This is a genomic window from Pseudomonas sp. AG1028 (assembly GCF_007993955.1).
In the GTDB taxonomy this organism is placed as follows: Bacteria; Pseudomonadota; Gammaproteobacteria; order Pseudomonadales; family Pseudomonadaceae; genus Aquipseudomonas; species Aquipseudomonas straminea.
Window position 1 is genome coordinate 113,148 of the sequence record NZ_VIVP01000002.1, and the last position, 112,626, is coordinate 225,773.

At 63.0% G+C, this 112,626-nt stretch carries 102 protein-coding genes, 7 tRNA genes and 3 pseudogenes (2 of these 112 running past the window's edge); 73 read left to right on the forward strand and 39 right to left on the reverse strand.

Annotated features, from left to right (window positions below):
• On the reverse strand, positions 1-35 hold the 5' end (the start) of the coding sequence (locus FB481_RS03505; RefSeq protein WP_147175092.1) for a hypothetical protein. Its footprint begins 529 nt before the window's first position; the window shows 35 of its 564 coding nt (coding positions 1-35); its start codon is at positions 33-35; the stop codon falls past the left edge of the window.
• Positions 36-259: 224 nt separating this feature from the next.
• A complete protein-coding gene (gene yghU / locus FB481_RS03510; protein WP_147175093.1) occupies positions 260-1,099 on the reverse strand; it encodes a glutathione-dependent disulfide-bond oxidoreductase in 840 nt (279 codons plus the stop codon).
• Positions 1,100-2,624: 1,525 nt separating this feature from the next.
• On the opposite strand from yghU, the pseudogene FB481_RS23470 reads away from it, so the two are divergent.
• The 3 genes and pseudogenes from FB481_RS23470 to FB481_RS03520 form a co-directional block, all read left to right on the forward strand.
• Positions 2,625-2,753, forward strand: a pseudogene (locus FB481_RS23470) (HAMP domain-containing protein); the annotation flags it as partial.
• A 153-nt stretch (positions 2,754-2,906) separates the two neighbouring features.
• Positions 2,907-3,611 carry a methyl-accepting chemotaxis protein gene (locus FB481_RS23475; RefSeq protein WP_372239537.1) on the forward strand — a complete coding sequence of 235 codons (705 nt, stop codon included), beginning with the start codon at positions 2,907-2,909 and terminating at the stop codon, positions 3,609-3,611.
• Positions 3,612-3,766: 155 nt separating this feature from the next.
• Positions 3,767-4,174 (forward strand): DNA methylase, encoded by a 408-nt coding sequence (locus tag FB481_RS03520; protein ID WP_167363118.1) that lies wholly within the window; start codon positions 3,767-3,769, stop codon positions 4,172-4,174.
• A 9-nt stretch (positions 4,175-4,183) separates the two neighbouring features.
• Here the strand turns inward: FB481_RS03520 and FB481_RS03525 are convergent, their stop codons facing one another.
• Positions 4,184-4,672 carry a hypothetical protein gene (locus FB481_RS03525; protein WP_147175094.1) on the reverse strand — a complete coding sequence of 163 codons (489 nt, stop codon included), beginning with the start codon at positions 4,670-4,672 and terminating at the stop codon, positions 4,184-4,186.
• A 203-nt stretch (positions 4,673-4,875) separates the two neighbouring features.
• On the opposite strand from FB481_RS03525, the gene FB481_RS03530 reads away from it, so the two are divergent.
• Positions 4,876-5,421: a DUF4124 domain-containing protein gene (locus FB481_RS03530; protein ID WP_256662701.1), complete on the forward strand. Its 546-nt coding sequence runs from the start codon at positions 4,876-4,878 to the stop codon at positions 5,419-5,421.
• 81 nt (positions 5,422-5,502) lie between these two features.
• Here the strand turns inward: FB481_RS03530 and FB481_RS23480 are convergent, their stop codons facing one another.
• From FB481_RS23480 to FB481_RS03540, 3 genes and pseudogenes are all read right to left on the reverse strand, one after another.
• Positions 5,503-6,258: a methyl-accepting chemotaxis protein gene (locus FB481_RS23480; RefSeq protein WP_372239539.1), complete on the reverse strand. Its 756-nt coding sequence runs from the start codon at positions 6,256-6,258 to the stop codon at positions 5,503-5,505.
• A gap of 102 nt (positions 6,259-6,360) precedes the next feature.
• Positions 6,361-7,641, reverse strand: a pseudogene (locus FB481_RS23485) (HAMP domain-containing protein); the annotation flags it as partial.
• A gap of 179 nt (positions 7,642-7,820) precedes the next feature.
• Positions 7,821-8,879, reverse strand: a complete 1,059-nt coding sequence (locus FB481_RS03540; RefSeq protein WP_147175096.1) for an extracellular solute-binding protein — start codon at positions 8,877-8,879, stop codon at positions 7,821-7,823.
• A 534-nt stretch (positions 8,880-9,413) separates the two neighbouring features.
• Here FB481_RS03540 and FB481_RS03545 point away from each other — a divergent pair.
• Together FB481_RS03545 and FB481_RS03550 are read left to right on the forward strand one after the other, a co-directional pair.
• A complete protein-coding gene (locus tag FB481_RS03545) occupies positions 9,414-10,865 on the forward strand; it encodes an APC family permease (protein WP_147175097.1) in 1,452 nt (483 codons plus the stop codon).
• Positions 10,866-11,041: 176 nt separating this feature from the next.
• On the forward strand, positions 11,042-12,385 hold the full coding sequence (locus FB481_RS03550; RefSeq protein WP_147175098.1) for an alginate export family protein: 1,344 nt from the start codon (positions 11,042-11,044) through the stop codon (positions 12,383-12,385).
• A gap of 297 nt (positions 12,386-12,682) precedes the next feature.
• Here the strand turns inward: FB481_RS03550 and FB481_RS03555 are convergent, their stop codons facing one another.
• Complete coding sequence (locus FB481_RS03555; RefSeq protein WP_147175099.1) at positions 12,683-13,447, reverse strand: IclR family transcriptional regulator; 765 nt, start codon at positions 13,445-13,447, stop codon at positions 12,683-12,685.
• Positions 13,448-13,698: 251 nt separating this feature from the next.
• Here FB481_RS03555 and FB481_RS03560 point away from each other — a divergent pair, with 251 nt between their 5' ends.
• The 13 genes and pseudogenes from FB481_RS03560 (at position 13,699) to FB481_RS23495 (ending at position 27,683) form a co-directional block, all read left to right on the forward strand.
• Complete coding sequence (locus tag FB481_RS03560; protein WP_147175100.1) at positions 13,699-15,249, forward strand: acetolactate synthase large subunit; 1,551 nt, start codon at positions 13,699-13,701, stop codon at positions 15,247-15,249.
• Between the two features lie 3 nt (positions 15,250-15,252).
• Positions 15,253-16,743: an aldehyde dehydrogenase family protein gene (locus FB481_RS03565; protein ID WP_147175101.1), complete on the forward strand. Its 1,491-nt coding sequence runs from the start codon at positions 15,253-15,255 to the stop codon at positions 16,741-16,743.
• Between the two features lie 25 nt (positions 16,744-16,768).
• Complete coding sequence (locus tag FB481_RS03570) at positions 16,769-17,563, forward strand: SDR family NAD(P)-dependent oxidoreductase (RefSeq protein WP_027910200.1); 795 nt, start codon at positions 16,769-16,771, stop codon at positions 17,561-17,563.
• Positions 17,564-17,573: 10 nt separating this feature from the next.
• Positions 17,574-18,611: a glycosyl hydrolase gene (locus tag FB481_RS03575; protein ID WP_147175102.1), complete on the forward strand. Its 1,038-nt coding sequence runs from the start codon at positions 17,574-17,576 to the stop codon at positions 18,609-18,611.
• A gap of 10 nt (positions 18,612-18,621) precedes the next feature.
• Positions 18,622-19,071, forward strand: a complete 450-nt coding sequence (locus FB481_RS03580) for a VOC family protein (RefSeq protein ID WP_027906094.1) — start codon at positions 18,622-18,624, stop codon at positions 19,069-19,071.
• Between the two features lie 15 nt (positions 19,072-19,086).
• Positions 19,087-19,689: an amino acid synthesis family protein gene (locus FB481_RS03585; protein WP_075931145.1), complete on the forward strand. Its 603-nt coding sequence runs from the start codon at positions 19,087-19,089 to the stop codon at positions 19,687-19,689.
• Between the two features lie 27 nt (positions 19,690-19,716).
• Positions 19,717-20,553, forward strand: a complete 837-nt coding sequence (locus tag FB481_RS03590; protein WP_147175103.1) for an alpha/beta fold hydrolase — start codon at positions 19,717-19,719, stop codon at positions 20,551-20,553.
• Positions 20,554-20,592: 39 nt separating this feature from the next.
• Positions 20,593-22,197, forward strand: coding sequence for a bifunctional 3-(3-hydroxy-phenyl)propionate/3-hydroxycinnamic acid hydroxylase (locus tag FB481_RS03595; protein WP_147175104.1), 1,605 nt, complete (start codon positions 20,593-20,595; stop codon positions 22,195-22,197).
• Positions 22,194-22,976 (forward strand): 2-keto-4-pentenoate hydratase, encoded by a 783-nt coding sequence (locus FB481_RS03600; protein ID WP_147175105.1) that lies wholly within the window; start codon positions 22,194-22,196, stop codon positions 22,974-22,976. The genes FB481_RS03595 and FB481_RS03600 overlap by 4 nt, the downstream gene beginning before the upstream one ends.
• Positions 22,977-23,119: 143 nt before the next feature.
• On the forward strand, positions 23,120-24,067 hold the full coding sequence (locus FB481_RS03605) for a helix-turn-helix domain-containing protein (RefSeq protein ID WP_093502245.1): 948 nt from the start codon (positions 23,120-23,122) through the stop codon (positions 24,065-24,067).
• Between the two features lie 31 nt (positions 24,068-24,098).
• The gene (locus FB481_RS03610) at positions 24,099-25,331 is read left to right on the forward strand and encodes a multidrug effflux MFS transporter (RefSeq protein ID WP_147175106.1); all 1,233 of its coding nucleotides are present in this window, start codon (positions 24,099-24,101) and stop codon (positions 25,329-25,331) included.
• A gap of 501 nt (positions 25,332-25,832) precedes the next feature.
• Positions 25,833-26,828, forward strand: a pseudogene (locus FB481_RS23490) (methyl-accepting chemotaxis protein); the annotation flags it as partial.
• Positions 26,820-27,683 carry a methyl-accepting chemotaxis protein gene (locus FB481_RS23495; RefSeq protein ID WP_372239540.1) on the forward strand — a complete coding sequence of 288 codons (864 nt, stop codon included), beginning with the start codon at positions 26,820-26,822 and terminating at the stop codon, positions 27,681-27,683. The pseudogene FB481_RS23490 and the gene FB481_RS23495, both read left to right, overlap by 9 nt.
• A gap of 42 nt (positions 27,684-27,725) precedes the next feature.
• Here the strand turns inward: FB481_RS23495 and FB481_RS03620 are convergent, their stop codons facing one another.
• The 6 genes from FB481_RS03620 to FB481_RS03640 all read right to left on the reverse strand — a co-directional run bounded on the left by FB481_RS03620 (position 27,726) and on the right by FB481_RS03640 (position 34,039).
• Positions 27,726-28,349: a LysE family translocator gene (locus FB481_RS03620; RefSeq protein ID WP_147175108.1), complete on the reverse strand. Its 624-nt coding sequence runs from the start codon at positions 28,347-28,349 to the stop codon at positions 27,726-27,728.
• Positions 28,350-28,453: 104 nt separating this feature from the next.
• Positions 28,454-29,620 carry an MFS transporter gene (locus tag FB481_RS03625; RefSeq protein WP_147175109.1) on the reverse strand — a complete coding sequence of 389 codons (1,167 nt, stop codon included), beginning with the start codon at positions 29,618-29,620 and terminating at the stop codon, positions 28,454-28,456.
• 97 nt (positions 29,621-29,717) lie between these two features.
• Positions 29,718-29,858: a hypothetical protein gene (locus FB481_RS23155; RefSeq protein WP_167363096.1), complete on the reverse strand. Its 141-nt coding sequence runs from the start codon at positions 29,856-29,858 to the stop codon at positions 29,718-29,720.
• A 122-nt stretch (positions 29,859-29,980) separates the two neighbouring features.
• The gene (locus tag FB481_RS03630) at positions 29,981-32,437 is read right to left on the reverse strand and encodes a TonB-dependent siderophore receptor (RefSeq protein ID WP_372239530.1); all 2,457 of its coding nucleotides are present in this window, start codon (positions 32,435-32,437) and stop codon (positions 29,981-29,983) included.
• Between the two features lie 91 nt (positions 32,438-32,528).
• The gene (locus FB481_RS03635; RefSeq protein WP_147175110.1) at positions 32,529-33,518 is read right to left on the reverse strand and encodes a FecR domain-containing protein; all 990 of its coding nucleotides are present in this window, start codon (positions 33,516-33,518) and stop codon (positions 32,529-32,531) included.
• Positions 33,515-34,039 (reverse strand): sigma-70 family RNA polymerase sigma factor, encoded by a 525-nt coding sequence (locus FB481_RS03640; RefSeq protein ID WP_147175111.1) that lies wholly within the window; start codon positions 34,037-34,039, stop codon positions 33,515-33,517. Before FB481_RS03640 ends, FB481_RS03635 begins: the two co-directional genes overlap by 4 nt.
• 251 nt (positions 34,040-34,290) lie before the next feature.
• Between FB481_RS03640 and FB481_RS03645 the strand changes: the two genes are divergently transcribed.
• Positions 34,291-35,793: a PLP-dependent aminotransferase family protein gene (locus FB481_RS03645; protein ID WP_147175112.1), complete on the forward strand. Its 1,503-nt coding sequence runs from the start codon at positions 34,291-34,293 to the stop codon at positions 35,791-35,793.
• A 7-nt stretch (positions 35,794-35,800) separates the two neighbouring features.
• Here FB481_RS03645 and FB481_RS03650 read toward each other — a convergent pair whose 3' ends face one another.
• From FB481_RS03650 to FB481_RS03665, 4 genes are all read right to left on the reverse strand, one after another.
• Entirely contained in the window at positions 35,801-36,034 is a 234-nt protein-coding gene (locus FB481_RS03650) for a zinc-ribbon domain-containing protein (protein ID WP_093502225.1), read from the reverse strand.
• Positions 36,035-36,185: 151 nt separating this feature from the next.
• On the reverse strand, positions 36,186-36,530 hold the full coding sequence (locus FB481_RS03655; protein ID WP_147175113.1) for a YdbL family protein: 345 nt from the start codon (positions 36,528-36,530) through the stop codon (positions 36,186-36,188).
• A 10-nt stretch (positions 36,531-36,540) separates the two neighbouring features.
• Positions 36,541-36,732, reverse strand: a complete 192-nt coding sequence (locus FB481_RS03660) for a YnbE family lipoprotein (protein ID WP_013792254.1) — start codon at positions 36,730-36,732, stop codon at positions 36,541-36,543.
• Positions 36,733-36,746: 14 nt separating this feature from the next.
• Entirely contained in the window at positions 36,747-39,347 is a 2,601-nt protein-coding gene (locus FB481_RS03665) for a YdbH domain-containing protein (protein WP_147175114.1), read from the reverse strand.
• A gap of 525 nt (positions 39,348-39,872) precedes the next feature.
• On the opposite strand from FB481_RS03665, the gene FB481_RS03670 reads away from it, so the two are divergent.
• Positions 39,873-40,280 (forward strand): tetratricopeptide repeat protein, encoded by a 408-nt coding sequence (locus FB481_RS03670; RefSeq protein WP_147175115.1) that lies wholly within the window; start codon positions 39,873-39,875, stop codon positions 40,278-40,280.
• Positions 40,281-40,337: 57 nt separating this feature from the next.
• Positions 40,338-41,825: a DNA recombination protein RmuC gene (gene rmuC / locus FB481_RS03675; RefSeq protein ID WP_147175116.1), complete on the forward strand. Its 1,488-nt coding sequence runs from the start codon at positions 40,338-40,340 to the stop codon at positions 41,823-41,825.
• Between the two features lie 21 nt (positions 41,826-41,846).
• Here the strand turns inward: rmuC and FB481_RS03680 are convergent, their stop codons facing one another.
• Both FB481_RS03680 and FB481_RS03685 read right to left on the reverse strand, forming a co-directional pair.
• Positions 41,847-42,185, reverse strand: coding sequence for an FKBP-type peptidyl-prolyl cis-trans isomerase (locus FB481_RS03680; RefSeq protein WP_093502215.1), 339 nt, complete (start codon positions 42,183-42,185; stop codon positions 41,847-41,849).
• Between the two features lie 133 nt (positions 42,186-42,318).
• Entirely contained in the window at positions 42,319-45,795 is a 3,477-nt protein-coding gene (locus FB481_RS03685) for a hybrid sensor histidine kinase/response regulator (RefSeq protein ID WP_147175117.1), read from the reverse strand.
• A 215-nt stretch (positions 45,796-46,010) separates the two neighbouring features.
• Between FB481_RS03685 and FB481_RS03690 the strand changes: the two genes are divergently transcribed.
• The 8 genes from FB481_RS03690 to FB481_RS03725 all read left to right on the forward strand — a co-directional run bounded on the left by FB481_RS03690 (position 46,011) and on the right by FB481_RS03725 (position 54,757).
• Positions 46,011-46,580, forward strand: coding sequence for a GNAT family N-acetyltransferase (locus tag FB481_RS03690; RefSeq protein WP_147175118.1), 570 nt, complete (start codon positions 46,011-46,013; stop codon positions 46,578-46,580).
• 3 nt (positions 46,581-46,583) lie between these two features.
• Positions 46,584-47,414: an AraC family transcriptional regulator gene (locus tag FB481_RS03695; RefSeq protein ID WP_147175119.1), complete on the forward strand. Its 831-nt coding sequence runs from the start codon at positions 46,584-46,586 to the stop codon at positions 47,412-47,414.
• 316 nt (positions 47,415-47,730) lie between these two features.
• On the forward strand, positions 47,731-48,441 hold the full coding sequence (locus FB481_RS03700; RefSeq protein WP_147175120.1) for an AzlC family ABC transporter permease: 711 nt from the start codon (positions 47,731-47,733) through the stop codon (positions 48,439-48,441).
• A complete protein-coding gene (locus tag FB481_RS03705) occupies positions 48,441-48,770 on the forward strand; it encodes an AzlD domain-containing protein (protein ID WP_147175121.1) in 330 nt (109 codons plus the stop codon). Before FB481_RS03700 ends, FB481_RS03705 begins: the two co-directional genes overlap by 1 nt.
• A gap of 134 nt (positions 48,771-48,904) precedes the next feature.
• Positions 48,905-49,522 carry a glutathione S-transferase family protein gene (locus FB481_RS03710; protein ID WP_013792243.1) on the forward strand — a complete coding sequence of 206 codons (618 nt, stop codon included), beginning with the start codon at positions 48,905-48,907 and terminating at the stop codon, positions 49,520-49,522.
• 32 nt (positions 49,523-49,554) lie between these two features.
• Positions 49,555-51,621, forward strand: a complete 2,067-nt coding sequence (locus FB481_RS03715; protein ID WP_147175122.1) for a pyridoxamine 5'-phosphate oxidase family protein — start codon at positions 49,555-49,557, stop codon at positions 51,619-51,621.
• A gap of 274 nt (positions 51,622-51,895) precedes the next feature.
• Complete coding sequence (locus FB481_RS03720; RefSeq protein WP_093502201.1) at positions 51,896-52,786, forward strand: LysR family transcriptional regulator; 891 nt, start codon at positions 51,896-51,898, stop codon at positions 52,784-52,786.
• A gap of 96 nt (positions 52,787-52,882) precedes the next feature.
• Positions 52,883-54,757 (forward strand): MFS transporter, encoded by a 1,875-nt coding sequence (locus FB481_RS03725; RefSeq protein ID WP_147175123.1) that lies wholly within the window; start codon positions 52,883-52,885, stop codon positions 54,755-54,757.
• Between the two features lie 140 nt (positions 54,758-54,897).
• Here FB481_RS03725 and sugE read toward each other — a convergent pair whose 3' ends face one another.
• From sugE to rdgC, 3 genes are all read right to left on the reverse strand, one after another.
• On the reverse strand, positions 54,898-55,215 hold the full coding sequence (gene sugE, locus FB481_RS03730; protein ID WP_027906113.1) for a quaternary ammonium compound efflux SMR transporter SugE: 318 nt from the start codon (positions 55,213-55,215) through the stop codon (positions 54,898-54,900).
• A 250-nt stretch (positions 55,216-55,465) separates the two neighbouring features.
• Positions 55,466-56,404 carry a bile acid:sodium symporter family protein gene (locus FB481_RS03735; RefSeq protein ID WP_147175124.1) on the reverse strand — a complete coding sequence of 313 codons (939 nt, stop codon included), beginning with the start codon at positions 56,402-56,404 and terminating at the stop codon, positions 55,466-55,468.
• A 334-nt stretch (positions 56,405-56,738) separates the two neighbouring features.
• A complete protein-coding gene (gene rdgC, locus FB481_RS03740; protein WP_013792237.1) occupies positions 56,739-57,659 on the reverse strand; it encodes a recombination-associated protein RdgC in 921 nt (306 codons plus the stop codon).
• Between the two features lie 321 nt (positions 57,660-57,980).
• Here rdgC and FB481_RS03745 point away from each other — a divergent pair.
• Together FB481_RS03745 and FB481_RS03750 are read left to right on the forward strand one after the other, a co-directional pair.
• A tRNA-Val gene (locus FB481_RS03745) sits at positions 57,981-58,056 on the forward strand.
• 12 nt (positions 58,057-58,068) lie between these two features.
• Positions 58,069-58,145, forward strand: a tRNA-Asp gene (locus tag FB481_RS03750).
• A gap of 96 nt (positions 58,146-58,241) precedes the next feature.
• On the opposite strand, the gene FB481_RS03755 is transcribed toward FB481_RS03750, so the two are convergent.
• The 5 genes from FB481_RS03755 to FB481_RS23320 are packed head-to-tail and all read right to left on the reverse strand — an operon-like array spanning position 58,242 to position 60,346.
• Positions 58,242-58,910, reverse strand: coding sequence for a DUF3618 domain-containing protein (locus FB481_RS03755; RefSeq protein WP_147175125.1), 669 nt, complete (start codon positions 58,908-58,910; stop codon positions 58,242-58,244).
• Entirely contained in the window at positions 58,907-59,311 is a 405-nt protein-coding gene (locus FB481_RS03760; RefSeq protein ID WP_027906116.1) for a phage holin family protein, read from the reverse strand. The genes FB481_RS03755 and FB481_RS03760 overlap by 4 nt, the downstream gene beginning before the upstream one ends.
• Positions 59,308-59,721, reverse strand: a complete 414-nt coding sequence (locus tag FB481_RS03765) for a hypothetical protein (RefSeq protein ID WP_147175126.1) — start codon at positions 59,719-59,721, stop codon at positions 59,308-59,310. The genes FB481_RS03760 and FB481_RS03765 overlap by 4 nt, the downstream gene beginning before the upstream one ends.
• 46 nt (positions 59,722-59,767) lie before the next feature.
• A complete protein-coding gene (locus FB481_RS03770; RefSeq protein WP_147175127.1) occupies positions 59,768-60,175 on the reverse strand; it encodes a YgaP-like transmembrane domain in 408 nt (135 codons plus the stop codon).
• 45 nt (positions 60,176-60,220) lie between these two features.
• Positions 60,221-60,346, reverse strand: coding sequence for a hypothetical protein (locus tag FB481_RS23320; RefSeq protein WP_256662702.1), 126 nt, complete (start codon positions 60,344-60,346; stop codon positions 60,221-60,223).
• Between the two features lie 256 nt (positions 60,347-60,602).
• Between FB481_RS23320 and FB481_RS03775 the strand changes: the two genes are divergently transcribed.
• A complete protein-coding gene (locus tag FB481_RS03775; RefSeq protein ID WP_147175128.1) occupies positions 60,603-62,396 on the forward strand; it encodes a thiamine pyrophosphate-requiring protein in 1,794 nt (597 codons plus the stop codon).
• On the opposite strand, the gene FB481_RS03780 is transcribed toward FB481_RS03775, so the two are convergent.
• Positions 62,393-62,890: a CinA family protein gene (locus tag FB481_RS03780; RefSeq protein WP_147175129.1), complete on the reverse strand. Its 498-nt coding sequence runs from the start codon at positions 62,888-62,890 to the stop codon at positions 62,393-62,395. The genes FB481_RS03775 and FB481_RS03780 overlap by 4 nt on opposite strands.
• Positions 62,891-63,038: 148 nt before the next feature.
• On the opposite strand from FB481_RS03780, the gene FB481_RS03785 reads away from it, so the two are divergent.
• A complete protein-coding gene (locus tag FB481_RS03785) occupies positions 63,039-63,839 on the forward strand; it encodes a glucose 1-dehydrogenase (RefSeq protein ID WP_147175130.1) in 801 nt (266 codons plus the stop codon).
• Positions 63,832-65,643, forward strand: a complete 1,812-nt coding sequence (locus FB481_RS03790) for a glycoside hydrolase family 15 protein (protein WP_093502179.1) — start codon at positions 63,832-63,834, stop codon at positions 65,641-65,643. Before FB481_RS03785 ends, FB481_RS03790 begins: the two co-directional genes overlap by 8 nt.
• A 10-nt stretch (positions 65,644-65,653) precedes the next feature.
• On the opposite strand, the gene FB481_RS03795 is transcribed toward FB481_RS03790, so the two are convergent.
• Positions 65,654-66,508, reverse strand: coding sequence for a DMT family transporter (locus FB481_RS03795; protein ID WP_147175131.1), 855 nt, complete (start codon positions 66,506-66,508; stop codon positions 65,654-65,656).
• A gap of 148 nt (positions 66,509-66,656) precedes the next feature.
• Here FB481_RS03795 and FB481_RS03800 point away from each other — a divergent pair, with 148 nt between their 5' ends.
• On the forward strand, positions 66,657-67,709 hold the full coding sequence (locus FB481_RS03800) for a nitronate monooxygenase family protein (RefSeq protein ID WP_147175132.1): 1,053 nt from the start codon (positions 66,657-66,659) through the stop codon (positions 67,707-67,709).
• Between the two features lie 61 nt (positions 67,710-67,770).
• On the opposite strand, the gene FB481_RS03805 is transcribed toward FB481_RS03800, so the two are convergent.
• A complete protein-coding gene (locus tag FB481_RS03805) occupies positions 67,771-68,040 on the reverse strand; it encodes a hypothetical protein (RefSeq protein WP_013792225.1) in 270 nt (89 codons plus the stop codon).
• 464 nt (positions 68,041-68,504) lie between these two features.
• On the opposite strand from FB481_RS03805, the gene FB481_RS03810 reads away from it, so the two are divergent.
• The 15 genes from FB481_RS03810 (at position 68,505) to FB481_RS03880 (ending at position 82,358) form a co-directional block, all read left to right on the forward strand.
• Positions 68,505-69,725 (forward strand): aspartate aminotransferase family protein, encoded by a 1,221-nt coding sequence (locus FB481_RS03810; protein WP_147175133.1) that lies wholly within the window; start codon positions 68,505-68,507, stop codon positions 69,723-69,725.
• Positions 69,726-69,848: 123 nt separating this feature from the next.
• Positions 69,849-70,865, forward strand: a complete 1,017-nt coding sequence (gene aruF / locus FB481_RS03815) for an arginine/ornithine succinyltransferase subunit alpha (RefSeq protein ID WP_147175134.1) — start codon at positions 69,849-69,851, stop codon at positions 70,863-70,865.
• 52 nt (positions 70,866-70,917) lie between these two features.
• Positions 70,918-71,934 carry an arginine N-succinyltransferase gene (gene astA, locus FB481_RS03820; protein WP_147175135.1) on the forward strand — a complete coding sequence of 339 codons (1,017 nt, stop codon included), beginning with the start codon at positions 70,918-70,920 and terminating at the stop codon, positions 71,932-71,934.
• Between the two features lie 134 nt (positions 71,935-72,068).
• A complete protein-coding gene (gene astD, locus FB481_RS03825) occupies positions 72,069-73,523 on the forward strand; it encodes a succinylglutamate-semialdehyde dehydrogenase (protein WP_147175136.1) in 1,455 nt (484 codons plus the stop codon).
• Entirely contained in the window at positions 73,520-74,875 is a 1,356-nt protein-coding gene (astB, locus tag FB481_RS03830) for an N-succinylarginine dihydrolase (RefSeq protein WP_147175137.1), read from the forward strand. Before astD ends, astB begins: the two co-directional genes overlap by 4 nt.
• A gap of 39 nt (positions 74,876-74,914) precedes the next feature.
• Positions 74,915-75,199 (forward strand): hypothetical protein, encoded by a 285-nt coding sequence (locus tag FB481_RS03835; protein ID WP_013792219.1) that lies wholly within the window; start codon positions 74,915-74,917, stop codon positions 75,197-75,199.
• A gap of 9 nt (positions 75,200-75,208) precedes the next feature.
• Positions 75,209-76,219, forward strand: coding sequence for a succinylglutamate desuccinylase (astE, locus tag FB481_RS03840; RefSeq protein ID WP_147175138.1), 1,011 nt, complete (start codon positions 75,209-75,211; stop codon positions 76,217-76,219).
• A gap of 27 nt (positions 76,220-76,246) precedes the next feature.
• Entirely contained in the window at positions 76,247-77,248 is a 1,002-nt protein-coding gene (gene ltaE / locus FB481_RS03845; RefSeq protein WP_147175139.1) for a low-specificity L-threonine aldolase, read from the forward strand.
• Between the two features lie 173 nt (positions 77,249-77,421).
• Positions 77,422-80,046 carry an alanine--tRNA ligase gene (alaS, locus tag FB481_RS03850; protein ID WP_147175140.1) on the forward strand — a complete coding sequence of 875 codons (2,625 nt, stop codon included), beginning with the start codon at positions 77,422-77,424 and terminating at the stop codon, positions 80,044-80,046.
• Between the two features lie 114 nt (positions 80,047-80,160).
• Entirely contained in the window at positions 80,161-81,399 is a 1,239-nt protein-coding gene (locus FB481_RS03855) for an aspartate kinase (protein WP_013792215.1), read from the forward strand.
• Between the two features lie 179 nt (positions 81,400-81,578).
• Entirely contained in the window at positions 81,579-81,764 is a 186-nt protein-coding gene (gene csrA / locus FB481_RS03860) for a carbon storage regulator CsrA (protein WP_013792214.1), read from the forward strand.
• 61 nt (positions 81,765-81,825) lie between these two features.
• Positions 81,826-81,916: transfer RNA gene (locus FB481_RS03865), tRNA-Ser, on the forward strand.
• A 68-nt stretch (positions 81,917-81,984) separates the two neighbouring features.
• Positions 81,985-82,061, forward strand: a tRNA-Arg gene (locus FB481_RS03870).
• Between the two features lie 72 nt (positions 82,062-82,133).
• A tRNA-Arg gene (locus FB481_RS03875) sits at positions 82,134-82,210 on the forward strand.
• A 71-nt stretch (positions 82,211-82,281) separates the two neighbouring features.
• A tRNA-Arg gene (locus tag FB481_RS03880) sits at positions 82,282-82,358 on the forward strand.
• Positions 82,359-82,413: 55 nt separating this feature from the next.
• Here the strand turns inward: FB481_RS03880 and bamE are convergent.
• A complete protein-coding gene (bamE, locus tag FB481_RS03885; RefSeq protein WP_147175141.1) occupies positions 82,414-82,911 on the reverse strand; it encodes an outer membrane protein assembly factor BamE in 498 nt (165 codons plus the stop codon).
• A 321-nt stretch (positions 82,912-83,232) separates the two neighbouring features.
• On the opposite strand from bamE, the gene mgtE reads away from it, so the two are divergent.
• Entirely contained in the window at positions 83,233-84,675 is a 1,443-nt protein-coding gene (mgtE, locus tag FB481_RS03890; protein ID WP_147175142.1) for a magnesium transporter, read from the forward strand.
• A gap of 120 nt (positions 84,676-84,795) precedes the next feature.
• Here mgtE and FB481_RS03895 read toward each other — a convergent pair whose 3' ends face one another.
• Positions 84,796-85,125 carry an Arc family DNA-binding protein gene (locus FB481_RS03895; protein WP_093502155.1) on the reverse strand — a complete coding sequence of 110 codons (330 nt, stop codon included), beginning with the start codon at positions 85,123-85,125 and terminating at the stop codon, positions 84,796-84,798.
• Positions 85,126-85,536: 411 nt separating this feature from the next.
• On the opposite strand from FB481_RS03895, the gene phnN reads away from it, so the two are divergent.
• Entirely contained in the window at positions 85,537-86,097 is a 561-nt protein-coding gene (phnN, locus tag FB481_RS03900; RefSeq protein ID WP_147175143.1) for a phosphonate metabolism protein/1,5-bisphosphokinase (PRPP-forming) PhnN, read from the forward strand.
• A gap of 31 nt (positions 86,098-86,128) precedes the next feature.
• Here phnN and FB481_RS03905 read toward each other — a convergent pair whose 3' ends face one another.
• The 3 genes from FB481_RS03905 to FB481_RS03915 form a co-directional block, all read right to left on the reverse strand.
• Positions 86,129-86,311: a PA3371 family protein gene (locus tag FB481_RS03905; RefSeq protein WP_147175144.1), complete on the reverse strand. Its 183-nt coding sequence runs from the start codon at positions 86,309-86,311 to the stop codon at positions 86,129-86,131.
• 185 nt (positions 86,312-86,496) lie between these two features.
• Positions 86,497-86,733 (reverse strand): hypothetical protein, encoded by a 237-nt coding sequence (locus FB481_RS03910; RefSeq protein ID WP_093502149.1) that lies wholly within the window; start codon positions 86,731-86,733, stop codon positions 86,497-86,499.
• A 179-nt stretch (positions 86,734-86,912) separates the two neighbouring features.
• Complete coding sequence (locus FB481_RS03915; RefSeq protein WP_147175145.1) at positions 86,913-87,380, reverse strand: Lrp/AsnC family transcriptional regulator; 468 nt, start codon at positions 87,378-87,380, stop codon at positions 86,913-86,915.
• 198 nt (positions 87,381-87,578) lie between these two features.
• Here FB481_RS03915 and FB481_RS03920 point away from each other — a divergent pair, with 198 nt between their 5' ends.
• The 4 genes from FB481_RS03920 (at position 87,579) to FB481_RS03935 (ending at position 93,789) form a co-directional block, all read left to right on the forward strand.
• Positions 87,579-91,046: an indolepyruvate ferredoxin oxidoreductase family protein gene (locus tag FB481_RS03920; protein ID WP_147175146.1), complete on the forward strand. Its 3,468-nt coding sequence runs from the start codon at positions 87,579-87,581 to the stop codon at positions 91,044-91,046.
• Between the two features lie 79 nt (positions 91,047-91,125).
• Positions 91,126-91,200, forward strand: a tRNA-Arg gene (locus tag FB481_RS03925).
• 436 nt (positions 91,201-91,636) lie between these two features.
• Entirely contained in the window at positions 91,637-92,284 is a 648-nt protein-coding gene (locus tag FB481_RS03930) for a YceH family protein (protein ID WP_147175147.1), read from the forward strand.
• A 170-nt stretch (positions 92,285-92,454) separates the two neighbouring features.
• On the forward strand, positions 92,455-93,789 hold the full coding sequence (locus FB481_RS03935; RefSeq protein WP_147175148.1) for an MFS transporter: 1,335 nt from the start codon (positions 92,455-92,457) through the stop codon (positions 93,787-93,789).
• A 12-nt stretch (positions 93,790-93,801) separates the two neighbouring features.
• Here FB481_RS03935 and FB481_RS03940 read toward each other — a convergent pair whose 3' ends face one another.
• The 4 genes from FB481_RS03940 to flgA form a co-directional block, all read right to left on the reverse strand.
• Positions 93,802-94,551: a flagellar brake protein gene (locus tag FB481_RS03940; protein WP_147175149.1), complete on the reverse strand. Its 750-nt coding sequence runs from the start codon at positions 94,549-94,551 to the stop codon at positions 93,802-93,804.
• A 77-nt stretch (positions 94,552-94,628) separates the two neighbouring features.
• On the reverse strand, positions 94,629-95,096 hold the full coding sequence (locus tag FB481_RS03945) for a flagella synthesis protein FlgN (protein WP_093502137.1): 468 nt from the start codon (positions 95,094-95,096) through the stop codon (positions 94,629-94,631).
• A gap of 104 nt (positions 95,097-95,200) precedes the next feature.
• A complete protein-coding gene (gene flgM, locus FB481_RS03950; protein WP_093502135.1) occupies positions 95,201-95,536 on the reverse strand; it encodes a flagellar biosynthesis anti-sigma factor FlgM in 336 nt (111 codons plus the stop codon).
• Between the two features lie 144 nt (positions 95,537-95,680).
• Positions 95,681-96,439 carry a flagellar basal body P-ring formation chaperone FlgA gene (gene flgA / locus FB481_RS03955; RefSeq protein WP_147175150.1) on the reverse strand — a complete coding sequence of 253 codons (759 nt, stop codon included), beginning with the start codon at positions 96,437-96,439 and terminating at the stop codon, positions 95,681-95,683.
• 79 nt (positions 96,440-96,518) lie between these two features.
• Between flgA and FB481_RS03960 the strand changes: the two genes are divergently transcribed.
• From FB481_RS03960 to FB481_RS04035, 16 genes are all read left to right on the forward strand, one after another.
• On the forward strand, positions 96,519-97,442 hold the full coding sequence (locus FB481_RS03960; protein WP_027910245.1) for a chemotaxis protein CheV: 924 nt from the start codon (positions 96,519-96,521) through the stop codon (positions 97,440-97,442).
• A gap of 104 nt (positions 97,443-97,546) precedes the next feature.
• Positions 97,547-98,374, forward strand: coding sequence for a protein-glutamate O-methyltransferase CheR (cheR, locus tag FB481_RS03965; RefSeq protein ID WP_013792198.1), 828 nt, complete (start codon positions 97,547-97,549; stop codon positions 98,372-98,374).
• Positions 98,375-98,650: 276 nt separating this feature from the next.
• The gene (gene flgB, locus FB481_RS03970; RefSeq protein WP_093502131.1) at positions 98,651-99,061 is read left to right on the forward strand and encodes a flagellar basal body rod protein FlgB; all 411 of its coding nucleotides are present in this window, start codon (positions 98,651-98,653) and stop codon (positions 99,059-99,061) included.
• A gap of 11 nt (positions 99,062-99,072) precedes the next feature.
• Positions 99,073-99,516, forward strand: a complete 444-nt coding sequence (flgC, locus tag FB481_RS03975; RefSeq protein ID WP_093502129.1) for a flagellar basal body rod protein FlgC — start codon at positions 99,073-99,075, stop codon at positions 99,514-99,516.
• A 14-nt stretch (positions 99,517-99,530) separates the two neighbouring features.
• Positions 99,531-100,202 (forward strand): flagellar hook assembly protein FlgD, encoded by a 672-nt coding sequence (flgD, locus tag FB481_RS03980; RefSeq protein ID WP_093502127.1) that lies wholly within the window; start codon positions 99,531-99,533, stop codon positions 100,200-100,202.
• A 42-nt stretch (positions 100,203-100,244) separates the two neighbouring features.
• Positions 100,245-101,726, forward strand: coding sequence for a flagellar hook protein FlgE (locus tag FB481_RS03985; RefSeq protein ID WP_093502125.1), 1,482 nt, complete (start codon positions 100,245-100,247; stop codon positions 101,724-101,726).
• 190 nt (positions 101,727-101,916) lie between these two features.
• The gene (gene flgF / locus FB481_RS03990; protein ID WP_093502123.1) at positions 101,917-102,657 is read left to right on the forward strand and encodes a flagellar basal-body rod protein FlgF; all 741 of its coding nucleotides are present in this window, start codon (positions 101,917-101,919) and stop codon (positions 102,655-102,657) included.
• A gap of 45 nt (positions 102,658-102,702) precedes the next feature.
• Complete coding sequence (flgG, locus tag FB481_RS03995) at positions 102,703-103,488, forward strand: flagellar basal-body rod protein FlgG (protein ID WP_027910249.1); 786 nt, start codon at positions 102,703-102,705, stop codon at positions 103,486-103,488.
• A 61-nt stretch (positions 103,489-103,549) separates the two neighbouring features.
• The gene (gene flgH, locus FB481_RS04000; protein WP_093502121.1) at positions 103,550-104,263 is read left to right on the forward strand and encodes a flagellar basal body L-ring protein FlgH; all 714 of its coding nucleotides are present in this window, start codon (positions 103,550-103,552) and stop codon (positions 104,261-104,263) included.
• Positions 104,264-104,274: 11 nt separating this feature from the next.
• A complete protein-coding gene (locus FB481_RS04005) occupies positions 104,275-105,372 on the forward strand; it encodes a flagellar basal body P-ring protein FlgI (RefSeq protein WP_093502530.1) in 1,098 nt (365 codons plus the stop codon).
• A gap of 12 nt (positions 105,373-105,384) precedes the next feature.
• Positions 105,385-106,617 carry a flagellar assembly peptidoglycan hydrolase FlgJ gene (gene flgJ / locus FB481_RS04010; RefSeq protein WP_093502119.1) on the forward strand — a complete coding sequence of 411 codons (1,233 nt, stop codon included), beginning with the start codon at positions 105,385-105,387 and terminating at the stop codon, positions 106,615-106,617.
• 6 nt (positions 106,618-106,623) lie between these two features.
• The gene (gene flgK / locus FB481_RS04015; RefSeq protein ID WP_147175151.1) at positions 106,624-108,663 is read left to right on the forward strand and encodes a flagellar hook-associated protein FlgK; all 2,040 of its coding nucleotides are present in this window, start codon (positions 106,624-106,626) and stop codon (positions 108,661-108,663) included.
• 151 nt (positions 108,664-108,814) lie between these two features.
• Positions 108,815-110,059 carry a flagellar hook-associated protein FlgL gene (gene flgL, locus FB481_RS04020; protein ID WP_147175152.1) on the forward strand — a complete coding sequence of 415 codons (1,245 nt, stop codon included), beginning with the start codon at positions 108,815-108,817 and terminating at the stop codon, positions 110,057-110,059.
• Positions 110,060-110,649: 590 nt separating this feature from the next.
• Positions 110,650-111,420, forward strand: coding sequence for a glucose-1-phosphate cytidylyltransferase (gene rfbF, locus FB481_RS04025; protein WP_147175153.1), 771 nt, complete (start codon positions 110,650-110,652; stop codon positions 111,418-111,420).
• Positions 111,402-112,484 carry a CDP-glucose 4,6-dehydratase gene (rfbG, locus tag FB481_RS04030; protein WP_178109830.1) on the forward strand — a complete coding sequence of 361 codons (1,083 nt, stop codon included), beginning with the start codon at positions 111,402-111,404 and terminating at the stop codon, positions 112,482-112,484. Before rfbF ends, rfbG begins: the two co-directional genes overlap by 19 nt.
• A protein-coding gene (locus FB481_RS04035; protein ID WP_147175154.1) for a dTDP-4-dehydrorhamnose 3,5-epimerase family protein crosses the window boundary here: on the forward strand, positions 112,481-112,626 show its 5' end (the start). Its footprint extends 415 nt past the window's final position; the window shows 146 of its 561 coding nt (coding positions 1-146); its start codon is at positions 112,481-112,483; the stop codon falls past the right edge of the window. Before rfbG ends, FB481_RS04035 begins: the two co-directional genes overlap by 4 nt.

Genomic DNA, 112,626 nt, shown 5'->3' on the forward strand with positions numbered 1-112,626 from the left:
GCAAATTTCTGATGGCGGCTGACGGGTTTTGTCATCGGGGCGAGGAGCCTGCGCAGTACGAAGCGCGCGGTAATTGGGGCACGTATTATTCCATGGCAGATTGCCTAGTGGGACAGCCGCAGCCCTCGATAAGCGGCAGCGCCATCATGCGCCGCACGATCATCCTGGTGCCAGATAAAGCCAAGCCCCGATGCTGAGAGGCATCAGGGCTTGATGGTGTAGTCACCGGAGCGGTTGGCGTTAGCCGGTTTTCAGCGCCTCACACCAGATCAGCAGCCTCATGCCGCTCGGGCACCTGCTCGGCTTCAGCGCCCCAGGTGCGATTGACCCGGCGGCCGCGTTTGACCGCTTCGCGCTCGGCGATCTCGTTAGCCCAGCGTAGAACGTGGGTGTACTCGTGGGCCGAAAGGAATTCGGCTGCGCCGTAGACGTTGTTGCGCACCACTTCGCCATACCAGGGCCACACGGCGATATCGGCGATGGTGTAGGTGTCGCCGGCCAGGTAGCGATTGTCGGCGAGGCGCTGGTTGAGCACGTCCAGCTGGCGCTTGGCTTCCATGGTGAAGCGGTTGATGGCGTATTCGAACTTCTCCGGCGCGTACACGTAGAAGTGCCCGAAGCCGCCACCCAGATAGGGCGCCGAGCCCATCTGCCAGAACAGCCAGTTGAGGGTTTCGGTGCGGCCAGCCGGGTCCTTGGGCAGGAACTCGCCGAACTTTTCCGCCAGGTACAGGAGGATCGAGCCGGACTCGAACACGCGGATCGGCGTATCGCCGCTGCGGTCGAGCAGGGCTGGAATCTTCGAGTTCGGGTTGACGCCCACGAAGCCGCTGGAGAACTGGTCGCCTTCGCCAATGCGGATCAGCCAGGCGTCGTACTCGGCGCCGCTGTGCCCCAGGGCCAGCAGCTCTTCGAGCAGGATGGTCACCTTCACACCGTTGGGCGTTGCCAGGGAGTAGAGCTGCAGGGGGTGCTTGCCGACCGGCAGTTCCTTGGCGTGGGTCGCGCCGGCAGTGGGGCGATTGGTCTTGGAGAACTGGCCGCCGGAAGCTTCCAGGTGCTGCCATACCTTTGGCGGGACATAGTTTGATTGGGTCATCGAATCCTCGCTAGCGCGTGATGGGGCAATGCATATGAACGCGAGGCTAGCCCGATTACGCCCCTTATTCGAGTACCCGCGGCGCATGATGGGTATCGACCAGGTTGATACGTGAATGTCCAGCGCGGGGTTCTTTCGTTTCGCTCGTTAGATGAGTGACATTCAAGGAATTGGACGAGAAGTTGTACAGGAATCGTCAGGTTATACCTAAAGCCGCCGACAGTCGTGGGAGTGCAGCGTTTTCTGGCTAGTGCCTCGGCTGTCCAGACGCTTTCCTGTCGCTACGGCTAGCGAAATATTTTGTTGCAACGATATCCAGAGGCAATAGTCACAGCAATACACGAATAGTGGCGTATTGCCATTTATGGTGTGGCGACCTTTCTGCGAAGGCGCATCGAGACAGTACGAGCACAAGGCTGGTTGAAACACGAGCCGCTGTGAGCGCCATAAAACACCAAGCCGATCCTATGAGATCAGTGAGAAAACCATGATGATCCTTGCCCCTGCCATGCACCTGACCAGTCGGCTGCGCTTTCCCGTCAAGTTCGCGATTCTCGCCATAATCGTGCTAATTCCGCTTGCCCTGCTTGGGCTGCGCGTTGTCAATCAGATCAACGCCAGCATCGACAATATCCGCCATGAGCAGGTCGGCCAGCGCTACCTGCTGGATGTCACGCCCATATTGCGCCTTTCGATGCTGCAGCGCGCGCTGACCAATCGTCTGCTTAGTGGCGATGCCACCGCCCAAGGCGATTTCGCCACAAACCAGTCGAAATTGCAGGAGGCGTTTACCAAGCTGGAGGCTACTGATCGTGAGTTGGGAACGGCCCTGGAAACTGGCGACCGCGTTGCTCGTTTGCGCGCAGACAGCCAGCAGCTGATTGACCAGGCCAAGGGGACTGCTGAGCAGACGGCCATGTTCGACGCATGGAATGAGCAGCTCGGCAAGGTGTTGAATTTCGTTTATCTGATCAGTGCCACCTCCGGCATGGTGCTGGACGAGGACTACGACTCGCTGTTCATGATCGACCAAAGCACCCTGCGCCTGCCGCGGCAGATCAACGTCGTCGGCCAGTTGCGCGGCCTGGCCAGCGGGCTGCGTGAAGGCCAGCCTCTGAGCGTCGGCACGCGCTCGTCCATGCGAGTCTTGCTCAAGCAGGAGTTGCAGATTCGCCAGGAGCTGCTGCAGAGCCTGACGCTGTTGCGCCGCAACGCGCCTGCGCTGACCGACCGCCTGCAAGCGCCGATCAACAGCGCATTGCACTCACTGGACAGCTTCCGTGCGGATCTCGACCGGGTACTGACTGAGACCGACAGCACAATCAGCGGTGTGCAGAGCCTGGCGGCCAAGGGTAATGCCGTGGTTGCCGATCTGTACAAGGCCCAGGACGTGCTGCAGCAAGAGTTGGCCGACGTCCTGGCTAATCGCACCGATGAACGGGTATCCGATCGGACGCTGATCCTGGTGATGTTCGTGTGCATGGGCTTGCTGTTGGCCTATGTGTTCGCCGGTATCTATGGCTCGATGCGCAACGCTATCGACCAGGTGCTAGCTGCCACCCGGCTAATCGCCCAGGGCGACCTCACTGCTCAGGTGCAGGTGCGCGGCAAGGATGAAATGGCCGACGTGGGTAATGGCTTCAACCACATGGTGCAAGCCTTCCGCACCTCGCTGACCCAGGTTGAGCACAGCTCCCACGCGGTGTCCGAGGCGTCGGTGCGCCTGGGGGCGTCCATCGAGCGGGCCAAACAGTCGATGAATGGCCAGCAGGGCGAGACCGAGCAGGTGGCCACTGCCATCAACGAGATGACTGCCAGCGTCGCCGATGTGGCGCAGAACACCGAAGGCGCTGCACGGGCGGCCGGGCAGGCCAGTCAGGCCTCAGCCAATGGTCTGGCGGTGATGCAGAACACGCGCATGACCATCGAAGCGCTGGCTGGCGAGGTGGAACTAAGCGCGCAGAATGTATCGGCCCTGGCAGTGCACAGCCAGGAGATCGGCGGGGTCATCGAGGTGATCCGCAATATTGCCGACCAGACCAACCTGCTGGCGCTCAACGCCGCTATCGAAGCGGCGCGCGCTGGTGAGCAGGGCCGCGGCTTCGCCGTGGTGGCCGATGAGGTGCGCACCCTGGCATCACGCACCCAGGGCTCGACCGAGGAAATCCGCCGCATCATCCAGGAACTGCAGAGCGCCATGTCGGCTGCCGTGGAGCAGATGAAGACCGGCCAGGACAAGGCTCAGGCCTGCGTGCAGTCGGCGGATCAGGCGGCCAAGAGCTTGGGGGTGATCAACGACGAGGTCGAGCAGATCGTCGGCATGAATACCCAGATCGCCAGCGCGGCGGTGCAGCAGCATGCCGTCTCCGAAGACATCAACCGCAACGTCATCGAGATTCGTAACGGCAGTGTGGTGCTGATCGACGGCATCGAGGAGAACGCCCAGACCGCCGACGAACTGTCGCGTCTGGCCGGTGAGCTGCGCACGGTGGTGTCGCGCTTCAAGATCTGACCGGCTTCGGCCATCGCGGCGCGCTCGGCAGATCAGGTGAGCGCTGCCCGCTGCCCGTGGTCTGCTCTGCACAAGGCGTAGCGAGCGCGCGCCGTTGAGGGAGAGCAGCGACGGTGACTGAAAGACGCATCAGCGCACAGCAATTGGGGTTGGCGATGGGCCTTGCTGTGGCCGACGAGAAAGCACTGTTCAAATGGCTGCTGGCGAGTTTTCTGTTCGGCAAACCTATCCAGCAATCGGTGGCCGAACGGGCCTATCGGGTTCTCGTGGAGCAGCACGGCCTGGATTCGCCTGCCAGGCTCGCCCGCTGCAGCCAGCAGGAGCTGGTGCTGCTGCTCGGTCAGGCGCATTACGTGCGCTACGACATCTCCACTGCCGACCGCTTGCTAAAGCTCAGCCGTAAGCTACTGGCCGAGTATGACGGCAGCGTTATCGCCATCTGCCGGCAAAGTTCTGATCAGCATGATTTCGCAATGCGCCTGCTGGCCTTCGAAGGCATAGGCCCAAAGACGGTGGAGATCTTTATGCGTGAGGCCGAAGTCGGGCTTTACGGACAGAGCTGATCAAGACAGTCAGGCGCGGGTGCTGTGCACATTCTTTTTCTGCAGTATTTCCGAGGCCTCGTTGTAGGCTGCCTGGAAGGTCTCGCTGCCGATCCATTGGACCGCCGCGTCTTCGCTCTCGTTGTGGAACAGGCCGCGATACACGATCAAAAGGCCCATCATGAAGTCGGTCGCCGCTTCCGGATCTTCCTCGGCGACCACCAGCTCCAGCACCGGGTATTGCAAAAATACCAGGCACAGGGCGAGCAGGCTGATGGCCTCGGCTTTGTGCATGGCCTGGAACAGGTCGTCGAAGTGCGCCGGGTCGAAGCCGTTTTCCTCGATGTCCTTGAAGTCGAAGGTGCTGAGGTCGATCTCCACGTCATCGAAGGGCTCGTCGATCAGCGGGTTGGCCAGCACCGGATGGATGACCGGCGCCTTGGGCTTGCCTATACGGTTCTGCTTGGCCTTGGTCTTGGCCCGCTGGGCGCGTTTCTTCTGCTTGTCGGGGGAGGCCATGGTGGCGCAGTCCTTTTGTGGAGCTGAAAGCGGATGCGCATTGTATGCAGTCTTGCCTGTTCCGTTGCGCAACTTTTATAGAGGCCAATATGGCGCGGTTCGCAGATAGGCGAAAGGCATTGCGGGTGACTCTTGGCAAAGCCATCGCCCGACTCTAGATTGCCGGCAGCGCAACCCGCGCTTGGTAAAGGGATTTATTCGCCATGCTCACTCGCCAGATACTTGCGATGCTCCTGCTGTGCAGCCTGTCTGCCCAGGCCTTGAGCCAGGTGTACACCTGGGTGGACGAGAACGGCCAGAAGCATTTCGGCAGCCAGCCACCGGCTGCCCAGCAGGCCGAGGCGGTGACGATCAAGCCGGCATACGCCGGTGAAACGCGAGCTGCCAGCCCTGCCGCCCCCGCTCAGGCAGCATCAACTGAGGCTGTCCCTGCCAAAACGTCGAAGCGCGAAATGTGCCAGAGCGCGATGCGCTGGACTGCCGTCGACCTCAAGAACCTGCACGAGATCGCCGAGGAGCGCAAAAGCGGCGGGCGTATCACCGCAGCCGAATACGCCCAGGCGCAAGACAACTTGGCCGGCGTGGAGCAGAGGATCAGCCTGCAGGACTGCGTCACCAGTTCCAGCGAGGATCAGCAGCGCTACGAGTGCCTGTCAAAAGGTGCTGGCGTACTGGTGTGTTCCGGGTTGATGGCGGCAGCCATGGAGGAAGCCGAGCAAGAGGCCGCGAAGCGAACGCGCAAGCCGTAAGTAACGGTTTAGCGATTGTCGAAAAAGGCCCTGGCGATGAACCCGCCAGGGCCTTTTTCTCCGTATTTGAAACCTGCTGCCCTACACCTTGAACTGATCCATCAGTTTCATCTGCTGGTTGGCCAGGCTGTTGAGCTGATTGCTGACCTTGGCCGATTCGGTGGCTTGTTCGGTCAGGGTTTCGGTCACGGTGCGGATGGCGGCCACGTTGCGGTTGACCTCTTCGGCCACGGCGCTCTGTTCTTCCGCTGCGCTGGCGATCTGCAGGTTCATGTCGCTGATCACCGACACCGCGTCGCTGATCCGGCCCAGGGTCTGGGCAGCGTGCTGGATCTGTTCGACGTTGGCTTGCGCGTGCTGATGGCTGGTGTGCATGGTGGTGACCACGCCGCGGGTGGCGCCCTGAATGCGCTCGATGACCTGGCGGATTTCCTCGACCGAGTCCTGGGTACGACGGGCCAGGTTGCGTACTTCGTCGGCGACTACCGCGAAGCCGCGACCGCTGTCGCCGGCACGGGCTGCTTCGATGGCGGCGTTGAGGGCCAGTAGGTTGGTCTGCTCGGCAATGCTGCGGATCACTTCAAGCACCGAACCGATCTGTTCGCTGTTGACCGCCAGGGCTTCGACTTCAGTCACGGCCTTGCTGATTTCATCGGCCAGGGTACGAATGTCCTTGCTGCTGCGCTCGATGATGGTGCGGCTTTGCTGAGCGGATTCGTCGGCGCCGCGGGCGGCTTCGGCGGCATTGGAGGCGCTGCTGGCAACCTCCTGAGCGGTGGCGCTCATTTCATTGGAGGCGGTGGCGACCTGATCGACTTCGCGGAACTGGATCTGCATGCCGTCGCTGGTCTGGCTGGCGATATGCGAGGACTGGTCGGCGGTGGCGCGAGCTTCGGTGATGCTCTGCTTGATTTGCGCGATAGTCGGCTGCAGCTTGTCGAGAAAGCGGTTGAACCAGCTCGCCAACTCGCCCAACTCGTCGCGCTTGTTGTAGCGCAAACGCTGGGTCAGGTCGCCTTCACCGCTGGCGATGTCTTCGAGCATATGGGCCACTTCGTTGATCGGCCGGGTCACGCCTGAGGCGGTCAGCCAGATCAGGATCAGCCCCACCAGGCCGGCAATCAGCGCCACGCTCAGTGCCTTGATGGTGCCGCTGGTCTGGGCTTGGTCGAGCAGGCCCTGCAGTTTCACCGCGTCGGCCAGCAACACCTTTTCGGGCAGACCGATGGAAACGCCCCAGGGTTTGGCATTGGCGATGGGGCTGACCGGGTAGACAGCGTATATGAAGTCGCCTTGCTCGAGGGTGCTCGGCGCGCTGTTGCCCACCGCCGCGAGAATCTTCTTGCCTTCGTCGCCCTGGGCTTCTTCGATGCTCTTGCCGATCTGGCTATCGTCGGTGCTGTAGGCGGCCAGGGTGCCGCTGGGGGAGACGATCAGCACCCGGCCGGCGTCGTCGAACAGCCCGTGCTGGGCTTCCCTGGCCGCCGCCTGCAGCGAGGCCAGCTCCAGATCGACGCCTAGCGTGGCAACGACCTTGTCACCCTCCATCACCGGGATGGTCAGCGACGTCATCAGCAGGCGCTTGCCTTCAAGGGTGTCGGCGTAGGGTTCCAGCAGGCAGGCGGTCCTGCGCTCGCGGGGGCAGGTGTACCAGGCGTTGTAGGGTGTGCCGCTGATGCTCAGCTCGGTTTTGTTGATGTCGGCTTCGGTGATCATGATGTTCATCGGCTGCGGCGTACTGCGCGTCCAGGCACTGGAGAAACGGCCGGTTTCATTGGAGCCGCGAGCGCTGTCGTTGACGAACTCACCGTCGCGACCATCCAGGGCATTGGGCTCGAATACCAGCCAGACGCCCAATACCTTGGTATTGCGCTCGAAAGTGGTCTTGATGCTCTGGTTGATCGCTTCGCGCAGGTCGCTGGTCGGCATGCCAACCTTGGTGGCCAGGGTGCGCAGGTCATGTACTTCATCGGCCAGACTGGTGGCCACCACCAGGGTTTCGCTGAAGGTGCGCTGCAGCCTGACCGATTGTTCGGCGGCCCGGGCTTCGAGCAGATTTTCGACGCTGTCAGTCAACATCTGGCGGCTGGAGGTGCTGGTCAGTTGGTTGTTCTGGCTGCTTTGATAAAGGTTCATCCCCACGATCAGGGCGATCACACCAAGCAGGCAAAGCCCGGAGAGCAAAACGATTTTCAGCCGAATCGACATCGAGTTGAACATGGCGCTATCTCTGAAGTACGCGGTTGCTCAGCGCTGCTGAGCAGGCACGAGTGGGGTCTTTAGGGGTATCGGCGCGGCGGTTCTTTTCATGAGCGGGTACCCTTGAAAATGCTGCACCGTTGAGCGCTTCGCTAGCTGTCATATAGACACTAGTCGACTCGGCGGTGACCGCCATGCTTCTAAGGGCTGCTTGCCCGAAGTTTCTGCCAGGTGCTGTCCAGTGCTGATTTCTGGGCGGCGCTCAAGGATTCCAGCAGGTAGCTGGCGCGCCGTTGCTTAGCGTTCATCACCTGCAGTGGATAATCGGCTGCGAACTGCAGCATGGCGGGTGAGTCACTTGGCAGCGGCGGGTAGAAATGCGTGGCCTGGGCATTGCGAATGGCGTTTTGCGGGGTGATCAGAAAGTCGATGAAGCGGTAGGCCAGCTCCGGGTTGGGCGCATTGGCAGGGATGGCCAGGGTATCGATGTACATCGCGGCGCCCTCATCGGGAATCACATAGCTCAGCGCCGAATTTCTTTCGATCGCCCGCAGGGCATGGCCGCTCCAGCTCATGGCCAGGCACAGCTTGCCTTGCGCCAAGGCATCGATGTACGCCCAGTTGTTCAGTTCGGCGAACTTGGGCATCAGGGGTTCCAGGGGTTGCAGTGCCTTGGCGATTTGGCGCGGGCTGCTGACCGTCGGATTACGACCCTTGTAGTTGAGCATCAGCGAGGCCACTTCCTGAGGGGCATCGATCAAGCCAACGCCACAGCTGAACAGGCGCGACACCTGTGGGGGTTCGAACAGCAGGCTCCAGCTCGTCGGCAATGGCGTCCCGTAGGCGGCCTGGGCCAGAGTGGCGTTCACCACCATGCCAACCGAACCCCACAGGTAAGGCACCGCATGTTCCTTGGCCGCTGGCTGGCCGGCCAGCATCGACAGCAGCCAGGGATCGAGCTGTTTGTAGTGGACCAGGCGGCTGGTATCCAGCGGCGCCAGCTTGCCGCCAGCGACCAGCTCCTTGAGCATGAAATGCGACGGCACGATGACGTCATAGGTCGTGCCTGACTGCATCGCCTGTATCAGCTCCTCGCTGGTGGTGAACCCCTGATACTCCACGCGTACGCCGGTGCTGCGTTGAAAGCCCTCGATCACTGCAGGGTCGAAGTAGTCCTGCCAGCTCAGGAAACGCAGTACTTGTTGGGCGTGCACGCTGTTGCAGGCGAGTAGGGTTATCAGGCAGACCAGGGCTTTCATGGCGTCGCTCCTTGGCTCAAGGGCACTCGGATGAGGCGGGGTGTTTGGGGCAGGGAGCCGCAAAGGCTGACGAGGGCATTGGGCATGCCGGAACGAGACATACCGCAATCGTTGCCGGGGTCGAGAACGAGGTTATCGGTGCGGGGCTCGATCCGGTGCAGATCGCGTTCATTGGCATCGAAGGTGCTGATCTGCTGCCTCGGATCATGGTGAAGCCCTTAGCTGCATTCTTATTGTTCTTGTCGTGACGGGCAGGGCGAGATGAGGCTGCTGCCGATCCGGTCTTGTCGCGATGATAGGGGCGGCCAGCGGCCGACGTTATCCCGAATTGGCAAGGGGGACAGATACCCGCGCACAGGTGTGAACCATCTTGGAAACAGGGTTTTTTTGGCTGCCAATATGGGATAACGCCACTTGGGGGAAGGGCCTAGGATCATTTTCGACAGCCAATAACAATTGCGTTCCGGTCGGCCAGGAGGGCGCGTCGCCTTCTTCCGACCCTTGCAAACTGCCTCATAAAATAAGGTCAAGAGAATGAGCGTATCCACGAGTGTGCCTGCAGGCTCGAACGAGCTGCGGCGCGGTGCCCTGAGCGTTGGTTTCATCATCTTTTTCGTGGTGTCGGCGGCCAGCCCCCTGAGCGTACTGGCCGGCGGCTTCCCGATCGGCATCATGCTGGGTAGCGGTGCCGGTACGCCGGCGCTGCTGGTGATCGCCCTGCTGGTGCTGCTCGCGTTCGCGGTGGGTTACACCACCATGGCGCGGCACGTCACCAATGCCGGCGGCTTCTATGCCTTCTCCTCGCGCGGCTTGGGTGGGCTGGCGGGCGGGGCGGCGGGGATGCTGGCAATGTTCGCCTACAACATCCTGCAGGTTGGTCTTTATGGCATGTTCGGCGGTGTGATGGCTGGCACCATGTCCAGCGTGTTCGCCATTGACCTGCCCTGGTGGTCGTACTCGCTGATGGCCATGGTCAGCGTGGCCATTCTCGGCTACCGCAATATCGATCTGTCCGCGCGGGTGTTGTCGCTGATCGTGGTTGCCGAGTATCTGGCCATCTTGGTGCTGGACATCGCCATCCTGCGCAGCGGTGGCGACAGCGGGGTGAATTTCGACTCCTTCAAGGCCGAACATGTGTTCAGCGGCAATCCGTCGATCGGTCTGCTGTTCTGCTTCGCAGCGTTCATCGGCTTTGAGGCAACCACCATTTATGGTGAGGAGGCGAAGAACCCGCAACGCGCCATCCCCATCGCCACCTATGTGTCGGTGCTGCTGATTGGTTGCTTCTACGCCATCTCGATCTGGTCCATGGTCATTGGCGTGGGCACTGACAAGATCGTGCCGACCCTGCAGGCGCTGACCGACCCGACCACCTTCATCTATGGACTGTCCGATCATTACGTCGGTGCCCATCTGACCCAGGTGATCCGCGTGCTGTTCGTGGTGAGCATCTATGCCGGCCTGCTGGCGTTTCACAATTCGGCGGCGCGCTACTTCTACGCCATCGGCCGTGACGGCCTGCTGCCCAAGTCGCTGGGCCTGACGCACCGCATTCACCAGAGCCCGCACATGGGGTCGGCCCTGCAGAGCCTGATCGCTGCCGTGGTGGTGCTGATCTTCGCGGTGATGGAAGCCGATCCGATCCTGCAGCTGTTCGCCTGGTTCTCCAGCCTGGCCACGCTGTGCCTGCTGCTGCTCATGGCGCTGACCTCGGCCGCGGTGCTGATGTACTTCAAGCGCAACCCGCAACTGAAGCTGGGTCTGCTGCGCCGTCTGATCCTGCCAGCGTTCTCCTGTGCGGCCTTGGGCATTGTTCTGGTCATCGCAGTCATCCATTTCGACGTGCTGACCGGCTCCAGCAAGGCGATCTCCTATGCGCTTTGCGCGGTCATCCCCGCGGCCCTGATCGGTGGTGTGCTGTTGGCCATGCGCCTGCGTCGCAAGTCGCCGGAATGCTTCGCCAAGCTGGGTAGCCACAAGCTGTAAGCTATTTTCCTTCTCTCTGCGCCAACCCCGCCTTACAGCAGTGCTGCCGACGGGGTCATGAGCGAGCAACCCAATCTATCCGCAACAGTCTCCGGCGGGCGAAGGTGGCCCAATCGCTGTATTGCGATTCGCCGGTGGCGGCAACAACGATAAATGGACGTGAAAGGAGCATCACCATGGAATATCGCAAAGCGGCAACACGCCTTTCCAGTGGCGGCCTGGCCCTGAGCCTGGCCATCGGGATGGCTACACCAGCGGGCGCTTATGAGTTGTACAGCGACGAAGACACCCATCTCAACGCGGACTTGCTGGCGGTGTTCGGCATGATGAACAGCCGCAAGAACTACGACGGCACCACCGGTGGTTCGACCTGGAGAGAGGGCTTCATCAAGTACGGTTTGAGTGGCGATCAGGAGCTCGGCGGCGCGGGCACCGCCTACGGCGCGTTCAGCTTGGTCAGCTCGGCGACCTGGGGCGATGGAGACGCCGGCGGCAATTCAGACGGTTCCGAGCGCACCACCAAGATCGAGGATGCCTACCTGGGTTGGCGTTCCGGTGACCTGTTCCCTGCACTCGGCAAGGATGGCTTGGACTTCTCCGCGGGCCGCCAGGTGGTCAAGTTGGGGCGTGGCTTCCTGATCAACGACGACGGCACCAACCTGGGGAACGGCCCGCAAGGGCCGAACGGCGGAAGCCTCAACCGTGGTGGCGCCTATTACGCCGCCGCGCGGCATGCCTTCGACCGCACGGCGGTTTTGCGCCTGGGTGGCGAGCAGGGCGTGCATGGCTCGGTACTGTGGCTCAAATCCGATAATCGCGTGCAAGCGCAAACCGAGCTGGCCGCCAGTACGCTGGACTACACCACCGATGCTGGCACCCTCGGCTTGACCTGGATACACGGCCTGGACGTCAACAAGCGCTGGGCCAATCCTATCCAGGCGCAGCGCGACAATATGGATGTGTACAGCGTTCGTGGTGAAGGAAGTGCCGGCATCGAGAATGCCAACTTCGCTTTCGAATATGCCTGGCAGGATGTCGATACCGGCGTGGAAAAGGCCTGGTATGCCGAGGCCGGTTATACCTTCGCCGATGCGCCGTGGTCGCCAAGCCTAACCTACCGTTACACACGCTACTCGGGTGGCTGGGATTCGCTGTTCACTGGCCTCAGTACCGGTTACGGCACCTGGTTCCAGGGCGAGGTGGCGGCCAACTATGCGGGGCCGTTCAACACCAATACCGGTATCCACCACGTAGGCCTCAAGGCCACACCGATGGAGGGGCTGACCCTGGGGGCGCTGTACTTCGACTTCAGCACACTGCACGACCGTGACACCATCAACCGCGATGCGCGTGAATTGGACCTGTACGCCGAATGGGCGGTCAGTGAGCACCTGATCATCACGCCGCTGGTGGGCCTGTATCAGCCGAAGGAGAGCTCGGACAACGGTGGTATCGGCAGCCAGGTTGGCGGTAATGGCACCAATGTCTACAGCCAACTGATGGTGGTGGTGCCGTTCTAAGTGCCTATTGGTGATCTCTTTAGACAGGATTTGGGGCCGTTATAACGATGAAGCAGTGGCCGCTGATCCAGTGTGGGAGCGGGAGCCCGTGATTCTTCGCGGGAATGGCCCGCTCCCACTGGATAGAGGCCCGGCCGGTATCGCTGCGTTGCAGCCAAGATAAGCCCAGCATGAAGATCGTAAATTACGCGCCACCCCAGCGGCCGTTCACCTAACCCTCTTGGCGACCTGCTCCACGCGCTTGGTCGCACGACTGCCCGCTTGCGGGCAGTCGGTTTTCCTTTTCCCTTATCCCTCTCAGGCAGTCGGTATCGAGCGCTGCGCGTGGATGTTCTGAGCGATGTGCCTGGTGGTGTCGATCAGCATGTCGAGCACCGTCTCCTGACGCAGCAGCCGGAAATTGGCCGTGGTGCCCACCGCGGAAATACTGCCCATCACTTCCTTCTCATCGACGCTGACGATGGGGGCGGCGATACCGGTGTGTCCGGTGTTCAGTTCGTCGTGGGTGATGCTGTAGCCATCCTTGCGAATCTTCTTGGCCATGCGCGCGAACTCCGACCAGCTGCAGGTGCTGTAGGGGTTGCTGGGGTCGCGGGCGATTTCTTCGTGCAGTTTTTGCAGGCGTTTGCCCTTTTGCGAGGCCACCAGCACCTTGGACTGCGCACCGCGAAACAGCGGCAGCGGGTGGCCACGGCCGAAGGCGAAGTGCGAGGCATCGTGGGATTCGGTGATGTAGGTGTTGATGATGTGGCCGTCGTAGAAAACGCTGGCGAACACCGCAAGGCCGGTCTTGTCGGCCAGCTCGTGCATCAGTTCGCGCCCGGCGCTGAGGATCGGATCGTACTGGCGCATCATCCAGTCCAGCTCGATGATCCGTGGCCCCAGGCCATAGCTGCCGGCGCCCACGCGGGTCAGCAGGCCCGCCTCGCAGAGGTCCTTCACGTAGCGGTACACCGTGGCCCGGGAAAGCCCCATGCGCGCGGCGATGGTTTCCGGGTCCACCTGCAGTTGCTCGGGGCCAAACAGGTCCAGCACGCCCAGGGTCTTGCTCAAGCTGCTCATCTCACTCCTTGTGCGGCCGCTACCTGCCGCTTTGCGTTTGCACCCACTACTGGCCCTGACGAGCGCTGCCCGCATGCACAGATGATGCAGGCGAGGGCAGAGAATCTCGCAGTCTGAGAAACGCTTGTCAAATTACCCTTAAAAATCTCATTTGTCTCGTATTTTGAGTAAATCATTAAAAATAACTTGGCGGTTTTTTTGAATGATGGAATAAATCTCAAAAAACAACGCAAGCCTGCGAGGGCAGACGAATGAATGGTGCCGAATTACTGATCGAAGCTGCTGCCGCCAGCGGCGTCGAATACTGTTTCGCCAACCCGGGAACCACCGAGATTCCCCTGGTGGCCGCGATCGCGAAACATCCTGCGCTGACGCTCAAGCCTGTGCTGTCGCTGTTCGAGGGTGTGTGCACCGGCGCCGCTGACGGTTACGGACGCATTGCCGGCAAGCCAGCCATGACCCTGACCCACCTCGGCCCGGGCTTCGCCAACGGCATCGCCAACCTGCACAACGCCCGCCGCGCCAACACGCCGATCGTCAACGTGATTGGTGATCACGCCTCCTGGCACGTCAACTACGACCCGCCCCTGGCCAGCGACATCGAAGCCCTGGCCGGCGCGGTATCCGGCTGGGTGCGCACCTCGCGCAGCGCCGAGCGGGTCGGCGAAGATTTCCAGAGCGCCGTGCAGGCCGCCTGGCAGCCACGCGGGCAGATCGCCAGCCTGATTCTGCCGATGGACCTGCAGGCCAACGAGGTGTCGGCTGGCGCCGCGCACTTCGCGCCGCTGCTGGCGCCGGTTCGTCGTCTGGCCGGCGACAAGGTCGAGCAGGTGGTAGCGGCCCTCAAGGGCGGCAAGCGCCTGGTGTTTATCGTCGGCGACAGCGGCCTCACGGCTGAAGGGCTGGAGGCCGCTGGCCGCCTGGCTCACCTGCCGGGTGTGCGGCTGTTCGCCGAGACCTTCCCGCGCGTCAGCCACCGTGGTGGTGGCCTGCCGGATCTCGACCGCCTGCCGTACTTCCCGGAAGTGGCCATCGAGATTCTCGACCAGTACGACCTGGTGGTATGCGCCGGTGTGCCGGAACCGATCAGCTACTTCGGCTACGAAGGCATCGCCTCGCGGCTGGCCGAGCGTGATCGCCTGCTGTCCCTGGCCGAGGTCGGCGACGACGTGGTCGGCGCGATCACCGCGGTGGCCGACGCCCTGCAGGCACCGGCCCATGTGCCTGTGCCTCAAGGCATCGAGATGCCGCCGGCCGAAGACGCACTGTCGCCGCAGTCGATCGGCAAGGTGCTGTCCGCTGCCCTGACTCACGACTGCATCGTATCCATCGAGGGCGGCACCTGCGGTTACCCGTTTTTCACCGCCTCGGCCGGCGCGGCCCGCCACCGCGTGCTGACCAACACCGGCGGCGCCATCGGCCAGGGCATCCCGGCCGGTTTCGGTGCGGCCCTAGCCGAGCGTGGCAATACCGTGTTCTGCCTGCAGTCGGACGGCAGCGCCCAGTACACCATCCAGACCCTGTGGAGCATCGCCCGTGAGCAGCTGCCGGTGATCATTCTGATCGCCGCCAACCACCGCTACGCGATCCTGCAGAACGAGCTGCGCCGTTACGGCGTGACCGACTTCGGCCCGCAAGCATTGGCCCTGACCGAACTGGACCGCCCGCGGGTGGACTGGAAGGCCCTGGCCAAGGGCTACGGCGTACCGGCCAGCACCGTGCGCACCAACCTTGAATTGCGTCAGGCCCTGGCGAATGCCATCGCCAGCGCGGCGCCCTGCCTGATCGAAATGGAGCTGTGAGCCATGAGCGAGATTCAACTGCTACCTGCTGTCCGTGAATTCCTTGCCACACCCAAGCGCCTGCTGATCGGTGGTCAGTGGGTGGAGGCAGCCAGTGGCAAGCGTTTCGCCGTCGAGAACCCAGCCACTGCCACTCATCTATGTGAAGTCGCCGAGGGCGAGGAGGCCGATGTCGACGCCGCCGTCGCCGCTGCCCGTGCCGCCTTCGAAGGCCCGTGGCGCTGGGAAACCCCGGCGCGCCGCGGCTACCTGCTATTTCGCCTGGCCGAGTTGATCGACGCGCACCGCGAAGAGCTGGCGCAACTGATCACCCTGGAGAACGGCAAGACCATTGCCGCCGCCCGCGGTGAGGCCACCAGCGCCGCCAACATCGTCCGCTACTTCGCCGGCTGGCCGACCAAGATCGAAGGCAGCACGCTGCCGGTATCGCCGGCCAGCGGCGCGCCGATGCTCAACTACACCCTGCGCGAGCCGGTGGGCGTGTGTGCACTGATCGTGCCGTGGAACTTCCCGCTGAACATGTGCGTGTGGAAGCTCGGCCCGGCCCTGGCCACCGGCTGCACCGCGGTACTCAAGCCCGCCGAGCAAACCCCGCTGATCGCCGTGCGCCTGGTGCAACTGATCGAGGAGGCGGGTTTCCCTGGCGGCGTGGTCAACCTGCTCACCGGCTTCGGCGCCCGAACCGGCGCGCCGCTGTCCCAGCACGCCGATGTCGACAAGATCGCCTTCACCGGCTCGACCCACGTTGGCCGCCTGATCGCTCAGGCTGCTACCAGCAACATGAAGAAGGTATCCCTGGAGCTGGGCGGCAAGTCGCCGAACATCATCCTGCCGGACGCCGACATCGTGCGCGCCGCCAAGGGCGCCGCCGACGGCATTTTCTACAACCAGGGCCAGGTGTGCACCGCCGCCTCGCGCCTGTACGTGCATGAATCGGTGCTCGACCAGGTGCTCGAGGAGCTGAAAAAACACGCCGCCGCCCACGTCATCGGCTCCGGCCTGGACAGTCGCAGCACCCTCGGACCGCTGGTTTCCGAGCGTCAGTTGAACACCGTGAGCGGTTACCTGCAGCGCGGCGTGCAGGACGGTGCCGAGCTGATCTGCGGCGGCAAGCGCCCGGCGCACCTGGAACAGGGCCACTTCATCGAGCCGACGGTGTTCTTCGACCGCGCCGAGCAGGCCTGCGTGGCCCGCGAGGAGATCTTCGGCCCGGTGCTCACGGTGATGAGCTGGTCGGACGTCGACGAACTGGCCCAGCGTGCCAACGACTCGCCCTACGGCCTGGCCGCTGGCCTGTGGACCCGCGATCTGCGCTCGGCACATCGCCTGGCCGCGCAGCTCAAGGCCGGTTCGGTATGGATCAACTGTTGGAACGTGGTCGATCCGGCCTCGCCCTTCGGTGGCTACAAGCAATCCGGCTGGGGCCGGGAAATGAGCAAGAACGTGATCGACGCCTACACCGAGACCAAAAGCGTCTACGTCGATCTCGCCTGACCGCACGACAACAAGAGGAATCATCATGGATCTGCAACTCAAAGACCGCGTCGCCATCGTCACCGGCGGCGGCATGGGCATCGGCAAAGAAGTCGCGCGCTTTCTCTCCGAGGAAGGCTGCAAGGTAGTGATCTGCGCACGCCGCATGGAATACCTGCGCGCCGCGGCCGAGGAAATCACCGCGCAAACCGGCAACGAAGTGCTGCCGCTGTTCTGCGACACCAACGACATGCAGGCCGTGTCGACCATGGTGCAACAGGCCAAGGATCACTTCGGCCGCATCGACATCCTGGTCAATGGCGCCGCTGCGCCGTCAGGCGTGGTGCGCAACGACATCGAGCACGCCGGCGACGACGAGCTGCTGTCGGACCTCAACACCAAGGTGATCGGCTACTTCCGCTGTGCCAAGGCGGTGACTCCGCACATGAAGGCCGCTGGTTTCGGCCGCATCATCAATATTGGTGGCCTCACCGGTCGTGGCAGCAAGGTGCTGTCGGGCATGCGCAACCTGGCCATCACCCACATGACCAAGACCCTGTCCGACCAGCTCGGCCCGTCGGGCATCACCGTCAACCTGATCCACCCCGGCGTGGTCGACACCCCGCACATCCACGAGCTGTACGAGCGTGAAGGCGTCAAGCAGGGCAAGACCCCGGAGCAGGTCGAGCAGGCCTACATCGACGCCACGCCGATCCGCCGCACCCTGCAGCCGATCGAAATGGGCTGGCTGATCGGCTTCCTGGCATCCCCCAAAGCGGCCGCCGTTACCGGCGAATCCATCGGTATCGATGGTGGCCTGACCCGCGGCATCTTCATCTGAGGAGGCAATCATGAGCAACGGAACCCTGTTGGTGGCCACCGTCGGCCAGGCCGTTATCCGCAGCGCCGACGACGGCAAGACCTGGCATCGTCTGGGCCTCGGCCAGGACATCGAGTTCGATGCCATCACCCGCTCGCTGAGCGTCAGCCCGCAAGCGCCGGAAGTGATCTACGCCGGCACCGACGTTGGCCTGTGCGTGAGCCATGACACCGGCGGCAAGTGGACCCGCGTCGACTCGCCGTTCAATGGCGAAACCGTGTGGAAAGTGGCGGTCGATCCGAAAGACGCCAAACGCATCTTCGTCGGCACCGGCGCGCCGTCGCGCGCCGTGCTGTGGCGCACCCTGGACGCCGGCGCCAGCTGGTACCGCGTGCCGGTAGAGATTCCCGAGTTCTGCGAGGGCGTCAGCAAGCCACGCCTGCTGGCCTTCGCCTACGACCCGACCGACCGCAACCAGGTGTGGTTCGGCCTGGAAGAGGGCGGCCTGTTCCACAGTCGCGATGGCGGCGACACCTTCACCCGCGTCGATGACCGTCTGCTGTGGGACTACAACTCCGATGTGCACAACATCGTGGTGCTGCCCAACCATGGCAAGAAGGTGATCGTGGTGGTGTGCGTCAACGCCGTGTACCGCAGCTTCGACGAAGGCGCGACCTGGACCGGGATCATCGGCGCCGAAGCCTTCGGCCTGTATTACGTGCGCGTGCTCAATGCGCCGGTGGGCAGCGAAGACACCTTGTACCTGAGCATCTCCGACGGCACCCCGGGCACCACCAGCAAGGTGCTGGTATCGCGCGACGCCGCGGCGACCTGGGAAGTGCTGCCGCTGTCGCAGCAACCCAACTCCTGCGTCTGGGCCATCGCTTTCAACCCGGCCAACCCGCAGCAGATCGTCGCCGGTACCAAGTACGGCCACCTGTTCACCTCGGCGAACGGCGGTAACGGCTGGCAGAAGCAGTGGCGCGAATTCAGCGAAATCGCCGACGTGCTGTGGACGCCTGCGGTCGCGCAGATCAAGGCCGGGCATACGTCCGTCATCAAGAAGTGAGGGCTTAGCGATGAAGATCGACATCCTGCGCACCCATATCTCGCTGTTCGTCACCGACCCGGACGCCTCGGCGCTGTGGTACGCCGATGTGCTGGGCATGCACGAAAGTGCCCGGGGCGAAGCCTGGGTGATGATGGCCTTCGGCAGCAAGCACCACGACATCGCGCTGATCAAGGCCGAGCCCGGCGCCCACCAGGGCGGGCTGGGCCTGCAGCACTACGGCCTGGAAGTGGCCGGCGACATGACCACGCTGCGCGAGCTGTACGGCATGTTGCTGAGCAAGGGTGTGGAGATCGTCAAGATCACCGATCACGAGATCGGCAACGGCCTGTACTTCCATGATCCGGACGGCAACCGCCTGGAATTCTTCTTCGAAACCGAACACGACGACGCGCTGGCCAAGGCGCGTTTCAAGGCGGCCGGCGCGCCGAGCCGCAACTTCACCGTCGACCCCCTCTGAGCAAGGAACACCTTCATGAAAGCCAAGAACTTCGCCAGCTACCACATCCGCAAGTGGTACAGCTTCACCGAAGAAACCCATGCCAATGAAACCGGCCAGCTGGCCGACGGCGAGCCGGTATTCAAGTACGTGATCGCTGCCGCCATCCACAATCCCTATGCCGGGCGCTTCAGCGAGAACCTCGATGAGCTGATCAACGATTCGCCGCTGCTCGGCAAGGAGTTCGGCCGTCGTATCAACGAGCTGGCCGCCGGTCGCAGCGTGATCAGCTACGGCAAGGCCTGCCTGGTCGGCAGTGCCAGCGAGTACGAGCACGGCAACGCCTTTTTGACCAACCCGGCCGCCGATCCGATTCGCGTTGCTCTGGGTGGCGGCAAATCCTGGGTGCCTTCTACCGGCAAGCGCGGCGCGCCGGGCGTGACCATCGATATTCCGCTGGCTCACAAGGACGCCCTCTACGTGCGTTCGCACTACGACACCGTGTCGGCCTCCTTCGGTGACGGCCCGGCGCCGGACGAAGTGATCATCATCTGGGCCTTCGCCACCCGCGGCCGCCTGCATGCACGCCTGGGCGGCCTGACCGCCGACGCCATCAAAGGCGACAACGGACTGACCTGATCGCACCACGCCGGCCGGAGAACCGCCATGTCCAACAGTCACTTCTTCCACAACCGCTCCAAGTTGCCGCTGCACTTTCTGCAGTGGGGCAATCTGGACGCCACGCCGGTGATCCTGCTCCACGGCCTGCGCGCCTATGCGCAGACCTGGCAGTCGCTGGCCGAGTCCCTGGGCGACGCGTTCTGCTGCTATGCGCTCGACCAACGCGGGCGTGGGCTGAGTGACTGGGCCGACAGCCACACCTATTGCACCGAGCACTACGTGCGCGACCTCGAAGACCTGGTCGAGTACCTGCACTTGGATCGCTTCATGCTGGTCGGCCATTCCCTGGGCGGCGCCAATGCCCTGGAATACGCCCGCCAGCATCCGGGCCGCCTGTCGGCCCTGGTGATCGAAGACATCGGCCCGGGTTCGTCGAGCGTGGGCGACGGCGCCGAGCGGATCCGCCGCGAGATGCGCGAAACCCCGTTGTATTTCACCGACTGGGAGCAGGCGCGAGCCTTCTGGCAGCGCTCGCGTCCCGGTCTGTCCAGTGAAGGTCTGGCCTCGCGGCTGGCCCATTCGATGAAGGAAACCGAGCAGGGCGTCACCTGGCGCCATGATCAGCAGGGCATCGCCGAGGCGCGCCTGAGCATCACTCCGACCGACCTGTGGCCGGCTGTGCATGCGCTGGACTGCCCGACGCTGTTCATCCGTGGCGGGCGCTCTGACTTCCTGCCACTGCAAACCCTGAGCGCGCTGGAAAGCGCCAATCGCAACATCCAGACAACCGTGATCGCCGACGCCAGCCACTACGTGCACGACGACCAGAGTGCCGTGTTCAACGAGGTCGTCGGCGACTTCCTGCGGGCACAGCGAAGCTAGCCCCAACTACACCAAAACCTACAAGAAGCAGGTGAAAGCATGAAACGCGAGACGACTCAGGTAGTCATCGTCGGCGGAGGCCCGAATGGCATCGCCATGGCCCACTACATGGGCCTGCACGGCATCGAATGCGTGGTGCTGGAGCTGTCCGAGGGCATCCTGCCGTACCCGCGTGCGGTAGGCATGGACGATGAGGCGTTGCGCGTACTGCAGGGCATCGGTATCGCCGACACCGCCATCCGCGACATGATCTGCGACGTGCCGCTGCGCTACTACAACGCCCGCGGCGTGTGCTTCGCCGAGGTCAAACCGACGGTCGCCGAATATGGCTGGCCGATGCGCAACATCTTCATGCAGCAGCTGCTCGAAGGCACCCTGCGTGACGCGCTGCCACGCCGCGAGAGCGTCGAGCTGCGTCAGGGCCACGAAATGCTCGACCTCAGCCAGAACGAGGAGGGCGTGACCCTGCAGGTCAAGGGCGCCGACGGCGAATCCTATGAGCTGCATGCGCAATACGTGGTTGGCGCCGACGGTGGCCGCTCCTGCGTACGTAAGAAGCTCGGCATCGAATTGCTGGGCATGACCCATCCGCGCAAGTGGGTGGTGGTCGACGTCACCAACGATTCGCTGGATGCGCCGTACACCGCACTGCATGCCGACCCCGAGCGGCCGTTCGTGTGTATCTACCTGCCGTACCGCCAGCGCCGTTGGGAGTTCATGCTCAAGGAGGGTGAGGACGAGGCGAAGATGTGCGAGGAATCCACCATTCGCCAGCTCATTCGCGGCCATATCGGCGATGCGGTGGATGAACTGGAAATCGTGCGTATCCGCGCCTACACCCACAATTCACGGGTCGCCGCGCGCTTCGTCGAAGGCCGCGTGGCCCTGGTCGGCGACGCCGCACACATCTCGCCGCCGTGGGCCGGTCAGGGCCTGAACTCCGGCCTGCGTGACGTCGCCAACCTGGCCTGGAAGCTGGTTGCCGTGCTCAAGAGCCGCGCCTCGCCGAAGATCATCGCCAGTTACGACGTCGAGCGCCGTGGTCATGCCACCGACCTGATCAGCCTGGCCGACAACATGGGCGCCGTGCTGGGCCTGACCAATCCGCTGATGGCTGGCGTGCGTGACTGGCTGTTCCAGGCGGTGAACACCGTCGACAACCTGCGCTCGCACCTGCTGGAGTTCAAGTTCAAGCCCAAGGCCACCATCATCAAGGGCCTGGTGCATCACGAGCGTGAAGAGCTGCGCGAAGGCGATCTGGTCGGCCAGCTGTTCGTGCAGCCCTACATCGAAGACGGTGAGCGCAATCGCCGCCGCCTCGACGAGGTGCTCGGCGACTCCTATGCGGTGCTCGGTTATCGGGTCAACCCGACCGCCGAACTCAGCGACGCGACCAAGGCTTACTGGGCGCGCTGGAATACCCAGTTCATCCAGGTCAATCGCTCGCGCAGCGGCAGCCGCAACCAGCCGCTGAGCGCCGACGGGGTGATCAGCGTGGAAGACGTCGACAACAAGCTGGGCAACTGGTTTGCCAAGGTGCGCGACTGCGTGGTGGTGGTGCGTCCGGATCGCTTCGTCGCTGCCATCACTACGCCGGAGCGGCTGGAAAGCGTGCTGGCCAAGCTGCAGGGGCAACTGTCATGAGTCAGGCCAATCTGGCCCAGCGCCTGCTGCAGGCAGCGCGCGAGCGGGTGGCACTGCCTCGTGAGCAGGGCGACGGCCTGGACTTGGCCGCCGGTTACGAACTGCAGCGCCTGGGCGTGCTGGTGCGTGAAGCGCGGCATGAACGCCTGAGCGGCTGGAAAGTGGCCTTCGCAGGCGCCGCAGCGCAGCGCCGCTTCGGCCTGAGCGAGCCGGTGTACGGTGCGCTTACCGATGCCATGGCGGTGACCGAAGGTCAGGCGGTGGATCTCACCCAGTTGATCCAGCCCAAGCTGGAAATCGAGCTGGCCCTGGTGCTGGGCCAGGATCTGAACCCCGGTTTCTACAGTGATGAGGAGCTTTTCGCGGCCATCGGCGAGGTGGCCGCCGCCTTCGAAATCGCCGATTGCCGATGGCAGAGCTGGGGTTTCGAGGCCGGCGCCTTCGTGGCCGACAACTCGGCGGCGTCCGGCTACTGCCTCTCCGCCCGGCAGCCTTTCGATGCACGTCGTCATGCTCAGGTGGAGTATCGCCTGGTGCATGAAGGTCACGCGCTGGGCGGCGGGGTCAGCAGTCAGGGCGACGAATCACCGCTGAGCAACACCTGTTGGCTGATCCGCCGCTTGCTGGCCGATGGGCATCGGCTGGCTGCCGGCCAGATCATCCTGTCCGGTGCGCTGCTACCGCCTGTCGGAATCGAGCCCGGCGTCTATCGGCTGAGCATGCTTGGCATGGAGTTGGCTTTGCAGTTTCAAGCGGGACAAGGGCCGGAGAGCCTGTAGTGGCATATCGCCTGGTTGGGCGGTGTAGCAGAAAACAATAAATGCGGCCGGGAAGGGCAAATGGTGCGATTCGATACAGCGCCGTTTACCGCCAGAGCCGCGTGTAGCTAAGCGTTACACACAAGCCGTGGAGTGCAGTGATCATGTTCGCAGAAGTCCGTTCCTTCAATGACCCACAACAACACGCCGGCTCGATTCTCGGCTGGCGCCAGGTGTATGACCAACTCGGCCGTGGCAGCCTGAGCACGCAGTTGCAGCAGGTGTCTTCCGAGCGCTTCCAGATCTTTCAGGAAGTGCTCGACAAACGTGTGGTGCAGCATGGCCACGCGCCAAAAGGGCGCCTGTGTCTGGCCCTGGTGCTCAACTCGGCCTGCGCACCGGTGGTGCAGAAGCACGAAGTGGGCGCCCATAGTGTGGTGCTACTACGTGACGGTGAGGAGTTCCTGCTGCACGCCCCGGAAGGCACGCATTTGCTCGCGGTGACAGTGGACACCGTGCGTTTCGCCAAGCTGGCGGCGCTGGAGTTGCCGCAGCAGCAACTCGATTTGCTCAAGAGCGCTTCGCAGATCGCCGTACCGGATGCGGCGCTCAAGCGCTTTCAGCAGCATGTCTATCCGGTGTTCCAGCATCTGCTGCACAAGGCGGACGAGGTCAGTGAGGCGGCCGAGCGGCTGCTCGAGGACGGCCTGATCGATGCCCTGCTGGACCTGTTCGGCAGTGCCCAGAGCGAAAGCCGCGGCCGTCACGGTAACCTGGCGGTCAGCTCGTACCTGGTGAAGAAAAGCCAGGAGCTGGCCCGCGATTGTGCCGACGAGCCGCTGAGCGTGCTGGATCTGTGCGAGCGCCTGCGCGTCAGCCGCCGCACCTTGCAGAACAGCTTCCATGTGGTGGCTGGCATTCCGCCGGTGGAGTACCTGCGTAACCTGCGCCTCAACGCGGTACGCCGGCGCCTGGCCAGCACCTCGACCGAGGCCTGCGGTGTGGGCGAAGCGGCGGCGCAGATGGGCTTCTATCACCTGAGCCATTTCTCGCGGAACTACCGCGGCCTGTTCGGCGAGTACCCGTCCGAAACCCGCCGCGCTACCGGCTGATTCGTCCCTTCGCCAACCTGAGAGCGCCTGAATGACATCGCAAACCCAGCCACGCTGGCTCGTGTGGCTGCTGGCCACGCTCGCCGCTTTTTCGCCGCTGTCCATCGACACTTACCTGCCGAGCCTGCCGGACATCGCGCGCGAGCTGGGCACTCGCGATGCCCAGGTGCAGCTGACCATCGGTGTGTTTCTGGCCGGACTCTGCTCGGGCATGTTGCTCTATGGGCCGTTGTCGGACCGCTACGGGCGCCGCCGCCTGATGCTCGGCAGTCTGCTGCTGTACATCCTCGCCTCGGCTGGCTGCATCTGGGTGACGAGCGTCGAGCAACTGATCGTGCTGCGTTTTCTGCAGGCGGTCGGCGGTGCGGGTGCTCTGGTGCTGGCGCGCACCGTGGTGCGTGACCTGTACCCCCTGAGCGAGGCGGCGCGGGTGCTGTCGCTGATGCACGTGATCGCCATGGTCGCCACGCTGCTGGCGCCCATCATGGGCACCTATCTGGTGCTGCTTGGTGGCTGGCGGATCATCTTCGTGATGCTGTTTCTGCTCGGCGCCGGTTGTCTGTTCGCGGTAGCCACCTCCCTGCAGGAGAGCTTGCCTGTCAGCTCGCGCACGCAGTCAGTGCTGGGCTCCTTTCGCCACTACTTCACCGTACTGCGTGACCCATTGGCGCTGTGCTACATCCTGGCCATGGGCCTGTCGGTGGGCGGCATGTTCGCCTTCATCACCGCGTCGCCGTTCCTGTTCATCCACCACTTCGGTTTCTCGCCACGGGCGTTCAGCCTGCTGTTCGGGCTGAACATCGTCGGCATCATTGTGGCCACCATCATCAACGCGCGGCTGGTGCGGCGCCTGGGGCCGCTGCAGATGCTCGGTGTCGGCAGCGTAGTGGCGGCTTGTGCGGGCGCGCTGCTGATCGTCATCGGCCTGACCGGTTGGGGGCAGCCGTTCTCGATCACTGGCGGCGTGCTGCTGTTCATGGGCATCAGTGGCCTGATCGGCGCCAACTGCATTGCCAGCCTGATGGGGCTGTTCCCCGGTAATGCCGGCGCCGCGGTGGGCTTGGGCATCTCCTTGCAGTTCGCTTGCGGGGCTTTGTTCAGCTGGCTGGTCAGCGTATTGGCAGACGGCACGGCGCGGCCCATTTGCCTGGTGATCGGCTTCGCCGGCCTAGGTAGTCTCGCTTGTTATCGGGCAATCCGTCATTTGATGCGCCAGCCGCAACGCCAGGCCGTCAGGCGCGCACTCGGTGCTCAGGATCGGTAGGGATATCGCGAGCTGGCAGTGCAAACGACTAGCACCCAGCGTTTCTGCAGGCAGGATCTACCACGTCTCGATTAATGCATTTTGTTGAATAAAAAATCCTATATTTGCATTGGATTGAATTATTGGCGTCTGCCACTCTCGCTACGTTCCCGTCTTATTGCTGCGTTGATGCTACCTCCACCGGTCAGCTGATCGAGCTGATGCTGGCCGCTGGCCGCTGGCTCTCCAGCTTTTGCCGTACGCCCGATATCCGGCTATGCCCTCGACACGATGTAGCGTTGCTGGCTGCCCTTAGGTGGAGCGCTCGGCCGTATGGAGTCGAGCGAGCAGGCAAGCCTGGGCGGGACTACGCGCCTGGCGCAAGCATCCACCCATAGGATGCAGTTCGCCTCGTTGCGGTGACTTATGAAAACTAGGGGAAGGAGTTCTGCCATGTACCGCTGGCTCGCCAGCGTGAGTGTCGCCAAAAAGCTGATGATCGGCTTCGGCTTGTTGTTATTGATGAGCCTGCTGATCTTCTGGTCCGGCTGGAGCTCCATCTCCGGGTTGTCCTACCGGATGGACCGCATGGGCGCGGTCAACAAGCTGATGGATGACATGGGCGACATGCGCCTGGCCCGCGGCGACTATCTACAGAGCCAGGGCGACGTCGACAACGCCAAGGTACTGGACGCCAAGATCGATACCACCGCCCAGACCCTCGCAGGCCTCAAGGCGTTCTTCACTACGCCATTCAACCTCAAGCACCTCGACGACATGACCCAGAGCCTGCAGGCCTACCGCGTGGGCGTCGACGGCCTTAAGGCTGCTTACCAGCAGATCGACGCCTCGCGCCTGGTACGCCGTACCACCGGCGACAAGGCGCTGCAGCTGCTCGACGGGCTGGACAAGTACGTCACCGAAAGCGCCGACGTGGAAACCCAATACAAGGTCTATCGCGCGGTGAAGGACGTGCAGATGCAGTTCCTGTTCGCCCGCTTCGAAACCCGTGCTTACACCTACAGCAACAACCCCAAGAGTTTCGCCGCCGCTGCCGGGGCGGTCGACAAGACGCTGGCCAGCCTCGGCGTGCTGCGCCAGGCGCTGGACAGCGCCGATGGTGCGGCGCTTGCCGAGCTCGGCCAGGTGGTGCAGGGCTACCGAGACTCGCTGCAGACCCACCAGAGTGCGCTGCAGCAGATCAACACCAGCAGTGCCGAGGTGCAGAAGCAGGGCGACAACATGCTGCGCATCAGCCAGGAGCTGTACGCCAACCAGATGCAGCTGCGCGCCGAAGACACCGACAAGGCTGCCTGGACCATGGGCCTGTGTCTGCTGCTCGCCCTTACGCTGGGCGTGATCGGCGCGGTGCTGATTACCCGGCAGATTGCACCGCCGCTGCGCGCCGCCCTGCAGAATGTGCGGCGTATCGCGGCCGGCGACCTGACTTACCAGGCCACCAGCCGACGCGGCGATGAAATCGGTCAACTCGAACAGGGCCTGGATGAGATGGCCAGCAACCTGCGGCAACTGATCGGCCACATCGGCGATGGCGCGACGCAGATAGCCAGCGCCACCGAAGAACTCTCGGCCATCACCCAGCAGACCCGTGCCGGTGCCAGCGAACAGAAGCTGGAAACCGAGCAGGTCGCCACCGCCATGCACGAAATGACCACTACTGTGCACGACGTGGCCCGTAACGCGGTGGACACCGCCAGTGCGGTGGATCATGCGGCACGTGATGCCAACGAGGGGGCGCGTATCGTGCTCAAGGCCATCGAGCAGATCGAGAACCTTACCGGCGAGGTGCAGCTGACCAGCGATGCCATCGGTAGCCTGGCCGCCGAGAGTGACCGTATCGGCAGCATGCTGGACGTGATCAAGTCGGTCGCCGAGCAGACCAACCTGCTGGCGCTCAACGCCGCCATTGAGGCAGCACGGGCCGGCGAGGCTGGCCGTGGGTTCGCCGTGGTGGCCGACGAGGTGCGTGGCCTGGCGCAGCGCACCCAGCAGTCCACCCAGGAGATCGAAGGGCTGATCGGCGCGTTGCAGCAGGGCACCCGCAACGCCGTGCAGCGCATGGACGCCAGCCTCAGCCTGACCACCTACAGCGTCGAACTGGCCCGCAATGCAGGGCAGGCGCTGTCGAGCATCACCTCGAACATTTCCGCCGTGCAGAGCATGACCCAGCAGATCGCCGCCGCGGCCGAGCAGCAGGGCGCGGTGGCCGAGGAGATCAACCGCAGCGTGTTGAACGTGCGCGGCATCACCGAGCAGGCCTACACCGCCAGCGAGCAGACCAGCGAGGCGAGCCAGGAACTGGCCAAGCTCGGCGGCGCGCTGCAGAGCCAGGTGCAGCGCTTTCGGGTCTGACCAGGCGGCAAAACCTGCAGCGCTTCCTGGCGCTGCAGGCATTCAACCCTTCAGCAGCATCACCAGCATGCCCACGGCCAGGGCGATCAGTACCAGGCCGGAGAGCCGTTCGAGCAGCGGCTGGGTGCGCTGGAAGTTGCGCAGCAGCCGGCCATTGCCGATGGCCAGGGCCACCAGCAGATCCCAGCCGAGCACCACGGCGAACATCCACACGCCATAGAACGCCTTCCAGCCGGCACTGCTCTGGGCGCCCAGCATGCTCGCCAGGCTGACGTAGAACAGCGCGTTCTTGGGGTTGAGAATGCCGGACAGAAAACCCATGCCGACCGCCTGCAGCCAGGAGGCCCGGCCGGCAGGCGCCGCCTCGCCCGGTGCCTGCAGCACGCTGCTGCCGGCATGGCGAATGAACAGTACGCCCAGGTACAGCAGGTACAGGCAGCCGACCAGTTGCAGTGTGATGAACGGCGCGCTACCAGGCTGCAGTACCGACACGCCGGTAAAGGCGGCGACGATGAACGCTCCGTTGGCCACGGCGATGCCCAGGCAGGCGCCACTGGCGACCCGCCAGCCCGCTGCCAGGGACGTGCGGGCGACCAGAAAGAAGTCCGGACCGGGGGAAATCAGCGCCAGGAAGTGGGCGGCGGTAATGATCAGGAACTGCTGCATGGCGGGCATCGCTCGTCTGGGAAGAAAGGCCCGCCAGTCTGTCGCTCCGTACCTAGGCCGTATTGAAGGAAATCGTCAGGCCGCGGTTCGAGCGAAGGCGTCTTTCAGGTCGTGTCTCGTTGACTCAGCGTGCGGCGTGACGCGCGCAACGCCGAAAGCGCGGCCAACACGAACAGGCTGGCTGCAAGGCACAGCGCGAGCGGCAGGCCGTGGGCGCTACCGCCCATCAGGGCACCGCTGAGCAATGGCCCGAGCAGACTGCCGACGCCCCACAGCATGCCAACGCTGGCGTTGGCGGTGATCAGGTCGGCGCCGTGAAAATCCTCGCCGATCAGGATCAGCGCCAGGGTGTAGACGCCGCCTGCCGCCGCGCCAAGCAGCACCAGGGTTGGCCACAGCAGCGGTGGGTAGGCGAGTAGCCAGGGCAGGGTGATGCCACATGCCAGGCTGAGTAATCCGCAAGCCAGGTGCAGGGCGCGACGGTCGAGCCGATCCGCGAGCCAGCCAAGCGGCACCTGAAACAGCATGTCGCCGGCCAGGATCACGCTGGCCATCAGCGCGGCGGTGGCGAGGGCGAAACCCTGGCTGCTGGCGTAGAGGGGAAACAGCGAGAGAATCACTGCATCGAAGAACGAAAAGAACAGCACCCCGATACACAGCGCTGGCGCCACGCGGAAAAAGCCCAGCAGCGAAAAGCGCCGCTCGTGTCGTTCTTCGCCGCTCAACTCGCGGGGCAGTCGCTGCCAGATCAGCGCCACCGTCAGCAGGTTGGCCAGAGTCACGATCAGTACGATCCAGGCACCCTGGGTGCCAAGCAGGCCGATCAGCGCCGGCCCGCCCAGTTGGCAACCGGTAAAGCAGGCGGCATAGAGCGCGACGGTCTGGCCGCGCCGCTGCGGATCGCACAACTGGTTGACCCAGGACTCGCCGAGAATCACCACCACGCCCATGGCCAGGCCCATGACCAGACGGCTGACGGCCAGTGCCGGCAGGTGGCTACCCAGCCATTGCAGGCTGGCGGCGCTCACGGCGCAGAGCATGAAGCACGCCAGATAGATCGTACGGCCGCGGCAGTGGCGACTCAGCAATGTGCTGAGCAGGGCCGCAAGGATCATCCCCACGGCCGGCATGGCGCTGATCACCCCAATGGCCAGTGAATCGGCACCCGCTTCGTGCAGGCGCAGTGATACCAGAGGGAGCGTCGCTCCCATGCTCAAACCGACCACCGAGACCGCGGCGATCAGCAGCGCCAATACATGACGATTGTTCATTTTCGACCTCCGCCTGACCCGGTGGCCAGGCGCGTATAAATACGAAGACGTGGCCACGCCCAGGGCGTGACGCCTGCAACAGAGGCAGCAACTGCCGTCAGGCAGCGGTGTGAGGCGAGAAGGTGAAGGCGAACAGCACCGCACGACGGCGGCGCAAAAGGGCATCGCGCGGCCAGCCCAGCGCCGCCGGCGAAACACCGGTGCAGAGCGAGGCAGACGAATGGGCGATGGTTGGCATGGTGGGCTCGGAAAGGTAGAGACGCTGGAGTCTGGCCAGATGCAACGAGGCCGTCAATCGGCAGCGCCTGCACTGCCGGTTACCAGGCCAGACGCCTATGGGGCGGCCGACCTGAGCGTTCGCTACCAGCGGAAGTTCACCGCGGTTACCAGTTGGCGCTCGTCGCCATAGGTGCAGGTGGCGAATTCGCAGTAGGTGTATCGCTTGTTGGTGAGGTTATTGGCGTTGAGGCTGATGTCCCAGTTCGCGTCGAGCTGGTAGCTGACCATGGCATCGAACAGGGTGTAGGCAGGCATCGCCGAGTCCATTTCGGAGGCCTGGGTGGTGCCCTTGTAGCGGGCGCCGGCGCCGACGGTGAGCTGCGGCATGTTGAGGCGCATGAAGTTGTAGTCCAGCCACAGCGCCGCCTGGTGATAGGGCGTGTCCTCGCTGCGCTGACCGACTTCGCCAGGGATTACGCTCTTTGTGATGCGCGCGTCGATATAGGCGTAGGAGGCGACCAGGCTGAGGTCCTCTGTCACGTCCGCCTTGGCTTCCGCCTCGAAGCCGCGCGAGCGCACTTCGCCCGTCTGCGAGGCGATGTTGGTGGCAGGGTTCTGCTTGAACACGTTCTGCTGGGTCAGCTCGAAAACCGCGGCACTGAGCAGCAGGTTGCGGCCGTCGGGCTGGTAGCGAATCCCCGCTTCGTATTGCTTGCCTTCGGTAGGCACGAAGCTCTGCCCGCCGGCAACGGCCACCGACACCGGGAAGAACGATTCGCTGTAGCTCAGGTACGGTGCCAGGCCGTTATCGAACTTGTACACCAGGCCGGCGCGGTAGGTGGTGGCCTCGTTGTCCTGGCTGGTGCGCACGCCGTTGCGATGCTGTTTCTGGTCTTGGTCGGCCCAGTCGTGGCGCACGCCGAGTACGGCAACCCAGCGATCGTCGATGTTGATCTGATCCTGCAGATAAACGCCTTTTTGCAGGGTGTCGATCTGAGAGCCGCGCTCCAGGCTGCGGTCCTTGTTCACCACCACCGGCTGCCCATAGTTGTAGCGGCTCAGATCCAGCGCCGGCGCGACGCCGCGGAAGTTGTGCGAGTCGTAGCTCATGTCGTAGGCATCGAAGCCCAGCAGCACGCTGTGCTCCGCACCACCAAGCTGCCATTTCGACTCGATGTTGGTGTCGCTGGCCAGGCCGCGGGCGCGTTCGTGGCGGTCGCTGTACTGGCGCTGCAGGATGCCCGTGGTGGCCGCCTGATTGATCACGGCGGCAGTCAGACCGTTACCGCCGGTACGCACCTGCAGGTACTTCCAGTCCACTTCGGTCTGGTAGTAACGCAGCTTGTGGTTGATGCGCAATTGCTCGCTGAAGTGGTGCTCGAACTCGTAACCGAGCGTCGACATCTCGCCGTTCATCTCGTTGTAGTCGGGCCCGCCGATGAAGTCGTGGCGACCGATCTGGTATGCCGCGTCGCCCACGCCCTTGAGCAGTTGGTAGGGCAGAGGCGCGGAGAAGCCCGTTTCGGTCTTCTGGTAGAACGACAACAGGGTCAGGGAGGTGTCTTCGTTCGGGCGCCAGGTCAGTGCCGGGGCGATGTAGAGCCTGTCGTCGTCGATGTGATCCTGGGGGGGGCCGCTATCGCGCTTGAGCAGGGTCAGGCGGTAGCTCAGGGTATCGCTGTCACCGAGCGGGCCGCTGAAGTCGGCGGACAGCTGCTTGCGGTCGTTCTGGCCGACCTGCAGGTTGAGTTCGTGCTGTGGCTCCCGAGTCGGCCGTTTGCTTACCCCGTTGATCATGCCGCCTGGCGACAGCTGCCCGTAGAGTACCGAGGCCGCGCCGCGAATCACCTCGACACGCTCCAGGCCATAGGGCTCCTGGATGCCGTCATAGGAATTGTTCTGCAGGCGCAGGCCATCGCGCAGCGAGCCGCCGGTGGCGGACTCGACATCGAGGCCACGGATGCGAAAACGGTCCGCCGTGCGGTTGAAACTGGTCGGCTGGCTGGTGACGCCCGGTGTGTAGCTGAGTGCCTGGGAAAGGGTCTCCGACTGGCGATTGCGCAGCTCGTCGCGGGTGACCACCGAGATCGATTGCGGCGTATCGACCAGGGCAGTATCGGTCTTGGTGGCGCTGCTGTTGCGCAGGGCCACGTAGCCGGCCAGCGGCTCACCCGGCAGCTCGGCATTGCCGTCGGCGATGCCGGATACGGTGGTGCTGTCCAGCTCCAGCGCGCCGCTGGCCGGCAGCGGGCGCAGTACATAACCGCCGCCGCCCTGATCGACTGCCTCCAGCCCGGAGTTCTGCAGCACCAGGGCGAGCCCGGCGGTGACCGAGTAGTTGCCGTTCAGGCCGGGGCTGGTCTTGCCGCTGGCCAGGTCGTTGTGGCCGGCGAGGTAGATACCGGCCTGGGCGGAAAACTGGTTGAGCACGCTGTTCAGCGGCCCTGGCGCGATGCTGTAGGTGCGCACCGCCTGGCTTTCCTGCGCGGTGGCCGGCAGGGCGATCAGCAGCGTCGGGGCGAGGGACAGCGCCATGGGCAAGGCCAGGGCGAGTGGTCGCAGGGAGAAGTGGAAAGCGTGCACGGCTGGCAAGTGCATGGTGGCCCCAGGAGTGGTCTGATCGGTTGGCTTCTCAGGGATTACCGAGCCAGATCTGCAAAAGGGAACTGCGCCGACGAATTAATTTCGCTCAGGCCCCGGCCGGCTCGACGCTTATCCACCAGTCGGTCAGCCGCTGCACGCGAATGGGCAGGGCGGCCTGCAGCAGGCGCAGGCTTTGCTCGCTGTCGTCCAGCGGGAAATAGCCCATCACCGGCAGGTTGGCGACCGCCGAGTTGCAGCCCAGGTGGCCGCGGCGAAATTGTCCCAACTCGTCGAGCAACTGGCCCAGCGGCATGCCTTCGGCAGCCAGCACATGACGCGTCCATGATTCGCGGGCGCCGGCTGCAGCTTGTACGGCGCCAATCTGCGAGGCGTCGAAGGTGACTTGCTGGCCGGCGGGGATGCGCACGGTTCGCTGGTTGCCTGCGGTGCGGATTTCCACCGTGCCGTCGAACACCGTCAGCCAGGTTTGCGTATCGCTCTGGCGCACGCTGAAGCGCGTGCCCAACGCCTGCATGCGGCCGTGCCGGCTGGCGATGAAGAACGGGCGGGAGTCGCGGGCGGTGTCGATCAGCACTTCGCCGACGCGCAGGTGCAGCAGGCGCACGGCGTCGTCGAAGTCGGCGTCCACCGCGCTGCCTGCGTTGAGCCACAGGCGAGTGCCGTCGGCCAGGCGGGTTTCGCGCACCTCGCCGATGCCGGTGGCGAAGTCGGCGCTCCAGCCAGCGACCAGGCGCGGCAGGGCCGTGTGACGCCAGGCGCTCCACGCCACCAGGCTGCCGGCGCCGACGATCAACAGGCTCTTCAAACCCTCGCGCCGGGTCAGGCCGGAGCGACCCGGCTGGGCCAGGGCACGGCGCAGCGCCTGCCCGTCGTCCTGTTGCTGCAACTGGCCGAAACGCTGGCTGACGCGCTCGACATAGTGCCAGGCGTCGCGGTGTTCGCCGTGTTGCTCCAGCCACCGCTGCCATTGCTGGCGAACCTGGCCATCGGCGTGTTCGTCGTGCAGGCGCACGTACCAGTCGGCGGCCTGCTGCAGGCTGGCGTGGCTGAGGGTGTGGGGGCGCGGATTGATCATTCGACCAGCAGACCGTCGAGTTCGGCTTCGAGCAGGGCGCAGTGCAGCAGCGCCTGGGCCAGGTATTTCTTGACCATGCGCTCGGACACGCCGAGCTGCGCGGCGATCTCGCGATAGGGCAGGCCGTCGAGCTGGGCGAGCAGAAAGGCCTGGCGCACCCGCGCGGGCAGGCGCTGCAGCATGGCGTCCACTTCGTGCAGGGTTTCGATGATCAGCGCGGCCTGCTCCGGCGACGGCTGCAGCGCTTCCGGGCGCCTGGCCAGCATGCTCAACCAGGCCTGTTCCAACTGTTTGCGGCGCCAATGATCGATGCTCAGGCCACGGGCGATGGTTGCCAGGTACGAGCGTTCGCCGCTGTGGCTGTCGAAGCGACGCGGGCGCAGCAGCAGGCGAACGAAGGTGTCTTGCACCAGGTCAGCGGCATCGGCGCTGTCACCCAGGCGACGGCGCAGGAACTGCTGCAGCCAACCGCGATGGCTGGCGTACAGCTGGTGCAGGGCGGAGTTATCGGAAGGCGTCATCGAGAGCACGGACCCGAAGGCGTTTGCGCGCCTAAATGCAAATAAGAATTAGTCGCAAATTAGAGCAAGATGCGTCGATTGCTGCAAGAGAGTGATCGTCGATTCCCTGGGCTGGTGCTGAGCGGCTGGTTCCGGCCCAACCGATCTCGGCCCGATCGTTAGGCCAGGCGGCTGGTGGAGCGATTACTGCTTGAATCGGATCAGCGTAATGATCCATAAAACGTCAATTGATTGGTCCAAGTGAGGCGGTGATGGCGAACAGAAAAGCGGGCCCCCTGGTTGTTTCGCTGCCACTTGGTGCACCGCAGCCTGGTGAGAGCCTGCAGGGCTGGCTGTATGGCGCGTTGCGCGAGGCGATTCTCAGCAGTCGCCTGCCGTCGGGTAGCCAAGTGCCCAGCACCCGCGCCCTGGCCGAGCACTACGGCATGGCCCGCGGTACCGTGCAGGCGGCCTATCAGCAACTGCAGTCCGAAGGTTATCTGGATACCGAGAGCGGCTATGGCACGCGGGTATGCACGGTGCTGCCGGATGCCACGCTCAACGCCGGCGCTGCCGGGCGCCGGGCCCAGGCGCCCGTCGAACAGCCGCGGGCCGCGCCGGATACGGCGTGGTCGCAGCGCTTGCAGGCGGAAAAGCCGGTGTTCATGAGTGGCGCTACCCAGCGCGGCTTGCGGCCGTTCTTCCCGCACCGGGGGGACGTGCTGGCATTCCCTATCGATCTGTGGCGCAAACTGCACACTGCTCATCTGCGCTCCTCACGCCTGCTGGACATGCTTGATGCCGACCCCGCCGGCCTGCCTGCTTTGCGCACTGCCATCGCTCAATACCTGGCGATTGCCCGGGGCGTGCAGGCCGGCGCCGAGCGCATCGTGATCCTCGGCAGCGTGCAGCAGGCAATGGACCTGACTTTGCGCCTGCTGGTGGCGCCAGGTGAACGTGTATGGATGGAAGACCCCGGCTACCCCGGCGCCCGGCAACTGATGAAGGCCAGCGGCGTGGCGGTGGTCGATGTGCCGGTCGACCGCGAAGGCCTGCAGGTCGACACGGCCCTGGGTCTGGCGCCGGATGCGCGGTTGGCCTACGTCACGCCCTCGCACCAGGCCCCGCTGGGCGGCGAGCTGTCGCCAGCGCGGCGCCTGGCGCTGCTGCGCTGGGCCAGCGAGCAGGGCAGCTACATCTTCGAGGATGACTACGACAGCGAGTACCGTTTCGTCGCCAAGCCCATCCCGGCGCTGCGCAGCATGGCCGGGGCCGATGCGTCGGTGATTCTCGCCGGCACCTTCAGCAAGCTGCTGTTTCCGTCCCTGCGCATGGCCTACGTGGTGCTGCCGCCGCAACTGGTGGAAGGCTTCACGCGCCTGGTGTCGTTGACCGCGCGGCATGCCAACAGCCTGGCCCAGGCGGTACTGGCGGATTTCATCGGTCAGGGCCACTTCGACCGCCACCTGCGGCGCATGCGCAAGCTCTACGCCGCACGGGCCGAGGCATTTTCAGAGGCCGCCGAGCGGCATTGGCAGGGGATGATCGAGGTGCCGCCGATTCGCGCCGGCCTGGATGTGGTGTGCCGGCTGCACGGCATGGAGGAGGGTGATGCCCAGGCGCGCCTGGCCGAGGCGGGCATCGACGTGATGCCCCTGCAGCGCTATTGCGTGCAGCCCCAGGCGCCAGGGCTGGTGATGGGCTTCGCGGCCTACGACGAAGCGGCCATCGATGTGGCCGCCAGGGACGTGGCGCGGCTGCTTCGCCGCCCCTGAGCGCTGCTCAACTGGCGACGATGATCACGGTGATGCAGATCATCGCCACCACGCCAAACACCATGCGGGCGATCCACGGGGCGGTGAGCCAGGCGGTGGTGGCGCCGGCCACCTGACCGACGTTCTTCTCGGTGAGCCAGCGATTGCCGGGCTGCGCTTGCATCGGGTTGCCGCACTGTGGGCAGGCATGAGCCTTGTCGGAGATGCGGTGTTGGCATTCGGGGCAGTCGATAAGGCTCATCTCGGTCGTCCTCTGATCGGTGGCGATAGCTGGAGGTGAGACTGGGCGCCGGTAACCGAGTTCCGCGTCAGGCCAGAGCTGACGCGGGCTGCGGGATTTTTTTATTGAAATTGAGAAAGCGCTCGCACCGTGCGGCGAGCGCTCTGCAGCGTCACTTGCGGCGCCACTGGCCCTGTTGCTGGATGTATTGGCCAGCGGGGGTTCTGTCGATGGCCTTCTGGCCAGCGATGGTCTCCACGTCGCTGAGCTGGATGCCGTTCTGCTGGGCGAGCTTCTGGTACTCGGCGCGGCGTGCGGCGTTGATCTGCCTGGCGATCTCATCGGCCTGGCCACCGGCCTTGACCACGCCGAGGTAGCCGTTGGGCATTTCGCCGAGCTGGCCGCTGGCCTTGGCGTCACCCAGGGCGGACATCGCCTCGTTGAGGCTGATGGCGTGGGCCGGCAGGCTCAGGCTGAACAGCAGCAACAGGCCGGCGAAAGGTTTGATCAGATTCATGCGTGGCTCCTCAGAACAGTCCGCTGGATTCACTGAACATGCTGTCCAGCGCCTTATCCACCTTGATATAGATCTCGTGCTCGATCTTCACATTCAGGTTGATGTTGATCGGCTCGTTGGGCATCGCCAGTTGTACCGTCGGGGTACAGGCTGTGGTCAGCAGCCCCAGCAGCAGGGCGGTGATGCAACTACGCAAGCGCATGGCGCTTCTCCTCGTCAAGGCTCCTTGGGGGCGGTATTGCGCTGCAGCATTCGCTGCTGCACGCGCCGTGTGATGATGTCGTTGACCCGGTCGGTCAGCTGCAGGCTGGCGAGCAGGGTAGGGATGTCTTCCTCCAGGTTGATGTTGAAGTGAATCGGGCGGCCGTTCTCGATGGCCGGGTTCTGGCCTTCCAGACGCATGCCCAGGGTCAGTATGCCGTGCTGATCATAGTCGACCGCGCTGTTCAGGGTGGTGAACCGGAAGTCCTCCAGCGATTGCGTCACCAACTGCATCGCTGGGTTGCTGCGGCCCAGGGCCTTGATCTTTTCGGAGCTGAACTTCAGGTAGCCGCCGGGCTGGCGGGCGGCGACGTGACCTTGCTCGATCTCGATGCCGTTCTCGCCCAAGCGTAATGGTAGATCGCCGTCCAGAGTGCCACTGCCAGCCAGGCCTTCAGCGGGGTAGAGGGCGAATAGCTGCTGGAGTTCCAGGCCGCGAATCTGGATGGGAAACGCTGGATTGGCCGCGCCCAGGTTCCAGGTGCCTGGCGTCAGGGTGACCTCACCGCCCATCAGCGCGGTGCGCGCCAGGTTAACTTCCAACTGGCCCCTGCCGGTATCTGCCAGCGGCGCGCTATAGCGGGCGCGGGCTTCGAGTGGGCCAATGGGCAGGCCGGGGTTGGCCTGCTGCAGCTTCAGTTCGGGGATGTACAGCTCGAAACGCTGGTGCGCCAGCTTGAACTGCGCGCGCGCGTCCAGGCCGCTTAGTTCGGAGCGGTCATAGATGCCGCCGAGGCCCTTGCTGGTCAGGTCCAGGTCGAGGCTTGGCGCGCTGCTGCCAGCGGCCAGCGTCAGGTTGGCATCGGCATTCAGGCGGCCGCTGTCGAGGTCGAGCAGTTCGGGCCACTGCACCAGGGTCTTGGCCAGCGGGTTGCCGGAGCGCAGGAACAGCTCGCCCAGGGTGGCCTTGAGTTGCAGGTTGTGTTTCGCGTCGAGGCTGGCAGTGAGGTCGAGTTGCAGCTCGCTGTCGTTGCTCAGTTTGCCCGGCAGGGTGCCGGCCCCGTCGGCGACGGCCAACTGCCCTTGCAATCGCCAGCCCTGGGGCTTTAGGTTGGCCTGCTGCAGGCGCGTGGTGCTCAGGTTCAGCGGGCCGTTGAATTGCCAGCCTTGCAGGGCGCCGTCCTGCAGCGTCAGCTTTAACGTGCTGCCGCCAATACCCGCCTGCAGCTTCTGCGCGCTCAATGCGGCGCCTTTCAGGCTAGCGGCCTGTAGCGCGGAACCTTTGCCGACGTTCAGCTCGAGTGCGTTGCCGTCGGCGTAACCGGCCAGTTGCAGATCGCTGCTCAGCTCGGTCGCTTGCCAGCCGGCCTGATCGACCTTGGCAGTACGCGTGGCCAGATGAGCATCGGCGAACTGCACCGCCCAGGGTGCGGAACTGGCGACTGCGACGCGGCCTTGCAGATCCAGGCGGGTAGCGCCACGCAGTGCAGCCTTTATTTGCAAGGGCAGGCTGCGCTCGGCCAGCTCGGGGCGCAGATTGTCGAGCGTTTTATCGGCCTGGACCTGCAGGTGCAGGGACTCGCTGCGCAGCTCCGGCGGCAGCGCCTCCAGCCAGTCGGGGTTCGGCTCGCTGAGTTGCAGGTCGGCTGCGACGCGCCTGGCGATCCACTGCTGGCCTTCATTATGGGCCGCCAGGGCCAGCTGACCCTGCAGCAAGCCGACGCCGGGCATTGGCCAGGGCTGCGGCAGATTGCCGTGCAGATCGAACTGGCCAGTGGCAGCCAGCAGGTTGTTCACATCCAGTTCGCGGCGCGGCAAGTTCAGTTGCCACGCGCCTGCCAGACTGGCTTCGCCGGGCGCCGCTGGCCACTGCTTGCCCTCGGGCAGTGCCCAGGCGCTCAACAGGCGCTGCAGCGTGGCGGCCTGGGTGAGGTCGGTAGCCTTAAGCTCGCCGTTCCAGGCCAGGCCTTCACCACGTTGCTCCAGGTGACTGATCAAGGTGGTTTGCGGTTGATGGTCCACCGCCAGCGTCAACTTCAGGTCGAGCGTATCGGTGCCTGGCTTGAGGTCGAGGGCGGCGCCGATGATCTGCGTCTGCTGGTCGAGATTCAAACGCAGGGCGATGCGCTCAGCCTCGCTGCGCTGCATAGCCAGATTGCCGGTGGCGACGCACTGGCCGCGGGCGCAGGGCAGGGTAGCCGTGAGGTTGGCGATGGTCAGGCTGCGCGGCAGCAGGGCCAGCGGCGCGGCCAGTTGCTGCACGTCGAGGTCGCTCGATGCGGGCTCGGTCTGCTCTTCTACTGTTGCCGGTCGCCACTGCAGCGACAAACGGTCGATAGCGACGTGCTGCCAAAACGGCAGGCTGAAGCCGAAGTCGCGCCAGGCCAGGTCGATACTGTTACCCTGCAGTTCCAAGATGCCGGCAGTGCTGCGTTGGCGCAGCGTCAGGCCGTCGACCCGCAAACCTTCGCCCGACAGCGATGCACCGCGCCAGTCGAAGGTTTCGATGCCGCTGCGCTGCAGCAGATAGCGGCTGCCCAGATAAAGGCCGACGACCAGCATCAGCAGCACGGCGAGTGTGACGGACAGTCGCAGCCAGATGCGGCGGCTGAGCATGGGCGTGGGTCCCTGAACGGATCAATCTGCGACGGTAACCCGAAGTGATCGAGGCTGCCAAACCGGACGCGCCTGATTGGTGCTTCACACTTTTGTGGCATGCCGATGACAGGGGCGGATTTGGTGCACGGTCTGCATGCCGCGCCCGTCGTGGCGTGCCGCCTTGTCAAGACTGATTTCGCCCCGCAACAGGGCATTTTTCAGGCCTCGCCGCGGGACTTGTGCACAATCGCGAAGCAGCTTGTCAAGCTGCATCTTGCCTCTTGTCAAAACCTCGGTAATAGCGTAGGTGTAAACATAAGTTTATGAAAAATATAGACTTTTTTGAGGTGGTGAAAAAATGAGCAGTTTGAGCGCAAGGCCCATTTCATGGGTGTTAGGAGGTATTTCGCCCACCATATTCACAAAGTTATCCACAGCTTCTGTGGATTATCGCGCGCAGCCGCTCTGCCACGGGCCAGGGCTTTACCTGTGAATAAAAAAGAGTAAAGTGGCGCGCCTGTTCCGAACCCCTGCTTTAGTCTTATGCCCCGCGTTTTACCCCGCAGCCAATTCCACACCCTTCCAGTGCGTACCCAGGTTCCCGTTCGTGTCGCCACCTGGCTGCTCGACAGTCCGAGGCTGGCCGACGCGCCCAGCGTGAAACACATTGCCGGCCGTCTGCTCAAGCAGCCTGCGCGTCAGGGGGTTGTTCAGGCGCAAAGTCGACTGGGCCAGATGCTCTGCCGCGAGTGCGGCAATACCCGCGACCGGCGCATCGGTGTCGAGCTGCTGCGCCAGGCAGCGCGTGCCGGTGATGGGCGCGCGCAGTTGGAGCTGGGCCGCCTGTATTGCCAACCGCGGACTCTTGAGCCCGAGCAGGCCCGGCATTGGCTGGAGCTGGCAGCGCTGCAGGGGCATGACGAGGCGCGGGATTTGCTGCAGCGCTTGTAACCGCTGTCAAGTCGCCCGCGCGGTTATACTGCTCGGCAGTCTCGCCTGGATGCCTTTATGCCTTTCGATCTCCTGACCCTGTTGCCAGCCGTTCTGGTCGGCGCGCTGCTGGTCGCTGTTCCGTTATGGCTGCGCATGGCCGCCGCCTTGCGTCAGGCCGAGGAGATGCGCCTGCAGGCGGGACTCGCTCAGGAACGCATGAATGCAGCGCAGCTCGCCCAGGCCGGCCTCAGCGCGCAGCTGGACAACTGCCGCGACGAGCTTGCCGAGATCCTCGAGATCAAGGCTGATCAGCAGGCCGAGCTGGCGGCCCTGCGCCGCGAAACGCATCTGCTGCAGAACGATTTGCAGCTGGCCCGCGAGCAGCTCGAGGGCGCCCAGGCGCTGCGCGAGCGTCAGGAAGCCGAGCTGCGCCGCCTTGACAGCGAGCGGGCCGGGTTGGCCGCCGAGCTGCACGAGCAGCAGGAAAACCATCAGCAGCGCCTGGAGGATCTGCAGGGCGCCCGCGATGTCCTGCGCGCGCAGTTCGCCGAGCTGGCCGGCAAGATCTTCGACGAGCGCGAGCAACGTTTCTCGGAGACCAGCCAGCAGCGCCTGGGGCAACTGCTCGACCCGCTCAAGGAGCGCATCCAGGCCTTCGAGAAGCGCGTCGAGGAGAGCTACCAGCAGGAGGCCCGCGAGCGCTTTTCTCTGGGCAAGGAGCTGGAGCGCTTGCAGGGCCTCAACCAGCGCCTGAGCGAGGAGGCGATGAACCTTACCCAGGCGCTCAAGGGCCAGAAGACCCAGGGCAACTGGGGCGAGCTGGTGCTCGAGCGGGTGCTCGAACATGCCGGCCTGCAGAAGGGCCGCGAGTACCACACCCAGGTCAGCCTGAAGAGTGCCGAGGGCGAGCGTTTTCAGCCGGACGTGCTGATCCAGCTGCCGGGCGACAAGCAGGTAGTGGTCGATGCCAAGGTCAGCCTCACCGCTTATCAGCAGTACGTGTCGGCCAGCGAGGAAGCGGCGCGGCAGGTGGCGCTGAAACAGCATGTACTTTCGCTGCGCAGCCACCTCAAGGGCCTGTCGCTCAAGGACTACCAGCACCTCGACGGGCTGCACAGCCTGGATTTCGTGCTGCTTTTCGTGCCGATCGAGGCCGCATTCGCAGCGGCTTTGCAGGCTGATCCGGGGCTGTTCCAGGAAGCCTTCGACCAGCACATCGTGATCGTCAGCCCGACCACGCTGCTGGCGACCCTGCGGGTGATCGACAGCCTGTGGCGCCAGGAACGGCAGAGTCAGAACGCTCGGGAAATCGCCGAGCGGGCAGGGGCGCTGTACGACAAGTTCGTGGCCTTCATCCAGGATCTGGACGAAGTGGGCATGCGCCTGCAACAGCTCGACAAGGCCTATTCCGGCGCGCGCAACAAGCTGGTGGACGGGCGCGGCAACCTGATCAGCCGCGCCGAGAACCTCAAGCTGCTTGGCGCCCGGGCCAGCAAGAGCCTGCCGCCCGAGCTGCTCGAGCGGGCAGCCGGGTTGCCGCTGGATGAGCTGGAGCCGGACTGAGCCGGGCGCTGATGTTGCGGCTCAGTCGTCGCGCGTCAGCACTTCCAGCAATTCGATTTCGAAGTTCAGGTTGGAGTTTGGCGTTATCGCGCCTACCGAGCGCTCGCCATAGGCCAGGTGCGCCGGCACGAACAACCGGCGCTTGCCACCGACCTGCATGCCCATTAGGCCCTGATCCCAACCTTTGATCACACGTCCGGTGCCTATCACGCACTGGAACGGCTTGCCGCGCGAATAGGACGAGTCGAACTCGGTGCCGTCCTCCAGCCAGCCGCGGTACTGGGTGGTGATCAGCGCGCCTTTGACCACCGCCTTGCCATCGCCCGGGTGGATATCTTCGATACGTAGTTCGTCGCTCATTGCTGGGGTTCCGAGAGTGCAGAAGGCCGCGTTTTTCGCAGGAAATGCACGGCTTTGCAAGATCCGGCTACGAGCTCGATGGACGCGGGCGCCCCGTCAGTTCTCACAGGTAGTGCATCGCTATCCTGCCGCTCTACTGCAACGGCAAATGCCGGCTGATCAACGCCCGCAGCGCCGCTGGCTTCACCGGCTTGGGCAGAAAATCCAGGCCGGCGGCGTGCACCTGGGCGATCAGTTCGGGGCGGCCGTCGGCGCTGATCACCACGCCGGGCACCGGCTCGCCCAGGCGGGTGCGCAGCCAGGCCATCAGCTCGGTGCCGGTGTCGCCTTCGTCCAGGTGATAGTCGACCAGGGCCAGGTGCGGGCGTACGTCCTCGTCGAGCAGCTGCTCGCATTCGGCGCGGGTGCGCGCCGACCAGACCTGGCAGCCCCAGCGCGAGAGCAGGCTGTGCATGCCGGTAAGAATGCTTTCCTCGTTGTCGATGCACAGCACCTGGGTGCCGGTGAGCAGTTGGCCGCTGCTTTCCGGTCGCGCCCGCTGGGCCGCTGGCGCCTGGTGGCGAGCGATCGGCACGGTGACGCTGAACACGCTGCCTTTGCCGGGCCAGGAACGCACTTCCAGGCTGTGGCCGAGCACGCGGCACAGCCCGTCGGCGATCGCCAGGCCCAGGCCCAGGCCTTTTTCGGCGCGGGTCTGGTGGCTGTCCAGGCGTTTGAATTCCTCGAAGATGGTCTGCCTTTTGTCTTCGGGAATGCCCGGGCCGCGATCCCAGACCTCCAGGCGCAGATTCGCGCCCTGGCGGCGCACGCCGAGCAGCACACGGCCCTTGGCGTAGCGGAAGGCGTTGGTGAGGAAGTTCTGCAGCACGCGGCGCAGCAGCTTGCTGTCGCTGTCTACTCGCAGTTTGCTGCCCTGCATGTGGAAATCCACGCCATGCTCGGCGGCCAGCACGCGGAATTCGGCGCCCAGGGTGTCGAACAGGCTGTTGAGGGCGAAGGCATTGCGGTCCGGGGTGATGCGGCCGTTCTCCAGGCGCGAGATGTCCAGCAGGTCGCTGATCAGATCCTCGGCCGAGCGCAACGAGCTGTCCAGGTGGCGCACCAGCTCCTGAGCCTCGTGGGGCAGCGCTTCTTCCTGGTGGGAGAGGGCGGCGGAGAACAGCCGGGCAGCGTTCAGCGGTTGCATCAGGTCATGGCTGACTGCGGCGAGAAAGCGGGTCTTCGAGGCATTGGCCGCTTCGGCCACGCCGGTGGCGGCGGTCAGCGCCTTGTTCAGTTGCGACAGTTCATGGGTGCGCTCGGCGACGCGCTGTTCGAGGCCTTCGTTAGCGGCCTTGAGGGCGCGCTCGGCTTCGCGGAATTCGGTGATGTCAGTGAAGCTCATGACGAAGCCGCCGCCGGGCATGGGGTTGCCGATCAGCTCGATGACGCGCCCATTGGGAAACACCCGCTCGTAGCTGTGGGCGGTGCCCTGGCGCATCCAGTACAGGCGCTTGGCGACGCTTTCCTCGACGTCAGCGCTGCCGAGCATGCCGCGCTCGGCGTTGAAGCGGATGATCTCGGCGATCGGCCGGCCGACGCAGATCAGCCCGTCCGGGTACTCGAAGATTTCCAGGTAGCGCTGGTTCCAGGCCACCAGACGCAGAGACTGGTCAACCACGCTGATGCCCTGGCTGATGTTCTCGATGGCGCCCTGCAGCAGTGCGCGGTTGAACTGCAGCACCTCGCTGGCTTCGTCGACGATGCGCACCACGTCCTCGACCTGCATGTCGCGGCCTTCGATGGCCGCCTTGACCACCGCGCGGGTCGAGGAGGCGCCGAGCACGCCGGCGAGCAGGCGCTCGGTGTGGGCGATCCATTCGCTGTTGGCCGGTTGCGCCGAGTTGAAGGCCTTGCCCTGGCGACGGGCGAAGTGGCTGAAGCTTTCCAGCGCGCGTTCTTCGCCGACGAAACGGCCGGCGAGCAGCAGCAGGTCGTTGACCTGCACCGCCAGGGCGCCGCGGCCGCCCTGTTTGTTGCCGAAGTCGTGGTTGACGAAGCGCCCGGCCTGCCAGTGCTCGGACACACGGGTGCGCGAGAAGAACGATACCCAGGCGAACAGCGTCAGGTTGCCGGCCAGCGACAGCACCACGCCGCGGGTCAGGGCGTCGACCTCGAAACCGATCGGCGCGTAGAGGAGGGTGCGCAGGCCGGGGAAGATGTCCAGCGGCCAGCCCAGGCCGCGGGCCAGCACCGGCAGCACCAGGGTGTAGATCCACAGCGTCGCGCCGGTGATCAGCCCGGCGAACACGCCGCGACGGTTGGCCTGCTTCCACACCAGGGCGCCGAACATCGCCGGTGCCAGTTGGCCGATGGCGGCGAAGGAGATCTGCCCGATGGTCGCCAGGCTGGCGTTGGTGCCGAGCAGGCGATAGCACACGTAGGCCAGCAGCAGGATCAGCACGATGCTGACCCTTCGCGCCGTGAGCATCCAGTGGCGGAAGGCCTCGAACGGCCGCTCGGTGCTTTTGCGGTGCAGCAGCCAGGGCAGCAGCATGTCGTTGGAGATCATCGTCGACAGTGCCACCGACGCGACGATCACCATGCCGGTGGCCGCTGAGGCGCCACCGATAAAGGCCAGCAGCGCCAGCGCCGGGTGGGCTTCGGCGAGCGGCAGGCTGATCACGAAGGAGTCCGGGCTCACCCCGCCCGGCAGCAGCATCTGCCCGGCCAGGGCGATGGGAATCACGAACAGCGCGGCCAGCAGCAGGTACAGCGGGAACACCCAGCGCGCCAGGCGCAGGTCACGCGGGTCGGTGTTTTCCACCACGGTGACGTGGAACTGCCGCGGCAGGCAGACGATGGCGATCATCGCCATGCCGGTCTGCACCAGCATCGCCGGCCAGTTCACCGCCTCGGCCCAGTACGCCTCCAGCTCGCGGCTGCGCTGCGCCTGGCTGAACAGGTCGCCGAAACCATTGAACAGCCCGTAGGTGACGAAGGCGCCGACGGCGATGAAGGCCAGCAGCTTGACCAGCGACTCGAAAGCGATGGCCAGCACCATGCCGCGGTGGTGTTCGGTAACGTCCAGGTTGCGGGTGCCGAAAACGATGGTGAACAGCGCCAGAATCACCGAGACGATCAGCGCGGTGTCCTGGGCGCGGGTGCCGTCGGCGTCGGTTTCCGAGCCGATCAGCAGGTTCACGCCGAGCACGATGCCCTTGAGCTGCAGGGCGATGTAGGGCAGCACGCCGACCAGGCAGATCAGCGCGACGACGATGGCCAGGGACTGTGACTTGCCGTAGCGCGCGGCGATGAAGTCGGCGATCGAGGTGATGTTTTCCTGCTTGCTGATCAGCACCATCTTCTCGATCACCCAGGGGGCGAATAGCAGAAGCAGCATCGGCCCCAGGTAGATGGGCAGGAACGACCACAGTTGCTCGGCCGCCTGGCCGACGGCGCCGAAGAAGGTCCAGCTGGTGCAGTACACCGCCAGCGACAGCGAGTAGACCCAGGCGCGAACTTTCGGCGGCAGTGGCTTGCGGCGGCGGTCACCGTAGAAGGCGATGGCGAACAGCACGGCCATATAGAGCAGGGCGACTGCAGCGATAAGCCAACTGGACAGCGACATGCAGACTCCATGAAACAGAAGGGCAATGGTGCGAGCGTACCCTGGCACGCCTGCGTAGTGTCGCAGCAAAGCGGCGCAGCGTCAGGCGCGACCAAGGTCGCAGGGGCACCGCCGTGTACTTGCGGCACGCTGGGCGCTGCCGTTTTTTGGCAGACAGGCCGTTTATTCGGTGAGAAACTGACACGCCTGGCAAGCGTTGTACCTGGAGAAAACCGATGTTCAAGCCGCAATTGATCACCCTGCAGCGCGGTGCCCTGCGCATCGAACCGTTGCTCGATGGCGATATTCCGGCGCTGGTCAGCCTGGCCGAAGCCAATCGCGATGAGCTGCTCTACATGAGCGGCACCCAGCGCCTGGACTGGTATCGCCAGGCCCTGCACGATCAGCGCGAGGAGCGCGCCTTGCCCTTCGTGATCCGCCTGGGGGATCAGATGGTCGGCACCACCCGTTTCGCCGACTTCATGCCGACGCTGCCTGCCGTGGAAATCGGCTGGACCTGGCTGGACGCGGCCCAGCACGGCACGGGCCTGAACAGCATGATCAAGTACCTGATGCTGCGCCACGCCTTCGAGAGCTGGCAGATGGTTCGCGTGCAACTGAAAACCGCCGCCAGCAACCAGCGCTCCCAGCGCGCCATCGAAAAGCTCGGCGCGGTTCGCGAAGGGCTGCTGCGCAACCATCGCCGCCTGGCCGACGGGCGCCTCGACGACACCGTGCTGTACAGCATCACCGACCAGGAATGGCCGGTGGTCAAGGCCGGGCTGGAGGCACGCTTCGGCGTGTGAGCCATGCCCTCTGGCGAGCGCATCCGCTTCTGGGAAAGCCCCGCGCTGGCCGGCGTGGAGCTGCTGCAGGCGCGCTACATCAAGCAACGCTTCACCCCGCACGTACACGAAGGTTTCGTGTTCACCGTGATCGAGCACGGCGCCCAGCGCTTTCGCCACCGCGGTGCCGATCACCTGGCGCCGGTCGGCAGCATGGTGCTGATCAACCCGGATGAAGTGCACACCGGCTCGTCGGCCCATGAGCAGGGTTGGTTGTACCGCGCCTTCTACCCGGCGCCGGCCCAGGTCAATGGCGTGCTCGACGAACTGGGCCTGGCGCACCGCGGCCTGCCGTCGTTCGCCGCCAGCGTGCTGCAGGACGTCGAACTGCATCGGGCCTTCGGTCAGTTGCACCGCCTGCTCGACAGCGATGCCAATGTGCTGCACCAGCAGACGGCATGGCGCGAGACGCTGCTGATGCTGTTCCAGCGTCATGCCGGGGTCAGGCAGGCGGCCGTCGCCGGCCTGGAACCGCGGGCGGTGAGCCTGGCCAAGGAGCTGGTGGCCGCGCGCCTGGGCGAGCCGCCATCGCTGGAGGAACTGGCGGCCGCGGTGAACCTCTCGCCGTTCCATTTCGCCCGGGTGTTTCGCCGCGCCACCGGCCTGCCGCCCCATGCCTGGCTGCAGCAACGCCGGTTGGAGCAGGCGCGGGCGTTGCTGCGTGACGGCTGTGCACCGCTGAGCGTGGCGCTGCAACTGGGCTTCGCCGACCAAAGCCACCTGACGCGACAGTTCAAGCAGGTGTATGGCGTGGGGCCCGGTGAATACCGCAAGGCTTGCCATCGCAGCCCCTAGCCTGCGGTTGAGCGCAGCCGCAGCTTTCCCTGCGAATTACACCTGTGGGATCGGGCGGGGACGCCTAGGCCATGCCCGCGATTTTTCGCGCGCATGGCGCGCTCCCACAGGTACTACGCTGAAGCTGTTTTTGCCTATCGACACTGATTGGGAGAGAGCAGGTTGCTGGTTGCCACATCCTGGGTATCGCTGCGCTCAACCCAGGCTACCTGCTGTACGACTGCGCAAGATCGTTCAAGACAGCCAGAGCAGGCTGGGCTAGCCTGATGCGCTTCTGGTCGCCCGCAGGCGATCTTTTCAGCCAGGCGATAAGCCGATGTCCCGATACCAAGAATTCTTCCAGGGCCTGCGCGACATGCTACCGATGCTGCTCGGCGCCATGCCGTTCGGCATCATCTACGGCAGCCTGGCCGGTGCCGCCGGGCTCGATGCCTGGCAGACCATCGGCATGTCGGTGCTGGTGTTCGCCGGCTCGGCGCAGTTCATCGCCGTCAGCCTGCTCACCGGCGGCGCCACCCTGGCGGTACTGTGGCTGACCACCCTGGTGGTCAATCTGCGCCATGCGCTGTACAGCGCCACCCTGCAGCCGTTCGTGCGCCACCTGCCCAAGCGCTGGCGCATCCCGCTGGCCTTCTGGCTGACCGACGAGGCCTTTGCCGTGGTGCAGCAGCGCTACGCCCAGCGCGACGATTCGCCAAACAAGCACTGGTACTTTCTTGGCGCGGGCCTGGCCATGTACGGCAACTGGGTCAGTTGTACGCTGATCGGCCTGCTGTTCGGCCAGGCGGTGCCGAACCTCGCCGCCTGGGGGCTGGATTTCGCGATGATCGCCACCTTCGTCGGCATCGTCGTACCGATGCTGCGCAATCGCCCGCAGGTGGCTGCCGCCCTGGTGGCGGCGGTGGTCGCGCTGATCTTTCACGACCTGCCCTACAAACTCGGGCTGATGGCCGCCGCCTTCGCCGGCATCGTGATCGGCGTGTTGCTCGAACGCGTCCAGGCGCCCCTGCAGGAGGAGCTTTGCTGATGGAAAACTGGATTCTGATCCTCGGCATGCTGGCGATCACCTTCGCCACGCGTTACAGCCTGTTTGCCTTTCCCAATCTGCGCTTCCCCCAGGCGGTGCGCCAGGCCCTGCATTACGTGCCGACCGCGGTGCTCACCGCCATCGTGGTGCCGGCCATGCTCCTGCCGGACGGACGCAACTGGGCCGTGAGCTGGGACAACGCCTATCTGCTGGCGGGCCTGGCGACCATCGTCATCGCCGTGGTGACACGCCATCTGCTGGCGACCATCGGCGGCGGATTGGTGATCTTCTTCGGGTTGCGCTGGGCGCTGGGGCAATTGCCGATCTGACGCGGAATCGGATTGTTCCACTTATCGCAATAAAGTAATGCCGACAACGCGTATTCCTCAAAACGCGCTGCGGTCGCAAGCTGGTTGCACGGCTCGGGACTTCCCCCGGCCCACCGTCAACCAGGATCCGACCCATGAAAATCCATCACGTCCCCTTGTCCGGCCATGCCCACCGCGCCGTTCTGTTCGCCTCGCTGCTGGGCCTGAAGCCCGAGCTGGTCGAGGTCGACCTGGCCGGCGGAGCCAACAAGCAGCCTGAATTTCTCGCCCTCAACCCCTTCGGCCAGGTGCCGGTGCTGGAAGATGACGGCGTGGTGGTCGCCGACTCCAACGCCATTCTCGTTTACCTGGCCAAGAAGACCGGGCGCACCGACTGGCTGCCGGAAGACCCCGCTGGTGCGGCGGCGGTGCAGCGTTGGTTGTCCGTGGCCGCCGGCGAACTGGCTTACGGCCCGTGCGCGGCGCGCCTGATCACGGTGTTCGGTGCCGACTTCAATGCCGAGGAAGTGATCGCCCGTGCCCACGTGCTGCTCGCCCGCCTGGAGCGCCACCTGAGCGGTCGCCAGTGGCTGGCCGCCGACCACCCGACCATCGCCGACGTGGCGCTGTACAGCTACCTGGCGCGGGCGCCGGAAGGCAACGTCGACCTGTCGGCCTACGAGCAGGTCCGGGCCTTCCTGGCGCGCATCGAGGCGCTGCCCGGCTTCGTGGCCATTCCCCAGACGCCTGCCGGGCTGACCGCCAACGCTTGAGCCTGCGCACCACCGCCTCCGGGAGAACCGCCATGACCGATCTCGCGAAAACCCCCGCACCCTGGCATTCGGGTGAAACATTCATTCAGGAAAAGCTCGGCGTCGCCGAACGAATGGATGCGGTCGGCAAACGCGTGGTGCGCGACTTCATGCCCGACCAGCACCGGGATTTCTACGCCCAGCTGCCGTTCATCGTGCTGGGCAGCGTGGATGGGCAGGGCGATGCCTGGGCCGGCGTGCTCGAGGGCCAGGCCGGTTTCATGGCCTCGCCGACGCCCACCACGCTGGACATTGCAGCTCGGCCCCAGGCCGACGACCCTGTCGCCCAAGGCATGGGCGAGGGCGCCGCGCTGGGCCTCCTGGGCATCGAACTGCACAGCCGACGGCGTAACCGCATGAACGGCGTGGTGGTGGCGGGTGGCAAGGGCCTGCGGGTGGCGGTCGAACAGAGTTTCGGCAACTGCCCACGCTATATCCAGCAGCGCGATTTCACCTTCGCCCGTGATCCGGCGGCGCCGTTCGCCGCTACCGTCGAGCAGTTGCCGGCGCTGGATGCCGCGGCGCGGGCAGTGATCGAAGGCGCCGACACCTTTTTCGTGGCGACCTATGCCGATGTCGACGGGCAGCGCCAGGTGGACGTCTCGCACCGTGGCGGCAACACCGGCTTCGTGCGCATCGATGCCGACGGCACCCTGACCATCCCGGACTTCAACGGCAACCTGTTCTTTTCCACCCTCGGCAACATCGTGCTCAACGGCAAGGCCGGTCTGCTGTTCGTGGATTTCGCCACGGGCGGCGTGCTGCAACTGAGCGGTGACGCCGAGGTCATCTTCGAATCCCCTGAAATCGGCGCCTTTCAGGGCGCCGAGCGGCTGTGGACCTTCCGTCCACGGCGTATCGTGCGGCGCCCGGCTGCCATGGCCCTGCGCTGGGCCCTGCGCGAGGACGGCTGGGCGGACAGCTCGCTGCTCACCGGCAACTGGCAACAAGCCGCCGATCAGCTACGTGCGGCCCAGTACGTCACGCAGTGGCGGCCAATGAGGGTTGCGCGCATCGTTGAGGAAACCCGGTCGATCCGTTCCCTGCATCTGGAGCCGGTCGACGGTGCCGGGGTCTTGCCGCACCTGGCCGGCCAGCATCTGCCGATTCGGCTGCGAGTGACCGCGGGCGAGAAGCCGCTGATTCGTACCTACACCCTGTCGGTGGCGCCGTCCGACGGCATTTACCGGATCAGCGTCAAGCGCGAGGGGCGGGTGTCGCAATTTATCCATGACGGGTTGCGCGAGGGCGATCTGATCGACGCCCGCGCACCGGCCGGAGCATTCACCCTCGATGCGCAGGAGGAGCGCCCGCTGGTGCTGCTGGCCGGTGGCATCGGCATCACGCCGATGCTGGCGATGCTGCGCCATGTGGTCTACGAAGGCTGGCGCCGGCAGCGGATCAGGCCGGTCACATTGTTCTACGCCGCGCGCTCGAAAGCCGAGCGCGCCTTCGACCGCGAACTCGGCGACCTGGTGGCCGCCGCCCAGGGCGCGGTCAGGCTGGTACGGGTGCTGAGCGACAGCAGTGGCGCCGAGCCGGGTGTCGATTACGACACCGCCGGGCGCATTGACATGGCGCTGTTGACCCGTTATCTGGCCTTCGACGATTACGCCTTCTACCTGTGCGGGCCGCCGGCCTTCACCCAGGGGCTGTACGACGGCCTGCGCGGCTACAACATCGCCGATGGGCGCATCCATGCCGAAGGCTTCGGGCCGGCGTCCCTGGTGCGTCGCCCCGATCAGCCGGCGGCGGCCGCCGTGACGGCTCCGCCGGCCACCGAGGCGGTGCCGGTACTGTTTACCGAGTCGCTGAAGGAGGGGCGCTGGACACCGGGCTCCGGCACCTTGCTGGAACTGGCCGAGGCTCGCGGCCTGGAACCGGAGTTCAGTTGCCGCGAAGGCTCTTGTGGCACCTGCAAGACGCACCTGGTGAAAGGCGCGGTGAGCTACCTGAAAGAACCCAGCGCGCCCCACGGCGACGATGAAGTGCTGATCTGCTGTGCAGTGCCAGCGCAGCCGCAAGGCGCCAGTGACGAGCGCCTCGAACTGGCGCTCTGAGCGGTGTAGGGAGCGAATCTCGGGCAGCCCCGCGCGCCGTTTTGTCGTAGCTGCCTTCAAGCTCGATTTTGGCTGGCAGGACGCGCAAGAGCTCAAGGCTGAAGCCTTTCCTACGAGATCGTGGATGGCCGGTAGGGTGATGGCGCCCCGCGTTCCTGCGTGGGCGCTCGACCGTGCAGCCTGAATCGCATTGCCGCTCAGGACGCGCGGATACGGCATACTCGCTGGGCTGCGCCACCAGCGCAGCCAACGCTTAAAGCAGAGGAGCGGGTGGATGGATCGTTGGCAGGCGATGCGGGTATTCGTGAAGGTCGCGGAGACGGGCAGCTTTGCCAGTACCGCGCGGCAGATGCACATGAGCGCGCCGGCGGTGACGCGCATCGTCGCCGGCCTCGAGGACCTGATCGGCGCGCGGCTGCTGGTGCGCACCACGCGTTCGGTGAAGACCACCGATGCCGGCAGCCGCTACCTGCAGGATTGTCGGCGCATTCTCGCCGATATCGCCGAGGCGGAACTGGCCGCAGCCGGGCATTACGCCGAACCGTCCGGCACCCTGGCGGTGACCGCTGCGTCGATGTTCGGCCACCTGCACGTGCTGCCCCTGGTGCTCGATTACCTGGATGCCTACCCAGGCATGCACGCGCGCACCTTTTTCGTCGACCGGCCGGTGAATATCCTCGACGAGGGCATCGACGTGGCGGTTCGTATCGGACACCTGGCGGATTCGGGCTTTACCGCCATCCAGGTCGGCGCGGTACGCCGGGTGATCTGCGCGGCGCCGTGTTACCTGGGGAAATACGGCGTACCGACCACGCCCGCCGACTTGAAACACCATCGCATCGCCGTGTCGCAGAGCGCCTGGGCTTCGCCGGAATGGCGCTTCTCCGAGGGCCAGCGAGTGCTGGTCGACCCGGTGCTGCAATGCAACACCAACGAGTCGGCGATCGCCACCGCCAGGGCCGGCTGGGGGCTGACCCGGGTGCTGCACTATCAGGTCGGCCAGGCGCTGCAGGAGGGCGCGCTGCAGGTCGTGCTGGAAGGCTTCGAGGAGCCACCGCTGCCGATCCACGTGCTGTACCCCGAGGGCCGTCAGGCGCCGGCCAAGGTGCGCGCCTTCGTCGACCTGGCCGTGGCGCGCCTGCGTGGCAACCCGCTGTTCAACTGAAAAGGCGCGACACGTCGACAAAAATGCCCGCGGCTGTGGCTTTGCCCGAGCTGTTGCAGTCCAATGCTCATCGAATCCGCAAAGGGAAAGGTATCGATGAGTCAGCACTCGCAATTCGCTCTGCTGAAGAGCCGGCGCTTCCTGCCGTTCTTCGTCACGCAGCTGCTCGGCGCGTTCAACGACAACATCTTCAAGCAGTCGTTGATCCTGGCGATTCTCTTCAAGCTCAGCCTGGAGGCGGATCGCGACCTGCTGGTCAACGTCGCGGCCATGCTGTTCATCCTGCCGTTCTTCCTGTTTTCCGCCCTCGGCGGCCAGTTCGGCGAGAAGTTCGCCAAGGATCTGCTGATCCGCCGGCTGAAGTTCTTCGAGATCTTCATCATGCTGGTCGGCGCCATCGGCGTGCTGCTCGGCAACCTGACGCTGATGCTCGCGGTGCTGTTCACCATGGGCATTCAATCGGCGCTGTTCGGCCCGGTGAAGTACTCGATCCTGCCCCAGGCGCTCAAACCCGAGGAGTTGGTAGGCGGCAACGCGCTGGTGGAAATGGGCACCTTCCTGGCGATCCTGGCGGGCACCATCGGCGCCGGCATCATGCTCACCAGTGCCCACTACAGCGTGATCGTCGCCGTCTCGGTGGTGCTGGTGGCGATGCTCGGCTACCTGTCTGCCCGCGGTATTCCGCGGGCCGGTGCCGCGCTGCCGAACCTGGCGCTGGACTGGAACATCTTCCGGCAAACTTGGCTGACCCTGCGCATGGGCCTGACGCAGCCCAAGGCGGTATCGCGCTCGCTGGTCGGCAACTCGTGGTTCTGGTTTCTCGGCGCGGTGTACCTGACCCAGATCCCGGCCTACTCCAAGGAGTGGCTGCACGGTGACGAGAGCGTGGTCACCCTGATTCTCACCGTGTTTTCGGTGGGCATCGCGCTGGGCTCGATGCTTTGCGAGCGCATGAGCGGGCGCAAGGTGGAAATCGGCCTGGTGCCGTTCGGCTCCATCGGCCTGACGGTGTTCGGCATCCTGCTCTGGGCGGCCTCGGGTGGCATTCCCGAGGCGGCGCAGCCCTACGACTGGCTGGCGCTGCTGGGCTTCGGCCACGCCTGGTGGGTAATGGCCTCGATCCTCGGCATTGGCGTGTTCGGCGGCTTCTACATCGTGCCGCTGTATGCGTTGATCCAGTCACGCACCGCCGAGAACGAGCGGGCCCGGGTGATCGCCGCCAACAACATTCTCAATGCGGCGTTCATGGTCGTCTCGGCAGTGGTTTCGATCCTGTTCCTGAGCGTCGCCGGGCTGTCGATCCCCCAGCTGTTCCTGGTCATTTCGCTGATGAACGTGGCGGTCAACAGTTACATCTTCAAGATCGTCCCCGAATTCACCATGCGCTTCCTGATCTGGATGCTCGGCCACTCCATGTACCGGGTGTCGCACAAGGGCCTCGACTCGATTCCGGAAGAGGGGCCGGCGGTGCTGGTGTGCAACCACGTGTCGTTCGTCGATGCGCTGCTGATCGGTGGTGCGGTGCGTCGCCCGGTGCGCTTCGTCATGTACTACAAGATCTACAACCTGCCGGTGCTCAACTTCATCTTCCGCACCGCCGGTACGGTGCCGATCGCCGGGCGCAGCGAAGACCTGCTGGTGTTCGATGCGGCATTCAAGCGCATCGGCGAATACCTGCGCGACGGCGAGCTGGTGTGCATCTTTCCCGAGGGCAAGCTGACCGCCGACGGCGAGATCGACGAGTTCAAGGCGGGCGTGGAGCGCATCCTGCAGGACAACCCGGTGCCGGTGATTCCCATGGCGCTGGGCGGGCTGTGGGGCAGCTTCTTCAGCCGTGACCCGCGCAAGGGCCTGTTCCGCCGCTTCTGGTCGCGGATCGACCTGGTAGCGGGCGCGCCCATCGAGGCAACGGCGGCGACGCGGCAGGTGCTGCAGGCCGAGGTGAAGGCGTTGCGTGGGGATAATCGCTAGAGCTGGACATCCACTCCCCGGTGTCGCTGCGCTCGACCCGGTCTACGCCGCAGACTGTAGCCTGGGTTGAGCGCAGCGATACCCAGGGAAACCGACGTAGCGCTAATGAAGAAGCCCGCCAATCGGCGGGCTCTTTCGTATCAGCCGTGGCTCATCTTCAGGCCGATCAGCCCGCAGATGATCAGCGCCACGCTGGCCAGGCGAATCAGCGCCATGGACTCACCGAACAGGATGATCCCGGCGATCACCGTGCCGACCGCGCCCACGCCGGTCCAGATCGCGTAGGCGGTGCCCAGCGGCAACTCCTTCATGGCCAGGCCGAGCAGGCCCAGGCTGACCAGCATGGCGGCGACGGTGAGCGCGGTGGGAAGCGGGCGGGTGAAACCCTCGGTGTACTTTAGACCGACGGCCCAGCCGACCTCGAACAGGCCGGCGAAGAACAGGATGATCCAGGACATATGACCCTCACGGATAACGGTGGGGTCGTCCCCGGCAGTAAGGCACGTAAATCCGGGGTCGTCCCCGGCGTGCACCGCTATTGTGCATGATGTGCTTGTGAGGGCAAGTCAGCTCGGCGATCCATCCTGGGGTGCATGGCGAGCAGTCACGGGCATGGCCCGTTCCCACGGACTTCGCTGATCTGCTGGGAGACCCCAGCGCTGTAGGGTGGGCTTTAGCCCACCAATTGCGGTTGTTGCTAACGTCCGCTTACTTGTCGCGTTCATCCTTGATGCGGCGCAGGAAGGTGGCCAGCAACGCCCCGGAAAGGTTGTGCCACACACTGAACAGTGCGCTGGGCACCGCCGCCAGCGGCGAGAAGTGGGCGCTGGCCAGAGCCGCGCCGAGCCCGGAGTTCTGCATGCCGACCTCGATGGACAGCGTCTTGCGTTGCGCCAGCGGCATACCGGTCAGCAATCCGGCCAGATAACCGAGGCCCAGCCCCAGGGTGTTATGCAGTATCACCACCGCCATGATGATCAGGCCCGACTCGGCGATCTTCGCCTGGCTGGCCGCCACTACCGCGGCAACGATGGCGACGATGGACACCACCGAAATCAGCGGCAGCACGTCGACCGCCAGCTTGACCCGCTCACCCAGAAGGCGTTGGGCAACCAGGCCAAGCACGATGGGCAGCAGCACCATCTGCAGGATCGAACTGAACATCGCCCAGAACGATACCGGCAGCCATTCCGAGGCCAGCAGCCAGATCAGTGCCGGGGTGACGATGGGCGCCAGCAGGGTGGTCACCGCGGTGATGCCGACGGATAAGGCCACATCGCCCTTGGCGAACCAGGTGATGACGTTCGAGGCGGTGCCCCCTGGGCAGCACCCGACCAGGATCACGCCAACGGCGATTTCCGGTGGCAGGGCGAACAGCTGGCAGAGCAACCAGGCCATGCCCGGCATGATGATGAACTGGGCCAAGACGCCGATCAACACGCGTAGCGGATGGCGGGCTACCTCACGAAAATCCTCGGTCTTCAGGGTCAGGCCCATGCCGAACATGATCAGCCCGAGCAGCGGCACGATGAACGCGGTGAGCGGCAGGAAGGCACCTGGCAACAGGAACGCCAGCACGGCGAACAGCAGAACCCAGATGGCGAAGGTGTTGCCGACGAAGCGGCTGAGGGCGATCAAGGCAGACATGGCAGAAATTCCCTATAGAACCGTAGCAGGCTCCAAAGGCGGAGCGCTGTGCAGCCAGTTATTGTTGGATAGACAGCGGTGGCTGTCGGATGGGGCGGGATATTGGGCTGTTGTAAGAGCGCTGTTGCAATTGAAAGGCTCGCGAGCTAGAGCCCTGCAAGCCTAGGCGGCCCCACAAAAATAGGCGAGAAACGCAGCGTAGCGAAGTAACAGCCGAAGGCTGGCCCGTAGGGTGAGCGCAGCGAATCAAGCGGCCGGGGTCGCGACCGACTGTACTTTTGTACATGAGCGTTACTCGCCTATTTAACTCTGCAGGGCCGACGCGCAGCAGCCTTTAGAGACCTTGCGGGGTGTCTTCGCCACCCAGGGCTTCGAACAACGCCGGCAGGAACTCGATCAGGGTCAGCATCATCAGCGTGAAGCTGGCGTCCTGCTGGCTCAGGTCGTCGTCGCCACCATCCTGCTCGGCCTGCTCCTGCAGCAGGTCTTCGAACTTCAGGCGCTTGACCACCAGCTTGTCATCGAGCACGAAGGACAGCTTGTCCTGCCAGGCCAGGGACAGTTGGGTCACCTGCTTGCCGGAGCTCATGTGCAGCTGCACTTCTTCTCCGGTCAGGTCCTGGCGCTTGCAGCGCACGATGCCGCCGTCTTCGTGGGTGTCGCGCAGCTCGCACTCGTCCAGCACATGGAAGTCGGCAGCGGCCTGCTGGGCCTTGACCCAGTCGGTCATGGTTGCGCTCGGGGCTATCTTCACGGTCAGCGGGCGCACCGGCAGCGAGCCGATGGCTTCGCGCAGGGTCGACAGCAGGTCTTCGGCACGCTTGGGGCTCGAGGCGTTGACGATGATCAGGCCCTGGGCCGGGGCGATGGCGGCGAAGGTCGCGGACTTGCGAATGAAGGCGCGGGGCAGGAAGGCTTGGACGATCTCATCCTTGATCTGCTCGCGCTCCTTCTTGTAGACCTTGCGCATCTGCTCGCTTTCAATCTCATCGACCTTCTCCTTCACGGCGTCCTTGACCACGCTGCCGGGCAGAATGCGCTCTTCCTTGCGAGCGGAGATCAGCAGGAAGCCCTGGCTTTCATGCACCAGCGGTGCGTCCTCGCCCTTGCCGAAAGGAGCGACGAATCCATAGGTAGCCAGTTCCTGGCTGGCGCAGGGGCGCGCCGGCTTGGCGGCCAGTGCGGCCTCCAGTTTTTCGGTATCGAAGTCGACGTCCTGGGTGAGGCGGTAGACCAGCAGGTTGCGAAACCACATGAGCGGGTTGTCTCCAGTTAACGGGTGCGCGCCGCAGCGCGCAGGAAATCTTCAATTCGGGCGCATGGCAGCTGCCTCAGGCAGCGCATGGGCGGTCTGGCGGCGGACAGGGAATCACGCCGCGCGACGATCAGACCCGCGCGAGGGCGCATTATTCCTTCCGCTGGTGGATTAGGCCAACCCCGTATCGAGTCGTCATGTGATTTGCCCCGCCAAATGGCGGCGATTGCTAAGCCTTTGGATCGCCAATAAATTTTTTTCGCAAAGGGGGTTGCCAAGGGGCAGGGTGCTCTCTAGAATGCGCCCCACTTCGAGAGTGAAGGGTGATTAGCTCAGCCGGGAGAGCATCTGCCTTACAAGCAGAGGGTCGGCGGTTCGATCCCGTCATCACCCACCAATCGAGGTATGCGCAGCGGTAGTTCAGTCGGTTAGAATACCGGCCTGTCACGCCGGGGGTCGCGGGTTCGAGTCCCGTCCGCTGCGCCATATATCGCTTCCAGGGCCCACTGAACACCCGGAAGCAACGCAAAAAAGCGCCCTATGGCGCTTTTTTCGTTTTTGCGTTTCGCCTTTTACCCGGCGTCAGATCGCACCGGGGCGAAAAGGCGGCTCGTCATCCGGCACATCGGCCAGTTCATCGAAGCCGGCTTCGATATCCGGCACCACGTAGCTTTCCCGCGGCAGCGCTTCTTCTGGCGAGTGCCGGCGACCCGTGCCGAGCAGCCCCACCAAGGCGCCTGCCGCCAAACCGGCAGCCGCAAAGGCCCACGGGTGGCGATGCACGGCCTGGCCCACGGCGTTGGCGCTTTGCTTGACCTGTTCGGTCGCAGCGCTGGCGCCATCGGCGAGGTCATGCAGTTTGCGGCGCGCGGCCTGAGTGCTTTGTTCCAGCGACTGTTTGGCACTGTGCAGGGCATCGACCAGGGATTCGTGATCCTGCGGCAAGTCAGGCTCGGGCGCCTTCGGCGTGTGTCGGCGCGTCTGCTCGACGGCCAACCAGGCCAGGCCGATGGCGGTCATGGCAACGGGTATCGGATTGGCCTTGAGGGTCTGCCCCAGGCGTTCGGCCATTTCCAGGCCGCCGCTGTCACGGCCATAGGCCAGGGCCTGGTCGATCAGCCGTTGCGGTGTCAGGCGTGCCTCCACATCATCGATAAGTGCATCGATACGGCTGCGCTGCTGGTCAATTTCCTGTTCGAGCACGTCCGGGGACTTGAGCGATTCGGCGGCGATGCTGCTGTGGGTACTCATGACATTTGCCTCTGCACCGCTTCCTTGTCTTTCTGCAAGGAATCCAGTGTGCGTTCGGGAGTGAGTTGGGAAGGGGCGAATTTCTGTTGCCCGACCTTGAGCATGATCAGGCCGATCACGATCACCACGACACCGACGATCAGCGCGGCTGCCCAGGGCGGCATCACTTCGCTGAGGCCGTAGACGGCGGCGAGCAGCAGCATCAGTACGCCGCACAGCAGCACGATGGCACCGCCCGCGACGGCGGCGATGCCGGTCTTGGTGGCTTGCAGCGAAGCATTGAGCTCGACCTTGGCCAGCGCCAGTTCCTTGGTGAACAGCGTCTGTACCTCTCGCGTCAGCTGGCGCAGCAGGCCGAGCAGCGAGGGCTCCAGTGGCGGTTGCCGAGGATCGTCGTTCATCGCAGCGTCCCTCCATGGTAGTAGTCATCAGCGCGGCTGCGGCGCTTGCGCAACAGGCGACTCACCAGAATGCCCACCGCCAGGCCGCCTGCCGCCAACCATAGCGGGTGCTTGCGGGCGAAGCGGTCGACGCTGTGCACGGCGTGGCCACTGTAGTTGTTCAAGGCATCGCGAAGAGCGGCGAGCTGGCGCGCGGCTTCGCGCAAACGATCCGGCGAGGCCGCGGCATCGGGGTTTTCCAGGTCGGCGATGGTGGAGCGGGCGATATTGGCCAGGGCTTCCAGCTCATCGGTATGGGACTGCTCGGCCTGGATGTGCGCGCGCAGCTGTTCCTGGGCATCTTGCTGCCAGTGCCCGGAAATGACCTTGGCAGGGCGCTTGTGCGGGCGTTCTTTGCTGTCGTTATCCATATGACTACACCTGTTGATGCGTAAAAATGCGGTATGGCAATGCGCGTTAACGGCTCTGCTCGCGGCTGGCGAATTCGTCGACAATCGGTGTGCCCAGTTCTGTCGGCGCCGGCGTGACCGGCACAGGCGGGACTGGCGTGGCGCGGGTGCGATCGGCGACTTCCTCGGCCATCAGCACCAGCTCCTGAAGGCGCTGTACGCGCGCGCGCAGGTAGCGGATTTCAGCCAGCGGGTCGTCCACCGCGCTTTTCACGCTGCAATGCCCGCTAAGCCCGCGCAACAGCAACAGGCCGCCCACGCTCAACTGGCGCCGACCACGCTCGCCGTGCTTGCTCGCACCGAGCGTGGCCAGCAGCAATCCTCCGCCGATGGACAACAGGCGCTCCCAGCCTCTGACGTTCTGAGGTGCCGGGCCCTGTCGTTCGGGTTGCGATTGCGGTTCGAAGGCGACCATGTATTCACTCCTGCCTGATGTGACGGGCCATCGGTTCAAGCCAGCTCAAACGGGGTCGGGCTGTGGCTTGTCCGGTAGCGCATCGTTGTCGGGTTCGTGGGGCTGGCCGAGGGGAGGGGGCTCGCCCGGCAAGTCGGGTGCCTGGGTCGGATCGGGTACTCGCTGGGTCATGCCTCGTCCCTCGGTGCGTTGCTCTAGAGGGTTTGAGGGTGACGGGCGCTGCATGTTCGATCTTTTTGCCCCGCGGTGACCTGCCTGCAAGCCAGGCGCAGCGGCCTGGCAGAAACCTTAAACCTCTGCGAGTGGGCCCCGGTCAAGATTTCCTGTCCGGCACTGAGCTGCCTGGCCGAGCCGTCGCGCACACAGACCTCGCGTGGCAGCTCCATCCATGTCGGCCCAGCGGGCCTGAACTTCGAGCGAGTTTTCCATGAGCATGACCGTCGCAGATTTCATCGTCGAACGCCTTTACCAATGGGGCGTACGGCGCATCTATGGCTATCCGGGGGATGGCATCAACGGCGTATTCGGCGCGCTGGCCAAGGCCGAGGGCAAGATCCGCTTCATCCAGGCGCGTCATGAGGAAATGGCCGCGTTCATGGCCGCGGCCGATGCCAAGTTCTCTGGCGACCTGGGCGTATGCATCGCCACCTCCGGCCCCGGTGCGGCCCATCTGCTCACCGGTTTGTACGACGCGCGCATGGATCATATGCCGGTGCTGGCGATCGTCGGCCAGCAGGCGCGCAACGCCCTGGGCGGGCATTACCAGCAGGAGGTGGATCTGCTGTCGATGTTCAAGGATGTCGCCGGTGCCTTCGTCCAGCAGGCCAGCGCGCCGTCACAGGTGCGTCACCTGGTCGACCGCAGCATTCGCACGGCGCTGGGCGATCGCCGGGTAACGGCGATCATTCTGCCCAATGACTTGCAGACGCTGCCCTACGAGGAGCCGCCCCGCGAGCACGGCACCCTGCATTCTGGCGTGGGTTACAGCCGACCGCGGGTTGTGCCTTATGAAGAAGATCTGCAGCGCGCCGCCGACGTGCTCAATGCCGGCAAGAAGGTAGCGATTCTGATTGGTGCCGGCGCGTTGGGCGCTGCGAAAGAAGTCACCGAAGTGGCGGATGTGCTCGGCGCCGGCGTGGCCAAGGCGCTACTGGGCAAGGCCGCGTTGCCGGATGATCTGCCCTGGGTGACCGGCTCCATCGGCCTGCTCGGCACCAAGCCCAGCTATCAGATGATGAACGAATGCGACACCTTGCTGATGATCGGCTCGGGCTTTCCCTATGCTGAATTCCTGCCCAAGGAAGGCCAGGCGCGCGCCGTGCAGATCGACATCCAGGCCGACATGCTCGGCTTGCGCTACCCCATGGAAGTCAACCTGCAAGGCGACGCTGCCGATACCTTGCAGGCGCTGCTGCCACTGCTCGAACGCAAGACGCTGCGCACCTGGCGCAAGCGCATCGAACGCTGGACGGCGCAGTGGCAGACCACCCTGAAGCGCCGCGCCATGGCTTCGGCTTCGCCGATCAACCCGCAGCGGGTCGCGTTTGAACTATCGCCGCGCCTGCCGGATCGCGCCGTGGTGACCAGCGATTCCGGCTCCTGTGCCAACTGGTTCGCCCGTGACGTAAAGATGCGCGAGGACATGCTCTGCTCGCTGTCCGGCGGCCTGGCGTCCATGGGCGCGGCGGTGCCTTATGCGATTGCCGCCAAGTTCGCCCACCCGGATCGCCCGGTGGTGGCGCTGGTCGGCGATGGCGCCATGCAGATGAACAACATGGCCGAACTGATCACGGTCGCCAAATACTGGCACGAGTGGCAGGACAAGCGCTGGATCTGCGCGGTGTTCAACAACGAGGACCTCAACCAGGTGACCTGGGAGCAGCGGGTGATGGAAGGCGACCCGAAGTTCTCGGCTTCCCAGGACATTCCCAGCGTCGCCTATCACCAGTTCGCAGAGTCCATCGGGCTGATGGGCATCTACGTCGACCGTGAGGAGGACGTCGCTGCGGCTTGGGAGCAGGCGCTGGCCGCCGACCGCCCGGTGGTCATCGAATTCAAGACCGACCCTGACGTGCCGCCGCTGCCGCCGCATATCACCCTGGCACAGGCCAAGGCCTTTGCATCCACCCTGTGGCAGGGCGACCCGAACCAGGGCGGCATCCTGCGCCAGGCCACCAAGCAGGTATTGGGTTCGATCCTGCCCGGCAAAGGCCGGCGCTAAGCCTCGCCAAGCAGCTGCGCGTGCCGCTCAGGCAGGCGCAGCAGGGCGAAGCGGGCAGCTTCATCGAGGATGCGCGAACGTTCGCCGGCGAAATGTTCGGTGCTCGAATACAGCTGGACGCTGCCGTCCGCGAGGCGAAAGGCCCAGGCGAAGCACAGGGTGCCGGCAGCAATCTCGCCCTGGGGTTCGGGGCCCGCGACGCCCGTGGTGGCGACGGCGACATTGGCCGGGCTGCCGTCTAGTGCGCCCTTGGCCATGGCCCGCGCCACTTCTTCGCTGGTCAGGTTGAAGTTATCGAGGGTGTGCTGGCTCACGCCCAGCAAGCGTTTCTTGGCCGCTGGCGAATACACCACGTGACCGCTGTCCAGGCATTCGCCGCTGCCAGGATGCTTGGCGAGCAGCGCCACGACCATGCCGGCGGTGCAGGACTCGGCGGTGGTCAGATACAACTTGTGACGCCTCAGATAATCGAGCAGCGCTTCGATGTCTTGCATGGCAGTTCTCCTCCCGTGGCCGGTGTTTCTTGGATTGGCGCGCCGCTCTGGAGGTGCTGGCTGCCTGATCGGCGGCAGCGGGCTTTTCCCTGAACTCTGCCGCTTGGCTTCCAGTCAGGTGTAGCAAGTCGAGGAAAGGGGAACGGCCATGCTCATCTCACTGCAGTCACAGGTCGCGCTGGTCACCGGCGCCAGTTCGGGTATCGGCGCGGCTTCGGCCAAGGCGCTGGCGGAGGCGGGCGCCGCGGTGGTGCTCAACTATCGATCCGGGCGTGAGGCTGCCGAGAAGCTCGCCGCGCAAATCCGCGATCATGGCGGCCAGGCCATCGCCGTGCGGGCCGATGTATCCAACGAGCAGGACGTCGAGGCGCTGTTCGCTGAAACCCTTTCCGCGTTCGGGCGGTTGGACATTCTGCTGGCCAATTCCGGCATGCAGCGCGACGCGCCGACCGTCGACATGAGCCTGGACGAATGGAACCAGGTGCTGCAGGTCAACCTCACCGGCCAGTTTCTCTGCGTGCGCGCGGCGCTGCGCCAGTTCGCCAAGCAGGGCATTCGCGAGGAGATTTCCCGCGCGGCCGGCAAGATCATCCAGATGAGCTCCGTGCACCAGCTGATTCCCTGGGCTGGGCGCGCCAACTACGCGGCCTCCAAGGGCGGACTCGACCTGTTGATGCGCAGCGTGGCGCAGGAGGTGGGTGAGCAGCGCATTCGCGTCAACGCCATCGCCCCGGGGGCCATCCGCACCGCGATCAACCGTGAAGCCACCGAAGGCGCGGCTGCCGAAAAATTGCTCGAGCTGATTCCCTACGGCCGTATCGGTGACGCCGAGGACATCGCCAATGCGGTGGTGTGGCTGGCCTCCGATGCCGCCGATTACGTTCACGGCACCACGCTGTTCGTCGACGGCGGCATGAGCCTTTACCCGGAGTTTCGTGACAATGGCTGATATCCAGGATCGTCAGATGCCCATCGAGGCCCACGGCATCATCGGCGACATGCGCAGTGCCGCGCTGGTCGCCGACAGTGGTTGCGTGGACTTCTTCTGCTGGCCGGATTTCGACAGCCCGTCGATCTTCAGCGCCTTGCTCGACACGCCCGAAGCCGGGGTTTTCCAGCTGGCGCCGGATCTGCCCGAGGCGCGCCGTCAGCAGCTGTACCTACCCGATACCAACGTGCTGCAAACGCGCTGGCTGGACGAGCAGGCGATTGTGGAATGCACCGACCTGATGCCGATCAATGCGGATGTCGATGCTGCGCCAAGACTGATTCGCACCATTCGCGTGGTCTCCGGCCACGCCACCATCCGCCTGCGCTGCCGTGTGCGCCACGACTACAGCCGTGCTGACACGGTTGCCCAGCTCGACGGCCGGGATGTGTTGTTCAGCGCACCGGGCCAGCCCAGCTTGCGGCTGTCGGCGAGCCAGACGCTGTCTCTCGACGATCAGTGCGCCATTGCCGAATTCGAGTTGCGCGAAGGCGAGCATGCGGAGTTCGTGCTCGGTGCGCCGGATGATCCGCTGGTATCCGCAGGTGCGTGCGAGCATTGCCGCGACGAGACCGTGAAGTACTGGCGGCGCTGGATGAAACAGTCCAACTACCGCGGGCGCTGGCGCGAGATGGTCCATCGCTCGGCGCTGGCGCTCAAGCTGCTGACCTCACGCAAGCACGGCGGCATCATCGCCGCCGCCACCTACGGCCTGCCGGAAGCGCCAGGCGGTGAACGCAACTGGGATTATCGCTACACCTGGATTCGCGACGCCTCGTTCACCGTCTACGCCTTCATGCGTCTGGGGTTCTCCGGAGAAGCCAACGCCTTTATGCGTTGGGTGCGCGACCGCGTCGAAGACTGCTCGGAAACGCCGGCGCACCTGCGCATTCTCTATAGCCTGCGCGGGCAGCATCACTTGCCGGAAAGCTCGCTCGATCACCTCGCTGGCCATGGCGGCGCGAAGCCTGTACGCATCGGCAACGAAGCCCACGAGCAGACCCAGCTGGATATCTTCGGCGAACTGCTGGACGCCGTGTACCTGGCCAACAAGTACGGCGAGGCGATTTCCCACGAGGGTTGGAAGCACGTGGTGGGCATCGTCGATCAGGTATGCGACAGCTGGCAGCAGAAGGATGTCGGCATCTGGGAGATTCGCGGCGAGGAGCAACACTTCCTGCATTCGCGGCTGATGTGCTGGGTCGCGCTGGATCGTGCCATCCGCCTGGCCCAGAAGCGTTCGCTGCCGGCGCCGTTCGCGCGCTGGAACGACGAGCGTCAGGCCATTCATGACGACATCTGGAACAATTTCTGGGACGAGAGCTGCGGCCATTTCGTGCAGCGCATCGGCTGCCAGGACGTCGACGGCTCCATGCTGCTGATGCCGTTGATGCGCTTCGTCGCCGCCACCGACCCACGCTGGTTGGCGACCCTGGAGGCCATCGAACAGCAGCTGGTGCGTGACGGCATGGTGTATCGCTACCGCACCGATGACGGCCTCAAGGGCGAGGAGGGTTCGTTCATGGCCTGCTCGTTCTGGTACGTCGAGTGCCTGGCGCGTGCCGGCAGGATCGAAAAGGCCCACCTGGAGTTCGAGCAACTGCTGCGCTATGCCAACCCGCTGGGGCTGTACGCCGAGGAGCTGGACAAGCGCGGCCACCATCTGGGCAACACGCCCCAGGCGCTGAGCCACCTGGCGTTGATCAGCGCGGCGAGCTTTCTCGACCACCGGCTCAGCGGCGAGCGCACCACCTGGCAACCCTGAGCCAGAGCGGTCAGTGACCGCCCTGCAAACCGGCCCAGGCCACGGCGCCGAGAATCAGCGCGCCGCCAAGCAACATGCCAGCGCTCGGTACGGCGCCGAACAGCAACCAGGCGCCGGCGATGGCATAGATCGGCTCCATGGTGATCACCACCGCAGCGGTGTGGGTGCGCACGTGGCGTAGCGAGGCGATGAACAGGCTGTAGGCCAGGGCCGTGCACAGCACGCCCAGCGCTGCCAGTTGCCACCAGTCGTGATTGGTGATGGTCGGCACCTCCGGCAGGCACCAGAGCAGCAGCGCGAGGCTGATCGCCAGGCATTGCCACCAGCACGAAGCCAGGCCATCGACGTTGCTCGCCGCATGCTTGTTGGCCACCGCAATCGCCGCATATATCGCACCAGACAGCACGCCGTAGAGCAGGCCCACGGTGGCGCCATCGCGCAGGTCGAACGATGGGGTGATCAGAATCAGCCCGACCGACACCAGCACCAGAATCCAGCGGTCGCTGCGCCCCAGGCGCTGGCCGAACACCAGCCGTTCGATCAGCGCGGTGAACGCGGGAAACGAGGCGAAGCCCAGGGTCGCCACGGCCACGCCGCCGGTTTGCACCGCCATGAAGAACAGCAGCCAGTGCGCCCCCAGCACCAGGCCCGTGGTCAGTAGCTTGGCAGCGGTGGCCGAGGTGACGCCGCGCCAGGGGCGCTTGCCCAGGCACAGGCAGAAAAGGCTCAGGGCCAACAGCGCGAAGGCCGAGCGGCCCAGCACGATCATGCTGGCGCTGACCTTCAGTGATTCGCCGAAAAGCGCCGAAACGCCGACCAGCAGGGCGGCCGTATGCAGCTGAAAGTGCGCGGTGCGAAGGCTCATAGGGGACCTGCCTGATCGGAGAGGCTACAGAGTGCCAAGTCAGGGGCGGCAGGTAAAACGGATTGTGCGGCTGGTTGGTCGGGTGAGCGTTACGCGGCCCGCGGCGTTATAGTCGGGGGCCGTGTCATCTTCATCAAGCGAGGATCTTATGAGTTGCGCAGCCCTGGGCATCGACTATCCGATCATCCAAGCCCCCATGGCGGGCACCGCCACGCCGGCTCTTGCCGCTGCGGTCAGCAACGCCGGCGGTTTGGGCTCGATCTCCATCGCCGCGGTGCAGGCCGAGGCCGGCCGGCAGATGATCCGGGAAACCCGCGCTGCCACGAGCAAACCGTTCAACATCAACGTGTTCTGCCACCGCCTGAGCGTCGCCGATGCGGCCAGGGAGCAGGCGTGGTTGGCGCACTTGCAGCCCTACTTCGCCGAGTTCGGCGCAGCTGCGCCGGAGGCCATCAGGGATATCTACTGCAGTTTCCAGGAGGACGAAGGGCAACTGCAGGTTCTGCTTGAAGAGCGACCGCCCATCGTCAGCTTTCATCTGGGGCTGCCGCCTCAGGCGCGCATCGATGCCCTGAAGAGTGCCGGCATCACCCTGCTGGCGTCGGCCACCACGCTGGAAGAAGGGTTGCTGGCCCAGGATGCGGGCATCGACATCATCGTTGCCCAGGGCATCGAGGCCGGCGGCCACCGCGGGGTGTTCGATCCGGCCCACGATCAGGGCATCGGCACGCTGGCTCTGGTGCGGGTGTTGGTCAAGCACCTGTTACGCCCGGTGATCGCCGCTGGCGGCATCATGGATGGCGCCGGGATCGCCGCCGCCATGAACCTGGGTGCCTGCGCTGCGCAATTGGGCACCGCGTTCATCCTTTGCCCCGAGTCGACCGCCAACCAGGCCTACCGGCAGCTGCTCGGCAGTGACCGGGCGCGGGTCACCCAGGTCACCACGGCGATTTCCGGGCGCCCGGCGCGCGGCATCGTCAATCGTTTCATGGCCGAAGTCGGCGCGCCCGGCCACCCTGCGGTGCCAGGGTTCGGCATTGCCTACGATGCCGGCAAGCAGCTGATTGCTACTGCCGCCAAGGCTGGCAATGCCGAATTCGCTGCTCATTGGGCAGGGCAGGGGGCGGCGTTGGCGCGGACGATGCCGGCCGCTGAACTGGTGGCGGTGCTGCAGCGCGAGTACTTGGCGGCGCGCGGCTGAGGCGGGGAGAGCTTTTATGTGGGCCGACGGCGGCGTCGGCCCGGACGGTGAGCGATGCGACTCAGGCCGAGTGCAGTTGCACTTCTTCGATGGCATCGACGCGCACGGGCGCTTCGACACCGGTCAGTTCGCTGATCAGCACCCATTGCTGATCCAGCTCGCGGCTCACCGCGCCGAGGCGGGTGATCATCTTCGAGGCGGCAGAACGAACGCCACTGTCATCGCTACGCAGCAGATCGAAGGACAGAGCCGTCATGGCGGCGGTCATGTGGGTGATGCTGCGAGAGGTGAGGGTCAGCAGATCGGTCAGTTGTTGTTCTTTTGCGGTCATCTCGTGCTTCCTTGACTGGACGAGTCGATGCACAGCGTTGAAGGGAACTGCGTTGAACCATCGGATCCTTGATGGCTACCGGTGCGACGCCGTTCACAGTGGGGCGGCACGCGGCGAGCAAAATGATATCACCGTCACTCCAGGGGCTGGCAATATGCCGCATAGGGCGGAATGAAAATATTTTTCACGCCATTTGCGGTTCTCGCTCGGTCAGAGAATCCCTGGCGACTCGCCCCACCGAAACGGTGCACTCCGGATAAATGTTAGTCGACCCGTGCGCCGGAGCAGCCGCAACGTTTAAACTGCGCCTCGCCGGCCGACGGACGGGCTTTTGCCAGGCCCGAAGCCAGCAATGGCGCTGTAAGAAGTTGTCGCATGCCGGCAATGCCGGCCCATGAGCACCCCCCTACAATCTTTCGCATCGCAGCCTGTTCAGGCCTGCGTGTCTCGTCAGGAGAGTCCCGATGTCCGTTCAGCACGACCCGGTGCAACGCGCCGATTTCGACCAGGTGATGGTGCCCAGCTACGCCCCGGCTACGTTCGTGCCAGTTCGCGGCGCCGGTTCGCGCGTCTGGGACCAGAGTGGTCGCGAGCTGATCGACTTCTCCGGCGGCATCGCCGTCAACGCCCTGGGCCATGCCCACCCCGCGCTGGTCAAGGCGCTGACCGAGCAGGCAGGCAAGCTGTGGCACGTTTCCAACGTGTTTACCAACGAGCCGGCGCTGCGCCTGGCCAAGAAGCTGGTGGACGCCACCTTTGCCGACCGGGTGTTCCTCTGCAACTCCGGCGCCGAAGCCAACGAAGCTGCGTTCAAACTGGCACGCCGTGTGGCCCATGACCGCTTCGGGGCGGACAAGTACGAGATCATCGCGGCGACCAACAGCTTCCACGGCCGTACCCTGTTCACCGTCAGCGTCGGTGGCCAGCCGAAATATTCCGATGGCTTCGGGCCGAAGATCCAGGGCATCACCCATGTGCCGTACAACGACCTCGAAGCGCTCAAGGCGGCGATCAGCGACAAGACCTGCGCCGTCGTGATCGAGCCGATCCAGGGCGAGGGCGGCGTGCTGCCGGCGGATCTGGCCTACCTGCAAGGCGCTCGCGCGCTGTGCGATGAGCACAATGCACTGCTGGTGTTCGACGAAGTGCAGAGTGGCGTCGGCCGTTCCGGTCATCTGTATGCCTACCAGCACTACGGCGTAACGCCAGACGTGCTGTCCAGCGCCAAGAGCCTGGGCGGTGGTTTCCCCATCGCGGCGATGCTGACCACCGAGGCCCTGGCCAGCCATCTTGCGGTTGGCACCCATGGCACCACCTATGGCGGTAACCCGTTGGGTTGCGCGGTCGCCGAGGCGCTGCTCGACGTGGTCAACACGCCCGAGGTACTGGCGGGCGTCAAGGCCAAGCATGAGCGCTTCAAGACCCGCCTGCTGCAGATCGGCGAGCGCTATGGAGTGTTCTCCGGGGTGCGCGGCATGGGCCTGTTGATCGGCGCGGTGCTCTCCGATGCCTGGAAAGGCAAGGCGCGTGAATTTTTCGATGCGGCAGCCGGCGAGAATCTGATGATCCTGCAGGCCGGCCCGGACGTGGTGCGTTTTGCGCCCAGCCTGGTGATCGAGGATGCCGACATCGACGAGGGTCTGGATCGCTTCGAGCGTGCCGTGGCCAAGCTGGCCGGCGCCTGACCCTTACGGGCGGCTGCGCGCCGCCCGCTCAATTCGCTGTGTCGGCCCGTGCCGGCCAGCCTCACGGACGATGATTCTCGCTGCCAGGGCTGCAACGCCCCAGCCTTGCTGAAGGAGTGAACCATGCTGGTTATGCGCCCCGCGCGAATGACCGACCTCGCCGAAGTGCAGCGCCTGGCCGCGGACAGCCCGGTGGGCGTCACCTCGCTGCCCGACAACGCCGAGCGCCTGCGCGACAAGATCGCCGCGTCGGAAGCGTCGTTCGCCGCCGAAGTCAGCTTCAACGGCGAGGAGCGCTATTTCTTCGTGCTCGAAGACAGCGAAACCGGTCGCCTCTCCGGCTGCTCGGGCATCGTCGCCTCGGCGGGCTACTCCGAGCCGTTCTACAGCTTTCGCAACGAGACCTTCGTTCACAACTCCCGCGAGCTGAAGATCCACAACAAGATCCACGTTCTGTCGCTGTGCCACGACCTGACCGGCAACAGCCTGCTCACCAGCTTCTACGTGGAGCGCGGGCTGGTCGACAGCGTCTGGGCCGAGCTCAATTCCCGTGCGCGCCTGCTGTTCGCCGCCTGCCACCCGGAGCGCTTCGCCGACGCCATGGTGGTGGAGATCGTCGGCGAGAGCGACGACGCCGGCGAGTCGCCATTCTGGGATGCGGTCGGTCGGCATTTCTTCGGCATGAGCTACGGCGAGGCCGAGCGCCTGTGCGGGTTGCGCAGCCGCGCCTACCTGGCAGAGCTGATGCCCCATTACCCGATCTACGTGCCGCTGCTGCCCGATGCCGCTCAGGAGTCCATGGGCCTGGTGCACCCGCGTGCCCAGGTGTCGTTCGACATCCTGATGCGCGACGGCTTCGAAACCGACCACTACATCGACATCTTCGACGGCGGCCCGACCCTGCATGCGCGCACCTCCGGCATTCGTTCTATCGCCCAGAGCGCGCTGGTGCCGGTGGTGCTCGGCGAGGCGGATGAGGGTGGCCAGGCGTACCTGGTCAGCAACGAGCAACTGCAGGGATTTCGTGCGGTCGTCGCCCAACTGGATTGGGCGCCTGGACAGCCCGCGGTGCTCGCTCCGCAGACCGCGCAGATCCTCGGCGTTGCCGAAGGCGGCCAGGTAAGGCTGGTGGCGGTATGAGTTTTCCAACCATTAGCGCCACCCGTCTGGCTCGCGATTTTCCGGAGGCAGCATGATCGTTCGCTCCGTACGCGCCGGTGACCTGCCGGCACTGATCGACCTGGCACGCAGCACCGGCACCGGCCTGACCACCCTGCCGGCCAACGAAGCGCGCCTGGCCTACCGGGTCGGGCGCGCCGAGAAGACCTTCAGCGGCGAAGCCGAGCGCGGCGATTGCGACTACATGTTCGTGCTCGAGGACGATGACGGCCGCGTGCTCGGTATTTCCGCCATTGCCGGCGGCGTCGGCTTGCGCGAGTCCTGGTACAACTACCGGGTCGGCCTGACCGTCTGTGCGTCCCAGGAATTGGGCATCCACCGTCAGGTGCCGACGCTGTTCCTGGCCAACGACCTGACCGGCCATTCCGAGTTGTGCTCGCTGTTCCTGCATGCCGAGCATCGCACAGGCCTGAACGGGCGCCTGCTGTCCAAGGCGCGGTTGCTGTTCATCGCCGAGTTCCGCGAGCGTTTTGGCGAGAAGATCATTGCCGAGATGCGCGGCGTGTCCGACGAGCAGGGCCGTTCGCCGTTCTGGGAGTGCCTTGGCCGGCACTTCTTCCGCATGGAGTTCTCCCAGGCGGACTACCTCACCGGCGTCGGTAACAAGGCGTTCATCGCCGAGCTGATGCCGCGCTTTCCGCTTTACACCTGCTTCCTGTCCGAAGCCGCCCGCGAGGTGATCGGCCGGGTGCACCCGGATACCGAACCGGCGCTGGCGATGCTCAAGTCCGAGGGCTTCAGCTACCAGGGCTATGTCGATATCTTCGACGCCGGTCCGGCCATCGAGGCGGAGACCACGAAGATTCGTGCGATTCGCGACAGCCAGCTGCTGGTGCTGGCCATCGGCACGCCGGGTGACGATGCGCCAGTGTACTTGGTGCACAACCGCAAGCACGCCGATTGCCGCATCACTGCGGCCCGGGCGCGGATGGCCGCCGGGACGCTGGTCGTCGACCCGCTGACCGCCCGGCGCCTGCGCCTGAATGTCGGCGATCAGGTGCGCGCAGTGCCCCTGGCGATAAAGGCCTGAACCACCGTTTCTGATGTGACCGGGGCGGCGTGCTGCCCCGACCGGCAATGTCGCCATAGAGCGACAGCCGTGACAGGTAGCAGGTCAGCGCCCAGCGCTGGCCTGTGCAACCGTGAAGCCTGGAGTGATAGACCATGAGCACGCATTACATTGCAGGTCTCTGGCAGATAGGACAGGGCAGCACCCTGGAGTCCCTCAACCCGGTCAGCCAGCAGGTGCTCTGGGTGGGCCGTGAAGCTGACGCGACCCAGGTCGAGGCCGCTGTGCAGGCGGCCCGTGAAGCCTTCGCTGAATGGGCGGCGGCGCCATTGAGCGAACGCATTGCGCTGCTCGAGCGCTTCGCCGCCGTATTGAAAACCCGGCAGGACGAACTGGCCCGCACCATCGGTGAAGAAACCGGCAAGCCGCTGTGGGAAGCGACCACCGAAGTCGCCAGCATGATCGGCAAGGTGGCCATCTCCATCCAGAGCCATGCCGAGCGCACCGGCCAGCGCAGCGGCGCTCAGGGCAGCGTGCTGCGCCACAAGCCCCATGGCGTGGTCGCCGTGTTCGGCCCGTACAACTTTCCCGGTCATCTGCCCAACGGGCATATCGTGCCTGCCCTGTTGGCCGGCAATACCGTGGTGTTCAAACCCAGCGAGCAGACCCCGAAGGTCGCCGAGCTGACGCTCAACTGCTGGATCGAGGCCGGCCTGCCGGCTGGCGTGCTGAACCTGGTGCAGGGCGCGCGCGAAACCGGCGCGGCACTGGCGGCTCATCCGGGTATCGACGGCCTTTTCTTCACCGGCTCCAGTCGCACTGGCAACCAGTTGCACGCGCAGTTCGGCGGCCACCCGGAAACCGTCCTGGCCCTGGAAATGGGCGGCAACAATGCGCTGATCGTCGACCAGCCTGCCGATGTCGATGCGGCGGTGTATTGCATCGTCCAGTCCGCGTTCATTTCCGCCGGCCAGCGCTGTACCTGCGCCCGCCGCTTGCTGGTGCCTGAAGGCGATTGGGGTGACGCGTTGCTGGCGCGGCTGGTCAGCGTGGCCGCCAGCCTCAAGGTCGGTGCCTTCGATGCCGAGCCGGCGCCGTTCATGGGGGCGGTGATTTCCCTGGACGCCGCCCAGCACCTGCTCAAGGTGCAGGAGCGGCTGATCGACAAGGGCGCGCGGCCCCTGCTGGACATGAGCCAACCGCTCGACGGCGCGGCGCTGCTGACACCAGGCATCATTGATGTCACGGCCGTGCAGCCGCGCGCCGACGAAGAAGTGTTCGGGCCCTTGCTGCAAGTGATTCGCTATGCCGATTTCGACGATGCCATCGTCGAAGCCAATGCCACCCGTTTCGGGCTCGCCGCCGGGCTGCTGTCCGATTCCCGTGAGCGTTACCAGCAGTTCTGGCTGCGCAGCCGCGCCGGCATCGTCAACTGGAACAAGCCACTGACCGGCGCCTCCAGCAGCGCGCCGTTCGGCGGCATCGGCGCGTCGGGCAACCACCGCCCCAGCGCCTATTACGCGGCGGATTACTGCGCCTATCCGGTCGCCTCGCTGGAAAGCGAGCAACTGGCGTTGCCCGACAGCCTGGCGCCAGGAGTCAGCCTATGAGTCGACTCACCTCCTGCGAGCTGAACATCGACGGCCTGGTCGGCCCGACCCACAACTACGGCGGGTTGTCGTACGGCAACGTGGCCTCGCAGAACAACTGCCAGGTGGCGTCCAACCCGCGGGAAGCGGCGCGTCAGGGCCTGGCGAAGATGAAGGCGCTGATGGAAATGGGCTATGCCCAGGCAGTGCTCGCCCCTCAGGAACGCCCCGATGTGCACGCGCTGCGTGCCTGTGGCTTTACCGGCAGCGATGCCCAGGTGATCGAGAAGGCGGCGCGCGAGGCCATGCCGCTGCTGGTCGCCAGTTGCTCGGCCTCGAGCATGTGGACGGCCAATGCGGCGACCGTCAGCCCCAGCGCCGATACCGCCGACGGCCGCGTGCATTTCACCGCGGCCAACCTCAACTGCAAGTTTCACCGCTCCATCGAGCATCCCACCACCAGCCGCGTGCTGGCAGCGATGTTCGCCGACGATCGCCATTTTGCTCACCACGCTGCCTTGCCCGCAGTCAGCCAGTTCGGCGACGAGGGCGCGGCCAACCATACCCGCTTTTGCCGCGACTACGGCGAGCGGGGCGTGGAGTTCTTCGTGTTCGGCCGTAGTGCCTTCGACCTGCGCTTGCCGGCGCCGCAGCGCTACCCGGCGCGCCAGACCCTGGAGGCTTCTCAGGCCGTGGCCCGGCTGCACGGCCTCGCTGATGACGCCGTGGTATTTGCCCAGCAGAACCCGGCGGTGGTCGATCAGGGCGTGTTCCATAATGACGTGATCGCCGTGGGCAACGGCCAGGTGCTGTTCCATCACGAGGACGCCTTTCTCGACAGCGAGCGGGTGGTGGGCGAGCTTGGCGACAAGCTGGCGCGCCTCGGTGGGCAGTTGCAATCGGTGTGCGTGCCGCGCCATGTGCTGGGTGTCGAGGATGCGGTGCGCTCCTATCTGTTCAACAGTCAGCTGTTGAGCCGTGCCGACGGGCGTATGCTGTTGGTGGTGCCGGAGGAATGCCGCGGCAACCCGCGGGTCTGGGCGTATCTGCAGGCGCTGCTGGGCAGCGACGGGCCGATTGCCGAGGTTCGCGCCTTCGACCTCAAGCAGAGCATGCAGAACGGCGGCGGCCCCGCCTGCCTGCGTCTGCGTGTAGCCTTGCAGGCAGAGGAGCTGGCAGCGATGAACCCGGGCGTGATGCTGACGCCGGAACTGTATGAGCGGCTGCTGCAATGGGTCGACCGCCACTACCGTGATCGCCTGAGCGAGCATGACCTAGCCGACCCGCAGCTACTGGACGAATGCCGCACGGCGCTGGATGAGTTGACGCTAATCCTCGATCTTGGCGCCGTGTACCCCTTTCAACTCATTTGAGCGGCTCGATGGCGAGCCGCCAACCATGATGGAGTAACCATGAGCGACGCCCTGCAACTGATTCTCGAAGACGCCGACGGCACCCAGCTGGAAACCTCGTGCACCCGTTTTGCCGTAATGTGGCAGGGCAAGGAAGTGTGGATTCAGCAGGTCGGCAACGGCCAACTGATGATCGGCGTGGATGTCGCCGAAGGTGATAGCGAATACGCCAACCTGCTGCTGCGCCCGCTGGCCACCAACCTGGTCAGCCTGGAACTGGAAATGGAGCCGGCCGATGACGGCGCCGACGACGACCATGTCCATGGTCCGGACTGCAACCACTGAGGAACGCCCATGCTCGCCCTCGGCAAACTGCTCGAACTGACCCTGACCGGCCATGAGCCGGCCTCGAAGATCCAGTTGACGCCGCAGGGCACGCGCTTGCGCTGGCTGGCCGAGGGCGCCCTCGAAATCACCCCGGCCTGCGGGCGCGACAACGGCATGGACCTGTTGCTGTCCGCGGGCATCCACGGCAACGAGACCGCGCCGATCGAATTGCTCGACCGCTTGCTGCGGCGCATCGCGCGCAGCGAGTTGCAGCCGCGCGCCCGCGTGCTGCTGATGTTCGGCAACCCGGCAGCGATGCGCCGTGGCGAGCGTTTCGTCGAGCAGGACATCAACCGCCTGTTCAGCGGCCGTCATGAGCTGAGCAGTGGCGGCGAGGCGATGCGTGCCTGTGAACTGGAACATTTGGCGTCGTCATTCTTCATCGACTCCGGCCGCGAACGCCTGCATTACGACCTGCACACGGCGATCCGCGCCTCGCGTATCGAACAGTTCGCCCTTTACCCCTGGGCCGAGGGGCGTCGCCAGTCGCGCCGCGAGTGCGCGCGGCTGCAGGCCGCCGGTATCGATGCGGTGCTGCTGCAAAGCAAGCCCTCGACCACCTTCAGTGCCTACACTTACGCCGAGCTGGGCGCCGAAGCCTTCACCCTCGAGCTGGGCAAGGCCAGGCCGTTCGGCCACAACGAGCTGGTCAATCTGGATCGCCTCGAGCTGCGTCTGCAGGCGCTGATCGAAGGCAGCGAGCCGCCGATCGAAGAGCGCGCCGTCGAGCGCCTCAAGCTGTTCGCCTTCTCCCGCGAGCTGATCAAGCACAGCGATGCCTTCGTCCTGCACTTGCCTGCCGACGTGGAAAATTTCACCGAGCTGGAGCCCGGCTATCTACTTGCCGAAGACCTGGCCAGCAGCCGCTGGGTGGTGGAAGAGCAGGGCGCACGCATCATCTTTCCCAATCCCAAGGTCCACAACGGCCAGCGTACCGGCATTCTGATCGTGCCCGCCGACGCCTCATTACTGGATTAGCCATTGCCCGTATGCACAGGAGTGCCCATGCCCATCATCGATCTGCGTAGCGACACCGTGACTCAACCCACCGCCGGCATGCGCGAAGCGATGCTGGCCGCCGAACTGGGCGATGACGTGTACGGCGAAGACCCCACCGTCAACCGGCTGGAGCAGCGCCTGGCGCGGGATCTCGGCTTCGCCGCGGCGCTGTTCGTGCCCACCGGCACCATGAGCAATCTGCTTGGCCTGATGGCTCACTGCGAGCGGGGCGACGAATACATCGTCGGCCAGCAGGCGCACACCTACAAATACGAGGGCGGCGGCGCGGCGGTGCTGGGCTCGATCCAGCCCCAGCCGCTGGACATGGAACTCGACGGCTCCCTGGATCTGGCCCGGGTCGAGGCGGCGATCAAGCAGGACGACTTCCACTTCGCCCGCACCCGCCTGCTGGCCCTGGAAAACACCATGCAGGGCAAGGTGCTGCCCCTAGAGTACCTGGCGGCTGCCCGCGCCTTCACGCATGACAAGGGCTTGGCACTGCATCTCGATGGCGCACGGCTGTTCAATGCGGCGGTCCGCCAGGGCGTCGAGGCGCGGGAAATCACTCAGCATTTCGATTCGGTGTCGGTGTGCCTGTCCAAAGGGCTGGGCGCGCCGGTCGGCTCGGTACTGTGCGGCAGCGAGGCGCTGATCGCCAAGGCTCGTCGTCTGCGCAAGATGGTCGGCGGCGGAATGCGCCAGGCTGGTGTGCTGGCTGCAGCCGGGTTGTATGCGCTGGATCATCAGGTCGCGCGTCTGGTCGAGGATCACGCCAACGCCGATTCCCTGGCCGCCGGCCTGCGCGAGCTGGGCTATTCGGTCGAGCCGGTGCAGACCAACATGGTCTACGTGCAGGTCGGCGAGCGTGCCATGGCCCTGAAGGCCTTCTGTGCCGAGCGCGGCATTCGCCTGAGCGCCGCGCCACGCCTGCGCATGGTCACGCATCTGGATGTCGATGCCGGCGCCATGGCTCAGGTGATCGAAGCCTTCGCCGCCTTCCGCGCCTGAGTTGGCCTGCGTGCAGTGCCAGGCAGTGGCCTGGCACTGCACGCCCTGTGTTTTCCGGCCATCGCGCCGCCTGCAAATAATTCAGCCCTTGCCCTAGCCGCCGCGGACAAGCCCGATATAATGCGGGCTTTTGCCGGCTCTGCCGTGGCCGCCTGTTTTCCTGGAAATTGCCAATGAAAAGCGCAGAAATCCGTGAAGCTTTCCTGAGCTTCTTCGAAGAGAAGGGGCACACCCGTGTCGCTTCCAGCTCCCTGATTCCGAACAACGACCCCACGTTGCTGTTCACCAACGCCGGCATGAACCAGTTCAAGGACTGCTTCCTGGGCCTGGAAAAGCGCGCCTATACCCGCGCCGCCACCAGCCAGAAGTGCGTGCGCGCCGGTGGCAAGCACAACGACCTGGAAAACGTCGGTTATACCGCGCGTCACCACACCTTCTTCGAAATGCTCGGCAACTTCAGCTTTGGCGACTATTTCAAGCGTGATGCCATCCACTTCGCCTGGGAATTCCTGACCGGCGACAAGTGGCTGAAACTGCCCAAGGACAAGCTCTGGGTCACGGTGTACGCCACCGATGACGAGGCCTACGACATCTGGAACAAGGAAGTCGGGGTACCGGCCGAGCGGATGATCCGCATCGGCGACAACAAGGGCGCGCCGTACGCGTCCGACAACTTCTGGACCATGGGCGATACCGGCCCGTGTGGCCCGTGCACCGAAATCTTCTTCGACCATGGCGAGCACATCTGGGGCGGCCCACCCGGCAGCCCGGAAGAAGATGGCGACCGTTACATCGAGATCTGGAACAACGTGTTCATGCAGTTCAACCGGACCGCGGACGGCGTGCTGCACCCGCTGCCGGCGCCGAGCGTGGACACCGGCATGGGCCTGGAGCGCATCAGCGCCGTGCTGCAGCACGTCAACTCCAACTACGAGATCGACCTGTTCCAGAGCCTGCTGGCTGCCAGTGCCCAGGCCATCGGCTGCGCCAACAACGGTGATGCCTCGCTGAAAGTGGTGGCGGATCACATCCGTTCCTGCAGCTTCCTGATCGCCGACGGCGTTACGCCATCCAACGAAGGCCGCGGCTACGTGCTGCGCCGCATCATTCGTCGCGCCTGTCGCCACGGCAACAAGCTGGGTGCCAAGGGCAGCTTCTTCCACAAGATCGTCGCGGCCCTGGCCAGCGAGATGGGCGAAGCCTTCCCCGAGCTGAAACAGCAGCAGGCGCACATCGAGCGCGTGCTGAAAACCGAAGAAGAGCAGTTCGCCAAGACCCTGGAGCAGGGCCTGAAGATTCTCGAGCAGGATCTGGCCGAGCTGCAGGGCTCGGTCATCCCCGGCGAAGTGATCTTCAAGCTGTATGACACCTACGGCTTCCCGATGGACCTGACCGGCGACATCGCCCGTGAGCGCGAGCTGACCCTCGACGAGGCCGGCTTCGAGCGTGAAATGGAAGCCCAGCGCGTGCGCGCCCGCTCCGCCAGCTCGTTCGGCATGGACTACAACAGCGTGGTCAAGGTCGACAAGGACACCCGCTTCCTCGGCTACAGCGCCACCGTCGCCAGTGGCGAGCTGCTGGTGCTGCTGCGCGATGGCCAGGCCGTCGATACCCTGAACGAAGGCGAGGAGGGCGTGGTGGTGCTCGACCAGACGCCGTTCTACGCCGAGTCCGGTGGCCAGATCGGTGACTGCGGCTTCCTCGAAGGCCCAGGCGTGCGCTTCGACGTGCGCGACACCACCAAGGTGGGCGGCGCGTGGCTGCACCATGGCGTGGTCAGCAAGGGCAGCCTGAGCGTCGGCGCCACCATCAACGCCGAGGTGAATGCCTCCGTGCGCACTGCCACCGGCCTCAATCACTCCGCTACGCACCTGCTGCACGCCGCGCTGCGCCAGGTACTGGGCGAGCACGTGCAGCAGAAAGGTTCGCTGGTCGACAGCCAGCGCCTGCGTTTCGACTTCAGCCACTTCGAGGCGATCAAGCCTGAGCAACTCAAAGAACTGGAAGAGATCGTCAACCGCGAAGTGCGTCGCAACACCCCGGTGCAGACCGAGGAAATGGACATCGAGAGCGCCAAGGCCAAGGGCGCCATGGCGCTGTTCGGCGAGAAGTACGGCGACAGCGTGCGCGTGCTGACCATGGGCGACGGCTTTTCGGTCGAGCTGTGCGGCGGCATTCATGCCAACCGTACCGGCGACATCGGCGTGTTCAAGATCGTCAGCGAAGGCGGTGTGGCGGCCGGCGTGCGCCGTATCGAAGCGGTCACCGGCGCAGCGGCGTTCGCCTATCTGAACGGTGCCGAGGAACAGCTGAAAGAGGCGGCGAGCCTGGTCAAGGGTAGCCGCGACAATCTGCTCGACAAGCTCGCGGCGGTGATCGACCGCAATCGCCAGCTGGAAAAGGAGCTGGAGCAGCTCAAGGCCAAGGCCGCCAGTGCGGCGGGCAGCGATCTGGCCGGCTCGGCCGTGGACGTCAAGGGCGTGAAGACGCTCAGCGCGCGCATCGATGGCCTGGACGGCAAAGGCCTGCTGGCGCTGGTCGATCAACTGAAGAACAAGCTCGGCAGTGCGGTGATCCTGCTCGGCGGCGTGCAGGACGACAAGGTCGTGCTGGTGGCTGGCGTGACCCAGGACCTGACCGCCAAGCTGAAGGCCGGCGACCTGATGAAACAGGCCGCTGCAGCCGTAGGCGGCAAGGGCGGTGGTCGTCCGGACATGGCGCAGGGTGGCGGGGTCGATGTGGCCGCGCTCGATGGCGCCCTGGCGCTGGTCGGCCCGTTCGTCGAGCAGGGCCTCTGAGGCTCGTAACTCAAGCGTGACCGCGTCGCCCGCCATGCCCGGCGAACGATGCGGTGGTGTGCGGTGGTGTTGTCTGTTTAATGGGCGCCCTTCACGGGCTGAGGCAGCTTTGAAATGGCTTTGATCGTACAGAAATTCGGCGGTACCTCCGTCGGCACCGTCGAGCGAATCGCACAGGTCGCCGAGAAGGTGAAGAAATTCCGCGAGAAGGGCGACGATATCGTCGTCGTGGTATCGGCGATGAGCGGCGAGACCAATCGCCTCATCGACCTGGCCAAGCAGATCAGCGATGACCAGCCGATCGCGCGCGAACTCGACGTCATGGTCTCCACCGGTGAGCAGGTGACCATCGCGCTGCTGGCCATGGCGCTGATCAAGCGTGGCGTGCCGGCGGTGTCCTACACCGGCAGCCAGGTGCGCATCCTGACCGACAGCGCGCATACCAAGGCACGTATTCTGAGCATCGACGACACCAATATTCGCGCCGACCTCAAGGCCGGTCGCGTGGTGGTGGTTGCCGGCTTCCAGGGCGTGGACGAGCAGGGCAACATCACCACCCTCGGTCGCGGCGGCTCCGACACCACCGGCGTGGCCCTTGCCGCTGCCCTGAAAGCCGATGAGTGCCAGATCTACACCGACGTCGATGGCGTTTACACCACCGACCCGCGCGTGGTGCCCAAGGCTCAGCGCCTGGAGAAGATCACCTTCGAAGAGATGCTGGAAATGGCCAGCCTCGGTTCGAAAGTGCTGCAAATCCGCTCGGTGGAATTCGCCGGCAAGTACAACGTCCCGCTGCGCGTTCTGCACAGCTTCCAGGAGGGTCCGGGCACCCTCATTACCCTTGATGAAGAGGAATCCATGGAACAGCCGATCATCTCCGGCATCGCCTTCAATCGCGACGAAGCCAAGCTGACCATCCGTGGCGTGCCTGACCTGCCGGGCGTTGCGTTCAAGATTCTCGGCCCGATCAGCTCCGCCAACATTGAAGTGGACATGATCGTGCAGAATGTCGCGCACGATAACACCACCGATTTCACCTTCACCGTGCACCGCAACGATTACCAGAACGCTCAGCAGGTGCTCGAAGCCACTGCACGCGAACTCGGTGCTCGCGAAGTGGTCGGAGACGTTAACATCGCCAAGGTGTCCATCGTCGGCGTGGGTATGCGTTCCCATGCCGGTGTGGCCAGCCGTATGTTCGAAGCGCTGGCCAAGGAGAACATCAACATCCAGATGATCTCCACGTCCGAGATCAAGGTCTCGGTGGTCATCGAAGAGAAATATCTGGAATTGGCGGTGCGCGCCCTGCACACTGCGTTCGAACTCGATGCCCCGGCCCGTCAGGGCGACTGAGGCATCCTGCAAAAGGCGCGGCTACCCGCGCCTTTTGTTGTTTTGGTTGGTGTTGGTGGAACTTTCCTTCCGTCCGTACTGGTCAATACTTGAGTGCTGGCCTGTTGCTTTCGCGTCCGGCCGGCGCTTTTCACGTTTGCAGACTTGTTGTCCGAAATTGAATCCGTAAGGAGAAAGGAATGCTGATTCTGACTCGCCGGGTCGGAGAGACCCTGATGGTGGGTGACGAAGTCACCGTCACCGTATTGGGTGTTAAAGGTAATCAGGTGCGGATTGGCGTCAACGCGCCGAAGGAAGTCGCCGTTCACCGCGAAGAGATTTACCAGCGCATCCAGAAAGAGAAGGGCGAAGAACCAAACCATTAATTTTTCTCAAAATTTTGGTTTGCAAACGGGGAAAACATGTTTATCATGCGCCCCGTGTTGCGGAGAGGTGGCCGAGTGGCCGAAGGCGCTCCCCTGCTAAGGGAGTACACCTCAAAAGGGTGTCGGGGGTTCGAATCCCCCCTTCTCCGCCATTATTTGGCAAGCCGGGTTCTACCGGGCTGGCAAACAACCAGAGGTGATCTGGTATAAAAACACCAACGGACTCATAGCTCAGCTGGATAGAGTACTCGGCTACGAACCGAGCGGTCGGAGGTTCGAATCCTCCTGAGTCCGCCATATTGAATGGCTTGCAGCAATGCAGGCCATTTTGTTTCAACCAGCGGTGATCTGGTCTAAAAAGCGCCACACGGACTCATAGCTCAGCTGGATAGAGTACTCGGCTACGAACCGAGCGGTCGGAGGTTCGAATCCTCCTGAGTCCGCCATTTTGAATGGCTTGCAGCAGTGCAGGGCATTTAGCGTCAACCAGCGGTGATCTGGTCTAAAAGCGCCACACGGACTCATAGCTCAGCTGGATAGAGTACTCGGCTACGAACCGAGCGGTCGGAGGTTCGAATCCTCCTGAGTCCGCCATACCAAAAGGGCCTGCAGCGATGCAGGCCCTTTTTCTTTGCCTGGCATTCTTGCCTCAGCGTTTGCCCGCCACGCAGTCGTTCTGATCGAAAATTACCGTACGCCGCTCGCTGTTTTGCTTGCTGGCGTAGTGGTAAGTGGTCTGGCCGTTGCGCTTGCTGATGCGTTCTGGCTTGCCCAGGGCGCTTTCCACATCGCTGCGCGTCATCCCGGCGCGCACCTGTTTTCTGATGATCGCTTCGCGCCGGGCGTTGCCGGTAACCGCATTTTCGCAACCGTCCTGCTGGCCGCCGACGATAGTCAGGGTGCTCTCGTTGCTGCGTGAGCTGGCGGTAGTGTTACTTGCTCTGGGCGACGCCAATGGAACGGCTGCGCCGCTTCCCGGTCTTGGATTGTGGGCGCGCTGCTCCTTTTGTTGCTGATTTTCAGTGCAGCCGTGTTTGGTGAAGGTGATATGGCCATTGGCGTCTTCGCAGCGAAACACGCTCGAGGCCAATGTTGGAATAGGGTAGAGCAAGATGGCGCAGACGGTTGCGCAGTGGGTCCAGTGCATGGTGGCGTCCTCCCTGACGTGTGCTAGGAAAGCTTAGTCTAGTGACCCCTCGCTGCCAGGTGTCCTGCGCTGGATTGGTGGCGTCGCATCTTCGGACTCGTGCGACTGCGCTCAAGAAAATGCTGCAAGCGCTTGTCTTGCCATGGCTTTGTCACGTACTCAAGCGATTGGCATGTTATTATTCGCTCCGTCAGCCCCGCCGGGGCTTGTGGATACCTTCCATGGACTTACCCAGTAGTAACTCAGAATTCCAAGTGTGCAATCACGTATTGACTGATTGACCCTCGCTGGCGCGCGCCGCCGCTGGGGGCGGAGTGTGCCATGACCGAAGTAGAAGCCAAGAAGCCGCAAGAAAGCCTGCAGGATCGACTCGCTCAGGTCGTCGAGCTGTTGCAGCGGCACAGGCTGGTCGAAGACCTGACCCATCGCCAGGAAGGCCCGCACCACGACCGCGTCGAAGGTCTGGTGCATCGACAGAACCTCACCGAACTGCAGCGCAAGCTCGACGACCTGCACCCGGCCGACGTCGCCTACATCCTCGAAGCCCTGCCGCTGGAAGACCGTCTCGCCGTCTGGCAGTTGGTCAAGGCCGACCGCGACGGTGACATCCTGCTTGAAGTTTCCGACGCCGTCCGGGAAACCCTGCTGGCTGACATGGAGGATCACGAGATCCTCGCGGCCGCCAAGGAAATGGACGCCGATGAGCTCGCCGACCTGGCCTCGGAGCTGCCGCGCGATGTCGTGCACGAGCTCATGGAAACCCTTGATGCCCAGCAGCGCGAGCGGGTGCGTTCTGCGCTCTCCTATGAGGAGGAGCAGGTCGGTGCGCTGATGGACTTTGAAATGGTGACCATCCGTGAGGATGTCAGTCTCGAAGTGGTGCTGCGCTACCTGCGTCGTCTCAAGGAGTTGCCGGGGCATACCGACAAGCTGTTCGTCGTCGATTATGACGGCGTCCTCAAAGGGGTGCTGTCGATCAAGCGCTTGCTGGTCAATGATCCGGACAAGCAGGTCGCTGAGGTCATGGCCAACGACCCGGTCAGCTTTCACCCTGATGAGGATGCCTACGATGCGGCCCAGGCCTTCGAGCGTTACAACCTCATTTCGGCGCCCGTGGTCGATAAGAACGGCAAGCTGATCGGCCGCCTTACCATCGATGAGATGGTTGACCTGATTCGAGAGGAGAGCGAAAGCGAAGTCCTCAACATGGCCGGTCTGCGCGAGGAGGAAGACATCTTCGCCTCGGTCTGGAAGTCGGTTCGCAACCGCTGGTCCTGGCTGGCCATCAACCTGATCACGGCGTTCATGGCCTCGCGCGTCATCGGCTTGTTCGAGGGTTCCATCGAGAAGCTGGTTGCCTTGGCGGCGCTGATGCCCATCGTTGCCGGTATCGGCGGCAACTCGGGCAACCAGACCATTACCATGATCGTGCGTGCCATGGCGCTCGACCAGGTCAGTACAGGCAATACCTCGCGGTTGATTCGCAAGGAGCTGGGCGTAGCGCTTATCAATGGTCTGGTATGGGGCGGGGTAATTGGTGCCGTCGCCTACGGGTTGTATGACAGCTGGTCGTTGGGTGTGGTGATGACCGCAGCGATGACGCTTAATCTGTTGCTGGCTGCGCTGATGGGCGTGTTGATTCCAATGACCCTGGTGCGTGTCGGGCGTGACCCGGCGATGGGTTCCAGCGTGATGATCACCGCAGTCACCGACAGTGGCGGTTTCTTCATTTTCCTTGGGCTAGCATCACTGTTCCTGCTTTAGTCGCCCAGCGTGCAGGTAATAAAAAACCGGCATTGAGCCGGTTTTTTATTGCCTGATGATCACTTGCGGGTGTCGAAAGCCGCTCGGTATCGCTTCCTGCGATTTTTTGCCCGTGCCGAATCAGTCGTCGTTACCGGCGGCCATTTCGGCATCGTGTGCGATCAGTGCAACGAGGGCGTTCTGCTGGCGGCGCGAGAGCTGGCGGAAGCGCTGCAGCAGTTCGCGTTCGTGCAGCGACAGCTCGGGGCTGTCGAGGCGCACGCCGAGCTCGTCGTCCAATACACCTTCCTGAAGCATGCTTTGCTCCAGGCGAGCGATGATTTCGGAGTTCATGCTGCGGTGGTGTTGGCGGGCCACGTCAGCGATGCGCTCGCGCATACCGTCGGGCAACCGAACGACGAACTTGTCAGCCGTACGGCTGGAGTAGATAGCCTGTTTCATAGGGCGCATACATCAACCAAATAAGTTCAGGGAAACGAAGCTGTAATGGCATAAAGCTACGGAAAGTCAGGTTCTGACCATCTTTCGCGTCTGCCGTTCAACAACGTCGGCATTTTGTCTGGTGATCGTACTTCTTGCCATCAGATATTTGACGCCAATTACGTGTCGTATTCTGTACCGAGTACCGGCTTTATGCCAGCACAAGTTGTCGGAATTGATTCCGATTGCGCGCAGCGTCGCATTTATTGTGGATGGCAGTGGGCCGCCTTTAACGATTTTCGTTAGTAATCGAGATAAAAAATGCGTTTTCTATGCACTTGCGCATGATTTAGCGTCGGCACGGTACCAATTGCTTATGATTGAGATCCTCTGCAGCCGTGCTCTGGCTGCGCATCGCATCAATCTCGGCGAGGTATGTGAATGAATGCTGGCAGGCTGATCTACCTGATGGGGCCTTCCGGTGCCGGTAAGGACAGCGTGCTGCAGCGCCTGCAGCAATGCCTTGAGGGGCGTCGCTGTCGCATAGCTCGGCGGGTCATCACTCGCTCAGCCGAGGCGATGGGCGAGGAGGCTATTTCCGTGTCGCATTGGGAGTTCGGCGAGCGTGAACGTGTTGGCGATTTCGCCATGGTCTGGCGCGCCAATGGCTTGGCTTACGGGATTCCTAGGGAAATCGAAGAATGGCTGGCCGATGGTTACCAGGTGATCGTAAACGGCTCGCGCGGTTATCTGGATGAGGCTCGCAGCAAGTACCCCTATCTGCTTGCCGTTCTGCTTCAGGTCGAGCCAGTCATCCTGAGAAAACGCCTTCTTGCTCGAGCGCGGGAGGATGTGGACCAGATCGAAGCGCGGCTGGCACGAAGTGCTGAGCTGAGCGGCAGCGCTTTCATGCAGGCCGATCAGCGCATCATTCGCATGGATAACTCCGGCAGTCTCGACGAGACGGTGGAGAGGCTGCTCCAGCTTATCGACAGCCACTAGCTGAGCAGCAAGCCAGAACGTTACTCGCGTTTTAGCGCAGAATCGGGTCGAACTTGACCCGCTTGCCGATCAGCAGGGCGACGGCCAGCGCGACGCTGCTCATCGCCAGGGTAATCTTGGCGGTCGACGTGAGCCATTGAGCCTGTTCGGGCAAGACCAACAGGCCAGCGGACAGAACCGCGATCAGCAGAAACAACACAGCTGGTTTGGACATCATGCTCTCCTCGCGCGGCAAGGTTGCCTTCAGAAAAAAGGATCGTGGGGGCCGTTGTGCTCGTCATTGGAGCTGCGCGGCGGAACTCGATCCGAGAGGCCGTCGATCATCCAGATGGCGGCACAGGTAACAATGGCCAGTAGTAGTACGAAACCAGGGAAGAATACGCTCCACATGGCCAGTACTCAGAAGGTAAAGCGCTGTTGGGCGCGAGGTTGCCAATCAGCGGTGGTCAGCGGTTTGGCGACGAATTGGCCAGGCTCGACTTTCGCAGCATGCTCGAACTGCACCGGGGTGGCACGCATCTGCTGAACCAGTTGCATGGCGGTTGCCTGTTGCTGGTTGTTCTGAAAGTTGGCGAATGCGGCTCCTGCAAGCAGGGTCAGGGCGATAGCGGTAGCCAGTGCGATGAGGCTGTTCATGGGCGGGGTTCTCGCATTCGGAATTCTATGCGAGGGAAAGAGCAGTTCCCGTGCCAGGATTTAATTCAAAAAAAATCCTTTAAAATCAATTAGTTAAAATTGATTTGGCGGTGCTTTCTCGTGCATGTTGCAAGGTGCACACATTGGCGTATTGCAAAATGCATGACCTTGAATTTGTTTTAGTCCAGGGGCAGTTCAGTGGTGCGCTTGACTTCACTCATGGCGATGCCCGAATGAGCCTCCTGCACATGGGGACGCTGCAGCAATTGGTCGCGTAGAAAACGCTCGTAACTGGCGATATCGCGGGCTACGACCTTGAGTAGATAGTCCGAACTGCCCGCCATGGTGTAGCACTCGATGACCTCGGGATAACCGGCGATCGCCCGTTCGAATTCGTCCAGATTGCTGCGGCCATGGGCGGATAATTTGATGCTGACGAACACCGTGATGGTGAAGCCGAGACGCTTGTGGCTGAGCAACGCCACCTTGCGCTCGATAAAGCCTTCCTCCTGCAGACGATTGATGCGACGCCAGCAGGGCGACTGAGACAGCTCCACCTTCTTGGCAATTTCAGCCGCGCTGAGGTCGGCGTTGCGTTGCATCAGGCGAAGAATCCGCCGGTCGATGGCACTCAGAGGCTCGTGCATGTTCGTTTCTCCTTTGTGATTATTTTCGAAACGTTCATGTGCAGTATTGGCGTTGGCGGCATGAATGGGAAAGAAAAAATCGCCGCACTCCGGTCTATGCTTAAGGCAGACATCCACACAGTGATCCTGGCGGATGTAGGCAGGTGATTAACCGTGTCACCTGATAGGTCGCTATAAAAACAACAGGAGCGCCGTCTTATGTCTCTGGCCGAAATCCGTCTGGACGACAAATACCGTCTCGCGACGGGCCATTTGTACCTTACCGGGACCCAGGCGCTGACCCGCCTGCCCATGCTGCAGAAGCAGCGTGATACCGCCGCCGGGCTCAATACCGCCTGCTTCATTTCCGGCTACCGCGGCTCGCCACTGGGTGGGCTGGACAAGAGTCTTTGGGAGGCCCGCGAGTTTCTGCAGCAGAACGCCATTCATTTCCAGCCTGGGGTCAACGAGGAACTCGGTGCCACGGCGGTGTGGGGCAGCCAGCAGACCAATCTGTTTCCCGGCGCGCGCTACGACGGCGTATTCGCCATGTGGTACGGCAAGGGCCCTGGTGTCGATCGCAGCGGCGACGTGTTCAAACACGGCAACTCCGCCGGTGTGTCGGCCCATGGCGGCGTGCTGGTGCTGGCCGGTGACGATCACGGCTGCAAGTCTTCTACCATCGCTCACCAGAGCGAACACGCCTTTATCGCTGCCTCGATGCCAGTGCTCAACCCGGCCAACGTTCAGGAAATCCTCGACTACGGCATCATCGGCTGGGAGCTGTCGCGGTACAGCGGTTGCTGGGTAGCGCTGAAGACCATTGCCGAAAACGTCGATTCCTCCGCGGTGGTGGATGTCGATCCGCAGCGCATCAAGGTCGTGATCCCCGATGATTTTGAGTTGCCCGAGGACGGCGTGCACATTCGCTGGCCGGATCCACCTCTGGCCCAGGAGAAGCGCCTCAACGTCTACAAGATTTATGCGGCCCGCGCTTTCGCCCATGCCAACGGCTTGAACAAGGTGATGCTCGATTCGCCCAATCCGCGCTTGGGGATCATCACCACCGGCAAATCCTATCTCGACGTACGCCAGGCACTGGATGACTTGGGCCTGGACGAATCACTCTGCGCACAGATCGGATTGCGTGTGTTGAAAATCGGCATGAGCTGGCCGCTAGAGCCGGTTTCCGTGCATGCATTTGCCGAGGGGCTGGACGAGATTCTGGTTGTCGAGGAGAAGCGCAGCATCATCGAAGATCAGCTGACTGGACAGCTCTACAACTGGCCGGTCGGAAAGCGCCCCCGGGTGGTTGGCGAGTTCGATGAGCAGGGCGAGTCGCTACTGCCTAATCTGGGTGAGTTGACCCCTGCAATGATTGCCCGGGTCATTGCGCGGCGTCTGGCGCCCATCTACACCAGTGAAGTGATCGAGGCGCGCCTGAAGTTTCTCGATGCCAAGGAAAAGGCTCTGGCAGCGCGCAGCTACAACACCGTGCGAACCCCGCATTTCTGCTCGGGCTGCCCGCATAACAGCTCGACTAAGGTGCCTGAAGGTAGCCGTGCTATGGGCGGCATTGGTTGTCATTACATGACCCAGTGGATGGACCGTAGTACCGAGACCTTCACCCAGATGGGCGGGGAAGGGGTGACTTGGATCGGCCAGGCCCCGTTCACCGATACGCCCCATGTGTTCCAGAACCTGGGCGATGGCACCTATTTCCATTCCGGCCATCTGGCACTGCGCGCTGCGGTGGCGGCGGGGGTGAGCATCACCTACAAGATTCTCTATAACGATGCGGTGGCCATGACCGGTGGGCAGCCGGTGGACGGTGAGCTGCGCGTTGACCAGTTGAGCCAGCAGGTATTCGCCGAGGGGGTCAAACGCATCGCGGTGGTGAGTGACGAGCCAGACAAGTACCCCAGCCGCTCGACCTTCGCGCCGATCACCAGCTTCCATCATCGCCGTGAGCTCGATGCAGTGCAGCGCGAGCTACGTGACTTCAAGGGCGTGTCGGTGATCATCTACGACCAGACCTGTGCGACCGAAAAACGTCGGCGTCGCAAGCGCGGCAAGCTGGTCGACCCGGCGCGGCGCGCGTTCATCAACTCCGCGGTGTGCGAAGGCTGTGGCGACTGCAGCGTGAAATCCAACTGCCTGTCGGTGCTGCCGCTGGAAACCGAACTGGGGCGCAAGCGGGAAATCGACCAGAACGCCTGCAACAAGGATTTCAGTTGCCTGGATGGCTTCTGCCCCAGTTTCGTGACCGTGCACGGTGGTCAGTTGCGCCAGCCCCAGGCAGTCGGAGCCGGTGCGCTGTTTGTGGCCTTGCCGGAGCCGCGGCAGCCTGCCCTGGACAGACCCTGGAACATCCTCCTGCCCGGCGTAGGCGGCAGTGGCGTGACCACCGTGGGCGCTCTGTTGGGTATGGCAGCTCATCTGGAGAGCAAGGGTTGTACGGTGCTCGACCAGGCGGGGCTGGCGCAGAAGTTCGGGCCGGTGAACACCCATGTGCGCATCTCGGCCCGTCAGGATGACATCTACGCCGTGCGGATTGCCGCGGGTGAAGCCGACCTGCTGATCGGCTGCGACTTGGTGGTGGCGGCTGGCGAAGACGCACTGGCCAAGCTCAACGAGAAGATCTCCCACGCAGTTATCAACGATCACGAAGCTGCCACGGCGGAATTTACCCGTAATCCCGACGCCCAGGTGCCGGGGCCGGCGATGCGCCAGGCGCTTATCGACGCGGTAGGGGTCGAGAAAACCTGGTTCGTCGATGCAACGAGCCTGGCGACCCGCCTGCTTGGTGACAGTATCGCCACCAACCTGTTTATGCTCGGCTACGCCTACCAGAAAGGCCTGGTGCCGATCAGCGCGCAGGCCATCGACAAGGCCATCGAGTTGAACAACGTGGCAGTCGAGTTCAACCAGCAGGCTTTCCTGTGGGGGCGGCGTGCCGCATACGATGCTGCCGCCATCGAGCGTCTGGTTCGCCCGCAGGGAGATGACAGCAAGCGCTGCAGCACGCTCGATGAAGTCATCGAAGACCGCGTCGCACGGCTGACTGCTTATCAGAATGTCCGCTATGCCGAGCGCTATCGTCAGTTGGTCGGCCGCGTCCGCGCACGTGACAGTGATCCGCAGCAGCGTCTGACCGAGGCGGTGGCGCGCTATTACTTCAAGTTTCTGGCCTACAAGGACGAGTACGAGGTAGCGCGCCTGTACAGCGATGCGGCGTTCAGCGAGGCACTGCATGCGCAGTTCCAGGGTGATTTTCGCCTGCAGTTTTACCTGGCGCCGTCCTGGCTGAGTCGCCCTGATCCAGTAACCGGAGAGCCACGCAAACGTAGCTTTGGGCCGTGGGTGCTTGGTGCCTTCAGGGTACTGGCAAAGTTGCGCGTACTGCGAGGTACCTGGCTGGATCCGTTCGGGCATAGCGAGGAGCGCAAGTTGGAGCACGCCTTGATCGGCGACTACGAGCGCAGCATTGACCAATTGCTCGAAGCACTCGATGCCGGCAACTACGACACCGCGCTGGCCATTGCCGAACTGCCTGAGCAAATCCGCGGTTACGGGCACGTCAAGGAAAAGGCAGTTGAGCGTGCGCGGGCCCAGGAGCGGCAGTTGCAGGAAAGGCTGAAGGCCGGCCAAGCGGTAGTCGTCAGGCTGTTTGAGCCGGCCGCCTGAGTTGCTGCGCTGACATGACAAATTCGCGTGCGCTGGGTAACATGCCGGCCGGCGCCCTTAAGGGCGCCGGATCAAACGGGTCTCCTTAGTTCAACGGATAGAATAAGCCCCTCCTAAGGGCTAGATGCTGGTTCGATTCCAGCAGGGGACGCCATGATCCGCACGCTTCGATCCTGACATCTATCGTGTCATCAGTTTGCGTTAGCCTGATAAAGAAAAATCGCCGAGAGCCGATATTCCGAGTCCGCATGTGACAACCTGTAAGGGTGGATCGTCAGGAATGGCAGGCAAAAAAAGACCCGGCAAAAGCCGGGTCAATAACCGTGATTAGCCTGATGAGGAGATAAACTGGAAGCGTCCGACCAGGATGCATTCAGATTATCCAACCAGCCTCGCGGCTGGTGATGTAGATAATAGTCATTCTCGGTTGTTAGTCAATAAAAATAGTTCTCATTTGCTCTCTCGTGCGAACATTGATTTTTTGCGTCTTGAAAATCAGCGACTTGCATGACGACAAAATCTCTTTCACGCATGTCATCTTCACTGCACTCGGGCTACCCTAGGTGCAACCTCCAGGCCGGGTAAGCGACATGACTGAAGATTCCCACGACACTTCTCCGCTGAGCGCCGCTGAAGCGCGCATTCTGGGCTGCCTGATCGAGAAGCAGGCCACGACCCCCGAGGCCTACCCGCTGACGCTTAACGCAGTGGTGCTCGCCTGCAATCAGAAAACCAGCCGTGACCCATTGATGAACCTGACTCAGGGGGCGGTAGGGCAGGGGCTGCGGAAACTGGAAGAGCGAGGCTTTGTGAAGCTGGTGATGGGCAGCCGTGCCGATCGCTGGGAGCATCGAATCGACAAGGCGCTCGAGTTGGTGGCCCCGCAGGTGACTTTGCTTGGACTATTGCTGCTGCGTGGGCCACAGACGACCGGCGAGCTGCTGGCGCGAAGCGGCCGCCAGTATGAGTTCGAAGACGCACAGCAGGCGCTGCACCATCTCGAGCGAATGATCGGGCGGCAGCTGGTGGCTCTGGTTGGTCGGCAGGCTGGGCAGCGCGAAGATCGTTATGCACAACTGCTGGGTGATCCGGAACAGTTGCAGGCGCAGCTGCAGCAGCGCGCACAGCGCCAGGAGTCGCCTGGTGACGGGGCATCGGATCGTCTGGAAGCGCTCGAAGCAAGGATCAGCGCACTGGAAGAGCGGCTGGCGATTCTGGAGAGCAGGGCCGTCGACTAGGCATTGCCAATTGCCCAAGCGAGGTCAGGAATCAGTGAACTGTGCCCGATGCGCACCATCCATATGGCACAGCATCAGCTTGGTTGCCTTGGGTGCAGGGCGACTCGTCTGGTCGCCCGTCGAACATAGGCCGGCTCAGTGAAGCTGGTACAAGGAGTTGTTGCAGTCCAATGCGCTTGATCTGGAAATCCTTCAGTTCTCTCTACATCGCCACTGTCCTGATGCTGTTGGGCTCCGGCCTGCTGAGTACCTATCTGGCCCTGCGCCTGGCCGAGTCCGGCGAGGGTGTCTGGGCTGGTGCGCTGATGGCCGCTAACTATTTCGGCCTGGTATTGGGCGGCAAGATCGGTCACCGGCTGATCGCCCGGGTAGGACATATCCGCGCCTATGTGGCCTGCGCGGGGGTGGTGACGGCGGCCGTGCTCGGCCATGGTTTGCTCGACTGGCTGCCAGCATGGCTCGTACTGCGTGTGCTGGTCGGCCTGGGCATGATGTGTCAGTACATGGTGATCGAGAGCTGGCTCAACGAGCAGGCGGAAACCAAGCAGCGTGGCTTGGTCTTTGCCGGCTACATGGCCGCGTCCTACCTGGGCCTGGTGCTCGGGCAGCTGGTGCTGGTGGTGCACCCGACGCTGGGCCTGGAACTGCTGATGCTGGTGGCCCTGTCGTTCGCCCTGTGTCTGGTACCGGTGGCGCTGACTCGTCGCCTGCATCCAGCGCCCCTGCGACCCGCGCCCCTGGAAATGCGCTTCTTCTTTCGCCGTGTACCTTTATCACTCACCACTATCGGCGTTGCGGGCCTGATGATCGGTTCCTTTTACGGCTTGGCGCCGCTGTATGCGGCAGAAATGGGGCTAGCCACCGAGCAGGTGGGTATCTTCATGGGCTGTTGCATTCTCGCCGGGCTGGTGGTGCAGGCGCCTTTGGGCTGGCTCTCTGATCGCTTCGACCGGGTCAAATTGATCCGCGGCATGTCGGCTGCACTGTTACTGGTGGCCTCCCCCCTGGCCGTTCTCTCCGAAGCGCCCCTGTTGTTGCTGATCTCGGTAGGCTTCATCGTCAGCATGTTGCAATTCAGCCTCTATCCACTGGCTGTGGCGTTCGCCAACGACCACGTCGAAACTGATCGACGAGTATCGCTGACCGCCATGCTGCTGGTCACTTTTGGGGTTGGCGCCTGTATCGGGCCACTGTTGGTCGGTGTGCTGATGCGCTTCTTCGGGGCCAACATGCTGTACGCGTTCTTCTGCCTGTGCGGCCTGTTCTTGGTCTGGCGCGTGCGCTCGAACATCGTCACACACCTGCACCAGGTCGACGATGCTCCGCTGCAGCACGTGGCCATGCCGGTGAACATGACCGCATCACCACTGGTGGCGGCGCTCGATCCGCGTGTTGATGAGCAGGTTGTGCAGGAGCAGATGCAGGAGCCTGTGGCGACCGAATTAGATGATGCCGCCCCTCCGGCTGAAGGCTCGGAGCCTTCTGCTACCGCGCCACAGGCATGATGTTTGACGGTCTTACAGAAACCCGTCGCTTTCGAAGCGACGGGCCTCGCGCTGCAGCTGGTAGACGAAACGCTCGATCAGGCGCTGTTGCAGGCCGCTGAGACTCTCGAAGTGCAGGCCCGCAAAGGTGATATCGAGCTTGTCGTCATAGCGGGCGTGACGCAGCTCGATGGCCGTTTCCAGTTTGCCGACCGGCAGCTGTGCACAGAAAACCTCGTAGATCTGCCCAGCCTGCAGCTGTTTGGTGGCATCACCGGCGAGGCGGATCTTGCACCCTGATGCAGAGATGTCCAGCATCAGGCCTTCGAGCGGCGCGCGCAGCCGCGTACCACTAAGCTGCACCTTGACCTGTTCCGATTGCTTGACTGCGGCGCGGAAGGCATTGCGGCGCTGGTGGTAATGCACCTCGGCAGGAATTGTGCCGAGATAGCAGCGCTCTCCATCACGTTCGCTTACGCGCATGCCCGTTGGGCAGTCCCAGGCGATGCGTACGCCGTCATGCAGCGATTCGACGCTGAAGGCTTCGCCATTTTGCAGGTAACGTTCGCCGTCACTGGGGATCATCTCGTCGAGAATCAGCAGGTTGCGGTCTCGGTCGATCTCGATGACAAAGCTCTGGAAACGCTGGTTGCGATCCTGAAACGTCAGGATCAAAGGGTCATGGTGCTGTTGCAGCAGACGTAGGTTGGCAACGATCTCCACAGGTGCCTTGAGCACCTTGGGGGGTTGCGGGCCACAGTCCTGAGCGAAGGGGTTGGACACGGTCCAGTGATCTCCGGGGCAAGGTACTGCTGCGTCGGTTAATGCGATGTTGCATCACCACGCATCTTGTCGTTATGTCAGGCCTGGCTGAGCGGGCGCTTGTTGCCGATTTTAGCGGTACCACCGCTGCTGTCATAGAGTGACGGTGTTTCGCTGCCGCGCAAAATACCGAGCATGCTGGCAGTGGAATTCTGGCTGCTACGAATAACTCGGCCGTTACGTAAATTGGCTTCCTGGCAGCGTTCGAGCAGCTCGCTCAACTGTTCGCTGGCCTGGATCAGTTCGTCACCTTTGTCCGAACGTTCGGCAAGCGCTTTCAAGCCTGCGCGATCAGGGCTCAGTTGCAGACTGATTAGGGCTTGTGTACGGCCTTTGCCGTGTTGGTCGAGGGTAGCAAGCAGGGGCTGTTTGCTCGCTAGAATGTCCTGCAACTTGCTCAGGTCATGCTCGCCAAGGGCTTCATATTCGGCGTCGATCAGCTCAAGCAGTCGCGCTGCGTGGCCGATATCCTCGTTGAACAGATCGAGCAGGGGCGTGATGTTCATGGTTCTGGCTCTCTGGGGGGGAACCGCTAGGCGCGCATCTGCTATGGAAGCGGACGGGCGTCAGTCGGTTTCCGGGCGTCCAACGCCCCAGTGCGAGCCGGAAGCTAGCGCTGGGATTCGAAATTGAGCAGCTTGCTGGCGACGCGCTGACTATCGACCTGATAGCTGCCGTCAGCAACGGCCTGTTTCAGCTTGGCTACTCGGTCACTGTCGACGGCCGGCTGGTCACGCAGCTTGTCGACGGTTTTCTGCAACTGTTGTGCTTCGCTACTCAGCTGTACGGACTCGCCGCTCTTGCCGCTGGCGGTGCTCTGCTGAGTTGTAGCGGTATTGCCGGCAGCCTTGTTGTCGATGGCTTCGTTCTTGCCGGCCTGAGTACCGCCGGCACGGCTGGTGCTGGCTGGCGTGGAGCTGTTGAGTCGGTTGAAGTCGATGACCATGGTGCAAAACCTCTAACGGTGTGTGGACGCTTGCCTAGTGTGTCGGCTGTGCCCGGAAAAACTTTAGGCAAAAAAATTGCGTCGCTTGCACAGTCTAAATCAGCCTCGTTCACCCGTCAGCCAGTCCATTGGCCGAGCCGGTTCTCACATCGATACTTCCACCTGCCCAGGGCCGGTAACCCTTGCGCGCACCACGCGTTGCGAGCTCTGGTTACGCACGCTGATCTGCTTGCCAACGGCGCCATCGGAAAGCGCTTCGCCGGGCATGCGTACGTTGATGCCACCGCTGCGTGCGCTGATCACTACCTGATCGCCGCGGCGGATGACTTCCGCCTGGCGGATGAATGTAGGCGACAGTACCTGGTCCGGCTGCAAAGCTCGAGTGGCCTTGCGACCGACTGCCTGCTCCAAGTCGATCATGTAGCCCTGGTTGAGCAGGCCGACATCGCGCTCGGCGAGCATCAGGTCGCCCTCGCCGAGCACACCCTCGCGCTTGATAGGTCGGGTCACGGTGACCACTTCGCGGTAGAGGCGCACCTGGCCGGGAACGAATACGGTCCAGGGGGAGGTGCCATCGCAGCGTACACGCATAGTCACCCGGCCGATGGGTTCTGCCGGCGTTTCCAGGTTGATCGTCAGCGGCTGATCGCATAAAGGCAGGCGCAGGCGGGGGTCGAGGCGATTGATCTGCACCTCATGGCGCGCCTGAATATTGCTGCGCTGCAAATAGTCTGCAACTGCCTGCTCAAGAAAGCGCTGGGTCTCGCCGATAAGCTGATCGGGCAGGGTGACGGAGGCAGTTGTCAGCGTGCTATAGCCGAGCGCCAGCAAAGCAGGTAAAACTGCCAGGCAGCGAAGGCTTTTGGCCATCGCGCGTCGGATAATTGTCATTCGTACATTCATGTCTGGTTCGTAGCAAGGCGCGTGCCGCCTGCTACGCTAACCAAATCTGATGTGTTACTGGAATCTTGGGAGCCCGTACATGGCCGGTGTGATGGATTCGGTCAACCAGCGAACTCAGCTGGTTGGGCAAAATCGTCTGGAACTGCTGTTGTTTCGTCTCGACGGCCCTCAGCTGTACGGGATCAACGTCTTCAAGGTGAAGGAGGTGTTGCAATGTCCGAAACTCACCATTATGCCCAAGTCGAGCCACGTGGTTCGCGGCGTGGCCAACATTCGCGGTGGCACGATTCCGATCTTGGATCTGTCTATCGCCACTGGCAAGCGCCCGCTCGCTGACCTCAATGGCAGCTTCGTGATCATCACTGAGTACAACACCAAGGTGCAGGGCTTCCTGGTCCGCTCGGTGGAGCGCATCGTCAATATGAACTGGGAAGAGATCCATCCGCCACCCAAGGGTACTGGGCGTGATCATTATCTGACAGCCGTTACCCGGCTGGATGAGAAACTGGTCGAGATCATTGATGTCGAGAAGATTCTTGCCGAGGTGGCGCCGACCTCCGAGGTTATTTCGGCTGGGGTGATCGATGTCGAAGTGCAGACCAAGGCTGTCAGCCAGCACGTGCTGATCGTCGATGATTCCTCGGTGGCCCGTAAGCAGGTGATGCGCTGCCTGCAGACGGTCGGCGTGGAGGTCACGGCGCTGAACGATGGCCGTCAGGCGCTCGATTACCTGCAGGCCATGGTCGCTGAGGGCAAGTCGCCCGAGCAGGAATTGCTGATGATCATTTCCGATATTGAGATGCCGGAAATGGATGGTTATACCCTGACGGCAGCGATTCGTGCTGATGCACGCATGCAGAAGCTGCACATTCTGCTGCATACTTCGCTGTCCGGCGTATTCAACCAGGCAATGGTGAAGAAAGTAGGGGCCAATGACTTCCTGGCAAAATTCCGTCCGGATGATCTGGCCTCACGAGTCGTGGATCGCATCAAGGCCGGCTGATCGTGGCAGCGTTAAAAAAGCTGGCAGATTTTGCCAGCTAACTCGCCTAGCGCTTCTCGGAGCGCTCGGCGCAATCAATGGAATAGATGGGCGAGGCCTCACGAGTGTCTTCAGGTAATTTGGATTTCGAGCAATTCCGGATCTTTCTGGAAAAGGCCTGTGGCATCGTGCTTGGCAGCAACAAGCAATACCTGGTTTCCAGTCGGCTGAATAAGTTGATGGAGACCAACGGCATCAAGACATTAGGTGAGCTGGTGCAGCGCATGCAAAGTCAGCCGCGCAGTGGTTTGCGCGAGCAGGTGGTCGATGCGATGACGACCAATGAAACACTGTGGTTTCGTGACACCTATCCCTTCGAGGTGCTGAAGAATCGCGTATTGCCTGAGTTGATCAAGGCTTATCCGGGGCAGCGCCTGCGTATCTGGTCAGCCGCCTGCTCCTCGGGGCAGGAGCCTTACTCGCTGTCGATGAGTATTGATGAGTTCGAGCGCAGCAATGTTGGCCAGCTCAAGGCCGGGATTCAGATCGTCGCGACCGATCTGTCGCCCACCATGCTGAACAACTGCAAGTCGGGCGAGTATGACAGCCTTGCCATGGGGCGCGGGCTTGCTCAGGAGCGGCTACAACGCTATTTCGATCCTAAAGGGCCGGGGCGCTGGGTGGTCAAACCGGCCATTAAGAGCCGTGTGGAGTTCCGCCCGCTGAACCTGCTCGACAGTTACGCCAGTCTTGGCAAGTTCGATATCGTGTTCTGCCGCAACGTGCTGATCTACTTCTCGGCGGAAGTGAAGAAGGACATCCTCACGCGCATCCACGCCATGCTCAAGCCAGGTGGATACTTGTTCCTTGGAGCCTCGGAGGCGCTTAACGGGTTGCCCGAGAAATACCAGATGGTTCAGTGCAGTCCTGGGATCATCTACAAAGCCAAGTGATCAAAGGTTTTTTAGAAAGAACGGGAGGCCATGGCCTCCCGTTTTGTTTTATGGCTGACAGCCTTCTGTCACCACCGCGTCAGAAAAGCGGCAATCCAGCGTTCAGATTGCCGTTCCTACTTTGCCTAGCGGCGGAAAAGCTTTGCCGCTCGTGCACCTCGAATGCCCTGCTTTTCAGTGATCTAACTGATTTATAAGTAAAAAAATAAATTGGCACGTGCTTTGCTGTTAACTCTGCAGACAAACAGGCTAGCCGTTACGGCAAAGGTCCCTGAGATGAGCATCAGTTTCGATAGTGCACTTGGTATTCACGAGAAGGCGCTGGGTTTTCGCGCGCAGCGTGCCGAAGTGCTGGCTAATAACATGGCCAACGCCGACACCCCCAACTACAAGGCGCGTGACCTGGATTTCGCGTCGGTGCTGGCTCAGCAAGCTGCAAAGAGCAGTGGTAGTGGCAACACGGGCTTGAGAACCACCAATAGCCGCCATATCGCAGCAGAAGGCGTGCCAATGGGCGACGCTTCGCTAGCATACCGTACGCCAACCGCGCCTTCGATCGATCAGAACACTGTGGATGCGCAGGTCGAGCAGGCCAATTACGCCGAGAACGCGGTGGCCTTCCAAACCAGTTTCACGCTGCTCAACAGCAAATTCAAAGGGCTCGTCAGCGCCCTGCGTGGTGAATAAAGGAGCCTGATATGTCCCTCACCAGTGTTTTCAATATCGCCGGAACCGGTATGAGTGCCCAGAGCACTCGCCTCAATACCATCTCCAGCAACATTGCCAACGCCGAGACCGTCTCCTCGAGCGTCGATCAGACCTATCGCGCGCGCCATCCGGTGTTCGCCACCGTGTTCCAGAATGCCCAGGGCGGCAATAACGGCTCGCTGTTTGCCGATCAGGACAACTCGGGCGCCGGCGTTCAGGTGCTGGGGATCGTCGAGGATCAGAGCAGTCTGATGCCGCGTTATGAGCCCAATCACCCGGCAGCGGACGAGAAGGGTTACGTCTATTACCCCAACGTCAACGTGGTCGAGGAAATGGCGGACATGATTTCCGCCAGTCGTGCCTTTCAGACCAACGTGGAAATGATGAATACCGCCAAGCAGATGATGCAGCGCGTATTGACCTTGGGCCAGTGAGCCAGGAGTGAGCGATGAGCACCGTTGATGGCGTCGGCTCCAGTTCCGTACTGGACAAGTATCAGGTCAAGCAGGACAGCACGCAGAACAAGGAGCTGGGCAAGGACCAGTTTCTCAACCTGCTGGTGGCGCAGCTTAACAATCAGAACCCGCTGGAGCCTCAGGGCAATGGCGAGTTCATCGCGCAGCTGGCGCAGTTCAGTACCGTGGAGGGGGTTGAAAAGCTCAACTCGAGCATGGAAACCATCCTCTCGGGCTACCAGTCCTCGCAGGCGCTGCAGGCTTCTTCATTGGTTGGGCGCAAGGTCATCGTGCCGGTCGATAAGGCGGTGGTCGATACCAGTGAAAGCTTCAAGGCCAGTGCCGTACTACCGACCAGCAGCAGCAACGTATACGTCAACGTTTACGACAGTGCCGGTGCGGTGGTCAGTCGTATCAATCTCGGCGAACAGCAGGCCGGCAACGTCAGTTTCATCTGGGATGGTAAGGATTCAAGCGGCAACGTCATGAAACCGGGAACTTACAAGTTCGAGGCTCAGGCCACTTACGGCAATGAGACCAAAGGGCTTTACACCTTGCTGCCGGCCAACGTCGACAGCGTCACCTTGGGCGGCAATGAGTTGATGCTCAACCTGGCGGGTATCGGCAATGTGCCGTTGTCGCAGGTGCAGGTCATTGGTCAGTAATTAACAGGCTTTAGCTGCCGAGCTTCGGCAAGGAGAATTTTCATGTCGTTCAATATCGGTCTTAGCGGCCTGCGTGCTGCAACCAGTGACCTCAACGTGACAGGTAACAACATCGCCAACGCCGGTACGGCTGGCTTCAAGCAGTCGCGTGCCGAGTTCGCTGACTTGTACGCTTCGTCGATGCTTAGCAGCGGCTCCAATCCGATTGGTAGTGGCGTGCTGCTCAGTGATGTGTCCCAGCTGTTCAGTCAGGGCAATATCAATTACACACAGAACTCGCTGGATCTGGCCATCAACGGCAGCGGCTTTTTCCGTACCAGCAATAATGGCGATATCAGTTACACCCGTGCCGGCTATTTTGGCACTGACCGTGAAGGTTTTATCGTCAACAACTTTGGGCACAACCTGCAGGGTTACAGTGTGGATGCCAATGGCAACCTGCAGAATGGCATCATCAGCAACCTGAAAGTGGAAACGGCCAGTCAGGCGCCGCGTTCGACCAGTACCATCACTCAGCCCTTCAACCTGAACTCCACTGAAGCTGTGCCGGTATTACGTCAGAGCGCCTACGATACGGCCTATCAGACTGCCTTTAATGGCGTGCTTTTGCCCGGTAACCCTAATCCGACTCCTGCTGAAATTGCGGCAGCTACTGCGGCGGCTACTCCTGCGGAGCTCGCAGCTGCGAATGCGGCAGGCGCAACGGCAGGCACAACTGCGGCGAATGCTTCGTTCAATCCGGCCGATCCGACCAGCTACAACCGTTCTACCTCGGTCAATATCTTTGATGCTCAGGGTAATGCGCACTCCTTTACTCAGTATTTTGTGAAGACTGGGGCGAATAACTGGGATGTGAAGATCTTGGTCGACGGGCGTAATCCGTTGGATCCGACCAGCACTCAGGCGCTATCGGCTGGGGTGACGTTCGATTCGTCCGGTAAAATGCAGACCATTGATCCGGCTAACTTGAGCGCTGGGCTGACGGTTGCTCCTGATGGTTCTATCAATATGAATGGCTGGGTGCCCGCTGCACCGACCAACGCTGAAGGTACGACCTGGGCGCCTAATGGGTCTGCCGCCAGTGCTGCGATCAAATTCGATTTCCGCGGCTCTACCCAGTTCAACAGTACCTTCTCGGTCGCCAAGGTGGTGCAGGATGGGTACAGCACGGGCGAACTGGCTGGCTTGCAGATAGATGAAACCGGTCAGCTCTTCGCGCGCTATACCAATGGCCAAACCAAGATTCAGGGGCAACTGGTTCTGGCTAACTTTGCCAACATGCAGGGTTTGACGCCGGTAGGTAAAACGGCCTGGGTACAGTCTTCTGAATCGGGCGAGCCGGTAATAGGAACGCCGAAAAGCGGTACTTTGGGCAGCCTGCAATCAGGCGCTCTGGAAGACTCCAACGTCGAACTGTCCGATCAGCTGGTCAACCTGATCGTGGCGCAGCGCAACTACCAGGCCAACGCCAAGACCATCGAAACCGAAAGTGCGATCACGCAGACCATCATCAATCTGCGTTAAGCGTCAGGGAGTCGTTGCCGGAAACGGCAACCACTCGCCGAGCGACAAATTACAGGCTCCTTCGGGAGCCTTTTTATTTTATTAATTCCTTTAAATTCAATTACTTATAAATTTTATTGAGTTGTGGCATGTGTATTGCTTTTGAGGTGTGGTCAGAGTCGCGGGCGCGTCGCCCACCTCGGAGGAAAACATGGACAAGATGCTGTACGTCTCCATGACTGGTGCCCACAACAACAGCTTGGCCCAGCGTGCCCACGCCAACAATCTGGCAAACATCTCCACAACTGGATTCCGTCGTGATTTCGAGCAGGCCCGTTCGATGCAGATTTTCGGTGAGAGTCAGCCATCGCGCGTATTCGCCATGAGCGAGAGGCCGGGAACCGACTTTACACCGGGTTCGTTGCAGGAGACCGGGCGAGATCTGGATGTGGCCATCGGCGGCAAGGGCTGGTTGGCCGTGCAGGCGCCTGACGGTAGCGAAGCCTATGTGCGTACGGCCAGCCTGAATGTCGATGCCCAGGGCATGCTGCGCACCGGCAATGGCATGCCGGTGATGGGCAATGCCGGGCCGATTGCCGTGCCGCCGGAGCAGAAGATCGAGATTGGCCAGGACGGGACCATCAGTATTCGTGCGCTCGGCGAGGCGCCGCGGGTACTCGCCGAGGTCGATCGGCTGCGACTCGTCAATCCGGATCTCAAGCAGATGCAGAAGGGCACTGACGGCATGATCCGCTTCACTGGCCCGCAGCCGCCGGTAGCTGATGCCACGGTGCAGATTACCTCGGGTTTTCTCGAGTCCAGCAACGTCAATGCGGTCGAGGAGATGACGTCGATCCTGGCGCTGTCCCGGCAGTTCGAGCTGTCCGTCAAGATGATGCGCACTGCAGAAGATAATGACACCGCCATGGCGCGCGTCTTGCAGATGAGCTGATAACCAATACGCGGTGCCATGAATCCGGCACCCGAGGAGAACACTATGCTTCCGTCACTGTGGGTCGCTAAGACCGGCCTGTCAGCTCAGGACATGAACCTGACGACCATTTCCAACAACCTGGCCAACGTGTCCACCACGGGCTTCAAGCGCGATCGCGCCGAGTTCGAAGATCTGCTGTATCAGATCCGCCGTCAGCCCGGTGGTCAGTCGAGCCAGGACAGCCAATTGCCCTCCGGTCTGCAGCTCGGTACCGGCGTGCGTATCAATGGCACCCAGAAAATCTTCACTGCCGGCAGCCTGCAAACCACCGAGCAGCCGATGGATATGGCCGTTAATGGTCGTGGCTTTTTCCAGGTGTTGATGCCCGATGGCACGGTGTCCTACACCCGTGATGGCAGCTTCCACCTCAATGCCAACGGTCAAGTGGTCACCTCCCAGGGGTTCGCCCTGGAACCGGCCATCGTGCTGCCGCCGGAAGTACGTACCTTCACTGTGGGGGAGGACGGTACCGCATCGGTCACCACTACCGGCAACCCGCAGCCGCAGATCGTCGGCAACATCCAGATCGCCGACTTCATCAACCCGGCGGGTCTGGAAGCCATCGGCAACAACCTGTTCATGGAAACCGCCTCCAGCGGTGCGCCGCAGGTTGGCACGCCCGGCCTCAACGGCCTGGGTACCACCCTGCAGAACACACTGGAGAACTCCAACGTCAGCGTGGTCGAGGAGATGGTCAACATGATTACCACTCAGCGCGCCTACGAGATGAACTCCAAGGTCATCTCCACCGCTGACCAGATGCTGGGCTTCATTTCTCAGAACCTTTAAGACCCCGAGGTAGGGCATAAGCCCTTCCCCTGATACGCCTGAACGCTGTGAGGTAGTGGTTATGAACCGCTTGGTGTGTGTGTTTTCGATTCTCGGCAGCGTAGTGCTGAGTGGCTGTGTGGCACCCGCTGCGCGGCCAAATGATCCCTACTACGCACCCGTTCTGCCGCGTACGCCGCTTCCGGCTGCGCAGAACAACGGCTCAATCTTCCAGTCCGGGTTCGAGAGCAACCTGTATGGCGATCGCAAGGCCTTTCGCGTGGGTGATGTGATTACCATCACCCTCAACGAGCGCACCCAGGCGAGCAAAAACGCCACCTCGAAGATCGCCAAGAACAGCAACGCCAATATCGGCCTCACTTCGCTGTTCGGCGGCGGTGTGTCGCTCAATAACCCAAATTCCAGCCTCAACCCCCTGCAGGCGGATGACCTCGGGCTGAGCGCTCAGTACGGCGCCCAGCGTAGTACGGATGGTTCTGGTCAGGCGGGGCAGAGCAACAGCCTGACCGGCTCGATCACCGTGACCGTGGCCGAGGTGCTGCCCAATGGCCTGCTGGTAGTGCGTGGCGAAAAGTGGATGACCCTCAACACCGGCGACGAGCTGGTGCGTATCGCCGGACTGGTTCGTTCCGATGATGTGGCCCGTGACAACTCGGTGGCGTCGACCCGCATAGCCGATGCACGTATCACCTATTCCGGCACCGGTGCCTTTGCCGATGCTAGCCAGCCGGGTTGGCTGGACCGCTTTTTCGCTAGCCCGCTGTTTCCGTTCTGAGGTCAATGATCATGCGTAAATGGATCATCACCGTTGCTGCGCTGCTCTTGGCCTCGACCGCTCAAGCCGAGCGGTTGAAGGACCTGGCCAGCATTCAGGGCGTACGCAGTAACCAGTTGATTGGCTACGGCCTGGTGGTCGGCCTCAATGGCAGCGGCGACCAGACCACCCAGACCCCGTTCACCGTGCAGACCTTCAACAACATGATGGCGCAGTTCGGCATCAAGGTGCCGGAGGGCGGCAACGTGCAGCTCAAGAACGTCGCGGCGGTGTCCATCCATGCCGATCTACCGCCTTTCGCCAAGCCAGGGCAGACCATCGATATCACCATTTCCTCGATCGGTAACGCCAAGAGCCTGCGTGGCGGCAGCCTGCTGATGACGCCGCTCAAGGGTATTGACGGCAACACTTACGCTATCGCCCAGGGCAACCTGGTGGTTGGCGGCTTCGATGCCAGCGGCGCCGATGGCTCGCGTATCACCGTCAACGTTCCGTCGGCCGGCCGTATCCCGGGTGGTGCCACCGTCGAGCGCCCGGTGCCGAGCGGCTTCGATCAAGGCAATACCCTGACGCTGAACCTCAATCGTCCGGATTTCACCACCGCCAAGAACATCGTCGACCACATCAACGAACTGCTCGGCCCAGGCGTTGCTCAGGCGCTGGATGGCGGCTCGGTTCGCGTCAGCGCGCCGCTCGACCCGAGCCAGCGCGTCGACTACCTGTCGATCCTGGAAAACATGGAAGTGGATGTCGGCCAGGCGGTGGCCAAGGTCATCATCAACTCGCGTACCGGCACTATCGTCATTGGGCAGAACGTGCGCGTGCAGCCTGCTGCAGTAACCCACGGCAGCCTGACGGTGACCATCACCGAAGATCCGATCGTCAGTCAGCCGGGCGCGCTGTCCGGTGGCGAAACCGCCGTGGTGCCGCGCTCGCGCGTTGGCGCCGACGAAGAAAAGAAACCGATGTTCAAGTTCGGCCCCGGCACCACCCTCGACGAGATCGTCCGGGCAGTGAACCAGGTGGGCGCTGCGCCTTCTGACCTCATGGCCATCCTGGAGGCGCTCAAGCAAGCCGGCGCTCTGCAGGCCGACCTGATCGTGATTTAAAGGACACGCGACATGGATACTCGACTCTCGGCCGCCGGCACCAGCACCGTAGACAGCGGTGCCTACACCGATCTCAATCGCCTCAACCAGTTCAAGGTCGGTGGTGACAATGAGGAGAACATTCGCAAGGTCGCGAAGGAGTTCGAGTCGCTGTTTCTCAATGAAATGCTCAAGACCATGCGTTCGGCCAACGAGGTGTTCGGTGAAGGTAACTTCATGAACAGCAACGAGGCCAAGACCTACCAGGACATGTACGACCAACAGCTGTCGGTGACCATGGCCGGCAACAAGAACGGCATCGGTCTGGCCGACGTGATGGCCCGGCAGATGTCGAAGATGAAGAACCCCAGCGAGCGACCTAATCCGTTCGCCCAGGTCGATGCCCCGGTGCCGGCTGCGCCGAGCAAGCCGCTGGCTCGTAACGAAGCGGTTGCTGACGCTGTGCCTGCGAAGGTCGAGAAGCTCGAGAAAGTCGCTGCCGCTGTGGACCCTGAGCGTAACGACATGACCCTGATCAATCAGCGTCGCCTGTCGCTGCCGGGCAAGCTCGCCCAGCGCGTTCAGGCCGGCATCGTGCCGGGCGCCGAAGCCGTCACTGCGACTACCGTAGCCAATACACCAGCCGGCGATGCTGTCGGCAAGCCTCTGGCAAAAGGCGACTGGCTGCCCGCCAAGGCCTACGCCGCGCCGGCCGAGCGCCGTTTGAGCATCAACGGCAGCGAAGAAATCGCCAGCCGTACCACGTTCAAATCGGCCAAGGAATTCATGGAAACCATGCTGCCGATGGCCGAGAAGGCCGCGGCCAAACTGGGTGTCGATCCGACCTACCTGGTCGCCCAGGCGGCGTTGGAAACCGGCTGGGGCAAGTCGATCATCAAACAAGGCGATGGCAGCAGCAGCTACAACCTGTTCGGCATCAAGACACACAACACCTGGGACGGCGATTCCGCCCGGGTGATGACCACCGAATACCAGAACGGCAAGCCAGTGAAGGAAGCCGCCTCGTTTCGCTCTTACGAATCCTTCGCCCATAGCTTCGAGGATTACGTGAGCTTCCTGCAAAGCAACGGACGCTACGAAAAGGCGCTGAGCTCCACCGCCAACCCCGAGCAGTTCGCCCGTGAGCTGCAGAAAGCCGGCTATGCCACCGATCCGCAGTACGCCCGCAAGGTCTCGCAGATCGCCCGCAAGCTGTCGACCTACCAGATGATTGCCGCCAACGGCGCGCCCTCGAACCGGGGATGATGAAGCATGGCTGACCTACTGAATATTGGCCTGTCGGGCCTGGCGGCAAACAAGACTTCGCTGTCGGTGACCGGGCATAACATCACCAATATCAATACCCCAGGGTTCTCGCGGCAGGACACCATCCAGGCAACGCGCACGCCGCAATTCAGCGGTGCCGGCTATATCGGCAGCGGCACCTCGCTGGTGGACATTCGTCGCAGTTACAGTGAGTTTCTCAGTACGCAACTGCGCAGTAGCACTTCGCTGAGTGCCGACGTGCAGGCTTATAAAAGCCAGATCGATCAGCTCGATTCTCTGTTGGCCGGTAGCACCACGGGTGTCACGCCATCGTTGCAAAAGTTCTTCTCAGCCATGCAGACGGCCGCCGAGGATCCGTCCAACCTGCCTGCCCGCCAGCTGGTGCTCTCCGAAGCGGAGGGGCTGAGTCGTCGGTTCAATACCGTCTACGACCGCCTGAATGAACAGAATAGCTTCGCCAATAAGCAGATGGGCGCCGTCACCGAACAGATCAACCGGCTCGCCGGTTCCATTGCCAGTCTCAACGAATCAATTTCTATCGCTCAAGCCAACGGCAGTCAGCCTAATGATCTGTTGGACGCGCGTGAAGAGACAGTGCGTCAACTGGCAACCTTTGTCGGCGTCAACGTTGTTGCGCAGAACGACGGCACGCAGAACGTCTTCATCGGTTCTGGCCAGCCGCTGGTGGTCGGGAGCAACGCCGCCCGCCTAGAGGTTGTACCAGGCACCAATGATCCGAATCGCTCCGAAATCCAGTTCATCGTCGGTGCTTCCCGGCAAACCATCACCACTCAAGTGACCGGTGGAGAGTTGGGCGGCATTCTGCGGTACCGCGAAGACGTGCTGGACAAGACCTTCAACTCTCTGGGTCGCCTCGCACTGTCGATCAGTGATCAGGTCAACAGCCAGTTGGGGCAGGGCTTGGATCTCAAGGGGCAGGTTGGTACCAAGTTGTTTGGTGATTTCAACGAGGAATCGTTGGCGCGCCTGCGCGTGTTACCTTCGTCGACCAACAGCAGTAATGCATCGCCAGTGCTGAACATCACCAATAGTTCGGTATTGACCACCAGTGATTATCGGTTGGAGTTCGACGGCACCAACTACTCGGCGCGCCGTTTGAGTGACAATCAGACGATGGCTGTGACCGAGAATCCGGCTGGCACCCTGAGTTTCCAAGACAGCGCAGGGCGTGATCAGGGTTTCCAGGTCGTTGTGGGAACACCGGCACCGGCGGCCGGTGATTATTTCGCGCTACAGCCTACACGTATTGGCGCTTCGACTATTTCAACCGTCCTTGACCAGGCTGATCAGCTGGCCTTCGCCGCGCCGATTCGCGCTGAGGCCAACCTGCAGAACCGCGGTAATGGTGCAATCAGTCAGCCGACACTGAAATCCACAGGCAGCAGTATCAACCCGGCCGCCTTGCAGGCGGCTTTTCCGCCGATCACGCTGACCTACGATTCGGCCGCCGGCAGCTTCACTGGCTTGCCAGCCGGGGCGTCTTTGACGCGCGTGGACAACAAGGGACAGCCGATCACCCCGGCACCGACCCCGCTGTTCGAGCCCGGCCAGCAAAACAACTATCAGTTGACTCTGGCAGATGGCACTAGCGTCAACATGAGTGTCAGCGGGCGCCCGGAAAATGGCGATCGTTTCGATATCGCCTTCAACCTCAACGGCGTATCCGACAACCGCAATGCTTTGGCCTTGGTGGGGTTGCAGAGCAAGCAGGTCGTCGGTGTCGACCCTAGCGTCACAGGCATCACGACCGGTTCGAGCTTCACCGATAGCTATGGCGACCTAGTCGAGCGGGTCGGTACCCTGACCGCCCAGGCCCGTCAGGACAGCGATGCGACCAGTGCTATTCTCAAGCAGGCGCAGGACAACCGTGATTCTCTTTCAGCGGTCAACCTCGATGAAGAGGCTGCCAACCTGATCAAGTTCGAGCAGTACTACAACGCCTCTGCTCAGGTGATTCAAGTTGCGCGCTCGTTGTTCGATACCCTGATCGGAGCCTTCAGGTAGTAGGCTGGGCCTTGGCTCATCATGGCTGCCGCTACAGGTTGCCAATAAAGATTTCCGGTTCGGCCGCGTGGCAAACGCCATGTGGTGAAAAATCCCAAAACGGGTGCGGCTCTGGTAAGTGTCAGTTACCGCTAGAGAAGATGAGGCAGCTATGCGTATTTCCACTATCCAGGCGTTCAACAATGGCGTTCAAGGCCTGCAGCGCAACTATGCCAGTACCATCCGTACCCAGGAACAGATCAGCACCGGCAATCGGATCCTCACGCCGGCCGATGACCCGGTTGCGTCGGTGCGTCTGCTGCAGCTTGAGCAGCAGCAGAATGTTTTGACCCAATATAAGGAAAATCTGAATGCGGCAGATAACAGCCTCGTTCAGGAAGAAAGCGTTTTGCAGTCGGTAAATACTGTACTTGACCGTGTGCAGGAACTTGCTGTTACTGCCGGTAATGGAGCATTGGCTCCCGAGCAGCGCAAAGCTATTGCTGCGGAATTACGTGAACGTGAAGACGAACTGCTCGGCCTCATGAATACCAAGAACGCCCGCGGCGAATACCTTTTCTCGGGATTTCAAGGTAAGGCCGAACCTTTCGTTCGTAATGCCGATGGCACATACAGCTATCAGGGTGACGAAGGGCAGCGCAAGCTGGAAATTGCCAGCTCACTCAGCGTGCCGATCAGTGACAACGGCAAGAAGGTATTTCAGGACGTTATCAATGCCGGTCGCCTGAATGCGGCTTTTGCGGCCCAGCCTGGGTCTACCCTGCGTGCCTCCACGCCGCTGGTTCAGGATGAAGTGGCATTCAATGGTACGCCCCGATTTCCGGATGCCGGCGTTGATATCGTCTTCGGCAACCCCGATGCCAACAGCTACGAAGTATTTGCAGCCGGAACCACCACGCCGGCACTTGCCACTGGTGCCATGGACGACGACCCTGACGCTAGCGACAAGCTAGTATTTCGTGGCGTGGTGATCAACTTCGATGGAGCACCCGCTGCAGGCGACACAGTAACCGTTACGTCAGATCCCAACAGACAGAAGCAAGGCGCCCTCGATACCATCGCCAGCCTGCGTAGATCGCTCGAGGAATCACCAGCTACGCCAGAGGGCAACCTTCAGGTCCGTGATGCCGTGGCGCAAGCGATGACCAACCTGTCGCGTGCCAGCGTTACGGTCGACGGCACGCGGGGCGAGATTGGTGCGCGTCGAAACATTATCGACAGTACTTTGACCAGTAACGAAGATACCGCCCTCGCTAACAAATCGGTCCAGGCGCAGCTACGTGAATTGGACTACCCCGAAGCGCTTTCTCGCCTATCGTTCCAAACACTCATTCTTGAGGCTGCGCAGCAGAGCTACGTGAAAATTAGTAGTCTGAATTTGTTTAATAAGCTGTAACTTTACTGGCTTTTCTAGCTACATGTCCGGTGCAAGGCATGAAGTATCTATCATTACCCATGCAACTGCCGGGCTCATGGCTGGGGTAATATCATCGCCAAAAAAGCGCAAGTATCGGTCTGTTCGTTGCCCCAGAGGGGCAAGATTGCTTTGCAATTGCATATTGAGCATGGGGAACCTTTTCTCGGTAATCATATGCCCATAGCAACTATTCGGCTCGTAGCTCACAATGGCGAATGCGAGCAGGGTGCCGATCAAGCTCTGATCCGGTATTGGGGTATAGAGCTTAGGCACGTGGGATGCGAATCAGCGAATTGGCGTAGCCGATTTTTGCCTCAATGTTGTATTGCTCAGACGAGCTCTTCTCTCATCAGGACCAATCGCACGTCAGCGGTTAGGCGAGGCTTGTCAGCTAATGAGCTTTTACTGCCGGCATTGACGCGAATTGACCTGTCCTTTCGAAAAGATCAATCAGCTTTTCGCTGGGGGACTGCCAGCTATGCGGCCCACTTCTTGCTGCATGTCTATCCATACAATAAAAATGCCGATTAATTGGCAATTTATCACTATTTGGGTATGAGGAATTCGTGATGAAGGCGGTCATTCTTGCCGGTGGGCTGGGCACGCGTATCAGCGAAGAGTCTCACCTGCGCCCCAAACCGATGATCGAAATCGGTGGCAAGCCCATTCTCTGGCACATCATGAAGATCTATTCCCACCATGGCATCCAGGACTTCGTCATCTGTCTGGGCTACAAGGGCTATGTGATCAAGGAGTACTTCGCCAACTATTTCCTGCACATGTCCGACGTGACCTTCGATCTGTCGAAGAACTCCATGGAAGTGCATCAGCGCTATGTGGAGCCCTGGCGGGTCACGTTAGTCAATACTGGCGAGGACACCCTGACCGGCGGGCGGCTGCGTAGGGTGCGTGAGCATCTGGGTGATGAGCCTTTTTGTTTTACCTACGGCGATGGTGTGGCCGATGTTGATATCCGCGCGCTGATCGACTTTCACAAGGCCCACGGTAAACCGGCAACTGTCACTGCCATCCAGCCGCCCGGTCGTTATGGCGCCCTGAACATGGAAGGCGACCGGGTCGGGGCCTTCCAGGAGAAGCCCGCAGGTGACGGTGCCTGGATCAATGGCGGATTCTTCGTGCTCAACCCTTCGGTCACCGACTACATCGACGGTGATCAGAGCAGCTGGGAGGGCGAACCGCTGACGCAACTTGCCGAGCAGAACCAGCTCATGGCGTTCCGCCATCGCGGCTTCTGGCAGGCCATGGATACGCTGCGTGACAAGAATCAGCTGAACGACCTGTGGTACAGCGGGGAGGCGCCATGGCGGGTGTGGAACTGAGTCCCGCCTTCTGGTGCGGCAAGCGTGTGCTGCTGACCGGACACACCGGTTTCAAAGGCAGCTGGCTTGCCTTGAAACTCAGTCGCTGGGGCGCGCAGGTGACCGGGTATGCACTGCCATCTGACGCTACACCTTGTCTCAGCCAGATTGTGGGGGTCGATCAGGTCATCGATGGCCGTCATGGCGACCTGCGTGACCTGGGTGCATTGCAAGCCGTGGTGAACGAGGTGAAGCCCGAAATCGTGCTGCATCTGGCGGCGCAAGCGCTGGTTCGGCGTGGCTACGATGACCCGCTGGGTACCTACGCAAGTAACGTGATGGGTACTCTGAATCTGCTCGAAGCGGTACGTCGGGTAGGCGGCGTCAGATCTTGCGTGGTCGTGACCACCGACAAGGTCTATGCCAATCAGGAGTGGGCCTGGCCCTACCGAGAGAACGAGGCGCTTGGCGGGCATGATCCATATAGCAGCAGCAAGGCCTGTTGTGAGCTGCTGGTACAGTCCTTTGCCGCGTCCTATTTTCCACCTGCCCGGCATGATCAACATGGCTTGGCTATGGCGACCGCCCGTGCCGGCAATGTGCTGGGGGGGGGCGATTTCGCACCTGATCGACTGGTGCCCGATATCCTAGGCGCGTGGGATGCGGGCCAGCCCGTGGTTTTGCGCTACCCTGAGGCAGTGCGTCCATGGCAGCACGTACTGGAGCCACTCACAGGCTACTTGCAACTGGCGCAGGGACTTTACCAGCATGGACCTCTTTATCAGGACGCCTGGAACTTCGGCCCCGCGGACGCAGAGTGCTGCAGTGTCGTCGACCTGGTCGCTGCTATGGCCAGCATCTGGCCAGACGCGCCAGGCTTCAGTCTGCAGTCCGCTCAGTTGCATGAAGCCGGCCTGCTGCGCCTGGACAGCAGCAAAGCCCGGCAACGGCTGAATTGGCAGCCGAGCTGGAACCTGCGCCAGTGTCTGGAACAAACCCTGGCCTGGCACCTGGCCTGGCGGCAAGGTGCCGACATGCAGGCCTTCTCTCTGCAACAGATCACCGATCATTGGGAGGCTGCGTGAGCGCGTTGCAATTGATCGACCTGCCGTTGCCCGGTTTGCGACTGCTGCGCCAGCGAGCCCATGAAGATGCGCGAGGCTGCTTTACCCGGCTGTTCTGCGAGGGATTTCTGGCGGATAACGGCGTGGCATTCTCTGTTCGCCA

What these genes read in the sequence shown, in the direction of transcription:
- yghU (WP_147175093.1), bottom strand. Translation starts at nt 1,099, where the DNA reads ATGACCCAATCAAACTATGTCCCGCCAAAGGTATGGCAGCACCTGGAA.
- FB481_RS23475 (WP_372239537.1), top strand. Translation starts at nt 2,907, where the DNA reads ATGACTGCCAGCGTCGCCGATGTGGCGCAGAACACCGAAGGCGCTGCA.
- FB481_RS03520 (WP_167363118.1), top strand. Translation starts at nt 3,767, where the DNA reads ATGGGCCTTGCTGTGGCCGACGAGAAAGCACTGTTCAAATGGCTGCTG.
- FB481_RS03525 (WP_147175094.1), bottom strand. Translation starts at nt 4,672, where the DNA reads ATGGCCTCCCCCGACAAGCAGAAGAAACGCGCCCAGCGGGCCAAGACC.
- FB481_RS03530 (WP_256662701.1), top strand. Translation starts at nt 4,876, where the DNA reads ATGCTCACTCGCCAGATACTTGCGATGCTCCTGCTGTGCAGCCTGTCT.
- FB481_RS23480 (WP_372239539.1), bottom strand. Translation starts at nt 6,258, where the DNA reads ATGCAGATCCAGTTCCGCGAAGTCGATCAGGTCGCCACCGCCTCCAAT.
- FB481_RS03540 (WP_147175096.1), bottom strand. Translation starts at nt 8,879, where the DNA reads ATGAAAGCCCTGGTCTGCCTGATAACCCTACTCGCCTGCAACAGCGTG.
- FB481_RS03545 (WP_147175097.1), top strand. Translation starts at nt 9,414, where the DNA reads ATGAGCGTATCCACGAGTGTGCCTGCAGGCTCGAACGAGCTGCGGCGC.
- FB481_RS03550 (WP_147175098.1), top strand. Translation starts at nt 11,042, where the DNA reads ATGGAATATCGCAAAGCGGCAACACGCCTTTCCAGTGGCGGCCTGGCC.
- FB481_RS03555 (WP_147175099.1), bottom strand. Translation starts at nt 13,447, where the DNA reads ATGAGCAGCTTGAGCAAGACCCTGGGCGTGCTGGACCTGTTTGGCCCC.
- FB481_RS03560 (WP_147175100.1), top strand. Translation starts at nt 13,699, where the DNA reads ATGAATGGTGCCGAATTACTGATCGAAGCTGCTGCCGCCAGCGGCGTC.
- FB481_RS03565 (WP_147175101.1), top strand. Translation starts at nt 15,253, where the DNA reads ATGAGCGAGATTCAACTGCTACCTGCTGTCCGTGAATTCCTTGCCACA.
- FB481_RS03570 (WP_027910200.1), top strand. Translation starts at nt 16,769, where the DNA reads ATGGATCTGCAACTCAAAGACCGCGTCGCCATCGTCACCGGCGGCGGC.
- FB481_RS03575 (WP_147175102.1), top strand. Translation starts at nt 17,574, where the DNA reads ATGAGCAACGGAACCCTGTTGGTGGCCACCGTCGGCCAGGCCGTTATC.
- FB481_RS03580 (WP_027906094.1), top strand. Translation starts at nt 18,622, where the DNA reads ATGAAGATCGACATCCTGCGCACCCATATCTCGCTGTTCGTCACCGAC.
- FB481_RS03585 (WP_075931145.1), top strand. Translation starts at nt 19,087, where the DNA reads ATGAAAGCCAAGAACTTCGCCAGCTACCACATCCGCAAGTGGTACAGC.
- FB481_RS03590 (WP_147175103.1), top strand. Translation starts at nt 19,717, where the DNA reads ATGTCCAACAGTCACTTCTTCCACAACCGCTCCAAGTTGCCGCTGCAC.
- FB481_RS03595 (WP_147175104.1), top strand. Translation starts at nt 20,593, where the DNA reads ATGAAACGCGAGACGACTCAGGTAGTCATCGTCGGCGGAGGCCCGAAT.
- FB481_RS03600 (WP_147175105.1), top strand. Translation starts at nt 22,194, where the DNA reads ATGAGTCAGGCCAATCTGGCCCAGCGCCTGCTGCAGGCAGCGCGCGAG.
- FB481_RS03605 (WP_093502245.1), top strand. Translation starts at nt 23,120, where the DNA reads ATGTTCGCAGAAGTCCGTTCCTTCAATGACCCACAACAACACGCCGGC.
- FB481_RS03610 (WP_147175106.1), top strand. Translation starts at nt 24,099, where the DNA reads ATGACATCGCAAACCCAGCCACGCTGGCTCGTGTGGCTGCTGGCCACG.
- FB481_RS23495 (WP_372239540.1), top strand. Translation starts at nt 26,820, where the DNA reads ATGGCCAGCAACCTGCGGCAACTGATCGGCCACATCGGCGATGGCGCG.
- FB481_RS03620 (WP_147175108.1), bottom strand. Translation starts at nt 28,349, where the DNA reads ATGCAGCAGTTCCTGATCATTACCGCCGCCCACTTCCTGGCGCTGATT.
- FB481_RS03625 (WP_147175109.1), bottom strand. Translation starts at nt 29,620, where the DNA reads ATGAACAATCGTCATGTATTGGCGCTGCTGATCGCCGCGGTCTCGGTG.
- FB481_RS23155 (WP_167363096.1), bottom strand. Translation starts at nt 29,858, where the DNA reads ATGCCAACCATCGCCCATTCGTCTGCCTCGCTCTGCACCGGTGTTTCG.
- FB481_RS03630 (WP_372239530.1), bottom strand. Translation starts at nt 32,437, where the DNA reads ATGCACTTGCCAGCCGTGCACGCTTTCCACTTCTCCCTGCGACCACTC.
- FB481_RS03635 (WP_147175110.1), bottom strand. Translation starts at nt 33,518, where the DNA reads ATGATCAATCCGCGCCCCCACACCCTCAGCCACGCCAGCCTGCAGCAG.
- FB481_RS03640 (WP_147175111.1), bottom strand. Translation starts at nt 34,039, where the DNA reads ATGACGCCTTCCGATAACTCCGCCCTGCACCAGCTGTACGCCAGCCAT.
- FB481_RS03645 (WP_147175112.1), top strand. Translation starts at nt 34,291, where the DNA reads ATGGCGAACAGAAAAGCGGGCCCCCTGGTTGTTTCGCTGCCACTTGGT.
- FB481_RS03650 (WP_093502225.1), bottom strand. Translation starts at nt 36,034, where the DNA reads ATGAGCCTTATCGACTGCCCCGAATGCCAACACCGCATCTCCGACAAG.
- FB481_RS03655 (WP_147175113.1), bottom strand. Translation starts at nt 36,530, where the DNA reads ATGAATCTGATCAAACCTTTCGCCGGCCTGTTGCTGCTGTTCAGCCTG.
- FB481_RS03660 (WP_013792254.1), bottom strand. Translation starts at nt 36,732, where the DNA reads ATGCGCTTGCGTAGTTGCATCACCGCCCTGCTGCTGGGGCTGCTGACC.
- FB481_RS03665 (WP_147175114.1), bottom strand. Translation starts at nt 39,347, where the DNA reads ATGCTCAGCCGCCGCATCTGGCTGCGACTGTCCGTCACACTCGCCGTG.
- FB481_RS03670 (WP_147175115.1), top strand. Translation starts at nt 39,873, where the DNA reads ATGCCCCGCGTTTTACCCCGCAGCCAATTCCACACCCTTCCAGTGCGT.
- rmuC (WP_147175116.1), top strand. Translation starts at nt 40,338, where the DNA reads ATGCCTTTCGATCTCCTGACCCTGTTGCCAGCCGTTCTGGTCGGCGCG.
- FB481_RS03680 (WP_093502215.1), bottom strand. Translation starts at nt 42,185, where the DNA reads ATGAGCGACGAACTACGTATCGAAGATATCCACCCGGGCGATGGCAAG.
- FB481_RS03685 (WP_147175117.1), bottom strand. Translation starts at nt 45,795, where the DNA reads ATGTCGCTGTCCAGTTGGCTTATCGCTGCAGTCGCCCTGCTCTATATG.
- FB481_RS03690 (WP_147175118.1), top strand. Translation starts at nt 46,011, where the DNA reads ATGTTCAAGCCGCAATTGATCACCCTGCAGCGCGGTGCCCTGCGCATC.
- FB481_RS03695 (WP_147175119.1), top strand. Translation starts at nt 46,584, where the DNA reads ATGCCCTCTGGCGAGCGCATCCGCTTCTGGGAAAGCCCCGCGCTGGCC.
- FB481_RS03700 (WP_147175120.1), top strand. Translation starts at nt 47,731, where the DNA reads ATGTCCCGATACCAAGAATTCTTCCAGGGCCTGCGCGACATGCTACCG.
- FB481_RS03705 (WP_147175121.1), top strand. Translation starts at nt 48,441, where the DNA reads ATGGAAAACTGGATTCTGATCCTCGGCATGCTGGCGATCACCTTCGCC.
- FB481_RS03710 (WP_013792243.1), top strand. Translation starts at nt 48,905, where the DNA reads ATGAAAATCCATCACGTCCCCTTGTCCGGCCATGCCCACCGCGCCGTT.
- FB481_RS03715 (WP_147175122.1), top strand. Translation starts at nt 49,555, where the DNA reads ATGACCGATCTCGCGAAAACCCCCGCACCCTGGCATTCGGGTGAAACA.
- FB481_RS03720 (WP_093502201.1), top strand. Translation starts at nt 51,896, where the DNA reads ATGGATCGTTGGCAGGCGATGCGGGTATTCGTGAAGGTCGCGGAGACG.
- FB481_RS03725 (WP_147175123.1), top strand. Translation starts at nt 52,883, where the DNA reads ATGAGTCAGCACTCGCAATTCGCTCTGCTGAAGAGCCGGCGCTTCCTG.
- sugE (WP_027906113.1), bottom strand. Translation starts at nt 55,215, where the DNA reads ATGTCCTGGATCATCCTGTTCTTCGCCGGCCTGTTCGAGGTCGGCTGG.
- FB481_RS03735 (WP_147175124.1), bottom strand. Translation starts at nt 56,404, where the DNA reads ATGTCTGCCTTGATCGCCCTCAGCCGCTTCGTCGGCAACACCTTCGCC.
- rdgC (WP_013792237.1), bottom strand. Translation starts at nt 57,659, where the DNA reads ATGTGGTTTCGCAACCTGCTGGTCTACCGCCTCACCCAGGACGTCGAC.
- FB481_RS03755 (WP_147175125.1), bottom strand. Translation starts at nt 58,910, where the DNA reads ATGAGTACCCACAGCAGCATCGCCGCCGAATCGCTCAAGTCCCCGGAC.
- FB481_RS03760 (WP_027906116.1), bottom strand. Translation starts at nt 59,311, where the DNA reads ATGAACGACGATCCTCGGCAACCGCCACTGGAGCCCTCGCTGCTCGGC.
- FB481_RS03765 (WP_147175126.1), bottom strand. Translation starts at nt 59,721, where the DNA reads ATGGATAACGACAGCAAAGAACGCCCGCACAAGCGCCCTGCCAAGGTC.
- FB481_RS03770 (WP_147175127.1), bottom strand. Translation starts at nt 60,175, where the DNA reads ATGGTCGCCTTCGAACCGCAATCGCAACCCGAACGACAGGGCCCGGCA.
- FB481_RS23320 (WP_256662702.1), bottom strand. Translation starts at nt 60,346, where the DNA reads ATGACCCAGCGAGTACCCGATCCGACCCAGGCACCCGACTTGCCGGGC.
- FB481_RS03775 (WP_147175128.1), top strand. Translation starts at nt 60,603, where the DNA reads ATGAGCATGACCGTCGCAGATTTCATCGTCGAACGCCTTTACCAATGG.
- FB481_RS03780 (WP_147175129.1), bottom strand. Translation starts at nt 62,890, where the DNA reads ATGCAAGACATCGAAGCGCTGCTCGATTATCTGAGGCGTCACAAGTTG.
- FB481_RS03785 (WP_147175130.1), top strand. Translation starts at nt 63,039, where the DNA reads ATGCTCATCTCACTGCAGTCACAGGTCGCGCTGGTCACCGGCGCCAGT.
- FB481_RS03790 (WP_093502179.1), top strand. Translation starts at nt 63,832, where the DNA reads ATGGCTGATATCCAGGATCGTCAGATGCCCATCGAGGCCCACGGCATC.
- FB481_RS03795 (WP_147175131.1), bottom strand. Translation starts at nt 66,508, where the DNA reads ATGAGCCTTCGCACCGCGCACTTTCAGCTGCATACGGCCGCCCTGCTG.
- FB481_RS03800 (WP_147175132.1), top strand. Translation starts at nt 66,657, where the DNA reads ATGAGTTGCGCAGCCCTGGGCATCGACTATCCGATCATCCAAGCCCCC.
- FB481_RS03805 (WP_013792225.1), bottom strand. Translation starts at nt 68,040, where the DNA reads ATGACCGCAAAAGAACAACAACTGACCGATCTGCTGACCCTCACCTCT.
- FB481_RS03810 (WP_147175133.1), top strand. Translation starts at nt 68,505, where the DNA reads ATGTCCGTTCAGCACGACCCGGTGCAACGCGCCGATTTCGACCAGGTG.
- aruF (WP_147175134.1), top strand. Translation starts at nt 69,849, where the DNA reads ATGCTGGTTATGCGCCCCGCGCGAATGACCGACCTCGCCGAAGTGCAG.
- astA (WP_147175135.1), top strand. Translation starts at nt 70,918, where the DNA reads ATGATCGTTCGCTCCGTACGCGCCGGTGACCTGCCGGCACTGATCGAC.
- astD (WP_147175136.1), top strand. Translation starts at nt 72,069, where the DNA reads ATGAGCACGCATTACATTGCAGGTCTCTGGCAGATAGGACAGGGCAGC.
- astB (WP_147175137.1), top strand. Translation starts at nt 73,520, where the DNA reads ATGAGTCGACTCACCTCCTGCGAGCTGAACATCGACGGCCTGGTCGGC.
- FB481_RS03835 (WP_013792219.1), top strand. Translation starts at nt 74,915, where the DNA reads ATGAGCGACGCCCTGCAACTGATTCTCGAAGACGCCGACGGCACCCAG.
- astE (WP_147175138.1), top strand. Translation starts at nt 75,209, where the DNA reads ATGCTCGCCCTCGGCAAACTGCTCGAACTGACCCTGACCGGCCATGAG.
- ltaE (WP_147175139.1), top strand. Translation starts at nt 76,247, where the DNA reads ATGCCCATCATCGATCTGCGTAGCGACACCGTGACTCAACCCACCGCC.
- alaS (WP_147175140.1), top strand. Translation starts at nt 77,422, where the DNA reads ATGAAAAGCGCAGAAATCCGTGAAGCTTTCCTGAGCTTCTTCGAAGAG.
- FB481_RS03855 (WP_013792215.1), top strand. Translation starts at nt 80,161, where the DNA reads ATGGCTTTGATCGTACAGAAATTCGGCGGTACCTCCGTCGGCACCGTC.
- csrA (WP_013792214.1), top strand. Translation starts at nt 81,579, where the DNA reads ATGCTGATTCTGACTCGCCGGGTCGGAGAGACCCTGATGGTGGGTGAC.
- bamE (WP_147175141.1), bottom strand. Translation starts at nt 82,911, where the DNA reads ATGCACTGGACCCACTGCGCAACCGTCTGCGCCATCTTGCTCTACCCT.
- mgtE (WP_147175142.1), top strand. Translation starts at nt 83,233, where the DNA reads ATGACCGAAGTAGAAGCCAAGAAGCCGCAAGAAAGCCTGCAGGATCGA.
- FB481_RS03895 (WP_093502155.1), bottom strand. Translation starts at nt 85,125, where the DNA reads ATGCGCCCTATGAAACAGGCTATCTACTCCAGCCGTACGGCTGACAAG.
- phnN (WP_147175143.1), top strand. Translation starts at nt 85,537, where the DNA reads ATGAATGCTGGCAGGCTGATCTACCTGATGGGGCCTTCCGGTGCCGGT.
- FB481_RS03905 (WP_147175144.1), bottom strand. Translation starts at nt 86,311, where the DNA reads ATGTCCAAACCAGCTGTGTTGTTTCTGCTGATCGCGGTTCTGTCCGCT.
- FB481_RS03910 (WP_093502149.1), bottom strand. Translation starts at nt 86,733, where the DNA reads ATGAACAGCCTCATCGCACTGGCTACCGCTATCGCCCTGACCCTGCTT.
- FB481_RS03915 (WP_147175145.1), bottom strand. Translation starts at nt 87,380, where the DNA reads ATGCACGAGCCTCTGAGTGCCATCGACCGGCGGATTCTTCGCCTGATG.
- FB481_RS03920 (WP_147175146.1), top strand. Translation starts at nt 87,579, where the DNA reads ATGTCTCTGGCCGAAATCCGTCTGGACGACAAATACCGTCTCGCGACG.
- FB481_RS03930 (WP_147175147.1), top strand. Translation starts at nt 91,637, where the DNA reads ATGACTGAAGATTCCCACGACACTTCTCCGCTGAGCGCCGCTGAAGCG.
- FB481_RS03935 (WP_147175148.1), top strand. Translation starts at nt 92,455, where the DNA reads ATGCGCTTGATCTGGAAATCCTTCAGTTCTCTCTACATCGCCACTGTC.
- FB481_RS03945 (WP_093502137.1), bottom strand. Translation starts at nt 95,096, where the DNA reads ATGAACATCACGCCCCTGCTCGATCTGTTCAACGAGGATATCGGCCAC.
- flgM (WP_093502135.1), bottom strand. Translation starts at nt 95,536, where the DNA reads ATGGTCATCGACTTCAACCGACTCAACAGCTCCACGCCAGCCAGCACC.
- flgA (WP_147175150.1), bottom strand. Translation starts at nt 96,439, where the DNA reads ATGAATGTACGAATGACAATTATCCGACGCGCGATGGCCAAAAGCCTT.
- FB481_RS03960 (WP_027910245.1), top strand. Translation starts at nt 96,519, where the DNA reads ATGGCCGGTGTGATGGATTCGGTCAACCAGCGAACTCAGCTGGTTGGG.
- flgB (WP_093502131.1), top strand. Translation starts at nt 98,651, where the DNA reads ATGAGCATCAGTTTCGATAGTGCACTTGGTATTCACGAGAAGGCGCTG.
- flgC (WP_093502129.1), top strand. Translation starts at nt 99,073, where the DNA reads ATGTCCCTCACCAGTGTTTTCAATATCGCCGGAACCGGTATGAGTGCC.
- flgD (WP_093502127.1), top strand. Translation starts at nt 99,531, where the DNA reads ATGAGCACCGTTGATGGCGTCGGCTCCAGTTCCGTACTGGACAAGTAT.
- FB481_RS03985 (WP_093502125.1), top strand. Translation starts at nt 100,245, where the DNA reads ATGTCGTTCAATATCGGTCTTAGCGGCCTGCGTGCTGCAACCAGTGAC.
- flgF (WP_093502123.1), top strand. Translation starts at nt 101,917, where the DNA reads ATGGACAAGATGCTGTACGTCTCCATGACTGGTGCCCACAACAACAGC.
- flgG (WP_027910249.1), top strand. Translation starts at nt 102,703, where the DNA reads ATGCTTCCGTCACTGTGGGTCGCTAAGACCGGCCTGTCAGCTCAGGAC.
- flgH (WP_093502121.1), top strand. Translation starts at nt 103,550, where the DNA reads ATGAACCGCTTGGTGTGTGTGTTTTCGATTCTCGGCAGCGTAGTGCTG.
- FB481_RS04005 (WP_093502530.1), top strand. Translation starts at nt 104,275, where the DNA reads ATGCGTAAATGGATCATCACCGTTGCTGCGCTGCTCTTGGCCTCGACC.
- flgJ (WP_093502119.1), top strand. Translation starts at nt 105,385, where the DNA reads ATGGATACTCGACTCTCGGCCGCCGGCACCAGCACCGTAGACAGCGGT.
- flgK (WP_147175151.1), top strand. Translation starts at nt 106,624, where the DNA reads ATGGCTGACCTACTGAATATTGGCCTGTCGGGCCTGGCGGCAAACAAG.
- flgL (WP_147175152.1), top strand. Translation starts at nt 108,815, where the DNA reads ATGCGTATTTCCACTATCCAGGCGTTCAACAATGGCGTTCAAGGCCTG.
- rfbF (WP_147175153.1), top strand. Translation starts at nt 110,650, where the DNA reads ATGAAGGCGGTCATTCTTGCCGGTGGGCTGGGCACGCGTATCAGCGAA.
- rfbG (WP_178109830.1), top strand. Translation starts at nt 111,402, where the DNA reads ATGGCGGGTGTGGAACTGAGTCCCGCCTTCTGGTGCGGCAAGCGTGTG.